Below are 115,343 nucleotides of genomic sequence, written 5' to 3'. Positions count from 1 at the left end.
AGGACTACTTTTATGATTTATTTAGTAATTTTTCTAAACCGAAAAAATATTATCTGACTAAACTATGATGTAAAAAAGATTGAATCTTCACTCTTGGTAATTAAATCTTTTGCTAATTAATTAAATAATTCAAAATAAGATTATTGATAAGCCAGAGTAATCACGTTTGTTTATAAAATTTAGCAACTTGTAATTGGACTACTGCTAAACACGCTACGATTATTATTTCTAACCATAAATATACCCACCCCAAAAGTTTAATATGTTCAAAGTGATAAAAAGCCATTCCTAATGACAGACTTATATATGATAGGTTGGTAACTCCAATTATTGTTAAATTAAATTCTAATTTTAATTTTGAATAGAAATAACAGTAAAAATCGTATACCGCAAATAAACAAGGAAAAGATGCCAATAAATAAAGTGTAAATTTTGGAATACCAATTAGGATTTCTAATTTAACTAAAATGATCCCTAAAAAAATAGCAGATACAATAGCTCCTATTCCATCTATCATAAATAATCTTTTAGGATTTATCTTTCCAAACTCTAGGAATCTCTTAAACATTCACCTATTATATTCAATTGACATCTAGAAATATGACTTTTTAAAGCGCTTCATTTATTATACCTTGAACAACCTCTGGATTTAAAAGTGTACTTGTATCTCCCAGATTACTCAAATCGTTTGAAGCTATTTTTCTCAAAATTCGTCGCATAATTTTTCCAGAACGTGTTTTAGGCAATCCTTTTGTAAATTGAATTTTATCAAGCTTTGCAATTGGTCCAACTTGTTCAGTAATTATTTGATTAATTTCTTTACGAACATTTTCATGTAGCCTAGACTCACCTGTATCTTTTAAAATAACATATCCATACAATGCATTTCCCTTGATATCATGTGGGAACCCAACAATTGCGGACTCAGCAACGGCAGGATGTTCATTAATCGCATCTTCAATTGGTGCTGTTCCTAAATTATGTCCAGAAACAATAATTACATCATCCACTCTTCCTGTAATTCTATAATATCCAACCTCATCACGTAAAGCTCCGTCACCTGTAAAATATTTATTTTCAAAAGTTGAAAAATACGTTTCTTTATAACGTTGGTGATTTCCCCAAATAGTTCTTGCCATAGATGGCCAAGGAAACTTAATACATAACCTTCCTTCCACTTGATTTCCTTTAATTTCATTCCCATCACCATCCATTAATGTTGTTTGAATCCCTGGGAAAGGTAATGTTGCATATGTTGGTTTTGTTGGAGTTGAAAAAGGAATTGGTGTAATCATAATTCCTCCTGTTTCTGTTTGCCACCAAGTATCTACAATCGGGCTTTGACCCTTTCCGATGTTGTCATCATACCAATGCCAAGCTTCCTCATTAATTGGTTCTCCTACAGTACCTAAAATTTTTAGTGATGATAAATCATGAGATTCAACATTACCCAATCCTTCTTTTGCTAATGCTCTAATTGCAGTTGGTGCCGTGTAAAATTGATTTACCTTATGTTTTTCTACAATTTCCCAAAAACGTCCGTAATTTGGATAACTTGGAACTCCTTCAAACATTATGGTAGTAGCTCCATTTGCTAATGGTCCATATACAATGTAACTATGACCAGTAATCCAACCAATATCCGCTGTACACCAATACACATCATTCTCTCTGTATTGGAATACATTTTTGAACGTGTAAGCAGTATACACCATATATCCTGCTGTAGTGTGTAACATTCCTTTTGGCTTTCCTGTTGATCCTGAAGTATAGAGAATAAATAATGGATCTTCAGCTTTCATTATTTCTGCATCACAGTGCTCAGAAGCTTTATTTAACAAGGGTTGAATCCATTCATCTCTACCTTCTTTCATTGTAATTTTCGAATCAATTCTTTTCACAACCAATACACTCTCTATTGTTGTACAATCTTCTAATGCTTCATCAACAATACCTTTTAAATCAATTGTTTTACTCCCCCTAAATGAGCCATCAGATGTTATAACCATTTTACATTCTGAATCATTAATTCTAGTAGCTAAGGCATTTGAAGAAAACCCTGCAAAAACAACCGAGTGAATTGCACCAATTCGAGCACATGCTAATAACGAAATAGCTAATTCAGGAATCATTGGTAAATAAATACAAACTCGATCTCCTTTTTTAATTCCTTTTGCTTTTAACACATTCGCAAATTTATTTACTCTATCATATAATTCTTTATACGTAATATGTTGTGCTTCTTCATCAGGATTATTGGATTCAAATAAAATGGCAGTTTTATTTCCTCGAGTTACCAAATGACGATCAATACAATTTTCAGTAATATTTAACTCAGCTCCTTCAAACCATTTCACCTCAGGTTTGGTAAAATCCCAATCTAAAACTTTATCCCATCGTTTTCTCCATAGGAAATGCTCCTCTGCAATTTCTTCCCAAAAATTCTCTGGATTTCTAACTGATCTTCGATATACTTGAAAATATTCTTCTAGATTTTTGATATGGTAATTACTCATACTTGATTGATTTGTTGCCTCAATTTATCTCTTTTTAATTAAACATCAACACATAGTACTAGAAAATTAATAATTCTTTTAAAATTTTGTTTTTTATCGATTTTATGAATGCTTTAGTCGATTTTATTTGGCTGAAAATAATTTATAATTAACTATATAAAATATTAATTTTCAATTTCTTCAATCAGCATGGTATAGTCGTATTGCAAATCTTCGTGTAGAGTGTACATCGCTTTCTTTGCCATTCTCATTTGTGTTTCAAAGATATTTTGTAATCTGATACTTTTTGAAATCGATGGTTTAAGTTGCTTAAGTTTTAAACAGAAATACAACAACAATTCCACTTCTGTACTTTTCTTTTTGGAATAGCGAATGAATTTTTTTAATGAAGAAAGAATTTTGCGTATACTCTTCCGAATGTAAAAGAAACTCTTGGTATTTATCTCGCTGAAAGATTCGTCTACTTGAATTTTAATAGATTCAATATAATGATCTTCATTAGATGCTTCAAAAAGTAAATATGTTAGCAACTCTTTATTTTCTTTTTTAAAACGAGCTAATTTTAAACATAATTCTAACAACTCATCTTGATTTTGATGTTTTAATTCATCCTTCAAAACTTTTATTGTAGCTGCTTTCATATATACTAATTAACTTTTTAATTCTTCAAAGCTATCAAAAAGTCTCTTTTTAATCATTGTAAAAATCCTTTTATTATACTCTGATGACTCTAATTTATACTCTTCAAATTCATTTACTGTAAACTGGCCAATAACAATTCCGAGTAGTTGATTTTTAACAACATTATTTCTAGAAAACGAGTTTTCAAGGATATTACTAAACTCATCCTGATTTATGGAAACTAATTTCACTCTATGCTTTTCCGCCCAATTCCTATACATGAGTATGAAAATATCGTGTTGTAGTTTTAAAATAGGGCGTAAGGTAACATTTTGAAACCCTTCTGTTCTGCCAATTGCGGTTAACTCTAATTTAGGTCTAATATCTAATTTACTTATCATAATCTCTTATTGGTTCTCAAAAATAATGTTTTGTTTATGTTTTTTAACAAAACATTAAACATTTTGTGTTTTTTTAAAGGCTAACTTCGTAAAAACTTAAAACTAATATTATGAATTTCAAAAAATTATCACTTTTATTATTACTTTCTTTTTCTACCTCTATTGCTTTTGCAAATGATAATAATGATCCTATTAAAAATAAAAAGGAAGACAAAACAAAAGAAACTATTGTTGGTGTCGCTGCGTCAAATAAAAATTTCTCAACCCTTGTTGCTGCCGTTAAAGCTGCTAACTTGGTTGATGTATTAAACGGAGATGGTCCTTTTACGGTTTTCGCACCAACTAATGACGCTTTTAATAAGTTACCACAAGGTACCGTTCCATCTTTACTAAAGCCAGAAAATAAAAAGTTATTAGGTGCAGTATTAACATATCATGTTGTTGCTGGAAAATTTGATGCAAATGCCGTTGTCAAGGCTATCAAAGCTAATAATGGAAAATTTGTGATCAAGACAGTTCAAGGAAATAATTTAACTGCCATGATTAAGAATGGAAATGTACTATTAAAAGATGCTAAAGGGAATATTTCTAAAGTAATTATGACAGACGTTGAAGCGAGTAACGGAATTATCCATGCTATCGATACAGTTGTAATGCCTCAATAATCAAAACTGATTCAAATAAAAACCAAAAAGAGAAGTAAATACTTCTCTTTTTTTATTTTACTTCTAAGTAATTACTAATATTTTTTTCAATCCTCTCTAAAATATTCTCTGTATTCGCTTTTATAAACTTCTCTCCTGTTATTTGCTCATACAACTCAATATATCTGTTGGAGATTTCTAATATTTTATCATCATTCATTTCAGGAATTTGTTGACCATCTTTTCCTTGAAATTCATTTTCAATTAACCATTGGCGAACAAATTCTTTAGACAATTGTTTTTGTTTCTCTCCCTTTTCTTGACGCTCCGAATATCCTTCTTCATAAAAATAGCGAGAAGAATCTGGTGTATGTATTTCATCAATCAATACAATTTTTCCATCCTTTGTTCTACCAAATTCGTATTTCGTATCAACTAAAATCAATCCTCTTTTGGCTGCTATTTCTGTCCCTCTTTCGAACAACTTTTTTGTGTAATTTTCTAAAACAAGATAATCTTCTTCTGAAACTATCCCTTTGGCTATAATTTCTTCTCTAGAAATATCTTCATCATGTTCACCATTATCTGCTTTTGTTGATGGAGTAATCATTGGGTCAGGAAATTTATCATTTTCTTTCATTCCTTCTGCCATAGCCACACCACATAGCATTCTCTTACCAGCATTATATTCACGAGCTGCATGACCTGATAAATACCCTCGTATAACCATTTCTACTTTGAAAGGTTCACAAAGATGACCTACTGCTACATTTTCATCTGGATTTGCAACTAACCAATTCGGAACGATATCAGCAGTATCATTCATCATTTTTGTCGCAATCTGATTTAGGATTTGTCCTTTAAATGGAATTTGTCGAGGCAAAATTACATCGAAAGCCGACAAACGATCTGAAGCAATCATAACTAGAACTTCATCGTTAATATTATAAACTTCTCTAACCTTTCCTTTGTAAACAGATTTTTGACCAGGAAAGTTAAAATTCGTTTCGTTAATTGTATTCATTTAGTGTTGCGTTGTTGTAAACGGCAAAAGTAAACTTTTTAATCTTTTTTAGGAATTCTTTTTATCTGCTTTATTTGATCTAGTACAGGAGTAACAGTTAACTCTGTATCATCCTCTTGAACATAAAATATGTAACTTGTATTTTGACCAATTTTCTTAACATTTAATACTTCTCCACTTTTAAAAACAAGTGTATGATCATTTTTAAATTTCTTATCCTTTAGTTTTTGCTTATAACTAACAGACATTCCTATTCTCATGCTCGGGAATATTACTAATAAAGCGAGTAATAATGCAAAATATAAAGTCTTCTTACTCTTAATACTTTCTAAGGATTTAGTCTTTTTAGTTTTCTTAAAAATCCATGGAAGAAACATCCTTATGTATAGATAATAAAAGAGCATCACTAAGACAACTATTATAAAAACTCTTAAATCACTTGTAATTAAGCTGAAAGGCGATATCAAAGCATCCAAAATTGAAGTATATTCCAAATAATGAACACCAAGGACTCCATAAAAGATACTTTCACTTATGACCCCAATAACAACTAGAATTATATAAGCCAAAGAAAGAATTTCTTGTAAATTAAGATTTTTAAACATAAATCTATTCTGTTTCTATACTCTTGTAAGCTTTAATAATCTTCTTCACTAATCTATGACGAACTACATCCTTATCATCCAAATAAATCTGCCCAACGCCATCAATACTTTTTAATGCAAGTAATGCCTCTTTTAGTCCTGAAACTTGCTTTCTAGGCAAATCTATTTGACCAGGATCACCAGTAATTACAAATTTCGCACGCATTCCCATGCGGGTTAAAAACATTTTCATTTGAGCGTGTGTTGTATTTTGAGCTTCATCCAAAATAACAAAAGCATTATCTAAAGTTCTACCACGCATAAATGCTAAGGGAGCAATTTGTATCGTTCCGTTTTCAAGATACACTTGTAGTTTTTCAGAAGGAATCATATCGCGTAATGCATCATATAATGGTTGCATATACGGATCTAATTTTTCTTTAAGATCTCCTGGAAGAAATCCTAAATTCTCTCCTGATTCTACAGCAGGTCTTGTTAAAATTATTCTTCTAACTTCTTTTTCTTTTAAAGCTTTTACGGCTAAAGCAACAGCTGTGTATGTTTTTCCTGTTCCTGCTGGACCAACTGCAAATAATAAATCATTTTCTCGCATGATTTTTACCATTTTACGTTGATTTTCAGTTTGCGGTTTAATTATTTTTCCGCTAACTCCATGGACAAGAATTTCACTATTATCTCCAAACTTACGTTCCTCCTCTTCTTTTCCGTTAGAAGTTAATATACGTTCAATACTATTTTCATCAAGATTATTATAGCGATCATAGTACTTTATCAAACGTTCTAAACGCTTTTCAAACTCATCTAAAATTTCAGGATCTCCATAAATTTTAAGTTTATTACCGCGAGCAACAATCTTAATTTTAGGAAAATAAGTTTTTAAAAGGGATAGTGTGCTGTTTTGAGCACCAAAGAATTCTTTAGGATTGATTTCTGTAAGTTCAATTACTCTTTCGTTCAAATGCTATACTTTTTTAATTTTATTATGTTTAAATGTAGTAATTATTTTATTCATTTATGTAGCTTTGTCTTAATTTTCAACTGAGTTTTTCACAAAATAATTAACAATTAACACTTTAGATGGCACTTATCACTTTAACTACTGATTTTGGATTAAAAGATCATTTTGTTAGTGCGGTTAAAGGTGCTATTTATTCTGAATTGCCAGAAGCTCGAATTGTTGACATTACCCATGAAATTAGTCCTTTCAACATTGCACAAACTGCTTATATTTTAAAAAACGCATACAAAAACTTTCCAAAAGGAACAATTCATATAATAGGTGTTGATTCTGAATTAAGCATTCAAAATAAACATATTGCAATTCTTTTAGATGAACATTATTTTATCTGTCCTGATAATGGAATTATTTCTATGATTGCTTCCGAAGTATATCCAACGAAAATTGTTGAAATAAACATTCACAATCATATTGAAAGTAGTTTTCCTGTTTTGGATGTTTTTGTAAAAGTTGCCAGTTTTATTGCAAGAGGTGGAAAATTAAGTGTAATTGGTAAAGCTACAGAAGATTATAAAAAAATGGTTGAAATTCAACCAAAAGTGAATCAAGAGAAAAACATAATTGTAGGAGGCGTTATTTATATTGATAATTACGGCAACGTTATTAGTAATATCAGTAAAAAAATGTTTAATGATATTGGTAAAGACAGACCTTTTAAAATTACCGCACGACGCTACACTTTTGATAAAATTAATAATCAATACAATGATATTGTAGACTTTGATTATGCAGATATTCGTGCTTTTGATGGAAAAAAATTAGCTTTATTTAATTCAGCTAATTATTTAGAAATTGCCATTTTCAGAAGTAACTTAAAAACTGTTGGTGGTGCTTCAACCTTATTAGGTTTGAGATACAGAGATAGAATTACTGTTGAATTTACAAACCCAAGCACTCCAGAATTTACTACTATTTAATACTTAAATATATGTTTGTACGAATTGTAAAAATGAATTTTCAATCTGAAACAATTCCAACCTTTTTAGAAAACTTTGATAAGAAGAAAGAATTTATACGAAATTTCCCCGGATGTCGTTTATTAGAGTTGTATAGAGATAAAACAAATCCAAACATATTTTTTACCTATAGCTATTGGGACGAAGAAGAAGATTTAGAAAATTACAGACACTCTGAATTATTCCAGAATATTTGGGCAGAGACAAAAGTATTTTTTAACGATAAACCACTAGCTTGGAGTGTAGATAAAGTGGTAAGTTTACCTTAAATTTTAAAAATTACAATATGAAAATTAAAACTTTACAATTGCTAGTTGTATTAATGACTGTCTCGTCATCATTTGGTCAAACAGAAAAAGGAAAATTTTTAATAGGATTAAATACACCTTTATCTTTTTCAAGCAATTCTTCTCGAATTATAAATAATTCCTCAGGTTCTAGCTTTGAAAATGATTCATCTACTATTTTTAGTTTTTCTCCTCAGGTTGGTTATTCTATTATTGATAATCTTTTTCTTGGGCTAGATTTATCTTTTTCTTTTTCTAGTTCAGAAAATAATACATCAGAAACAAACTCAAATACCTTTGTAGTTGCACCATTTGTTAAATATTATTATCCAACAAAGAATGATTTTAACTTTTTTGGACAATTTAAATATGGCTTTGGTCGTTCTAATTCGAAACTAGAAAATATTGGATTTATTGATCCTATGATTCCTTCTGTTATCGAGTGGGAAAATAATATTGAAGAACTCCTTTTAGGGTTTGGAGTAGGTTATTTTGTTCATGAAATATTAAACATAGAGCTATCAATTAATTATCAAAATACATTTTATGATAGCTTTGCTAATTTTAGTGGAGATCAATTGGCTATTGACACATTTAGTGCATCCATAGGATTTTCTTTATTTTTATAATTAATGAAATCAATATTTAAAAAAGAATTTAACTCGTTTTTTGCTTCTCCTGTAGCCTATTTGGTTATTGGAGTTTTTTTACTTGTAAACGGACTGTTTTTATGGGTTTTAAAAGATAACTTCAATATTTTAAACGCTGGATTTGCCGATTTAAATTCTTTCTTTTTTATCGCTCCTTGGTTATTTTTATTTTTAATTCCTGCAATAACAATGAAGAGTTTTGCAGACGAATTTAATACTGGAACTCTTGAAATATTAAAAACGAAACCCTTAACAGATTGGCAAATTGTTTTAGGAAAATATTCAGCTTCTTTGTTTTTAGTTGTTGTAGCTCTTATCCCAACATTGACTTATGTGTATTCCATTTATGCATTAGGTAACCCAGTAGGAAATTTAGATTTAGGAAGTATTATAGGTTCTTATTTTGGCATGTTGTTTTTAGCTTCAGGATATTGTGCTATTGGATTATTTACCTCCACCCTTTCTAAAAATCAAATCGTTGCATTTATACTAGCCGTTTTTATTTCATTTTTTATGTTTTATGGCTTTGATGCAATTGCTAATTTATTAGGGAGTTCTGAGTTTTATGTTCGTCAGTTTGGTTTTAACGAACATTTTAAAAGTATTAGTCGTGGAGTAATTGACACTAGAGATATTGTTTACTTTGTAAGTGTGACATTCTTCTTCTTATTTGCAACCAAAAATCGATTAGATCATGAGTAAAAATTTGAAAAAGATTCTTTTTGTTTTAGTAGGATTACTTTTAGCAAACTTTATTAGTTCTTCGCTTTTTACGCGTTTCGATTTAACAAAAGATAAGCGATATACTCTTTCAGATGTTTCAAAAAACATAGTCAATAAACTTGATAAAAACTTAATTGTAAATGTGTATTTAGAAGGAGATTTTCCTTCTGAATTTAAACGTTTACAAATTGAAACGCGTCAATTTTTAGAAGAACTTCAAGCAGAAAATACAAATATTCGTTTTCGCTTTATCAATCCAGACGATATCCGAGAAGATTTGGTTAAAAACGGAATGATGCCAAGTCAACTAACTGTCGAAGAGGATGGTAAACTTTCTGAAGCCATTATATTTCCTTGGGCAGCAATATTTTATGGTGAAAAAGCCATTAGTGTTTCTTTACTTCCCAATACAATGGCAAAATCGCAAGAGAAGCAGTTAGGAAATGCTATTTCTTCTCTAGAATATTCATTCGTAAATGCGATTGAATTAATCACTCAAAAGAAAAGAAAAAAAATCGCGGTTTTATCTGGAAATGGTGAGTTAGAAGATATAAGGCTATATAGCTTTTTAAGTGCACTTGGTAAAAAATATAGCTTGGCAAAATTTACTTTAGATTCAGTTGAAAAGGATCCTTCAAAAACAATTGATCAACTCAAACAATATGATTTATCAATTATAGCCAAACCATCTCAAAAATTCACACAGGAAGAGAAACTGGTCTTAGATCAATACATTATGAATGGTGGAAAATCATTATGGATGATTGACAACTTATATTCAGATACTGATAGTTTGTATAATGAAGGAAAAATGTTGGCCTACAGACGAGATCTTGATTTAACTGATTTATTATTCAGCTATGGAGTTAGAATCAACAACAAATTAGTTCAAGATTTATATGCTTCAAAACTAACCTTAGCTTCAGGAAATTTAGGAAATCAAGCTCAATTTGAAAGTTACGACTGGTTTTATCATCCTTTAGTAGAAGGAAACCCCAATCATCCAATAACCAAAAATATTTTACCTGTTCGATTTCAGTTTACAACGCAGATTGACACGTTAAAAAAGAATATCAAAAAAACACCTCTACTGGTAAGCTCAGTATTATCGAAACTTTCTGGAGCTCCAACTATTATAGAATTAGAGAGTATAGCTAAAGAACCTATTCAGCAAGAATATACCGCGGGAAGTCAATTATTAGCAGTTTTATTAGAAGGTAATTTCAATTCTGCTTACGAAAATAGAACCAAACCATTTAACTATAGAGATTATAAAAAAGTTTCTCCTGAAACTAAAATGGTTGTTATTGCCGATGGTGATATTGCAAAAAATCAGATTTTAAAAGGAAAACCGTACGATTTAGGTTTAGATAAGTGGACACAGCAACGCTTTGGGAATAAAGATTTCTTATTAAATACCGTAGATTATCTACTGGACGATTCGGGTTTAATTTCTTTGAGAAACAAAACGGTTCAATTGAATAGTTTAGATAAGAAAAAGGCTTTTCAAGAGCGAGGTTTCTGGCAATTTTTCAATATAGTTTTACCACTTACTTTATTGTTAGTTTTTGGTTTCGCATTTAATTATTGGAGAAAAAGAAAGTATAGTTAAACCTATATAATATTAGTTTCTCATAAATAAAAAACTCTTAGTTAAATTTCAATAATATAGATTGTCCAACACATGGGAATCAAAAATATGCTTTTGTTTGCCAACATCTTTTAAGAGATAAAAAGAATCAAGGCTTTTGGGAACCTTTTGAATCCAAACAAGAAGCTGATTATGAAGACGGTGAACTAAATGCTTGGTGTAATATCTGTGATGATAAATTGATGGAAGAAGGTGAATGGAATGACACATCTGAAGCTTTCGCTAACATCCAACTTATCTGTAGATCCTGTTTCTTTGAAATTAAATCTAAAAACAAACTAAATCTACATAATAACGGTTAAGTTGAAAGACAAGTAAATTCAAGTCTTTGTATGTTCATATTCAAAATAAACTAGCTAAATAAAAGAAAATTAAACGTACCCATTTATTTTTCTGATCAATTATATAAGAAACATAAATCTTATTATGGAAATTGCTTTGTATATTGTTATGCTGGAGCAGTTAATTTACCTCATGGATATGATCCTAGGATAAAAAAAACTCATCAATCACAACTTAAACTATGAAATCTATATTTTTCTCATCCACCTTGAGTAAGAACCAATTTAAAAATGTGTTTTTCTTGAATTATAAAAAACAATTTATATCTGTAGCAATTCTATTGTTCTGGTTTTCTAATGCCTTTACCCAAGAGGAGGAAAAATTATCTGGTCTTTTTCAAAACTTCGATTATCAAGAAGTTGAAAATGGATTAAATAGCTTTGAAAAGATAGCTACTGAAAAAACTAAGTATAAGTGGCGTACCAATATAGAAAGAGAGCTGGTCAACAACTTTTTCGAACAGATTATACAATTTACTAAGTCAGTAAGAAGTGATGAGAATAAATCTGTTTCTACTATATACAAATACAATTTAAAATTAATAAAAAAGCAGAATGGAAAAATTGCATTATATAAACTTTACAGACTAAAAAATGTAAAAGTAAATGGTAAATGGACTCCAACTGAAATAATAGTAAAAGAAGGTTCAAATAAAATAATGAAAGAATTAGAATCAGAATTTTTAAGAGTTTATTCATATCCTTTAAATTACAATGAACTTTTTGAAACAAATATTGTTTACGGAGATGTTTGTGGGCGAGTAAGAGGAATTCCTGAATATAGAGGAAAACTAGAAAAACTCATAAAATCGAAAGATTCAAAAAATTTAGTTAAATGGCTAAAATCAACTGTTACCGAAATTCAATTATATGCCATAGACGGAATATTAACGCTAAAAAAACAAGGAATCGATTTTAATAAAGATGTTTTAAAGCTAGTCGATGTAATTAGTAAGAAAAAAGGAGAAGTGTACACATGTAACAGATGTATATATAGTAATAATCTAATTGTAGGAATCATATTAGATATTAAGAATAAGCATAACTCCCAAAAGAGATAGTCGTTAAAATTAGTTATGAAATCTATATTTTTCTCAATAATTTGGAGCAGCAAAGGATTTAACTTAATGGATAACGAATTTGAAGATGAGTTATTTAATAAAAGTTATTTGTTATTTGGGTTATTTGGAGTTGTTAATTTCTTATTCAACTTTGATGATACTTACGAAACTAACAAGTACTTTTTTCATCTGGTTTCGTTTTTACTCTCTGTATTAATCGCAATCATATTTGGTTTTATATCTTCTTATATTCTATTCAAAACAGGTAAAATTCTTAGTGGAAAAGCTACCTATCTCGATATTTTTGCTGTTTTGGCATATTCCTTTGTTCCTTTAAGCATAGGCTTGTTATTAATTCTATTTTTTAAAGACACATACAACTTAATCTTATATACAAGTTATCTTATTACTTTAAAAATCTTAACATTTGGACTTCTTAAGTATAATAAATATGGAATTCTTAAAACCATAGTTAATATAAGTGTATTAGTAGCTTTTTTTTACTTATTGTACTTTATTTTGCCTCATTTAGTAATTTAATATTCTTTAAAATTCGAAAAAATAATGAATAGCATAACTCGAAAATTAATAATCTTAAATATCTTCACAATCTCTTGTGCTATTTCACAAAACTCAACTAAACACATGAACAAAAACGTACCAAATAGTGTTCAAATTATAGATAATCATCTTGATCTTTTTTTTGATGAAAGTACCGACATTGTAGTATTCGATGAAATAGAATCTGAAACTATTCATAGAGATATTTTCTTTATAAAAGCAACAGAAGATAGACCTTTCAATATTTTATTGAGTTGTGGTATGAGCGCTTTACCCATGAATGTGCCTAGTGATATTGATTCATCTGAATATGCAGAAGTAATGATATTGCTTCCTAAAGAATGGAATTTAGAATACGAATCATTCAGTGATGAAAGGAATTATTGGCCGATTAGGATTATGAAAGAATTAATGATACTTCCTCATCCAAACAAAACTTGGTTAGGATTTGGACATTCTTTAGGTCATGAGGATGATGATGAGCTTGCAGAAGGAATTGGTTTCAACTCAGTACTACTTGTTAACTCTGTAGAGCTTTCAGAGGAATTTACTCAAATCACTTTGGATGATAATAAAACTATTGATATTTATACGATAATTCCACTTTATAAAGAAGAATTAGAATTTAAAAAGAAACATGGCACTATGAAGTTACTAGAAAAATTTGACGAGTTTGGAATTGAAGAAATAGTAAAACTGGGACGTAAAAATGTTTGTAAATAATCATATCTCTGAAGAATATAATTTCATATTAGAAAGTTTAATTACGGGTTAACCAATTAAAATAAATCTCATTGAAAGAACATATGATTTACTCCTTCAATTCCAATAAATTATTATAATGAATTCATAGTTCAAAGTATTCATCAACTTTTTGGGACTAATTTTTTTAAACTTTAAATCTATTTCTTTCTTAAACTTAGGTTCAGGCTTACCTAAATTCTTTCTAGCTTCTGTGTAAAATTCTTTACGAGTTGGATGATGATCTGCACAAGCATTAAACGTTTCTCCAAATACATCTTTCTCAATTATTTGAGAAATAATTGTAATACAATCATCTCTATGAATCATATTTACAAATCCATCTGGTTGCGGAATTTCTTTCTCAGCAAACCAATTCCCAGGTTGTCTTTTCCCTCCATATAATCCAGCAAATCTAATTATCTTTGTTTTGAAATTCGAATTCCTTCTAAACAACTCCTCTTCCCTAACTAATAAAGCATCATCAATAGTTTCATCTTATTCAGTATACACTTTATTATTCCTAGGATAAACTGAAGTTGAGCTAATAAAAATCACTTTTTTAATAGCTGATTTTTCAATTTGAGATATCAAGTTTTCATAAGGTTATATTTCTTTTGATGTTATCATAATTAATAGCACATCAATATTGAAAAAGTCTGAATTGAATATTTTTTTTCAATATCAACTATAAAAGGCAAAATATTCAGCTCCTTTAAATGAGTTAATTTATCCTCAGATCTAGTTGATCCTTTAACAGTTACTCCGTCATTTATCAACTTCATCGCCAAAGGAATCCCTAAACATCCACTCCCTAAAATACTATAAACTTCTTGTGCTTTTTTATACCCCAAAAATGCTAAAAATCAACACCAATAACCACTAAGGTTTTAAATTAAAACTTGACTTTTTTAGTTTTTATAAATAATTTCACAAAAACTCTTATTATTTAAATGAGCCTTTCAATTACTGTAAATTTAACATATAGGAAAATCTCTTTACTTTTTTTTTGTTTTTTCTTCTTAAACCTAACAGTTGCACAAGATAAAAAACTGGATTCGTTAATTCGAATTTCTATTAATAATACCATTGAAGATAGTACTCGTTTACAAGCAAAATTAGATTTAGCAAATTATATTTTAAAGAGAAATTTAGATACTATTCTTCCATTAAGTAAAGAGGTAATAAGGAAGGCAGAAGTTGCTCTATCTCAAGGAAAGTCTGCTAAGATTTTTAAAAAAATCAAAGTACGTGCATTCAATAATATCGGATACTATTTTTCCAAGAAGGAAATAGAAGACTCTTCGGTTTTTTATTATGATAAAGGTATTAATCTGGCAAAAGAAATTGGAGATATAAATCGTATTTCATTAATTTACAACAATCTTGGGGCCTACTTTTACAGGAACGGAAATTATAAAAAAGCACTTAATTATTATGATAATTCTTTACTTATAGCAGAAAAACATAGATTAAATTATCAAAAAGCTTTAGCTCTGAATAATATTGGAATGCTACATAGACAACAAAAAGATTATGATAAAGCTTTAAAATATTATACCCAAAGTTATGAACTTCAATTATCGAGAAAAGACACTAATGGGATTGCTCTTGCCAATAATAATGTTGCCTCTATCTATTTCTATAAAAAAGATTATGCAAAAGCTTTAAATACATGGAAACAATCTCTAAATTGGTATGAGGCTACAAAAAACAACCGTAGTTTAGCCATTACAACGAATAATGTTGCGAAAGCATTTCAAAGGTTAAAAGATGTCGATTCTGCCTTAATGTTCTATAAAAAAAGTCTTATTCTGAAAAAAGAATTAAAAATGACAACGAGTTACGCATTAACGCTAGACAATATTTCTCAACTACAGATTCAAAAAGGAAATTTTAAAACCGGAGAAAAACTAGCGCTAGAAGCTTTAGAAATATTCAAGAAAAAAGGAAGAATTAAAAACTTAGAACAAACAAGTAAAAATCTCTCTATGCTTTATAGTAAAAAGGGAGAATATAAAAAAGCTCTAGATCAATATAAACTATATATAAACTATCGAGATAGCATCGCAAATAAATTATCTAAAAAAGAATTAATTGAGCAAGAGGTTCGTTTTAAATACACAACACAAAAACTACGCGATAGTATTGTAAATGAAAACAAGATTGCTTTAAAAGAGGTAGAAATCAAGAATAAATCGTCTCAAAATAAATTGTATTTAACATCTTTAATATTTGCTTTAATTGCCTTAGCAGGAATATTTTATTTCTTTATTTCGAAAAGAAGGGAATCGATTTTAGAAGTACAGAAACAACAAGAAATTAATACCTTAAAATCGAATTTATATACAAACATTACTCATGAATTTAGAACACCTTTAACAGTGATTATAGGTATGAGTGAAAACATAAAAAAGAATAAGTACGTCGATGAATCCATAAATACTATTAAAGATAATAGTAGACATTTATTAAAGTTGATTAATCAATTATTAGATTTTTCTAAGCTAGAAGAAAATAAAATTAAGCTTGCTTATAAAAAAGGAAATATTACCAATTATGTTAACTACTTAGTAGAAAGTTTGAGTTCACATGCAATTACTCATAAAATAGATTTAAAATTTCAAAGTGAAGAACAAATAGAAATGGACTTCGATCCAAACTCAATTTCTCATATCATTACCAATTTAATTAGTAATGCAATTAAGTTTAGTCCTGAGAACTCAGAAGTTAAAATCAAATCAGGAAAACTAATTAAAAATAACAAAGAATTTCTTCAGTTAATCATACAAGATTTTGGTATTGGTATTTCGGAAGAACATCAAAAGAAAATCTTTGAACGTTTTTATCAGGTTGACAATACCTCAACTAAAAATAATCAAGGTAGTGGTATCGGTTTAGCTATTGTTAAAGAATTAACTGAATTAATGGCAGGAACGATCACAATTGAAAGTAAAATAAATGAAGGAACAAAATTCATAGTTACCTTACCAATTGAAAATAAGGCAACAGATGAGTTTCATATTCCTATGTATTCAGGTGAAAAACAGAAAGCAAATAAATCGACTAAAATTAATACCAATATTCAGCAACCTCTTGTACTCATTGTAGAAGACAATAAGGATATAGCTAAATACCTAACACATTGTTTAGAAGATAACTATCGAATTTTATATGCCGAAAATGGTGAAGATGGCTTAAAAAAAGCTATTGAACACATTCCAGATATTATTGTAAGCGATGTTATGATGCCAAAGAAAAATGGTTTTGAATTATGCATGGATATCAAACAAAAAGAGATTACATCTCATATTCCAGTAATATTACTTACAGCAAAAGCCTCTAAAAATGATAGTTTAGAAGGATATACTCAAGGTGCAGATGCTTATTTAACGAAACCATTCGATCAAGAAGAATTACTTGTTAGATTAGAAAAACTGATCGAATTAAGAAAAAAACTGCAATTAAAATATGCTCTTGGAGCAACTATAGAAAGTGAACTTACTTCAAAAAATGAAAATATAAATGATGCATTTATTTCTAAAGTGATTTTGGTCATAAAAGAAAACCTTGAGGACTCGAGTTTTAATGCTTCAAAATTAGCATCTGAATTGCATTGCAGTGAATCTCAATTATACAGAAAAATAAAAGCAACTACCAATTCTTCAACTTCTATTTTTATTAGAACAATTCGCTTAGATGAAGCTAAAAAATTAATCCTAAATTCGTCTTTAAGCATTTCTGAAATTTCATTCAAAACAGGATTTAGTGATCCAAGCTGGTTTAATAAAACCTTTAAAGAAAAATTCGGGAAAACCCCAAATTCATATAGAAAATAAAAGGTTTGCAGTAATACTACAATAGCTTGCAAGAATACTCATATTAAAAATTACTCCTATTTAAAACCTTTGTAGCGGGAATAATTTTAATAATAAGTATTATGAAAACAATTACTATTAATATACGTATAGTAGTTTCATTTTTATTGATTTTCGTAAGTGTAAAATCAGTACATGCCAACACTAAAAATGATGATAATTTAAATTCTGGGAAAAGCAAAATTCTTACCATTGTTAATATTCCAGATACTAACTTTAAAAATGTGTTATTAAATCATACTCCAACTATTGACACCAATGGAGATAATGAAATACAAATAACAGAAGCGGAGTCTTTTACAGGAATAATTTCAGCAAATAGTGCATCAATTTCTGATTTAACGGGTATTGAAGCTTTTATAAACCTAAGCGAGCTTAACGTTGCCGATAATAACATAACTATCTTAGATATTTCGAGCAATATTAACCTGACAAGTGTTTCGTGTAATAGAAACAGCATTACTTCCCTAAAAGCGCTTTCAAATTCACTACTAAATTTTTTAAACTGTAGTGAAAATAACCTTAGCTCTATAGATATTTCTGGAGCAACGGGGTTAAGAACCTTACTTATTAGTGACGCAAATATTACATCTATCGATATTACAAATTCAACAGATTTACAAGTTTTCGAATGTTCTAAAAATCAATTAACCTCTATTGATATTTCAAAAAATACTTCGCTACAAATATTCAAATGTGACGAAAACTTACTTACCTCTGTTGATGTTTCAAAGAATCTTGATTTGACAAACTTAACTTGTAATACTAATCAATTAACAACTATTGATGTTAGTTTGAATATAAACTTGAGAAGCTTAGTTTGCGCTGTTAATGAATTAACTTCATTGGACATCTCTAAAAATACCCAATTAAGAACTCTGAATTTTTCTGTAAATGATTTAACTACTATAGATTTAAGTAACAATATACAATTACAGACTTTATATTGTAACGGAAATCAATTTACGTCAATCGATCTAACTAATAATACAAACTTAGTAGAATTCACTTGTGATAGTAATCAATTAACCGCTTTAGATTTATCTGTTAATTCTGCGCTGAGAACGTTATCGTGTGTATCAAATCAGCTAGCAAGTCTAAATCTTGCAAACGGTAATAATAGTAATATGACACAAATGTTTGCTGGAACAAACGCTAGTTTAAGTTGTGTTCAAATTGATGCAGGATTTACTCCTCCTACAGATGGAACTTGGTTAAAAGACAGCACTGCGAGCTACGGAGACAACTGTATAACCAAATATGCATTAACACTAAATGCAACAAACGGCTCTATAAATACCAATCCAAATGCAACAACCAATGAATTTAACGCAGGAACGGAAGTTACTTTATTAGCTATTCCAAATACTGGATACATTTTTGATAGTTGGTCTGGTGATATTACAGGTGCAACAAACCCTGTAAATATTACTATGGATGCAGATAAAACAGTTACAGCAAACTTTAGTTTAGCTCCTATTGTTAATATTCCTGATACCAACTTTAAAAATGCACTAGTAAATAACTCATCAATTAATACCAATAGTGATTCAGAAATTCAGTTGACGGAAGCTTTAAATTATTCTTCTTCAATTAATGTTTCCAATGAATCTATCTCGGACTTAACTGGAATTGAAGCTTTTGAAAATATTACTTCATTAATTTGCTTTTCGAACACAATTGCGTCATTAGACCTTTCTTCAAACACTGAATTGGTGAACTTATATTGTTACAATAACCAAATTTCTGATTTAGATCTATCTAGTAATTCAAAACTAATTGAGTTAGACGCTAGAAACAATTCGTTATCAAGTTTAAATCTTGCTAATGGTGAAAATGGAAATATTGCGGTTATGGAGGTAAATAACAACTCGTCTTTAGGTTGTATTCAAATTGATGCTGGTTTTACGCCTCCAAATGATGGAACTTGGGTGAAAGATTCAACAGCAAGCTACAGCGAAAATTGCATTGCTACAGCAAGCGTTATTAATTTAGAATACAACAATGCTATTCTAATCTATCCGAACCCTATGAAAAACAGTATTCAAATAGAATCGAAATCTTCTGAATATGAAATTGACAGTATTGAAATATATAATATCCTTGGAATGAAGGTAGTTTCAACCGATGATAAAATTATAAATGTAACAGGTCTTACTAAAGGAATTTATTTGGTAAAACTTAAAGATCTTAAGGGAAAAATAGCTTTAAGGAAAATGATTAAAGAATAAGAAATGAATAACAAATTTAAAAAGGATTACAAAGTAGAACTGATACTCACAGGTATATACATTGTAATATTTATAATGATTACTTATTGTTATTCCTAGTCTAATTTTTTTTTAGACTCCCCCAGAAGAGTTTATCATTCGATAAGCTCTTCTTTTTATAGCGTAAAATTTAGCAATCGCCATCACAGCAATTATCATCCTTTACCAATTTACACGTAGCTACGGCTAATAAGGCTCCTAAAATTGGAGCTATCATATACAACCAAATATCTTGAAAATGTCCAGAAACGATAGCTGGTGCTAAAGATCTAGCTGGATTCATAGATGCCTTTGTAATTGGTCCCGCAAACATGGCCTCTAATAAAACTACGCCTCCAATTGCGATTCCAGCCATCACCCCTACTTCTTTACTTCCTGTTGAAACATTAATAATAGTAACCATGAGAAAAAATGTAAGCAGCAGTTCCATAATAAATGCCCGAATCGCGTCTGTTGATGGGATAGTAGCTCCGTAAAACTCACTATTAGGAAATAAGAACCATAGTATAAGACTAGCCAAAAGGGCTCCTAGAATTTGAAAAACAATATATTTGGGAACTTCGGACCAAGGAAATTTTTTTGCATAAGCAAATGAAATAGTAACTGCTGGGTTAAAATGTGCTCCAGAAATTTCTCCTAAAGCATAAATCATAGCCATTACTATTAATCCCCAAGTAATTGCAATTCCAACATGACCAATTGATCCGTTGGTAACATCGTTAATAGTCATCGCTCCAGTTCCACAAAAAATTAATGAGAAAGTTCCTACAAACTCGGAAATATATTTTTTCATGTGTACAAAGATACGATCAAGAATCAATCTTTTTTTTAAGTTTTTGTTAACATTTATCCCCTGTTTAAGCTGTAATTTTATACGGACTAAAAAAACAAACTAATTATTATCATGAAAAAATTATTATTAGGACTATTTGTTGCGTCTTTAACTTTATCAGTTAACGCACAAATTAAAACCCCTCAACCAAGTCCACTTTCTAAAATTGAGCAAAAAGTAGGTTTAACTGATGTAACAGTTGAATACTCGAGACCTGGAGTTAAGGGAAGAAAAGTTTTTGGAGATTTAGTTCCTTTCGGAAAATTATGGAGAACTGGTGCTAATAAAAATACCATAGTAACTTTTAGTCAAGACGTTACAATTGATGGAAAGTCACTAAAGAAAGGTTCATATGCAATTTTCACCAAGCCGGGAACTACTTCTTGGGAAGTTATGTTTTACAGTGATACCAATAACTGGGGAACTCCTCGAAAATGGGACGATAAGAAGGTAGCATTAACTACAACTGCTAAAGTTCAAAAGATGCCAATGACTGTTGAGTCTTTTACAATAACAATTGATGATCTTACGAATAATTCTGCTGTATTAGGAATTTTATGGGAAAATACATATGCTGGAATCAAATTTAATGTACCAACAGATAAGGCTGTAGAATCAAGTATTGCTTCTGTAATGGCAGGACCAGGAGCAAATGAATTTTACGCAGCAGCATCTTATTACATGGATGAAGGTAAAGACATTAATAAAGCGATGATGTGGATCGACAAAGCTGTTGATATGACAAGTTCTGAACCTCGTTTTTGGTATTTACGCAAGCAGTCTTTAATTCACGCTAAAGCTGGAGATAAAAAAGGAGCAATAAAAGCAGCTAAAGCTTCTTTAATGCATGCTGAAAAAGCTAATAATGCAGACTACGTTAAGATGAACAAAGAATCTCTTAAAGAATGGGGAGCTTAATATCTATCTAAATTTAATTAAAAGTAAGACTCGGGTTTCATAAGCTCGAGTTTTTTTATTCCCTTTATTTTTACCTTATTAAAAATATACTATACACGTCTATTTAAAGATTGCTAAAATAGGAGCTATATTCATTCCTACAGCTGTGCTATTTAAACACACTTTAGTGTATCTCAAATTTACCGAAGAAGTACTAGAAGAGTAATTCAAGTTTCAGGTAATTTATTAAAAATTATAGCTACAGTTTAGCTTAGTCATAAAAACTACTCTCCTTACCAAAATAATACAGTAAAAAACTTTTTGTGAAGTACGCAAAACTATTTATGTCTCACCTAAAAGCTATTATCAAAATAAGAGAAAACTAAAAAACAAATAACATAGAAATAAGCTATTTGTTTTTTATACTATTTACTTTAAGGTTATAGCCATTCTATTAATCCCTATTTCTACTTACTAATTGTATTAAAACGGACAGTAACATTACCAATCCACAACCTAGAGCATTTAACCATAAATAACTAATCAAAGCTTCTTCTCCATTTTGTTCTGGTAAAAATATCCCAAAATAGTAAATTGCGATTATTAATATCTGAGTAATTGTAGCACCTATAAAAACAGCATTAGATTTTACAAATTTCAAAAAGAATGCTATTAAGAAAATGCCTAATACATTTCCGTAAAATATAGAACCTATTATATTTACAAGTTGAATGAGATTATCAAATAAATTAGCAATACAAGCAATTAAAATAGCCAAAACTCCCCAACCCAAAGTGAACCATTTAGACATATTCACATAATGCTGATCACTCTTTTCTTCTTTTACATTTCTTTTGTATAAATCGATTGCTGTTGTAGAAGCCAAAGCATTTAATTCAGAAGCTGTAGATGACATAGCAGCGGATAGTATTACAGCCAATAATAAACCTATTAATCCTTTTGGAAGATTGTTCAATATGAAATGAATAAATACATAATCCTTATCATTAGTTTCTACCTTATCACTCGATTTTGCAATAATCTCCTTGGCCTTTTCTTTTAACTTTAAATCTTCTTCGTTTAATCCCTGAAGCTTTGGCTTGTTATCTTCAGTAATTCCATTTAAGATGAGCGTTTTCTTTTCGGATTCAATCTCTCGATGTCTTTCTTCTAAAACTTTATACTCCGATGCATACTGAGAATTAATAACCGCTTCTTGTGCTTTCGGATTAAAATTTAAAGGCGATGCATTAAACTGATAAAACACAAAAACCATTACACCTACTAACAAAATGAAGAATTGCATAGGAACTTTTAATAATCCATTAAAAATTAATCCAAGCTGACTTTCGCGTACTGATTTACCTGATAAATATCGTTGAACTTGACTTTGATCTGTTCCAAAATATGATAACATTAAAAACGTTCCTCCAAGAAAACCTGTCCAAACTGTATAGCGATTATTCAAGTCCCAAGAAAAATCTAATACTTTCATTTTATTACTAGCACCAGCAATCTCAAGTGCTTTTCCAAATGTAATTCCGTCAGGCAAATATTGTAATATCAGATAAAATGCAATAAACATTCCTGAGAATATAATTGCCATTTGTTGTTTTTGTGTAACACTTACTGCTTTGGTTCCACCACTCACAGTATATATAATAACCAACAATCCGATTATGATATTCAAAAAGACTAAATCCCAACCTAACACCGCTGACAAGATAATTGCTGGAGCGAAAATGGTAATTCCAGCAGCTAATCCTCTTTGAATTAAAAATAAAATTGCAGCTAAAGTTCGAGTTTTAAGATCAAATCGACTTTCTAAATACTCGTAAGCCGTGTAAACATTAAGTCTATGGTAAATAGGAATAAAAACTAAACAGATAATTACCATTGCTAATGGTAATCCGAAATAGAATTGCACGAATCCCATTCCACTATGAAAAGCTTGTCCAGGTGTTGATAAAAAAGTGATAGCGCTAGCCTGAGTTGCCATAACTGATAATCCGATAGTCCACCACTTTGTATCATTTCCACCTTTAATATATTGTTCTACATTTTCACTACCTCTTGTTTTCCAAGTTCCATATAATACAATAAATAATAAGGTAAGTGAAAGTACAATCCAGTCTAAAGTTTGCATGAGTATGTTATTTAGTATATGCGTTAGTGATTAAATAAAAAAGAACAATGTACACCAGATTTGCTACTAGAACGAGTGTGTACTCTTTTTTCCACATATACTTTTTACTCATAATACTTTAGTTTGTTTTATTGATAGTTTTAATTATTCAGCTGGCTTACTAAAAAAGTTATCAGATAAAGATGTTTGACTAATAATTGCTGATGAAAACACTGTTGGCTCACCTGCTGGTTCAGTTGGAACACCTTGCTCGTTTTTCTTGTACCAAATTATAGATTTTGGTAATATGAAACCGTTAACGTTTTCCCAATCATTATATCTAATGATATTAAACTTCTTAGAAGGCTTTTTACTATAATACGTTACAGTGTAACCTAACCAAGCCATTTGTTTTGTTTCAGGATGGTAAAATATAAAATAATTATCATCTGGAGAAACTCCTACGTTTGCTTTGTATGATATTTTAATTCCAGGATAAGTAATTCCTTCAAAAGTAATTGGATCCATCTCTGAATATACAATACCATCGTCAGCTAATACAAAAGGCATTGCATAAAAGTAGAAATATAAGTTATAATAAAATTCAGGATTTCCTTTAAACGCTGTTGAGTCTTTTTGACTTAACCATACTTCTTTTCCATCATATCCTAATGAAAAATTTTCACCATGAATAACTGCTTTTCTTGTTTGTAGGTCAGTCATGTGCTCCTGTCCTTTTACTTTGTACGTTAAACTTTTGGCTTTTCTCCAAGCATCTAAACCTCCATGCTTTTGAAGAACATCCTCTAAAGCTTTTGGATACGTTGCTTCTTTTTCAACTTCTTTCTTAACCTCGTCATTAACCTCTTTTTTTATTTCGGTTTTACAAGCAAATACTAAAACTACTAGTAAGAATAATGATATTCGTTTTCTCATGGACAATAAATCTAAGGATATTTGGTCGAAGATATTTTCTAAAATTACATTTTTAACGTAAATAAAACTCCTTGAGTATGATCAAGGAGTTTTTAAAACTTGTTTGGGCTTCTTAATATCCTGTATCTGTAAGCGTTTTGGTAAATGCTACTAATGCATCAATTTCTTTTGCTGTTAAACTTAAATTGTCAAAGGGCAAAGTTTGATAATCATTTTTAATTCCTAAACCAGCAGCACCTCCAATATTGTAAAAATTAATTACTTCCTCTAAGTTTACATAAACTCCATTATGCATGTATGGAGCCGTAACTCCAGCGTTCCTAACTGTTGGAGTTTTGAAAAAATGCTTTCTTTCTGAAGTTTTAAACAATTCATATCTACCCAAATCTGGAGATAATTGAGCATTTATAGTATCGGTAGTTGCTGGAACTCCAATAAACTCAAGTTCTGTATCTGTGTAATTTGGTGGAACCGTTCCGTTGAAAACTGGAGCAAAATGACATGTTGCACACATTGCTTTTCCCATAAACAAATTAAAACCTAACTGTTCTTCTTTAGTTAACGTATTTTCTTCTCCTCTAATGTTTTTATCAAATTTAGAATTAAAAGGATTTAAACTCCTGATATATGAAGCAATCGCATGTCTAATATTGTAATCAATCCTTTTATTGTTATACAATTTCTCAAGTTTATTTTTGTAAAAATCATTTTGTTGAACTCTGCTCACAATAGAATCCATAGACATATTAAATTCATTATGATTTTTCACAACTCCAATAACCTGACCTTCTAAACTACCAGCTCTCGCATCTGTAAAAAATGCTTGCTGATAAGCCGAATAAGCAACGGTAGGTGTATTTCTAGTTTGGTTTTTATCAAATGTTTTCTTACCATCTGTAAATGCCAATTCCTTTATATGACAAGTAGCACAAGCCATTGAATAATCTTTAGACAACGATTTATCATTAAATAATTCTTTACCGAACTCAACTTTTTGAGCAAGATTTGTTGTGTCACTTAATTGATCAGAAAAGTAATTGATATTTAAAGCATCCTTAGAAAAAAGAGTTGTTAATGTATTTGACAAAGCCATTTCAAAAGGAAATTTTACATTCCAATCTTTTTGAACCTCAACTAATAATTTCAACTGTTTATCTGTATGCTGTTTTATGAATGTAAAACGATCAAAAGTATCGAAATCATGATCTAAATCTTTTTGAGCAGCTATAATTTCTTTAATGAATTTATCTTTGAGTTCATTTGATTTAAATTTGTTTTCATTCATTTTAACAATCTCAATTAAGGTATTATAAGAATATTTACTTTCTAATAACGATTGACTTAATACTGGAGAATCAAAACCAGTAATTCCTGTTGTTGCAATTCTTACAATTTGTTCTCTAATCAACCAAATAATATGGTAATCTTTCAACTTTAAAGAAAAATTTTCCTTAATTAATTTTAATCGATCTCTTGTTACATTAATCGCTCGAGTTAAAGTAACTGTATCAATCTCCTCTTCATAAAGATTCTCTTCAATAACTTGAAAACCGATTGGATTAATTACTCTAGTATCTTGAGATTCTTCACCCTTTACTTGAATAATATTTGGAGCATTTAAAGATTTATAATTATCCTTATCCGAATACGCTAAAATCGGCTCCATCATCTTTAAATATTTGCGAGCTTCCTTGTAATGCTCCTTTCTTTCCTCAGAAGGAATTTCTAAGTTTAACTTCTCTAAACTTACAATTGCATTCGTTAAATATTCATTATATAAAGCAGAAATATTTTTAGAAAATGGATCTATAGATACATATTTTTTTTCTTCTTTACCGCATCCCACTATCAAAAGCAAAAGACATACACAAAGGTATGCCTTAGCACGACTAAATATGTCTTTCATTATTATCTTTCTAATCCAGTGATAACATGTAAAACAGAACCTTCTTTTCTGTTTCCTAAATCAGGATTTGCCATTGGATCTGTAAATGAAGTTCCATCAGCTGGCTCCCATCCGTGATTTTGAGTAATCAGGATAAATGTATTCTTACCGTTATTAACAATTTCAGTAACATCAATCATTCCTGTAATTTCCCAGTTTCTTGTGTTTGAACCATATCCCATATCAGCAGCTCTATTTTGGTCACATTCTAATACAGTTTTAATCTCTCCAGTATTTAAGTTGTACTGATATAATTTAGCAAATCCGTTTACTGAAGTATCTAAATATCCGTTTGGATCTTCTTGAATGTAAGCATAGTTTTCAGTTACTAAAATATTATCAGGTGAATGGAATCCATCAGCTTTACCACCAACTTTATCTCCATCTAAAACACATGTAATTTTAGCAGCTCCTGTAGGATCAGTATCGTTTAAAACAACCTTATAAATACGACCTAAGAAAGTTCCTTTACCAGCTAATCCAGATTTGTTTCTTCCTGTTACAGCGAAATAAAGTTCTCTTTGATTACCTGCAGAACCTCTTCTCCAATCAATATCTTCTAAGCGTGAGAATCCCATAACTCCTTTAGATTTAGCTTCAGCATCTAATGCATTGATTTCAGTTTCCGTTAATTCAACAAATTCAGCATCATACTCAGTTCCTTCAACCATATCAACTTCGTAAGTGATTCCAGCAGTAGAAACTTTTAATCCGTATAATTTACCTCCTTCTAAATCTCCTCTGTTTCCAACATACATTCCTAATTGTCCTGATGGTACATCATTATCAGAATGATCATCACCAATAAAAGCAACAGTTTGATTTGGGTAAGCATCTTTACCGATAACAACAGCATTTTCAGTTGACCATTGTCCAAAAGCAGATAATAATTTTCCAGTTCCAGCGTCAGCAACTGATTTATATGGATCTGTAGCGAAAACTCCTTTTGAAGATCCTCCCCATTCTCCACCAGATAAATACATTGGTCCAAAACCATGCTCTTGCATAGAAATCATAGAACCAGAACATTGAGCAGTTTCAGCTGTAGCAGCTGAATTTAAAATATACTCACCTTCTGTAGGTCTTAAATTTTCGTTTAATCTAATCCTCGCGATTGAGTAATCAGCTTCAATATTATTAATTAAAGTAAACGTTCCATCAGCTTCTCTTAGTAATCCAGCTCCATCCGCCATTGATCCGTAAACGAAATCAGGTGTGTTTGGGATTACATCTTCTGATGATAAAATTGGAGTAATTTTTAATCCTACGAAATCAGGAGTTACTTTTAAGAAATTTGGAGTTTTTGAAGATGCTAAATATACAGAAGCATCAGAACCGTTTGGTCCAGTTGCACCTGTTGCTCCAGTTGCACCGTCTTGTCCGTTTACTCCATCTACTCCGTCAATTCCATCTTTAGGATCTTCACAAGAGGTAAGCGTAGTAAAACCAATAGATAAAGCTAATAACGCAGATAAGCTTAGTTTAAGATTTTTCATAATGTCCTTATTTAAGTTTTGTTTTTTGTTGGTACAAAACAAGACAAGCAGATTAAAGTTTAAATCAATCAAATTTTAATTTCTTTTTAAGAAACTGTTACAAAATTGAACTTAGCCTTAATAATTAGAATTGTTTTAAATAAATAGCTTAAACCAACACAAAAACTAAATTAAACACTGAAAAACAGTAATTTAAAAAAGTGTATATAAAAAAAGCGACCATAAAAAGGCCGCTCTAACTACAAAATATGTAATTTTTTTGTTAATCCTAGTTACCTAACCAAGCATTTAACATCCAAACCGTTTTTTCTTGTTCTGTAATAAAATCACTCATCATTGAATTTGTACCTTCATCATTAGCATCGTCAGAAGTATTAAGGATATTTCTTTCTATTTTTAATAACTCAGTTAATGAATTTACAATTAGCGTAATTGCTTCTTCATCTTTACTAATGCTCTTTCCTACGGGCACAGCTCCTGTCTTAATATAATCTTCAAAAGTATGTAATGGTTCTCCTTGTAATGTTAAAACTCTTTCAGCGATTAAATCTATTTTTAACTGAGAATCGGTATATAATTCTTCAAACTTTACGTGAAGTTCAAAAAAGTTTTTCCCTTTAATATTCCAGTGTAACCCTCTTAAGTTCTGATAATACAGTTGAAAATTTGCTAATAACGTATTCAAATCTTCTGCTAATTTATTTGATTTTTCTATATCCAATCCTATGTTCGTCTTTGCCATCTTTATAATTTTTGTTGTTTTGTTTTACAAAATTAGTTCAAAATAAAAGTGTTTAACCATTAGCATAATTGATAGTTTTAATATCTTTATCGAAAATTATTATTAATGACAATCACACAACTAAAATATACATTAGCTGTAGCTGAACACAAAAATTTTACCGTTGCCGCTGAACATTGTTTTGTTACTCAACCAACGCTCAGTATGCAAATACAAAAACTTGAAGAAGAGCTAGATGCTAAAATTTTTAATCGTTCAAAAAAACCAATTGAATTAACCCCAGTTGGAAGAAAAATTGTTGAGCAAGCGAAAGTAATTGTTGATGAAAGTAATAGAATTATAGATATTGTTCATCAACAAAAAGGATATATCGGAGGTGAATTTAAATTAGGAATTATTCCTACTATCATGCCAACATTACTTCCTATGTTTCTTAAACATTTCACTAAGACTTACCCAAAAGTTCAGTTGATTATTGAAGAACTAACAACTGAAGAAATTATCAGAAAACTTACTGATGGTTATATTGATGCTGCTATTGCCGCTACGCCTTTAGGAAATGAAGCTATCAAAGAACGTGTTTTATATTATGAGCCTTTTGTTGGTTTAATACCAAATGAACATAGATTATATGAAAAGGAAAAGTTAGCTGTAGAGGATTTGGAATTAGAAGACATTTTACTTTTAGAAGATGGACACTGTTTTAAAAATAGTGTCATTAACCTGTGTAAAATGAATAAAAAAGATGAGCATAAAAGATTTCAATTAGAAAGTGGAAGTTTTGATACTTTAATTAAGTTGTCAAAGGATGGTTTGGGAATGACTTTACTTCCCTATTTAAATACACTCGACTTAAATGAAAACGATAAAAATCATTTAAGAGAATTTGAAACACCGCCACCTGCGAGAGAAGTGAGTTTAATTTATCATAAATCTCAATTAAAAATGCAATTGATTGAAGCGTTAAAATCTAATATTGATGGAATTATTCGTGGTGCAATTGCTTTTAGTGATGTTGATATTATAAGTCCTATAAAGAAGGAATAAAAACAAAAAAGGAAGCTAAATAGCTTCCTTTTTTGTTTTTTAATTACACAAATTTATGCATACATTTTTTCTCTTAATTCCTTTACTTTAGGATCATCTAAATACTCATCAAAAGTTGCATATTTATCGATTACTCCGTTTGGTGTAATTTCAATAATTCTATTTGCTACAGTTTGCGCAAACTCGTGGTCATGTGTTGTAAATAAAACAGTCCCTTTAAAATTAATCAACGAGTTGTTTAAAGATTGAATTGATTCTAAATCTAAGTGATTTGTTGGTTCATCTAAGTTTAATATATTCGCTCTTGTCATCATCATTCTAGATAACATACAACGAACCTTTTCTCCTCCAGATAAAACGTTACTTTTCTTTAAAGCTTCTTCTCCAGAGAAAATCATTTTTCCTAAAAATCCACGTAAAAAGACTTCCTCTCTCTCTTCTTCTGTTTTAGCATATTGACGTAACCAATCTACTAGATTTAAATCTCCATTTTGGAAAAACTCTGAATTATCAGACGGTAGATACGATTGTGTAGTTGTTACTCCCCAATTATAACTTCCTTCTAAAGCATCTTCGTTTCCTGCTATTATTTGATAAAAAGCAGTTGTTGCTTTAGAATTTTTAGAAATAACAGCTACTTTATCTCCTCTATTTAAATTAATATCAACATTAGAAAATAATAAATCTCCCTCTGCATCTTTAGCTGACAATCCTTCTACATTTAAAATTTGATCCCCTGCTTCTCTATCTCTTTCAAAAATAATCGCTGGATAACGACGACTTGAAGGTTTAATTTCCTCAACATTTAACTTCTCAATCATTTTCTTACGAGAAGTGGCTTGCTTTGATTTTGCAACGTTTGCAGAGAAACGGCGTATGAATTCTTCTAGTTCTTTCTTCTTGTCTTCAGCTTTCTTATTTTGTTGTGCTCTTTGCTTTGCCGCCAACTGGCTAGATTCGTACCAGAAAGTATAATTTCCTGAAAAGTGGTTAATCTTTCCAAAATCAATATCAGAAATATGTGTACAAACAGCATCTAAAAAGTGACGGTCGTGAGATACAACTATTACAGTATTATCATAGTTAGCCAAGAAATTTTCTAACCAAGAAATAGTTTCAAAATCTAAATCATTGGTAGGCTCATCCATGATTAACACGTCTGGACTACCAAATAAAGCTTGAGCTAATAAAACTCTTACTTTTTGCTTACCATCCAAATCCTTAACTAAAGAATAATGGAAATCCTCTTTAATTCCTAAATTTGACAACATTGCCGCTGCTTCAGAATCAGCATTCCAACCGTTCATTTCTTCAAACTGGACTTGTAACTCACCAATCTTCTCTGCATTTTCATCTGTATAATCAGCATATAAAGCATCTATCTCTTTCTTTATCCTATACAAATCTCTATTACCCATTACCACAGTTTCCAAAACCGAAAACTCATCAAATGCATAGTGATCCTGTGATAGAACAGACATTCTTTTTCCAGGCTCCAAGTGAACTTGTCCAGAAGTTGGATCTATTTGACCAGATAATATTTTTAAAAAGGTAGATTTTCCTGCTCCATTTGCACCGATAATTCCGTAGCAATTTCCCTGAGTAAACTTGGTATTTACTTCATCGAACAATACTCTTTTACCAAACTGAACTGATAAATTAGAAACTGTTAACATTTGTCAATTTTTTAAAATTTCATGCAAAAGTATAAAATCTCCATCCTTTTACGGCATTTAAGTAGAATAAATATTATCATAAAAACTCTTATTTATTAGAATATTAACACTGAATTAACATCTCAATTTGAGCTATATTTCTATTTTTGAGCGTTAACATATGCCCGGTTTGAAGAGAATGATTAAATATTTAATTCCCCTTTTATCAATAGTTATAGTTAGTTGTACTAACAATAAGAAAGAGAACCACACATATTTAGGAGGAAAAATCATCAACCCGAAAGCTGACTATATCACCTTACATAATCATTATGAAGAAGTTATAGATTCAGTTAAGTTAAATCCTGATAATACATTTAATGGAGTTTTTAAAGACATTCAAACTGGTTTATACCTTTTCAAACACGGTGCGGAGTTTCAGTATGTATTCCTTGAGCCGCAAGACAGCTTGCTATTGAGATTAAATACGTGGGACTTTGATGAGTCGTTAGTTTTTAGTGGAAGTAACGCTGAAAAAAATAATGCTTTAATTGAAAACTTCTTGATTAATGAGAAACAGGATAAAGATTTTTATAAATATTATGGATTTGAATCCGAGCGTTTCTTAAGTAAGGTAGATTCATTAAAATCTTTAAAGAAAGATTACATAAGTAAGTTTAAAACGAACTATCCCGAAACTTCAGAAAGGTTTTTCGATGTTTTAAACATTGTTTTATATTATCCTCTTTACACAAAATTAGAGACATACATTATTAACAATAGACTAAAAAGTAAACCAATACAATTTGATGAAACTAAGTTTGTTTCTCACAGAAAAGAATTGGACATTAATATAGACTCCTTAATGTTTTTCTCTCCTTATAGAAAATACGTTTATAATAACATTTATTACGACGTTTATGAAAAGAATTTAAAAGATGATAGTGATGAATTCACTGTTGCTGTTTTAGAAACTGTTAATAAAAAAATAGATTCTCAAGAGCTTAAAAATAGATTATTAAAAGAAACAATCCTACGTCATTTTTATACGAAAAAAAGCTGTAGCTTAAATAAAAAGGCTTATGAAGCTTTTTCTAAATTCTCATCTAACGATTCAGATAAAGAGGAGATTGCATGTTTATTAACAGATGTTAAACATGTTCCAAAAAATAGACTTATTCCGAATTTTAGATTGTATACCCCCCAAGGTTCAATGGAAAAAATTCGTGACATAATAAAAAGTAATAGTACAGTTATTTACTTTAGGAACAAGGATTACTCTTCCGATAAATGGGTGGCTTCTAGAATGAATTACTTAATTAACAAGCATCCAAATGTGAATTTCTTAGTGATTAACATAAATGAGGATAAAAATGAGTACATTAATGATTTAAATATCAAACATCAGTATTATCTTCACAAAGAAAGTGACGCTCATAAATTTTTAACCAGTAAATATCCTAGAATGGTCTTAGTTAATAACAATGGAATTGTAAAAAACGGATTCTGTGCTTTGTCCTCGAAAAGGATTGAAAAACAAATAACTGAATTACAGTAACTACCTCTAAATAAGTTTATTTTAAATTCATTACTTTTGCACCGTCCTAAAACAAAATAATATTTAGAATTCGCGGATAGGGCATCTGTGAATTCGTTTAAATTCACAATATGTCAAAATTCGCAGATTTAGGTTTAAAAGAACCTATTAATAAGGCGTTGGTAGATTTAGGTTATGAATCTCCTACCGTTATTCAAGAAAAAGCTATTCCACAAATTTTATCGTCCTCAGAAGATTTAAAAGCTTTTGCTCAAACTGGAACAGGGAAAACTGCAGCTTTCAGTTTACCAATTGTTGAATTAGCTGATGATAAAGACAAAACATCACAAGCAATTATCCTTTCTCCTACTCGAGAACTTGCTGTTCAAATCGGTAAAAATATTGAGGACTTTTCTAAATATCTTCCAGATTTAAAAGTGGTTACTGTTTATGGTGGTGCTAATATTGAGCAACAAATTAAACAGTTAAAAAAGGGAGCACAAATCGTTGTTGGAACTCCGGGTAGAACTGTTGATTTAATTCGCAGACGGGCTTTAAAGCTTGGAAATGTAAAATGGCTCGTATTAGATGAAGCTGATGAAATGCTTAATATGGGATTCAAAGACGAACTTGATAAAGTCCTTGAAGCAACACCTGAAACTAAGCAAACGTTACTTTTTTCGGCTACTTTTCCTAGAGAAGTTGAAGCCATAGCTAAAAATTATATGGATAATCCAGTTGAAATTACTTCTGGACAAAAAAATCAAGGTTCTGATAATGTAACTCACCAGTACTATTTAGTTAGTGAAAGAAGTCGTTATCCAGCATTAAAACGAATCGCAGATATTAACCCTGATATTTATGCCATTGTTTTCTGTAGAACTCGAAGAGAGACGCAAGAGGTAGCAGATAAGTTAATCCAAGATGGTTATAATGCTGATTCACTTCATGGAGATTTATCACAAGCTCAACGTGATAGTGTCATGGATAAATTCAGAAAAAAGAATATTCAAATGTTAGTAGCTACAGATGTTGCTGCAAGAGGTTTAGACGTTGACAATCTTACACATGTTATCAATCACAAACTTCCAGATCAAATAGAGAATTATAATCACCGTAGTGGTAGAACTGGTAGAGCCGGAAATAAAGGTATTTCAGTAGTTTTAGTCAATAGAAAAGAACGAGGAAAATTAAATCCAATTGAACGAATTTTAAAGAAGAAATTCATTGAAACTTCAATTCCTACCGGAAAAGAGATTTGTGAAAAACAATTATTCCATTTAATTGATAAAATTGAAAATTCAGAAGTAAATACTTCAGAAATTGACACATACCTACCAAACATATATGATAAATTAAAAGATTTCTCTAGAGAAGAATTAATTCAAAAATTTGTTTCACTTGAATTCAACTCTTTCTTATCATATTATGAGAATGCACCGGATTTAAATAATATGATTTCAAATGATCGTGGAGAACGTGGTCGTGGGAGAAATGGACGCATGGCAAGCGAAGATATGACTCGTTTCTTTATCAATTTAGGAAGAAAAGACAGATTAAATCCTGCAAAATTAATGGGTTTAATTAACGAACAAGGAATCAACAATAAAGCTGAAATCGGTGCGATTGATATTCTTGACACATTTTCTTTCTTTGAAATCGATAAAAACTTTGAAAGTGATACATTAGATGCCTTCTCAGCAAATTCTCCTGAATTCAATGGAAGAAAAGTAAATATTGAAATTACAAAAACCGAGCGAAAAGGCGGTGGCGGAAGAAGACGCGGAGGAAGCGGAAGAAGCAGAAGAAATGATGATCATCCATCTAAAGGTTTCGGTAGAACTAGAAACAACAAAAAGAAACCCTTCCCAAAGAAAGAAAATTCCAAAGGAAGAGATTCAAGAAGATCTAGAAGAAGATAATTTAAATAGACTAAAAAAAACACCAATAAATTGGTGTTTTTTTAAGTCCAATAATATTATTTTAACTTATATGCCAATCCTACTTGAAAAAAGTCAAATTTTGTATTGACATCGAAAATTTCTGTAAATCCAAAATCAACTTTTAAATCAGGAGTTCGATTTATTAAGCCAATTGAGTACATTGTCGTAATAGATAATTTGTCGGTTAAATCATAAGATCCACCAAGCCCTAAACCTAATCCAAAATCTGTGATATTTTCATCTTTTTCACTTAAATAGTAATCTAATACAGGTCCTGCATTTACGTTGAATTTATCAACTATAGTATATTCAAATTTTAATGGTAATATTAAGATTTCTCCATTCTCACCATTATTAAAAACCTGATTGAATTGGACTTCAGGTATAAAAGAAAATTTATCACTAATTTTAAAATCTCCGAATAAACCAATATAATAACCTGAAGCACCATCAGAACTTTCTCCAATCTGATTATCAAAATTAACTGAAGCAATAAAGTTATTATAACCAGCCGTAACTCCATATTCAGAAGACTGAGAAAATGAATTAAAACTAATAAGTAAAACAAATAGTAATAAAATTGAAAATAAGTTTTTCATTTGTAAACAATTTTTGAGTTAAGCGACGAAACTAAAAAATAAAAAGCACAAGTTTTAAACTTGTGCTTTAAAATATTCTTAAATTATAATTGCTGCTACTTTGCAACATTTACAGCTCTCGTTTCTCTAATTACAGTAACCTTGACCTGTCCAGGATACGTCATATCATTTTGTATTTTTTGAGAAATATTAAATGATAATTCAGCTGCTCTTTCATCATTTACCTTTGTACTTTCAACCATTACACGTAATTCTCTACCCGCCTGTATTGCATAAGCTTTCTGAACTCCTGTAAAACCAAAAGCAATATCTTCTAAATCTTTTAAACGCTGAATATAACTATCTAGAACCTGTCTTCTTGCCCCAGGTCTTGCTCCTGAAATCGCATCACAAACCTGAACTATAGGAGCTAGTAAACTCTTCATTTCAATTTCATCGTGGTGAGCTCCAATTGCATTACAAACATCAGGTTTTTCTCCATATTTCTCGGCCCATTGCATTCCTAATAATGCGTGTGGCAGTTCACTCTCTGTCTCTGGAACCTTACCTATATCGTGCAATAAACCTGCTCTTTTAGCAGCTTTAGCATTTAATCCCATCTCAGCTGCCATTAAACCACATAAGTTAGCAACTTCTCTTGAGTGCTGTAATAAATTTTGTCCGTATGAAGAACGATACTTCATTCTTCCAACAGTTTTAATTAGTTCTGGATGTAATCCATGAATTCCTAATTCAATAACAGTACGTTTACCTACTTCAATAATCTCTTGATTAATTTGTTTTTCGGTCTTCCTAACAATTTCTTCAATTCTAGCTGGGTGTATTCTACCATCGGTAACTAACTTATGCATGGACAACCTTGCTATCTCACGACGAACAGGATCAAAACAAGAAAGAATAATTGCTTCTGGCGTATCGTCAACTATAATTTCAACTCCTGTCGCTGCTTCTAAAGCACGTATATTACGACCTTCACGTCCGATAATTCGACCTTTCACATCGTCAGACTCTAAATTGAATACTGATACACAGTTTTCGATTGCCTGCTCTACTCCAACTCTTTGAATAGTATTTAAAACAACTTTTCTAGCTTCTTGTTGTGCAGTCATTTTAGCTTCTTCTAAAGTTTCTTGGATAAAACTCATGGCATCAGCTTTCGCTTCCTCTTTTAAAGATGCTACTAGTTCTGTTTTTGCTTCATCGGCAGAAAAACCAGAAATCTGTTCTAGCATATCAACATGTCTTTTGTGAAGCTTATCAACCTCTGACTCTCTTTTCTCTAAAAAATTAAGTTTATAATCTAAATCTGAAGTCTTTTTTTCTAACGATTGAGAAAGTTTTTTATTTTTATCTAGCTCCGAAGAAACACGTGATTCTTTATCCCTTATCCTCTTTTCAACATCAGACATTTTTTTCTCTCTCGTTAGAATTACTTTCTCATGTTCTGCTTTTAATTCAATAAACTTTTCTTTCGCTTGTAATATCTTGTCTTTTTTGATTGCCTCAGCCTCTAACTTCGCCTCTTTAATCATGCTCTTAGCTTCCTTATTTGTTTCTTTAAGCAGCTTGTTAGCCTTAGTTTTCTCGAGCATTTTTGCGATAACAAATCCTACTACAACACCTATGACACCTACCAATATTGGTAATAATAATCCTTCCATAATTGAATAATCTATCCTTATAAATAAAAAAAGCCCATATTAGTAGTGTTTTATAAACTCCTGAAAAACAGGTTTAGAACTAACTGGCTGATCAAGGATCCGACTAAACGGCTTGCTTTACTAACCAAGACTCATTCTTTTTAATTGAATAGTGTTGAGTTTATTAAACTTTGTACTAATATAGGCAGTATGTTAACTGTTATATAATGAACTTATTTTAAATGATTATCTAACTCTTCTGTTAGTTCATTTAGTTTATTTAAAACTTCAATAGCTTCTTCAGATGTTTTCAATGAAATCATTTCTAACTTAGATGCGAACTGCAAGGCACACATCGCTAAAACATCTTGTTTATCTGCCACCGCATAATTTTCTTCAAAATTCAAAATTAAATTATTAATTTGTTTTGCTGCTTTTCTCATCCCTTCCTCTTCTGTTGCATCTTTCACAATCAAAGGATAAGTTCTTCCAGCAATGACGACATTAACTTTTAAATTTTCCATTTTTTAAAGAACTTCTTACGCATTCAAGAGGGTAATACACTTATCAATCTCTCGAATTAAAGCATTTATTTTGAGTTTTGTATTTCTCGAATATTCATTACTGCCTTCAATGGTTTTAGCTACTTTCAATATATCAAACCGTTTGCTTTGATGAACCAAATCTTGCTCTTTCTCATTCAATAAAACCTGCAAATCACTATTTTGTTGAAGCAAAATCTCGTTTTCTTTTCGAAGGAACTCATATTTATTTAATATATCTTTCAACTTAAGTTCCAGTAAATGAATAGCTTCTAAAGTGTCACTCATTAATTATTGAGATAAAACCATTTAATACAAAACTAATAATCTCTTTTAACAAACGCAACTCTTAAACACTTTTTTCTTAAAATTCTGAATTTCAAACACATAAAACTTTATCATAATTTTAGTAATTTCGTTTATAAATTGTATCGCTTTGAAATATTACTTTTTTCTATTTTTATTGGTATTTTCATTTGTTTTATTCGGACAAAAAAAGGATTATCCACAAAACTATTTTAGCAATCCAATGGATATTCCTGTAGTTGTTGCTGGTACATTTGGCGAATTGAGAAATAATCATTTTCATTCAGGTATCGACTTAAAAACTCAGCAAAAGGAAGGAATTCCGATAAAAGCAACTGCTGATGGTTTTGTTTCTAGAATTAAAGTTAGACAATACGGCTATGGAAAAGCATTGTATATTGAGCACCCAAACGGATATACTACAGTGTATGCACATTTGCAGAAATTTGCTCCTAAAATTCAAGAGTTTGTTAAGGCAACTCAATATAAAAGAGAGAAAAATATTATTGGAAATCTATTTCCGAAACCAAAACAGTTTGTAATTAAAAAAGGAGAAATTATTGCATATTCTGGTGATACAGGAAGTTCAGGTGGACCTCACTTACATTACGAGATCAGAGATACAAAAACTGAAAACATTATAAATCCAATGCTTTTTGGATTAAAAGTAGAAGACACTAAAAAACCTGTTATAAAAGGATTAAAACTATTCGCTCTTGACAGTACTTCCACAATTAATAACTCAAATAACGACAGCACTATTCCAATAAAGAAATTAGAGAATGGTAATTATATCTCAGAACGGATTTTTGCAAACGGATCTATTGGATTAGGTATTTACGTTTATGATCATCAAAATGCGGCAATGAATAAAAACGGGATTTATAGCTTGGAAATGAATATGAACGGAAACAGAGTGTACTATCATAATGTGGAAACTTTTTCATTCTCTGAAAGCAAGTATATTAATCTTCTAATCGATTACGCCCATTATAATAAATACAAAAAACGTTATCAGAAAACACATAAAGTTAAAAACAACAAATTAACTATATACAAAGACCTTATAAATAATGGGGAAATTTACATTAATGCATATGAAAATTACAATATTGAAATTATAGCTAAAGACTATAATGGAAATGCCACTGCACTAAGGATTCCAATAAAAGGAGTTCCTTCGAATGCCATGTCTTCTAAAAAAGACACTACTAATTATAAAATTATAGCTAACAATTTCCACAAATATGTCTCGGAAAATATTTCTGTTGCTTTTCCAAAAAATACCTTTTACCACGATTGCTTCATTGATTTTTCTGTAACAGATAGTATCGTAAAACTACATAAACCTATTATACCTCTAGACAAAAAGTTTACACTAACTTTTAATACAAGTCATCTATCAGAAGTACAAAAACGGCAGGTATATATTGCAAACGTAACGAAAGATAAATATCCTTACCATGTAGCCACTAAAAGGCGAGACAACAAAGTTTTTACAAATCAAAAAACTTTAGGAAATTATAAACTTCTTTTTGATTACAAAGCTCCTGAAATAAAACTTTTAAACTTTGAAAAGGATCGATGGTTAAGCAAAAACTCTACTTTACAGGTAAAAATATCTGATAAAGGCTCAGGAATAAATGAATACCGCGCAACTATTGATAATGACTGGGTTTTAATGGAATACAATCACAAAAAAGGAATTTTAACTTACGATTTTTCTGATAAAAAATTGGTTGGTAGCAAACATATCTTTAAACTTGTAGTTTCTGACAAAGTTGGAAATACTCAAACCATTACTACGACGTTTTATCGTAAACAATAAATCATTTTGAAAAAACTTTTATTTCTTCTTTTACTCCCTTCTTTAATTTTCGCTCAGAAAATGTCCACCATTAAAGGGAAAATCGTTAACAAGTTTAAAGATCCTATTGAAGGTGTAGCAATTAGCTATCTTGGAAAAGGAACAACTACCGACTCAAACGGAATTTATTCCTTTCAAATTCCAATACGTAAAACAGTTAGTGTAACATTTTCACATGTGTCCTATTCAACATTAATAAAAAAATTCACTACTCGTGGAGCTAGAACAATCGACTTCTCTCCAACTCTTTCTATTAAAACGGAAGAATTAGAAGAAATTATTGTGAAGAATCGAAAGAAAGAAGCACAAGGAATCACAAAAATAAACACTAAGAAAGTAGAAACAATTGTTGGTCCAAATACAGGAGTTGAGGCAGTTTTAATGACACTACCTGGAGTTAGTAATAATAATGAATTAAGTACTCAATATAATGTGCGTGGAGGAAATTTTGATGAAAATTTGGTTTATGTAAATGGAATTGAAGTTTATCGTCCGTTTTTAATAAGATCAGGCCAACAAGAAGGATTGAGCTTTATCAATTCACATATGATTCAAAATATTGATTTCTCTGCAGGAGGATTTCAAGCCAAATATGGAGATAAGTTATCTTCTGTTTTAGATATCACTTATAGAAAACCAACAAAAACAAGTACTCAAGTTGATTTGAGTTTTCTAGGAGCAAGTATTACAACCGAAGGGCTTTTATTCAATGATAAATTAAGTGCTATTTTAGGTGTTAGGTATCGAGATAACAGTTTATTCGTTAACGATAAACAAACTGAAGTAAACTTTAGACCTAGTTTTACAGATATTCAAACCTTCTTATCCTATAACATTTCATCAAAAGTCGACATTAACTTTCTTGGAAACTTCTCTTTGAATAATTATGAATACAAGCCATTATCAAGAAGAACTCGTTTTGGAACAATCGCAAATCCATTAGAATTAATTGTTTTTTATCAAGGACAAGAATCGGATAGATTTCAAACATTATTTGGAGCTGTTTCTATGGATTATAAACTAAATGATAATTTAGAATTAACAGGAATTATCTCTTCTTTTAATACTCAAGAGGAAGAATATTTTGACATTGCTGCTCAATATAACATAGGACAAGTAAACACCAATTTAGGTTCTGATAATTTTGGGGATGTTGAATTTGCACAAGGTATAGGTTCTCAGTTAAATCATGCTAGAAATGACTTAGATGCTTTAATCGTGAATGCGCAATTACGGGCTACTTTAAAAGACGGAAATAATGAATGGAGAGCTGGTGTAAAGTATCAGAAAGAAAATATTAAAGATCGTATACGAGAATGGGAAATTATTGACAGCGTCGGTTTCTCCGTTCGTCCACCACATCATAACATCGGAAATGACCAACCCTACAATCCTTTTACTGGTCCAATTGAACCATTTCAAAATGTTAGAGCTGAAAACAATGTAGATATTGATAGATTTTCTGGGTTTCTACAATTCAGTAGAAAAACCACTTGGAATAATCATGATGTATGGTTTAACGCAGGAATTAGATCACAATATTGGAAAGTTTCTCCTATTGGTTCCGACTCTAAAGGTCAATTTATAGTTAGCCCTAGAGCACAATTTGCGATTAAACCAGACTGGAAGAGTGATATGCTTTTTAGGATATCAGGAGGATTTTATTCTCAACCACCTTTTTATAGGGAGCTTAGAGGTTTTGATGGTCAAATCTCAGCTGATGTAAAAGCACAAAAGTCAATTCATATTGTTACTGGAAACGATTATAGTTTTACGATGTGGAACCGTCCGTTTAAGTTAACGACAGAATTATACTATAAAAACTTAAGCGATGTAAACGCCTATTCAATTGATAATGTTCGAATTCGTTATCGAGCAGATAATATAACAGAAGCCTATGCATATGGATTAGACGTTAGATTGAATGGTGAATTTGTTCCTGGAAGCGACAGCTGGGTGAGTTTTGGATATTTAAAAACAGAAGAAAATATAGATAACCGAGGTTACATAGCTCGACCAACAGATCAAAGAATCAAATTAGGAATTCTATTTCAAGATTATGTTCCAAATTTACCTGATTTAAAGGCTTATTTGAACTTAGTTTATAATACGGGCGTTCCCGGAGGAGCACCTGCTTATGCGGATGTTTATGCATTCCAAAATCGTTTAGGTGATTATAGAAGAGCTGATATCGGTGTTTCGTACATTTTCGTTGATAATAATAAAAAAGTATCTAACGGATTCTTAAGTCATTTCGAAGAACTTTCTGCAGGACTAGAACTATTCAATATTTTTGACATTAGAAACTCTATTACCAATACTTGGGTTAGAGATGTGTATAGCAAACAACAATTTGCAATACCAAATTTTATGACAGGAAGAGTTCTTAATTTAAAACTTCGAATGAAGTTTTAAATTAAAAATTACTTCATCACAAAACTCAAAACCCTATTCTAATCAAATAAGGTTTTCTTTATATTGTAACTAATTTATTTTTCTTTAAAATTATGTAACCATAGTAAAAGTTGTCTTCAACTTAATTTAGTATCTTGATTATCTTACTCAACAGCAAACAAGTTCAATCAATGAATCAATCTAAAATTGTTTTTATTATTTTATTATTCTCCATTATAGGATGTAAAAAGTCAGTTGTTAAAGAATTAGAAATAACGGAAAATTGGACATTCAAAAAATCAAACGATACCATTTGGAGAACAGCTGAAATACCAGGGACTGTTCATACCGATTTACTGAAACATAATGTTATTGAAAACCCATTTTATAGACTTAACGAACATAAGGTTCAATGGATAGACAAAGAGGATTGGATATATAAAACAACTTTCAACATTTCGCAAGACACTTTTTACAAAGAACAACTAGAAATTGAATTTCAAGGCATCGATACCTACAGTAAAATTTACATCAACAATACCGAAATTATTTCTACAGATAACATGTTTAGACGTTATCAAATAGACATAAAAAAGCATATAAAAATTGGAAAAAATGAAATAAAAGTAATATTAGAATCTCCTATTAAAAAAGGGATAGAAAAATTCGATTCAATTGATTATGAAATTGAAGTTTCAGATAATGATTTAGCTAAAATTGGAAAGGTTAAAGAAAATAAGAAAGTAAGTGTATTTTCAAGAAAGGCTGGTTATCACTTTGGTTGGGATTGGGGACCAAGATTAGTTACATCAGGAATTTGGCGTCCTGTAATTTTAAAAAGCTGGGATAACTTTAAAATTGAAGATGTCTTTATTCGTCAAAAAGTACTCAAAGATGCCGCACAACTTTCCACGGAAATTGAAATTAGAAGTACAAAAGAATTTAAAAAAAGCACAATTGAAATTAGTATCAACGATACCTTAGTTGTTTCAAAAGAATATCAATTAAAATTCGGAAAAAATAAGATTACCATACCATTCACAATTAAGAGTCCGAAACTATGGTGGCCAAATGGAATGGGAAAACAACATTTATATGACATCAATGTAAAAGTCAGTCATAAAAATCATTACGATGAAAAAAGTAACCGAATAGGACTAAGAACAATTGAATTATTAAGAGAAAAAGATTCGATTGGAACTTCATTTTATTTTAAAGTAAATGGAGTACCTACTTTTATGAAAGGCGCGAATTACATTCCACAAGATTTATTCTTAACCCGGGTAAAAGATTCTAACTACTATCATATTTTAAATTCAGCCAAAGAAGCTAATATGAATATGATTCGAGTCTGGGGTGGTGGATTTTACGAAAATAAAAAATTCTACGATTTGTGTGACGAAATGGGATTATTGATTTGGCAAGACTTCATGTTTGCCTGTGCCATGTATCCTGGTGATAAAAAGTTTCTTGAAAATGTAAAACAAGAAGCTATTGATAATGTAAAAAGATTAAGAAATCATTCATCGATTGCATTATGGTGTGGAAACAATGAAGTATTGTCTGCTTGGGAAAGATGGGGATGGAAGCAAAAAGTTACTAAAGAACAATCTGAAAAAGCTGCTAACACAACCTGGCAGTCTTATGTTGACATTTTTCACAAAGTTCTTCCTGAAGTTGTTGAACAATATGATGCTGATAGAAAATATTGGGCATCTTCTCCAAGTAGTGAATTAGGTGTACCTGAATCGCATACAGATGGAGATGCTCATTATTGGGGTGTTTGGTGGGGAAAAGAACCTTTCGATAATTACAACATGAAAATTCCACGTTTCATGTCTGAATTCGGATTTCAATCTTTTCCAGAGTTAGCAACAGTAAATAAATATACATTACCCGAAGATCGTGATATTTTTTCTGAAGTTATGAAGTCGCATCAACGTTCAAGTATAGGAAATGGTACCATAAAAGAATACATGTTGCGTCATTATAAAGAACCTAAAGATTTTGAAAGCTTCCTATATGTAAGCCATTTGTTACAAGCCTACGGAATTACAACTGGAATTCAAGCGCATCGAAAAAATAGATATCGCTGCATGGGATCTTTATATTGGCAAATTAATGATTGTTGGCCTGTTGCGTCTTGGTCGAGCATAGACTATTATGGAAAATGGAAAGCTTTACATTATGGAGTTAAAGAATCTTTCAAGAAAACAATTGTTAGTTATAATGATAAAAAAGATAAAATAAAAGTATTTATTGCAACAGATTCACTTTCTAATTTCAATGCTAGACTTACAATTGATTTATTAGATTTTAAAGGTAATAAACTAAAATCATGGAATAGAAATATTAAAGTTATTGCAAACTCTTCTGGTAGTTATTTCGAAATAGAAAAAAGTAAAATATCTGATATTACAGAAAATAAGAATGAGGTTTTCTTAAATACTTCATTAAGTATGAACAACTCTATTCTTGACACAAAACAACATTTTCTTGTTCCTTTTAAAGACCTAAAACTACCTCAACCTAATATCACCTTTAATGTTAGTGAAAATGAAGATGAATATTTCGTAAAACTATCAACTAAAAATTTAGCCATTGGTGTTTTTGCAAGTGGAAACTTCGATTTAAATTTTTCCGACAATTATTTTAACATGCTACCAAACTCAGAAAAAGTAATTTCTATAAAAAAAGGAAACTTAAAATCACTTGATATTTTTAAAGATAAACTTAAAGTTACAAGTTTGTTTGATAGTTATTAAGAAGCCAAAAATAAATTCATAGAATAAAAAGGAGCTACTAAATAGTACTCCTTTTTTTATACACAGATTAGTTAATTCATGCGAATTGGCTACTTTAGATTCTAAAAGTTAAAAATCTACTTTTCCTTTATCTAAAATGATTACGTCAAACTCAATTTTATTTACTATCATTTGTGTTTTTGCCATCCAAGCAATCATTTTAAGTATTCTTATATTACAAAAACAACCAAAGATCCTAGCAAATAAATTTTTAGCTATGCTACTCATTTTTTATGCAATTATGGCGGTAAACATCGTTTTAGTCAATGTTCTAAAAGATTATGGAAAACTTTATATATTTAGATATATCCAGCTTGAATTATTATATGGATTGGGGCCTGCACTTTATTATTACACAAAAAGTATAACACAACCTAGTTTTCGATTTAAAAAGGAGGATTTTGTACATTTCATTCCAATAATTCTTGAATTTATTTTTTACAGAACATCTTTTTACAGAGACGGAGCAGATGGGTTATATATAAATCCGATGCCAAATATCACGTACGTATACTTAACACAACAATGGATTGGAGTATTATCAACCTTAATCTATAGTATAATATCATTTCGAGTATTGTATAATCATGAAATGAAATTAAAACAATACTTTTCTAAAATTGAAGACAAATCGTACAAATGGCTGAAAGTTCCTATTTTAATTTTTGGGTTCTATCCAATTTTATGGAATATTCTTACAGAAATAGATCGATTTGCTTTTGACAGAAACTTAAGGGAATATTACTTTTTACCAAACTTTGCTATTCTTGCTATAACTTGTACTTGGATTGGTTTTAAAGGTTTTTTGATAAAATCAACTTCTAAACTAGTTCCTTTTGAGAATAGTCATTCAGAAAAGGAAACTCCCACTCCACCGAAAGATGGGAATTTTCTGGAGAAGTTAAACGCCTTAATGCTTCATGAAAAACCTTATTTACAATCAGATCTAAATCTTCAAAAACTTGCAGAACTTTTAGAAATGAAACCAAAAACTCTTTCATTAAAAATAAATCAGAACTGCGAGAAAAACTTCTATGATCTAATCAATTCCTACCGGATACAAGAGTTTAAGGAAAAGACACAATCGGTTGATTTAAATTCATATTCAATTTTAGGTTTAGCATACGATTGTGGCTTCAACTCGAAGTCCACTTTTAATAGTGTCTTCAAGAAAAACACACAAAAAACTCCCAGTCAATATATTAAAGAATTAAAAAACTAGTCCAAATAGAAGCAGATGGACGACTGACATAGATCACACTTGTAATTTTGTGATGAAAATTATAAAACATCAATGAAAATAAAAATCAATTTTATCTTAATCATGTTTTTATCCGGATTCATAAACGGACAAACAACATTCTCAAAAGAACAAGTTTTTAAAGATCTTTCTCATTTAAAAAAAGCACTTATTGAAGCTCAATTTAACATCTATGAATCTGTTTCAGAAGATACTTTTGAAAAGGGTTATCTAGAGATAAAAAACAAAATAAATAAAGACTCTTATTCTTTATTAGAAGCAACTAAGGTTTTGCAGCAATTACCTGTAATTGTAAACAACGGACATACAAGCATTGATTTCCCCGGATCGGAATACATGAAATATGCTTCTTCTAATGACGCTACTATTTTTCCAATAGAGATAGCAATTGAAAACAACAGAGCTTTAGTTAGAAAAAACTGGTCTAACAATAAACACTTAAAACCCGGAGATGAAGTTTTGAGCATAAACAACAAACCAATCAATTCTATTTTTAAAGATATGTATGCTCAAATATCTGGAGAGCGTGACATGATGAAAAACGTTAAGATTGAAATGTATAGTTTCCCAAGATACTATTGGCAGTTGTATGGTCAAATTAACCACTTTGAAGTTCAAATTAAAAACTTAGCTGGCAACAAAACCTATCAAGTAGCGGCCGTGAAAGTGATGGATGAATATGAAGACAGAAGATCAGAAGTTTTGAATTCAACTATGAATTTGAAATTCTATGATGATATTGCATATTTAGATCCAGGAAGTTTCGGTGGAGATTTACATAAATTCAAAAACTTTATCAAATCATCATTTGAAAAAATAAAGATTCGTAAGTCTCAAAAATTAATTATTGATTTAAGAAATAACGCTGGAGGAGATAATGATTACAGCGATTTTATGCTTTCATTTATTGCAAACACTCCTTTTACTTGGAATAGCTCATTTCAACTTAGAACTAGTAAACTTCTTAAAGAAAGTGGTAAACAAAACAAAAACTCAAATAGCAAGTATTGGAAATCGATTTTTAGTCATACAGATGGCGAACGTTTTGACTATGATTTTATTAAAACTCAACCTCAACCAAAAGAAAAAAGATTTACTGGTGAAGTTTACACGTTAGTTAACAGACAATCTCATTCACAAGCTACTGTTACCGCAGCACAAATTCAAGATTACAAACTTGGAACTATTGTTGGTGAAGAAACAGCAGAATATCCATCATTAATTGCTTCAGTCTTCTACTTTAAACTTCCCAATACTAAGATCCTAGTACAAATTTCAAAAGGTAAAATGATACGTGTAAATGGAAGTACCAAAGAAGAAGGAGTTATCCCAGATATATTTATCAAAGATTTTCTTTTAGACGAAAAGGATGAGATTCTAACAGAACTATTAAATCGATTACGAAATCAGAAATAAAAAAAGGAGTAACACAATTGTTACTCCTATTCTATTATAAAATATATGATCTAAGCTTTCTCTGAGGTTTTCCTAAACATTAACCATACTCCGATTAAAATTAAAGGAATACTTAACCATTGTCCAGTGTTTAAAGCCCATTGGCTTCTTTCTTCCACTTGTGGCTGTTTGATAAACTCAATTACAAATCGTAACGACCATAAAGCAATCATAAATACTCCGAATAAATATCCTTCTTTTTTCTTTTTATCTGTTTTCCAATACAGTCGCCAAAGAATAAAAAATAAGATTAAGTAACTAAATGCTTCATATATTTGAGTAGGATGACAAGGTAACTTCTCTCCTGCTCTTTTAAAAATCACACCAAAACTAGAACCTGTTTGTTTTCCGTAAATTTCAGAATTAAAAAAATTTCCCATTCTGATAAAAAAACCAGCTAAGGCAACCATAATTCCCATTCTATCTAAAATGAATAACCATGATTTTTGTAAATGCTTTTTTGCGTAAAAATATAATGCAATCGGAATAGCAATTGCAGCTCCATGACTTGCAAATCCAGAGATACCAGTAAACTTATAACCCTTAATCAAACCAAATAACATCTCAGCTCCTTCTTGTCTTTTAAAAGGTAAAATTATTTGTAATAGGTTATCCTGATAATCAGCCCAACTGTAAAAGAAAACTTCTCCTAAACGCATTCCTATTAGCATAGAAATGAATGTATACATGAATAATGGATCCATTTTTTCGTGAGAAATGTTATCCTCAGTGAAAATTTTCTTCATTAATTGTAATCCAAGTACAAAAGCAATGATAAACATTAAACTATACCAGCGAACACTAAAACCGCCGATATTAAATATTTCAGGATCCCAATCCCATGTAATTGCTAAGTAATTCATGTAATATATTTATTTAGTTTTTTGTTTTTTTTCTGGAACCGGATCATATCCACTTCCTCCCCAGGGATGACAACTAAAAATTCTTTTAATTGCTAGTTTACCTCCATAAAATAATCCATGCTTCTTCAAGGCTTCCAGTGAATAAGCCGAACATGTTGGACTATATCTACAAGTTGCAGGTGTAAAAGGAGAAATAGCCGTTTGATAAAAACGAATCAATAGAACAAACGGAAAAATTAAAATCTTTTTTATCATTTTAATTTATCGAAAAAGTTGTTCCTTCCCTGCCATCTTTTAATTGTATTCCTAGAGCTTCAAGCTCGTCACGAATCTGATCTGATAGTGCCCAATCTTTATTATCTCTAGCTTCTTTTCTTAATTTAATCAATAAGGAAACAACACCTCCCAATTTATCAGAACTTTGTTCTTTTTTATCCTCTAACAATCCTAAAACATCAAAAACAAAAGCGTTTAATGTTTCTGTAATCAATTCTAAATCTTCTTTAGTTACTGTAGCTTTATCATCTTTAACCTGATTGATAAACTTTACTACATCAAAAATAGTTGCAATTAAAATTGGACTATTGAAATCATCATTCATTGCGTCATAACATTTTTGCTTCCATGTTAAAACATCAAAATCGGATTTTTCTCCTACAGTAATTTTATCTAACAGATTAATCGCTTCCATTAATTTATTGTATCCTTTCTCACTAGCCAATAATCCTGCATCTGTTAAATCTAAAACACTTCTGTAGGAAGATTGTGCCATAAAGAAACGAACAACACTCGGAGAATACGCTTTAGTCATTTTATCATTATCTCCAGATAATAATTCATTTGGATTAATAATATTACCTGTAGATTTAGCCATTCGTTGACCATTCATTTCTAACATGTTAGTATGTATCCAGTAATTTACAGGAGCAACACCTCTAGCCGCCACATTTTGTGCAATTTCACTTTCATGGTGAGGAAATTTCAAATCAATTCCTCCTCCGTGAATATCAAACTTTTCTCCTAAGTATTTTGTACTCATTGCTGTACATTCTATATGCCAGCCAGGAAATCCTTCACTCCAAGGAGATGGCCATTTCATAATGTGTCTTTCATCAGCCTTTTTCCACAAGGCAAAATCCTGAGGATTTTTCTTATCACCCTGCCCTTGCAATTCTCTTGTATTATTTATTAATTCCTCTAACTTTCTTTTACTTAAAATACCATATTCATGGTTTTCATTGTACTTATGAACATCAAAATATACAGAACCGTTTACTTCATATGCAAAACCATTTTTTATAATCATTTTTATGATTTCTATTTGTTCTATTAAATGACCTGTAGCGGTTGGTTCTATGCTTGGAGGTAAAAAATTTAATCTATTTAAAACATTATGAAAATCTACTGTATAACGCTGCACAACTTCCATCGGTTCTAACTGTTCTAATCGCGCTTTTTTCGTAATTTTATCCTCTCCTTCGTCGGCATCATTCTCTAAATGTCCTGCATCTGTTATATTTCGTACGTAGCGAACTTTATAACCTAAATGTAATAGATAACGATACATCATGTCAAAAGACATGAATGTTCTTAAATTCCCTAGATGCACGTTACTGTAAACGGTAGGACCACAAACATACATACCCACTCTTCCTTCTGTTATTGGAGTAAAAACTTCTTTCGACTTAGATAATGAATTGTATATTTTTAGTTGGTTCTTTTTGTATAATTCCATTCTGAAAATTTTACATTATGAAAAAGGTAAAGGTAACAAGTTTAAACAAAAAAAAACCATCCAAATTGGTGGTTTTTTGTATTAATTAACTTTTGTCTTGTTACTTTGAAAAACTCAATGCTCCGTATTTCACATCTATATTGAACTTCGCATTTTTCGGAGCTTTGATTGTAATGACTCTTTTTACCTTTAATTTGCTTCGTTTTTTAAGTAAGTCCTGAATTTCTTTTCTTTCCTGAACGTACTTTTTCATTTTTTCTTTGTACTCTTCTTTGTGTTTTTTATAAAATACTTTTTGATTCTTTTTTAATTTTTCTCTTGCCTCTTTATAAGCTTTTCTAGCTTTCTCTCTTTCCTTTCCATAAAGTTTTTTTGCCTTTTCTATCTCTTTATGATACTTCTCTTTTTCTTTTAACATAGTAATATCTGTATCATCACTTTTTATAGAAATTGAACTATTTCCTACTGAAACTTCGGCACTCTTACCAATTGTTTCTTTATTTTCCTCTTTCCATTTTTTCAAATAAGATTTATCCTTTTTATACTTTTCAAAATCAAACTCACTAGGTAAAGGAGGTAACGGTGGTAAAGGTGGCATTGGTGGCATTTGAAATTCAACATCCGGAATCATTATTACTTCATCAGGAGTAATAAAATCTATTGAATCTAAAATATCTAAACTCCCTAGTGAGAAATCTTCTAAATCCCCGATATAAAACTCATAATTAGGTGAATCAAAATTAAAAGTATTCACATCTATAAATGAGTTTGTTCTTGATTTAACTTTCACTTTAGAACTATTTCCAACTGCGTTAAAATCCCATTTCTTATAAAAATTATCACGCATTTGTTCCGTAACCTCTTCTCCATCAACTATCATGTGGGCTTCTACAACAACTTTATCTCTATTCCATGTTTCAATTTCAATATCTGCATGTCGTGTGTTTATATCGATAACAACATCAGAATTTACTTTAAACTCCTCTTTAAAATCTTTCTTTTGAGCGCTCACTTGAACCACTAAAAGAATCAACACTAACAATAATTTATGCGCTAAAATTCTCATTTTTACTCTTTTTTGATTGTAGATCATTTAACTGATCTTTTAATTGGATTAATAATTGTAGTCGTAACTGAAGATTTGTAATTAAAGCGTTAATTGTTTCATTGTTTACACCATCCGTTTTAAGTTTTTGGTTTAAACGTTTATAATCAACATCTAGCTTGCTAATCTCCTCAAAATACTCATCCAATAAGGCCTTATTTTCTGTAGTAACTTCTAAACTCGCTATCTCGTAATTGATAGCTGTTAAATAATAATTTTCAATTTTTTGCATTTCTGGAGAAATATCTCCAAGGTTTACCTCACTCTGAACATTGTTCTCTTTATCTATTGTTGGTTCTACTGCATTAGTTGGATAAAACTTCACTCCTAAACCAATCATTAATAAAATTGACGCTGCGGCATATATCCACGTAAATGATTTTTTACGTTTTGGTAATTCTTCTTGAAGTTTTTTCAAGAATTTTTCTTCATGATTTTCAGATAAACCAACAGATTTGTGTCGGAAATCTTTCGCTAAATTTCTAATATCCTCCGGCATGACTTTTTATTTTTAAATGTTCTTTTACTAATTTCTTTCCTCTCATTAAATGTGTTCTTGAGGTTACCTCAGTAATTCCCAATATTTGAGATATTTCATTATGATCGTAACCTTCAATTAAATATAAGGTCAATACAAGTCGATACTTTTCTTTTTGTTTTCCAATAGCTTCTATTACCATTTCTGATGTAACTTCTTCATGAACTTCCCAACCGTCATCTTCCGTAAAATTCATTACTTCTTCATTTATAGAAACCATTGATAATTTATTCTTCTTTAATTGATCGATGCATTGGTTTATAACAATTCTTTTTAACCAAGCTCCAAATGATACTTCTTCCTTGTAGCTTTCAATCTTTTTAAAAGCCTTAATAAAAGCATCTTGCATAACATCTTCAGCTAGTTGGATATCTTTCATATATCTGATTGCCACTAAAAGCATTCCTTGAGCATAATTTTTATACAGCTGGAACTGTGCCTTTTGATTATTTCTTTTACATTCTCTAATGAGCTTGTGATGTAATTGCCTAGTTGATCTCATTTATTGATTTCTTGTATTAAAGACGATAGTTTTTTCTGGGTGTTGCATTTTTTTAAACTTTTTTCTTTTTAAATTTACAAGAGCATTTTTACTATCGCAATTAATGACAAAAGACTTAAAATCAAATCTTTCAGAAAAAGAAGGAGTTTCGCAACCTGAAACTACTAGCAAATCCTCGGCTCATAAAATTAAATTGAGTAGAAGAAAACAAGCTTCTCCTGATACTTTCATTCAAAAAATTTTAAAAGGTGATATTACTTTTTTAAGTAGAGCGATTACATTAATAGAAAGTACCAATGCTAAACATCAGGAAAAAGCAAATACCATTTTAAACGCTTGCATTCCCTATGCAAATAAATCAATACGAATTGGAATAACTGGCGTACCTGGGGTGGGGAAAAGCACATTCATTGAAGCTTTCGGTAAATATCTTACAGGATTAGGAAAGAAAGTTGCAGTATTAGCAGTTGATCCTAGTAGTTCGGTTAATAAAGGAAGTATTTTAGGTGACAAAACTCGTATGGAAGAGCTTGTTACTGATAAAAATGCGTTTATTCGACCTTCACCATCTGGAACCTCATTAGGAGGCGTAGCTCAAAAAACAAAGGAAAGTATATTGCTATGTGAAGCGGCTGGTTTTGACACAATAATTGTTGAAACTGTCGGAGTAGGACAAAGTGAAACAGCAGTGCATGCAATGGTTGATTTCTTTCTATTATTGAAACTCTCGGGAGCTGGAGATGAACTTCAAGGAATTAAAAGAGGAATAATTGAAATGGCAGATGCCATCGTGATTAATAAAGCCGATGGCGATAATATTAAGAATGCCAAAATAGCAAAAGGAGAATTTAATAGAGCTTTGCATTTATACCCTCCGAAGGAAAACGGATGGCAGCCTAAAGTAATGATATCAAGCGCCTTAAATAACACTGGAATTGAGAATATTTACGCTATGATTAATGATTATATTAAAATCACAAAAGAATCTGGTAACTTTGCTAAAAGACGAGATAATCAAAATAAACATTGGTTATTTACAACCATAAATAATCAGTTGAAAAAAAGATTTTATGATAATCCTAAAATACAAGAGTTATTAAAGTTAGAGCTGGAAAAAATTGCGAATGGTAAAACTACACCATTTTATGCCGCGAATAACCTCTTAAACATCACCAATTAATGTTAAAAAATTACCAATATTCGATTTTCTAGAAAACTCTCAGAAAATTATTGTTTTTTTGTGAATAATTCTTTTTTGAAGGTTTAAATTATTGTCTTCATAAAAAGAGTTCAAGTAACAATTTAGATGTAAACAAAAAGACCCATGAAAAAACTACTATACATTCTTGCTATAGCTTTTACGACTATTTCTTTTGCGCAAAAAGAAACTTGTGAAACTGATAGTGATGTTGTTGAAGATTTAAATAGTATAACTAAGTGCACTATTAAAGAAGTTGATAGTAAAAGAGATAAAAAAAAGTCAAGACAGATTGCAGTAAGAATATCAGCTTCGAATAAAAGATTCTTGAAAAGAAGAAATAAAAAAGTTGTTTCAAACGTGAACAATTTAAGTGGAACTGGTATTTCAAATGTTACTAAAGCATCAAAATTTAAAACTAATTTAACTGCATTAACAAACCGACTTTCTAAAGAGGAAGTAAGAAGCGCTCAAAAATTTAACACAGTAGATAAAATTCCTGCATTTCCGGAATGCGATAACTCTAAAGATCAATTCAATTGTTTCAATACTGAAATGATGAAGCATATTCAAGAATATTTTCAATACCCAGATGAAGCTTTAGTTAATAAAATTCAAGGTGAGGTTTGGATTCGTTTTATAATTGATAAAGCCGGAAACGTAACTAATATCAAGGCGTTAGGACCAAAAGGAGGAAAATTATTAAAAGATGAAGCGATTCGAGTGGTTTCAAACTTACCTAAATTTAAACCTGCAACTGAAAACGGAGAAACGGTATCAGTAAAATATGGTTTCCCTATTAACTTCGCTTTAGAAGATAACTAATGGGATAACAAATAGAGATTTGCATGTGCCGCCAGTTGACTGGTGGCTTTTTTTATTCTGATTTACAGGTATATTAATTTTACGACTCTGTGTAAGAAATAACTATTAGAACCAGAATAATCAATTTAATCGTTGATTAATTGTTTGTTAAAATTTTATGCTTTACTATCTAATAAATATTTCATTACCAGCAATTTACCCTATCTTCTGTTCCGATTTTTACATGATGAATCATTTTATTTTCAATGACGTGCAAACTGTTGGAAAACTAATTATACACAAAAAAATATTATCAATTCTGAAAATATAATACCGTCAGCAATTAGTAGAAGTTGGAAAACAACACATAAATAAAATCCTATAAATGTTGCGTTACTTTTTATTAAATCGAGAAGTTAAAGATTCAATATCTATAACAAATTTATTTAGTAATAAACAACTTCACTATTTTTCCTCGCTGTAAATTTCTAATTCATCATAAGCCAAAAATACATCCTCCGGTAGGTCTTTTTCAATATCTGCATGAAAACCTAATAATTCACTGATATGCGTAAAATAAGCTCTCTTTGGCTTTAACTCTGAAACTAACTCTAAAGCTTCTTCAAGGTTAGCGTGGGTTTTATGAGACTCTTTTCGAAGTGCGGTAGTAATTAGAATATCTAATCCTTTTAACTTTTCTTTCTCCTCTTCCGGAATAAATTTCACATCCGTCAAATATGCTACATCCCCAAATCGATAACCTAGTATTGGTAAATTACCATGCATAACTTTAATTGGAACCACTTCAACTCCTTCAAAAGTTAATCTGCTATTTTCTGAAATAATAGTTGAGTTCACCGCAGGAGCAGATGGATATCTATTCTCTTTTGTAAAGATATATTCATACCTTCTCTCTAAAGCTTTTAACACACGTTCATCGGCATAAATTGGAACGGGTCCCATCTGATAATAATAAGGTCGAATTTCATCAAAACCAGCAATATGGTCAGCATGTTCATGAGTAAATAGAATCCCATTAATAGACTCTATTTCGGCGCGTAACATTTGTTGTCTAAAATCGGGGCCACAGTCGATAACATAGTTATTATCATCCCATGAAAATACCACAGATGCACGTAAACGCTTATCTCTGCTATCTTCGGAGTAACGTATCGGGTTCTTACTTGATATCATTGGTACACCTGTTGAAGTTGCTGTACCTAAAAAGGTTATTTTTAACTGTTTTTTTTGACTCATCCTTTGCACAAATGTAAGATAAATATTGACTACTACTTGCTATTTTCTGTACATTTGTTTTACGTAAACAAAAACAACTAGAATGGCAATTACCTTAAAGGGAGATCAAAAAATTAGTAGTGTGCCTACTACAAAAAGTAAAGCGCTAAGAATTAACCTTAATGCTAATATTTACGGAACATTTGCTGAGATTGGAGCAGGACAAGAAACTGTTCGTAATTTCTTTAGAGCTGGTGGTGCTTCTGGAACTATTGCAAAAGCAATGAGTGCTTATGATAAAGATTTCTCTGATGCTATTTATGGTATTGAAACGGATAGACGATATGTTACGGAAAAACGTCTAAAAAAGATGTTGAAACATGAAATGCATTTAATTGAAGATCGATTAGATCGTCAGAAACATCCAGAAAAATTGTTTTTCAGTTATGCGAATACTGTAGCTACTATTAACTTTACAAAAAAGTTTAAAGGTCATGGTTGGGTTGGAATTCGTTTTCAATTAGACCCTTTAGAAGATTACAATGAAATTATTTTACATCTTCGTTTTAAAGAAACCGAAGCTCGCTTACAACAAGAAACGTTAGGTGTTTTAGGTGTAAATTTGATTTATGGCGCATTTTATTTAAATGATAATCCAAAAGAATTATTAAAGTCATTCTATGACAATATTGATAAGGATAAGCTAGAAATCGATATGATTAATTTTTCTGGTCCAAGATTTACTTATGTTGATAACCGTTTAATGAGTTTGCAACTAGTAAAAAATGGAATGACCAATGCGGTAATGTTTGGGCCTGATGGTAACAATTTATTACCCGCACAAGTACTTTATAAAAAGAATATTCTAGCTTTACGTGGAAGTTTCAGACCTGTAACAAAGGTTAATATGGACATGTATGAGCAATCGAAAAAAATGTTCTTTAAAGAGAAAAAAGTCGATCCAGATAAAACTCAAATTATATTCGAAATTACACTAAGTAATTTAAGAGCAGAAGGTGAAATTAATGAACGAGACTTTTTAGATAGAGCTGAACTACTCTGTTCTTTAGGACAAAATGTAATGATTACCAACTATCAGGAGTATTATAGACTTGTTGAGTACTTCAGTGAGTTTACTAAGGAAAGAATGGCTCTTGCAATGGGTGTCTATAATCTTATCCAAATTTTCGACGAAAAATACTATCGCCATATTAGTGGTGGTATTTTAGAAGCATTTGGTAAATTGTTCTATAAAGATTTAAAAATTTACTTGTATCCGTACAAAGAAGAGGAATCAAATCAGTTTATTAATTCTGAAAATTTGAAGGTACACCCAAGAATGAAAGAACTATATAAGTTCTTCAAAAACAACGGAAGAGTAGTTGATATTCAAGATTTTGATCAGGATATTCTTCACATTTTCTCAAGAACAGTATTGAAAATGATTAAAGATAATGAAGAAGGATGGGAAAAGATGTTACCAGAAGGGATTCCAGAAGTTATTAAGGAAAAAAGACTCTTTGGTTGTAGTAGAAGAAAATAATTTTATTAAATATTAAACCTTTTCTTAAATTTATAGTCGTAATGAAAAACATTTTCATTTGACTGAAGAAACTACACTTGTTTTACAATTACAAAATGCTGCTACAAAAGAGGCGGCTTTTCGTACTCTTATTACCCAGTACAAAGAGCGACTATATTGGCACATAAGAAAAATCGTTATTGTACATGACGATGCAGATGATGTTTTACAGAATACCTTTATAAAAATATTTAGGAATATTGACAGTTTTAAAGGAGACAGTAAACTATATTCGTGGATGTATCGAATCGCTACTAATGAATCTATTACCTTTTTAAATAAGAAAGCTAAGCAACAAAATGTTGATATTACCGAGTATCAGCAACAAGCTGTTTCAACTTTAAAAAGTGATGATTGGTTTTCTGGAGACGAAATTAAAATTATTCTTCAAGAAGCGATTGCCACACTTCCTCAGAAACAACGGTTAGTGTTTAATATGAAATATTTTGATGACATGAAATATAATGAAATAGCAGAAGTATTAGAAACCTCGGTGGGAGCTTTAAAAGCATCGTATTTTCATGCAGTAAAAAAAATAGAAACATATATAAAAGCATATAATTAAACCTTTTAAAGGAAAAAGAGTCTTATATAAAGATGGAAAATGAAGTAAAAAATAGTATTCAGTTTTTAAACAAGTATGTTGGTAAAGAACATGGTTTTAGCGTACCTAAAAACTATTTTAATAATGTTGAAACAGATTTAGAAAATAAATTCTTAGAAGAAAGCCTTCCGAATTCGAATGGATTTTCAATTCCTGCAAACTACTTTAATAATTTGGAAACTGAAATCCTTGGCAAAGTCTCTGAGTTAACTATTCCGAAGGAAGAAAAGTTAAATGATATTCCAGATGGTTATTTTGACTCGCTAGAAGATGCTATTTTTGAAAAATTAAAGAAAGCGGAAGAACCTAATAAGGAAGTTAAGGTTATTTCCTTTTATCAAAGAGTTCAAAAAATTATTCCAGTCGCAGCTGCTGCTGTTATAATACTTTTTATTGGAACATACTTTTTTAACGGCACCACTGCTTCTGAAATAGAGTTTGAAGAAACTGATATCGTTTCTTGGTTTGAAAATGGTTACGGTGAAGCTAACTCATATGAATTAGCAATATTGTTTACTCAGGAAGAATTAGAAGAAGAAGAATTCACCGTGAACTTGAGTAATGATAATATAGAAGAATATTTTAATACAATAGATACCTCTAATCTTATTGAATTTGAAGAAGAGGAATAATATAACTATGAGAGCAAAGTATCGTATAATAAAGCAATCGCAGATGAAAAGAATTCAACTTTTAACCACATTATGTTTTTTCGTATTGCAATCATATGCTCAACGTGGCGCAAATTCAGGGAACCCCAAAATAAAAGCCTATAAAATAGCTTTTATTACGGAAAAACTGAACTTAAGTGAAAGTGAAGCAGCTAAGTTTTGGCCAATATACAATCAATATGAGAAAACAAAATTTTCATTACATAAAAGGGAAAAAAAAGAAATTAGAAATAAAGTAAAAGCTGCTGGTGGTATCGATTATATTAGTAAGGATGAAGCACAACGTTTTCTAGTTACTATGCGTGACATTAGAAAAGCTCAATATGATAATAAAACAACTTTTCATAATAACATTGTAGAGATTTTGCCAGCCAAAAAAGTCCTTCTTTTAGAAATCACAGAACATGAGTTTAATAAACGTTTAATGGAAAGATTAAAAAAAAGAAGGAATAATCGAATTAAGAATGGAAGAAGATAATTGTATAAAAAATTAAAAATAAAAAGGAGCATTTTATAGATGCTCCTTTTTATTTAAAGTTTTTTATTTTTAGATTTCACAATAGTTTCTTGATACTATTTTTTCACAACAGCCATACACATATGAAGTTCTGGCTTATTAGCTGTATATTGTCTCAACCAAATTACAAGTTCTTCAACCTCGTATGGTAATAATCTATCTACAGCCTTTTCTAATTCTTTACAAAATAATTCTGCATTAAAGCTAACTTTTTTAAGTATAGTTTTAGTATACTCGAACATTGCTCTTGGCATAATAGGGTATTAAAGTTATGTTTTAAATATACGAAAATGTTTAATACGATTTGTTAAAATTCTATCAAAAAAAAAGTCGATTTCCAAAAGAAACCGACTTAATGTGCGATAATTATTACTTTTTATAAAGCATTCACCTTATCAACTAAAGCATTAGCTCTTGTCTCTAATTCTGCATTAATTGATTTAAAATGCACTCTTTTATTCTCTACATCTTTAGCATGTACCTTAGCAATTAACTCATCAAAAGTTGAAATTGCTTCATCAACAATCGCCTGAGATTTTGAAGTATCTGCAGTAGGATTATCTAATTCCCAAACATTACATTCTCCGATAATATCTCCTAAAGTATAGTTGATGTCTTTTTTTAAATTTTTAACACTTGCCATAATTATATTTTTCGACAAAATTAATCCATTTTATCTAATTCATTCTGAAAATTTTCAAAAAACTGACCAACATGATACCCATCTACCAAAGCATGATTGACATTTACAGAAACTGGCATTAAAATTTCTTCACTTTCCTTCTTTATTTTACCAAAAGCCAATTGAGGAACACTATCATCTTTATTTCCTGAAACCGGTTCTTTATGTCCTGTAAAATGAACCCAAGGTAACGCTGAACAATGAATACAACCTAATGAATACTTAGGAGGGAATAAATTTGTGGAGTTTAAAATTCTATCTTTCTCTAAAAGAAAGTTTTCCTTGAAAACCTCAAAATCTTCATCAAAATCAATAAATGAAAATCCGAAAGTCTTATCTTCTCTCAAAATGGTTGCAGAAGCATGAATAGAATCATAAATAGCAACTCTACTATTCTCGATTCTATATTTAAAATTTTCAATTGCATTTAAAGCTTTTAAACATGCATGTAAATAAATTGAAAAGAAAGATTCATTTCTTCGTTTAGCCGATTCATAAGCCTTTGTTACATCAACATTGGCTGTAATGGCAAAACTTGGGTTTTCCAAAGATCGAAAATGCTGAAATATTTCTTTTCTACTCCAATTCTCAATATCTAAATACTTCTTCATGATAATACTTCTAAAACTTCCCTAATATTTGATAATGTTTTAAATTCCTTATTTTTAGATTGTTGCTCATTTACTTCTTCATGAGCCCAAGTTGTATGGAAAGGAATATGAATTGCTGTAGCTCCGATTTCTAAAAGAGGTAATACATCCGATTTTAATGAATTCCCGATCATTAATAATTCTGAAGGATTAATATCTAAATGTCCTATCAACTTTTTATAATCTGAAACTTTTTTCTCACTCATTACCTCCACATGATGAAAATATTTGAGTATACCAGATTTTTCTAATTTTCGTTCTTGATCTAATAAATCTCCTTTAGTTGCAACAATTAATTTATACTTACCATGTAAAGATTTTAAAACCTCTTCAACTCCTTCTAATAACTCAATTGGTTTCTTCAGCATTTCTTTGCCTATTTCTAAAATCTTATTAATAGTATTTGGATCTATTTGATTATTTGATAATTCTAGAGCACACTCAATCATGGATAGCATAAAGCCCTTTACTCCATAACCATAGTGTTTTAAATTTTCAATTTCTTTTTTAAATAACTCTTGATGAATCTTATTTTCAGTTTCATAATCATTCAAGAGTTGAGCAAAATCATTTTCCGCCTCCCGAAAATACGTTTCATTTACCCATAAAGTATCATCTGCATCAAAAGCAATTACTTTAATATTATTAATCATTTTCCTTCAATATTTTAATGGCTTTCTCTAGATCTTCTGGAGTATCAATACCAATAGATTCTACCGCTGTTTCAATCATTTTTATTTTCTTTCCAACCTCCAAATAACGAATTGCCTCAATTTTTTCAGTAGCTTCTAAAGGAGTCATAGGTGTTGTATAAAAATCCATTAATGCATTTTTCCTAAATGCATAAACTCCTTTATGTTTAAAATAAATAGCTTCAAAATCTTGATCTCTGTGATAAGGAATTACAGATCGAGAAAAGTAAATAGCGAAATTATTCACATCTGTTATTACTTTAACGTTATTGGGATTTTGGATATCTGCTTTGTCTAACATTCTTACTTTTAAAGAAGCTAAATCAATTTGTTGATTTGTATCTTCATGAAAAACCTTAATTAACTTTTCTAAAGAAACTTTATCTATAAAAGGTTCATCTCCTTGAACATTCACAACTACATCAACATCCATATTTTCAACTGCTTCAGCAATTCTGTCAGAACCACAGTCATGTTCTTTTTGACTCATAATTACTTTCCCTCTTACACTTTCTATTTCCTTAAAAATCAATTCAGAATCAGTAACAACATATACTTCGTCGAAAAGATTTGTTTGAACTGCACTCTCATAAGTTCTAACAATAACAGATTTCCCTCCTAAATTTTTCAATAATTTCCCTGGAAAACGACTCGCATTATATCGAGCTGGAATCATCGCAATGATTTTCATAAAATGTGAATTAGAATAGGTCAAAGATACATATTTCCATATTCTGAAAATAGGATTGAATAAATGTTAAAAAGGTAAAACTTTAACATTTAAACTATGGACTTGGTTTTGCTACTGATTATAAACCCGTTAAGTTTGAATATAATCTTTTGTAAGTTAATTTGGTTTGTTTGTTAAAAAGCTCGGGACATTTAAAATGTTCGAGCTTTTTACTTTATATATACTTCTAAAAGCTCTGACTTTATATGAGAAGTGATCGTAAAATCTTTAATTTTTGCTGGAATTAAAATCGTCTCTCCCATTTTAATCGTTTCGGTATTCAAATCATTACTGAATGCAACTTCACCCTTGACACACAAGTAAATTACGAAACTATCCTTATCATGATGATTAACTTGAACACTGACACTGCCATCCAAAGGTAAAATATTGGTAGTAAAATAAGGGCATGAAACTATTTCTGAAACAGAATTTTCTTCCTTATTATATGATTTCAAATATTTTTTTTGTGACTTGTAATCAATTGCGTCAAGGGCTAATTCAGTATGAAGTTCTCTATAATTCCCTTGATTATCCTGTCGATCCCAATCATAGATTCGATAAGTAATATCTGAAGTTTGTTGAATTTCTGCTAGTAAGACTCCTGCACCAATCGCATGAATTCTTCCAGTTGGAATAAAATATACATCACCACTACTAACCTCATCAACATTTAGAATATCTAATAACTTTTTATTCTCTAAATGATATACATACTCCTCCTTATCGCTGTCCTTTTGAAATCCTACAATCAAATTTGCTTTTTCATCAGCCTGCATTACATACCACATTTCAGTTTTACCAAAGGAATTATGTCTTTCTTTAGCTAAAGTATCATTTGGGTGCAATTGTATACTCAATGCTTCTTTGGCATCAATATATTTTACAAGTAAAGGAAACTTATTTCCGAAGTTTTTAAAAATCTGGTCACCAACTAAATCTGATTTATAAAGTTCGATGAGTTCTTTTAAATTTTTTCCTTTTAATTCCCCATTAGAAACAATTGAAGTATCTCCTTCTACATCAGATACTTCCCAGCTTTCTCCAATATTTGGTTTATTAGATTGTTTATTTAAAAGTTTTGCAAGCTTTTCACCTCCCCAAATCTTTTCTTTAAGAATTGGTTCGAACTTAATAAATTGATTTAGTATTGGCATTTAGTTTCCTGAATAGGTTACAAAGTTTCTCGGGGTTTCATAAAGCGTAATCTCCATATCTAAGGTGTCTGGAATAATTTTACGCAACTTTTCATAAATAACAACTGAAATATTTTCAGCAGTAGGGTTCAAATTTTTGAATTCTTCTACTTCTATGTTAAGATTTTTGTGGTCAAAAGGTTCTTCTACTTCCTCATTTATGATTTGCTTTAAATGTCCCAAATCATAAACATAACCCGTATCTGGATTAATCTCTCCCGTTAAAGATACGATTAATTCATAATTATGTCCATGAAAATATTCATTACTACATTTATTAAAAACCTCAAAGTTTTTTTCGTTCGACCAATCTTTTCTGTATAATCGATGTGCCGCATTAAAATGGGCTTTTCTGTGTACCGTTACTCTTGGCATTTTATACTAAAAATTAAAGTTAGCTATTTTATCGTAAGACTTTTCAAAAATAATCTTAAACCAAGCTGTATATTCAAAAGGATTATTTTCAATATCTTTTTTCACAGCTTCCAATTTCATCCACTTATAACCTTCTACTTCATCTGGATTAACCACTGGTTCACTATTATATTTCCCAATCATAACATGATCTAACTCATGTTCTGTTAGTCCATTTTCAAAAGGAGCTTTATAAATAAATGAAAATACTTCTTTCAATTCACAGGTGAAACCCATTTCTTCCTCCAGTCTTCTTTTTCCTGCTGAAATATTTGATTCTCCTTTTCTTTGGTGAGAACAACAAGTATTTGTCCATAGCAAAGGAGAATGGTATTTACTTTTTGCTCTTTGTTGGAGCATTAATTCGTTGTTATCATTAAACACAAAAACTGAGAAAGCTCTATGAAGCAAAGCTTTTTTATGAGCCTCTATTTTCTCCATAAATCCTACCTCATTATCCTGCTCATCGACTAAAATTACATTTTCTACCATATACAGACAAAAGTACTAAAATAGTAACGCTAATAAAAAATTACTGATAAATCATTCTTATAATTACATCAACTATATTTGTAGACCAAATAAATCAAGTCTTTATGAAATTATTCAAAATTATAGTTTTTACATTCTTATTCACAACATTTTATAATTGTAAAAAAGAACCTAAAAAGGAACCAAAAAAAGAAATTAAGAAAACTATACCTGTAAAAAAAGACTCAATTGAAATTAAAAAGATAAAAGAAGCAATCATAGAACAACCTTGGGATAGTTTAAATCATAAAAATGTAAAAGCGTTTTTAACTGAATATGGAAGACAAAACAAGGAAACAATAGTAGTTATTAACACAAAGTTTGGTAAAATAAAGCTGCGATTATTTAAAGAAACTCCTTTACATAGAGCTAGTTTTATATTCTTAAGTAAAATTGGATATTTTGACACTACTGTATTCCATAGAATTGCTGGTGAAATGGCTATTCAAGGAGGAGAATCTGATGGTCAAGAATCTACAGACATTAAAAACAAATATAAAAACTTTAGAATTCCAGCGGAAATATCGAATAAAAGAAAACATGTTTACGGTTCATTAGCCTTAGCAAGACAACTAGATTATAATCCGTACAAAAAATCAAATCCTTTTAATTTTTATATCATAAGTGACAAGAAAGGTGCACCACATTTAGATGGAGAATATACTGTTTTTGGAAGAGTTATTTCTGGTTACTCTACGGTTAGAAAAATTTCAAAAGTTGAAACTGGAAGAAGTGAATGGCCTGTAATTGATATTCCTATGAAAATTGAAATTGTAAAATAATAGTAAAACAACAACGTTCATTATGAAACTTATTACACGCTATGAAAGCATTAATCTTTATTACTTCAGTCTTAATTTTTATAGGCTGTGTTGAAAAACCGAAAAAATCAAACTTAGCAGATATAAACATCATTGTAACTACTAATTTTAAAATTGATAGTTTACGATTTTCAGATATCAGTCAAACAAAATGGTATAATGTAAAATCCAAAGACACTATGAAACTTTATTTGGATAAACCTCTGAATGATCTTTATAACTTTTGGTTTTACACCGAATCGGGTAAAATAAAAAAACAAGTTTGGTTAGATGGGAACAAAGTTATTGTTAAAGGGATTTTAGATAAAACATTTCAAATAGATTCTGTAATAAATTCAAAATTATATTATGAAAGTAAAAATTACGTTCATGAATGTAATGAACTAAGAAAAAGAAAATCTAGTCAAACTATTATTAATAATTTTATGCTAGAAAAGATCAACAAAAACATTCATAACCCCTTTTCTCTTGCTTTGAGTAATAGTTTTTTATATCAAAACGAAAATAATAAAGAGCAAATTTTAGGACTTAAAAATATTCTAGGAAAACATAAAAACTCATTTAAAAATCATTTCTTAAATGTTGATGATAGAATTGAATCTCTTTTAAAAATAAAAAACGTTAATCTTGATCAATATACTTTTTTGAATAGAAATAATGACTCTACTCAAATTAGCTTAAGTAAAAATAAATTTTATCTATTAGATTTTTGGTTTGTAAATTGTCCTCCTTGTGTAAAACAACATATTGAAATAGCTAAAAACTTAAGTTTTCTGAAAGAAAAAAATATTGAAATAATTGGAATTTCAAAAGATGAAAATTACAATGAATGGTCTAGTTATTTATTAGAAAAGAATTATACGTGGAAAAATTATAAAGAATACTCATCTAAGAAAAGGTTAACTAGGGATTTAATTATCGATAGCTATCCAACTTATTATTTAATTAGTACTGAAGGTAAAATTCTTTCCATCTTTAACAGTTTTTCAAGATGTAAAGCATACATAGAAAATAATCCTAAATTAATAAGAAGTAGATAATTCTAGTTATTTCTATAAGTCATCCTTAAAACACTAATCTCTTGGCTCTTTTTCTTTTAAAAACTATCTTTGCACCTTCAAAATTTATAGATGAGTTTTTTAGAAGAAATACAGAAAAGAAGAACATTCGGAATTATATCTCACCCTGATGCGGGTAAAACAACATTAACAGAGAAATTACTTTTATTTGGTGGTGCAATTCAGGAAGCTGGTGCGGTAAAAAGTAATAAGATTAAAAAAGGAGCTACTTCCGATTTTATGGAAATCGAACGTCAACGTGGAATTTCTGTCGCAACTTCTGTATTAGCTTTTAATTACAGAGATAGAAAAATCAATATTCTTGATACTCCTGGTCACAAGGATTTTGCAGAAGATACTTTTAGAACATTAACTGCTGTAGATAGTGTTATTGTTGTTATTGATGTTGCGAAAGGTGTTGAGGAACAAACTGAAAAATTGGTTCAGGTTTGTAGAATGCGTAATATTCCAATGATTGTATTTATTAACAAATTGGATCGTGAAGGAAAAGACGCTTTTGACCTATTGGATGAAGTTGAGCAAAAATTAGGATTACGTGTAACTCCGCTAAGTTTCCCTATCGGAATGGGTTACGATTTCAAAGGAATCTATAATATTTGGGAAAAGAAAATCAATGTTTTCTCTGGAGACAACAAACAAACGATATCTGAAGGTGTAGAATTTGATGATGTAAACAATCCTGAATTAGATAATTTAGTTGGCAAAGATTCTGCTAATACATTAAGAGAAGAATTAGAATTAGTTTACGAAGTTTATCCTAAATTCAATAAAGATGAATATGAAGAAGGACAACTACAGCCTGTATTTTTCGGTTCTGCTTTAAATAATTTTGGAGTAAAAGAATTATTGGATTGCTTCATTGATATTGCTCCGAATCCACAACCAAAAATGTCGGATTCTCGTTTAGTAGATTCGAAAGAAGAAAAACTTACTGGGTTCGTATTTAAAATTCACGCAAATATGGACCCGAAACACAGAGACCGCTTGGCCTTTGTAAAAATCGTTTCTGGAACATTTAAAAGAAATACTCCCTATTTACATGTTCGAAATAATAAAAAAGTAAAATTCTCTAGTCCAAATGCCTTCTTCGCTGAGAAAAAAGAAATTGTTGAAGAATCTTTTGCTGGAGATATTGTTGGTTTACATGATACTGGAAACTTCAAAATTGGAGATACATTAACTGAAGGCGAAAAATTAAACTTCAAAGGAATCCCTAGTTTCTCTCCTGAACATTTCCGTTATGTAAACAATGCTGATCCTTTAAAAGCCAAACAATTATATAAAGGGTTAGACCAATTAATGGATGAAGGTGTTGCGCAGTTATTTACACTTGATATGAATGGTCGAAAAATTATTGGTACGGTAGGAGCATTACAGTATGAGGTAATTCAATATCGTTTAGAACATGAATACGGAGCAAAATGTACGTACGAAAACATTGCTGTTCATAAAGCATGTTGGGTACAGCCTGAAGATGAAAAGAACGAAGAATTCAAAGAATTTAAACGAGTAAAACAACGTTACTTAGCAAAAGATAAACAAGGACAATTGGTGTTTTTAGCAGATTCTCCTTTCACTATCCAAATGACACAAAGTAAATATCCGTCTGTGAAGCTTCATCTTACAAGTGAATTTGAATAAATAATTATGAAAAAACAAACCAAACTAGTTACTATACTATTTTCTTTAAGTGTTATTTTCTCGTTTTCTCAAGAAGACATTTCAACCCTTCAAGGAAAAGAATTAACAAATAGAATTAGATTAAATTTTATTCCGGTTTCAATGCCTACGAATGACTTTCCTAATTTAGATGCTACTATGGGATTAGTTGGCTTACATTATCAAATTCCGTTTAACGATTGGTTATACGGAGGAGCCGGATTTCATTATGCCGTAACTGGTGATCAAGGAGGTTTGTTTACACTTGGTGCTGAATTAGGTGTTAATAAGAAAATTTACAAGAATCTTTATTTTGATGGAAACCTACATTTCGGTGGCGGTGGTGGTTATCGTGTTTTGATTAATGACGGAGCTTTTATCAACTCTAATATCGGACTACAATACAAAAAGAACAATTATTCATTTGGTGTACAATACAGTTATATTGATTTTTACACGGGAGCAATTAAAGATAACAGCGTTTCCTTTTTCTTTGAAATCCCTAGTGTTTTCCGATTTGCAAAATATGAAGATGCAAAAAAGGAGTTCAAACTTGGTGAAGAAACAGAATTCTTCTGGAAGAAGCCTACCATTAAAAATACGCAACAAGTTCGTTTTGATTTCTTCTTTCCTACTGGTGAATCAAAAAGAGATAATGGAACTGATTTAGATACAACTTTATATGTATTAGGGTTCGAGTATCAAAAGTATGTAAACGATAAAATCTTCTTATTTGCTCATACTGATGCCATTTATAAAGGATTGAGAGCTGGATTTATGGATTTATTCTTTGGTGCTGGTTATCATCCGTATCAATCGAAATATGTAAACTTTTTCGGTAAATTAGGAATTGGTGCTGCTGGTGGTAGAATCGCTCCTGAAGGTGGTTTAACAATTTATCCTTCTGCAGGATTGGATTTAAAACTTTCAGACAATCTAGCTTTAAGTGGACATGGAGGATATTACAGAGCTTTAGATGGGGACTTTGAGGCCTATACTCTAGGTTTTGGAATTAAATACATGAATTTGTCTGGTGGAACAAAAACACAAAATACAGATAACAATTACACCTATAAAACACAAGGAATATCAATAGCACTTCAAAATCAAACTTATTTTGATGTAAACAAAACAGATGATCCTAATAACGTTCTCTCAACTGACTTACAATTAATTGGATTACAATTTAATTACGACATATTTAAAAACATATACATTATTGGTGAAGCTGGTTTTGCTTATGGCGGAAGATCTGGAGGTTATGCTCACGGTTTAATTGGATTAGGTTTTAAAACAAATAGATTCATCAACAATAAAGTTGATGCCTTTATAAATTTAGCAGGTGGTGCTGCTGGTGGTGCTGGTGTTGATACAGATGAAGGAATTGTAATAAGACCAACACTTGGTTTCAATTACCATATTAAAGACAATTTAGCATTAAAGCTTTCTGGAGGAAAACTATATGCTCCATTTGGAAATGTAAATTCAAACAACATTAATATTGGTGTAAGTTTTAACTTTGCATCATTATTTGTAAACAAACAATAATTTTAGATAAATAATACATAACAATGAATAACGGAATCTACGCAAAGTTCACTACTCCAAAAGGAGATATTTTAGTGAATTTAGAATATGACAAAACTCCTGGTACAGTCGGTAACTTCGTTGCTTTAGCCGAAGGTAATTTAGAAAACTCAGCTCGTCCTCAAGGAGAACCTTACTATAATGGTTTAAAATTCCATAGAGTAATTGCTGACTTTATGATTCAAGGTGGTTGTCCGCAAGGAACAGGAACAGGAAGTCCAGGATATAAATTTGATGACGAAATTCACCCAGACTTAAAGCACGATGCACCAGGTAAATTATCAATGGCAAACGCAGGTCCTGGAACAAACGGATCTCAGTTTTTCATAACTCACGTTGCAACTCCATGGTTAGACGGTAAGCACACTGTATTTGGAAGTGTAATCGAAGGACAAGACGTTGTTGATGCTGTTGAGCAAGAAGATGAAATGCAAGTAGAAATTTTACGTGTTGGTGAAACTGCTGAAAACTGGAATGCAGTTGAGGCATTCAGAACTTTTGAAGGAGAACGTGAAAAAAGAGAAGCTGCAGAAAAAGCAAAACAAAAGAAAATTTTAGATGAAGTAGCAGCTGGATATGATGAGACACCAAGCGGTTTACGTTATAAAATCATTCAAAAAGGTGAAGGGAAAAAAGCTACTAAAGGAGCTACTGTTTCTGTGCACTACAAAGGTCAATTATTAGATGGTACTGTGTTTGATTCATCATACAAAAGAAAACAACCAATTGAATTTGCTATTGGTGTAGGCCAAGTAATTGCAGGATGGGACGAAGGAATTCAATTATTACAAGTTGGAGATAAGGCTAGATTAGTTATTCCTTCAAACTTAGCATACGGAGAAAGAGGTGCTGGAGGAGTAATTCCACCAAATGCAACTCTTATATTTGATGTTGAACTTATGAATGTAAAGTAAGTCAACTTTTCAAAGCTTTAAAACATAACTATTTATAAATTAAAGTTTTAATCTTATAAACAAGAGCCAACTAGATTAACATATGTTAATCTAGTTGGCTTTAATTTTTAATGTAATTATATAGTAAAGAAGATATTTATTCACTAACCACGAGTTTAATAAAATGTAAAATCTACGTGAATTATTAGTTATGTAAATTTTAGAACTTAACTTTTCTATAAGCTACAATTAACACTATTTCATTCACCAAAAACGAAATTTGTAATGTATTAATCAAATAACAATTTAAATCAAAACTTTATTATGAAACAGCTAATTCCACTGTTACTTATAATTTTCCTATTATTAAGTAGCAAATTATTGTCTCAAAATAAAAAATATTGTGATACACCAAGTGATGAAACTTCATTAGATCTAAATACCCTATCTAAATGTACTATAGCCAAAGACAAAGATGATACCCAAAAAGTTACTTTAAATGTAGCTGCTAAACGAACTAGAAAAAGAATTATTAGGAAACGAGAAAAAGTTAATACTATTGATGGCGCTACAAAAGACTTAAATGCAGATGTAACTCCCTCAACTATAGAAATCAAAAATGATATAGTTACCAATAGAATGGAAGCAGAAACTGTCTTGTTTAACGTAGTTGATATCGTACCTTTATTCCCTGCATGCGAAAATGCCAATAAAAATGGAACAGATTGTTTCAACAATGAGTTTTCTAAACATTTTGCAAAAACTTTTGATCCAGAAAGGGCCTCTGAAGAAGGTGTAAGTGGAAGAGTTTTTATTCAATTTACAATTGACTCTAAAGGAAAAGTTGAAAATTTATTAGTAAAAGGAAGAAAAAAGGAAGCATCATTAGAAAATGAAATTAAAAGAGTAGTGAGTAAATTACCTGTTTTTTCTCCAGCTAGACATAAAGGTTTACCTGTAAAAGTAAAGTATAGTTTACCAATAAGTTTTAATGTAGAATATTAGGTAAAATTTAGGTTTCGAAAATTACAACTCATCTATTATATATTTACTTTTATCGATATATAATAACCGTTTAACTATATAATTAACACAAAACATCTTAAAAAATTTTTTTTAATCACTTATAATACCTACTTTAGTCGCGAAGTTAATCTCTTAATCCCTAAGAACATGGTTAAAAAGTTACTAGTAGTTGTTGCTGTAGCATTCAGCACACAAATCGTTATGTCTCAATCGAAAGCAAATGAGACCTGTGATACCCCTAACGGAGAACCGGCATTAGATCTTAACAGTATCACTAAGTGTTCGGTAGAAGATAAGGATGCTAAAAATAAGCAAATCTCTGTTGAAGTCACAACTCGTCGTAGAGTAATCAGAAAGAGAGATGCTGTTACAGGTGTAAATTCTTCAAGTTCTACTTCTAATAAACTAGCTGCATTAAAGAAAAAAGCCTCATTGGTAGGAACTTTAGATTTAAGTAGTGAAGAAGTAGTAGAAAAAGTTCCTTTTAGCTTGGTAGAAGAAATTCCATTATTTACAAATTGTGAATCTGTTGCTATTTATCAGCAAGAAAAATGTTTTAAAACAGAAATAGCTTCTCACATTAGAAGAAATTTTGCATATCCTAAGGAGGCATACGAAAAAAGTATACAAGGTCGTGTACTTGTCCAATTCGTAATCAACAAAGAAGGAGAAGTAGATAACTTGAATATTAGAGGTCCTTATCAAGGTGAATTACTTGAGGCAGAGGCTGAAAGAATTGTTCGAAAACTACCAAAATTTAAACCAGGAAAACACAATGGTAAAGTGGTGAAAGTTAAATATGGAGTTCCAATAGCTTTCGTAATTCCAGGAAAAAAAGCTTCAAACGTTAAAGTTTCAAAAACTGTAGAGAAAACAGCTCAAATATACAGATTTAACGAGGTTGAAACCATTCCTACTTTTAAAAACTGTGCTAATAATAGTACCTTAGAGTGTTTTAACAGTCAAATGAGTAAACACATTAATAAATTTTTCGCATATCCTCAAGAAGCAGTAGATCAAAACATAGAAGGAAGAATTAACGCTTACTTTGTTATCGACGCGAACGGAGATATAGCGGATGTTAAGACTAGAGGTCCAAAGGGTAGTAAAATATTAGAAGATGCTACAAAAAAATTAATTGAGAAATTGCCTAGAGTTAAGCCAGCAATGAAAGGTGGTAAACCAGTAAACGTTAAATATGCTTTCCCAATCAACTTCAGATTAAAATAGAGATAAAAAATATAATATTAAAAGGTCAGAAATTATTCTGACCTTTTTTATATTTATATATAAAACTCAATAACATAATGATATGAAAAATGCAGAAGAATTATTCCAAGAATATTCCGAGAGTCATCAAAATGAAAAAAACCAAATTATACATTACATTTGTGTGCCTGTTATTTTCTTTAGTATAATTGGTCTTATTATGACAATTCCTAGCGGAATATTAAAAGATACATTTAAATTATACAACCCACTTATTGAAAATTGGGGCTTTATTATAGGTATTTTAATTTCTGTATTATTTTATTTACGCCTTTCTTTCTGGTATTTCATTAAAATGTTAGCCGTAACCTTAGTTTGTATTGCAGGTAATAATTGGATAAACAATAACACTAACCTTTTTATAGTATCCATTACACTTTTTATTTTAGCTTGGATTGGTCAGTTTTATGGTCATAAAATAGAAGGTAAAAAACCTTCGTTCCTAAAAGACTTACAATTCTTATTAGTTGGCCCATTATGGGTGTTAGAAAAACTAACAAAACGATAATGGAAACCGTAAGTTTTGAGGATTTCTTAAAAGTTGATATACGCATTGGAACCATAGTAGAAGTAAATGATTTTCCTAGAGCGAGAAAACCAGCATATAAACTTACCATCGATTTTGGAACTTTGGGTATCAGAAAATCAAGTGCTCAAATTACAAACCTATATTCTAAAGAAGATTTATTAGGTAAACAAATTAGTGCTATTCTTAATTTTGAACAACGCCAAATAGCGAATTTTATGAGTGAATGTTTGGTTTTGGGTGTTTACAATGAAAATAATAAAGTTGTTTTACTAATTCCAGCAAAGAGAATAAAAAACGGAGTAACTGTATCTTAATTACCTTTCTGGATTATTTAAAATTACCAAGGCTCCTATAATACCAGGTATCCAACCACAAAGTGTCAAAATAAAAATAATTAAGAATGATCCACAGCCTTTATCAATAATGGATAATGGAGGAAAAAGTATAGCTAATAATACTCTGAAAATGCTCATGAACAATCGTCTTTTTATTATTAAGACGCTTGTTTTGTCATATTGTTACAAATTATTCTTTCGATCACCATTGTTATATCTACTATTTTCATTAATAGTACTATTTCTTCGTATACTTATTTTAATCAATTTGATTATAAATCAACAGATTATTTAATCGAATAGTATAAATTTAATTTTCTTACACCATATAAAAAGAATTTTTACATAAAAAAACTTAATTAAACACATATTTAACCAATTAACATCAAATAAAAAGTAAAATTCACTTAATTTGTATATAAATTAAATAATTTAAGTAATCATTGGAAATGATAGATAATTCAAACATTATAACTGAAAAATTCGTCTCATCAGAATACATTAGAAACCGATTTGCCACTATCATGTCGGAAATGTATAAAGATGAAGTTCCTCTTTACGGAGAATTACTTGATTTAGTACATGATATAAATGACAATGTGTTATCAGAATCAAGTGAGGTCAAAGAACAATTATCGAATACAGGCGAAATAACAAGACTAAATATGGAACGTCATGGAGCTATTCGTTTGGGAAAACCTTATGAATTATTTACTATGCGAAGATTGTTTAAAGTAATGGGAATGTTTCCTGTTGGTTATTACGACCTAGCAACAGCTGGAGTTCCTGTTCATTCTACAGCATTTAGAGCTATTAAAAACACAGCTTTAAACCAAGCTCCGTTTAGAGTGTTTACCTCTCTCCTACGTTTAGACCTCATTGATAATGAAGAACTTCGTAATAATGTAGAAAGTATTTTAGAAAGTCGTCAAATATTTACAAAAAATGCACTTGAATTAATTGAAAAATTCGAAAATGAAGGAGGATTAAATGAAAGTGACGCTGAAAAATTTGTTCAAGAGGCACTAGAAACTTTTAGATGGCATGATACTGCAACCGTAGATTATGAAATGTATGAAGCTTTATTAGATCAACACAGATTGATTGCAGATGTTGTAGCCTTTAAAGGTCCACATATCAACCATCTTACTCCGAGAACATTGGATATTGATAAAGTTCAAGCGAGTATGGAAGCACGGAATATCCCACCAAAAGATAATATTGAAGGACCACCAACAAGAAATTGTCCAATATTATTACGTCAAACGAGTTTTAAAGCTTTAACCGAAAAAGTTATTTTTAAGAATAACGACGAAAATGGTAAAATTGGAGAACATAAAGCCAGATTTGGTGAAATTGAACAACGAGGTGCAGCTTTAACCCAAAAAGGACTTGACCTATATAACGAACTTTTAGGTAAAACAAGAAAAGAAATTGGAGGATCTCCGACCGCAGAAAATGCTTCAGAATACAATAAGTTATTGGTTGAAAACTTCAAAGTATTTCCAGATAATTATAAAGAATTACATTCTGAAAAATTAGCATATTTCCATTATTTCACTGCGGAAAGAGCTACTTCTATACCGAAAAATAAAGTATACACTAAACATGACGTAAATCAACTTCTTGAAGATGGATATTTAAGTATTGAGCCAATGGTTTATGAAGACTTTTTACCTGTAAGTGCTGCTGGTATTTTTGCTTCGAATTTAGGAACAGACGATGCTAAACGAGAATATGAAGGAAGTTCGAATCAAAACTTGTTTGAAAAAGACTTAGGTGAACCAGTTTATAACTTGATGAAATGGTATGAAGACATGCAAAATGAAACTATTGAAAAATGTTTAGCCGAAATAAATGCGTAATATTGCTAAATATAAAAATCAAATAATAGCATATCAACCAATTGAAAAATCAATTTGATTATATCGATAAACAAATACTCTCGCAATTGAGAAAAGATGCCAGAAAAGCCTTTTCTCAAATTGCGGAAGAATTAAACGTTTCAAACTCATTAATTCATCAAAGAATTAAAAAGCTTACTTCAGAAGGAGTTATAAAAAATGCCGAATTCGTTCTTGATGAAAGAAAACTAGGATATAAAACAAAATCTTACACTGGAATTCGATTACGAGAAGCTCGTTTTGCTAAAGAAGTAATGAGGGAGTTGAAAAAGATAGATGAAATTGTTGAATGTAATTTTGTTTCAGGAAACTATGCTATTTTTATATTAATTTACGCTAAAGACAACGAACATCTTCAGAAAATTTTATATGATAAAGTGCATTTAATTAATGGAGTTGCGGGAACAGATACTTTTATTTGTTTCGATACTTGCTTTAAAAGAAGCTCTCCAATTGAATAAAACAAAAAATACTGCTCTACTGAGGACATACGAAAAGGACTACATCTTTGATGTTCTAAAAGCCAAACGAACAGGTCGTAACATTACATATCCGGCAACATTCCCTTTTAAAAACAAAAGTTTAAAGGCTTATAATTTAGAATTAATACAAAAACCAACAAATATTATCCGACTTCCTCATGTAAAATTGGAGTTAAAAATACGAATGAAAGACGATTATAAAGCTGCCATTTCAACACTTAAAAACTCTTACAACCTTGGTATTGTAGCTACCAAAAATATTAATAAATTAAATAAACATCCGAATAAATGGGTTAAAGAACGTAGTAAAAATAACTCTACTAGGATATTTAATCCACTTTGGAAAAAAGTCCTATCGGATTTGTTAAATCAATTAACTGAAAACAATTTCGAAATGATTTTCACACGTGTTAAAAAATCTCTCTTCTATGAAAAATAGATCAGAATTCATTTTGATTCGGACTCTCTAAGAGACTATAAAAAAATAAAATATTGATATTTGTAGTGAAAATAGAGAATAACACAATGTTAAATGCTCTTTATTTCAAAAATCAAACACAACTATATATTTAAGATATTAAAAAAGAAGAATATTAATTTTAACTAACATAAAAATACCTTAGAAGGTTAACAATGATAGCTAACGAACAACTAAAATTCTTATCAAAGCAATTGACTGGAGAACTTTTATTCGACGATTTACACAAGCGAATGTATGCCACAGATGCTTCCGTTTACAGAAAGATTCCTCTGGCTGTTTCCTATCCTAGAAATAATGAAGATATTCAAAAATTAATTTCTTTTGCTCAACAACATAAAATTACCTTAATTCCTAGAACTGCGGGGACCTCATTAGCTGGTCAGTGCGTTGGTGATGGAATTGTTGTGGATGTTTCAAAGTATTTTACGAGCATTTTAGAATTTGATCAAGACAACAAAACAATCACCGTTGAACCTGGTATTATTCGAGACGATTTAAACCGTTTTTTACAGCCTTTTGGGTTATTTTTTGGACCAAATACGTCTACTTCAAATCGTTGTATGATTGGAGGAATGGTTGGAAATAATTCATCAGGAAGCACCTCTATTAAATATGGTGTAACTCGTGATAAAGTTATAGCTATAGATGCTATTTTATCCGATGGAAGTTTGACCCGTTTTGAAGAAATTACATCTGAAGATTTTAAACAGAAAACATTCGAAAATTCCTTTGAAGGAAATATTTATAAATCAATTTATAATGAACTAAAATCTACAGAAGTACAAGAGGAAATAAAATCTCAGTTCCCAAAAGACTCTATCCATAGAAGAAATACTGGTTATGCTGTTGACGAATTTCTAAGTTCAAATTTATTCGGAGGCGATAAAGAAACTATAAATGTTGCTAAATTCCTTTCTGGTTCTGAAGGAACATTGGCTTTTTCAACAGCTATTAAAATTCAACTAGATGACTTACCTCCAACTTCAAGTATTATGGTGGCTCCTCATTTTACAAGTGTAAATGAAAGTTTAAAAGCCACTGTAATTGCCATGAACCACAATTTGTACACCTGTGAATTAATGGACAAAGTTGTTTTAGATTGTACTAAAAATAATAGAGAACAAGCAAAAAATCGTTTTTTCTTAAATGGAGATCCAGAAGCGGTTTTAATGTTAGAAATCAAAGAAAGCTCGAAAGAAAAAGCAGCGGAAAAAGCTGATGCTTTGATAGAAGACCTTAAGAAACATAATTTTGGTTATCATTTTCCCAAAGTATATGGTAATGATATCAAGAAAGTTTTAGATTTACGAAAAGCAGGATTAGGTTTACTTGGAAACATGGTAGGCGATAAAAAAGCAGTTGCTTGTATTGAAGATACAGCTGTGGATTTACATGATTTACCTGATTATATCGAAGAATTCTCTGCGATAATGGATAAATACCAACAGCAAGCTGTTTATTATGCACATGCTGGTGCCGGAGAACTTCACTTACGCCCGATTTTAAATCTTAAAAAATCAGAAGATGTTGATTTATTCAGAAAAATAACTACTGAAACTGCTGAATTAGTTAAAAAATATAATGGTTCTTTTAGTGGTGAACATGGAGACGGAATTGTTCGTGCTGAATTTATTCCTCTAATGATTGGAGAAAAAAATTATGAGTTACTTAAAAGAATCAAAAAAGGGTTTGATCCTAATAATATTTTCAATGAAGGTAAAATTGTAGATGCTTTTCCTATGGATAAAAGTCTGCGATATGAAGTTGACCGCAATGAACCTGAAATTGAAACAATTCTTGATTTTTCGGATAGTGAAGGAATTTTAAAACTTGCAGAAAAATGTAATGGATCTGGTGACTGCAGAAAATCTCCAGAAGCTGGAGGAACATTATGTCCGAGTTACCGTGCAACCAGAGATGAAAAAGACACAACACGTGCCAGAGCAAATACATTAAGAGAATTCTTAACCAATTCGGACAAAACAAATAAGTTTAATCATAAAGAATTAAAAACAGTTTTTGATTTATGCTTGAGCTGTAAAGCATGCTCAAGTGAATGTCCAAGTAATGTTGACGTTGCTTCTTTAAAAGCTGAATTCCTTTATCAATATCAGGAAGCAAATGGATATTCTTTTAGAAGTAAACTTTTTGCGAACAATGCTAAATACAATAAAATTGGCAGTAAGTTCCCAAGACTTACAAACCTAGTTACAAATACTTTTATAGCGAAATTTATAATTGGAGTAGCACAAGAAAGAAAAGTTCCTAAATTGGCTCTTAAAACACTTCAAAACTGGTATTCTAAAAACTACAAGACATCAAATAAAAAGAAAGTTTATCTTTTTAATGATGAGTTTACGAACTTTTATGATGCTCATATTGGTAAAGATGCTGTTGAGCTATTAGACAAGCTTGGCTATAACGTTGAAATTATCGATCACGAAGAAAGTGGACGAAGTTATTTATCCAAAGGATTTTTAAAAGAAGCCAAAGAAATTGCAAATAAGAATATTTCAATTTTTAAAGATATTATTACTAAGAAAACACCATTAGTTGGAATTGAACCTTCAGCAATTTTAAGTTTTAGAGATGAATATTTGCGCCTAGCAAATCATAAAAGTGATGCTGAAAAGATTTCTCAGAATACATTTACCATAGAAGAATTTATTACCAAAGAAATAGAAAACGGCTTCATAAAACCAGATTTATTTACTTCTCAGGAGAAAGAGATTAAAATACATGGGCATTGCCATCAAAAATCACTGTCGACTACGCATTCGATATTTACCATGCTAAATTTACCTAAAAATTATAAAGTAAGTATTATGAATACTGGATGTTGCGGTATGGCTGGTTCTTTTGGATACGAAAAGGAACATTATAAAGTAAGTATGCAAGTTGGTGAGGATACGTTATTTCCAAAAATTCGAAAATGTAATTCATCTACAGAAATAGCTGCATCTGGAACTAGCTGCAGACATCAAATTTATGATGGTACGAGAAGAGTAGCTAAACACCCCGTAACCATTTTAAAAGAATCTCTAGCCTAATTGTTTGATATTCCGTTATTTATTTTGTATATTTTGTTGGTCGAATTTAAAATTTATTTCATGAGTACAAACAAAATAATTTTTCAAAACGCATTTCTAATATATGGTTTAATCGTTGTTTACTTCCTATTAATGAAGCTATTCGGTTTAGACAATGTATCAGAATTACGTTTTTTAAATTTCCTCTTCGTATTCTGGGGAGTAAATAGAGCGATTAAAATGAATATTAATCATAACGCAGGTTCGTATTTTAATAATTTTTATGCAGGATTCGGTTCATCTGTTATAGGTGTAGGTTTAACTATTGTGGGACTGATTATTTACGTTGGTTTTATGGATCCTAATTTTATAACGGTTTTAGAAAATTCTTCATTTTGGGGAAAAGAACTGAGTTTACAAATGGTTGTTTTTGCATTAGCAATTGAAGGAATAGCCTCTTCTGTAATGTGCTCCTTTATTGTCATGCAATACTATAAGAGTTACAAAAGTTCAAAAGTTATGGTTTAAAAAAAGCAAAAAGCGAGAAATAAATTTCTCGCTTTTTTTACATACTTATGTACAATAAAATAATTTAGGGATTACTTTAATTGTTTTTTAATATTTATTCGATACAGTCGATCTTACCACTATAACATTTATCTTTTTGAGATTTGGTTCTAAGTTTTTTTCCTTTTTTTGATTTAAACTTACTCAACTTTTCTAATATGGCTTTCTGCTTATTGTATCCTTTTCTATCGACTACAGTTGGTTTTGAATTATCTACAGTTACCTCTCTACCACTAACAATATAAAAATATGAACGTCTATTTAATTGATGTTCTTCTTCAGAACACTTCTTACTGTTTTTATCATCACAATGATTCAGTAAGTTATCTTCACCATAACCAATAGCACTTTCTATACGATTTGATTGTATACCACGAGAAATAATAAAATCTCTGGTTGATTTTGCTCTTTTATCCGATAATTTTCTATTGTAGATTTTCCTTCCCCTACTGTCTGTGTGAGATTCAATTTTAATCACCATATTTGGATGATTATTCATGACATTAACGATATTCTCGAGTTCATATTGTGCATCATCACGAATAAATACCTGATCATAGTCAAAATAAATTGGTTTAATTACAATTTGATTTCCAATTATCAATGGATCTAACACTAAATCAGCACGATAACTCTTATCTTTTTCCTCTCCTAAAACAGAAACTTTTTTACTATCGAGATCTCTGTAATCTCTTTTTTCAGCAAAAACCACATAATTTGATTTTTGACACTCTAATTTAAAACTATAATTCCCTCTACTATCAGTTAATTTCTCTTCTAAAACAGTACCTAAATCATCTATAAGTTTAACTATTGTATTAGGTATTCTTTCCTTAGTTACTTTATTTGTTACTACCCCTGTAATGTATTCATAACACTTTTCAACCTCAGGAATATCGGTAATGAAAAAACTATAAATATCATCGTCTCCTTTTCCTTTGGGGCGATTTGATGAAAAGAATCCTTTTTTACCTTCTGAATCTACATAAAATGCAAAATCGTCTTTTCTACTATTGAAAGGAAAATCTAGGTTAGTAATTTTACTAAAACTTCCATCATCATATAACTTTGTTTGAAAGATATCAAGTAAACCTAAACCTTTGTGCCCATTAGAAGAAAAGTAAAGAACATTGTCCGCAGAAATAAATGGAAACATTTCTTTTTCTGTTGTATTTACTGACTCCCCTAAATTAACTGGTTCACCATAACCTTCTTCTTTTATATCTACTTTAAAAATATCTGTTTGCCCTAATGTTCCAGGCATATCCGACGCGAAATATAAAATTTTACCATCTGGACTCAACGCAGGGTGTGCAACAGAAAACTCATCACTATTAAATGGAAGTTCTTCTACATTTCCCCAATCATCTCCTATTCTTTCTGCCTTAAATAATTTTAAATTAACAGTTTGCTTTTTGTCTTTACCTAGCTTCTTTCCGTTAAAATTAACTCTACTGAAATACATGAATTTACCATCTTTTGTAAAAACAGGAGATGACTCATGAAATTTCGTATTAATCTTAGGTGATAAAATAGATTTATTTTCCAACTCAAAAACAGAATCAGTTTGAGTTCCCTCTACTAATTGATAATAACTATTCGATTTGTAAATATTTAAAAAAGGTTGATTATTCCAGTGGTATAGTTTCTCTTTCTTCTCAGTTTTTGGTGAAGCTGATGCGAAATATACTTTATCCTCAAATATAACACCTCCGAAGTCGGAAAAAGCTGTATTAATTGAAAGGTTTCTTAAACTTATTTTTTGGTTTCCTTGATTTAAAAAATCCTGTAAATGATTATTTTTATTTAAATATTTCTCTCCACCTTGCGAAGTCATTTCTTTATTCAAAAGTGCATAGATAGAATCTGATTTCTCTGATTTACCATTACTTCTCAACACTTGTGAATATTTGAACAAATAAGAAAGATCTTTTTCTTGTTTTTCTTCAACAAGTTTTTGATACCAAAATTCAGCTTTTTCAGTTTGTGAGTTATTGTAGTAGGCATCGCCTAATCTTTTCAAAAGGTACTTCGTAGTATCTCCTTTTTGGTACACTGCTTCATAAATTTTTACAGCCTTAAAATATGCAAACTTTTCAAAATATTTATCCGCAACTCTCCTACTCTGGGTATTCGCTGTTATGTGAAATAAAATAAAAAATAGGGGGATTAATTTGGTTGTTAAAGTTTTCATTACAGTTATGCTTTAAAAAAATCTAGGGGATTTTATTCTAGCCTGTTTAAATATTTCATATCGAAGTAAAACTTCGTGTGTTCCTGAGTTCATTACATTATAATTGGAAGTAGTCAAGTCATACGCGTACCCTATATGCAAAGAATCGTTTACTTGCACACCTAATAATGCAGCAACAGAATCACTCCATCTCCAAGCGACTCCTACTCTAAACCGCTCACTAAAAAGAAAGTTTGCGGATACATCTAAGGACATTGGCGCTCCAAATACTACTTTTGCTAAAGCCGCTGGTTTGAATTTAACATCATCACTTATATCAAATACATATCCAGCAATTAAAAATGAGTGCATTCTTTCTACTGCAATTTGTCCAGTCCCTCGTTCAGCATCATAGTGTTCTTGCCTCAAAAAGTTAGGTACTGATAAACCAACATACCATTTTTGTTCGTAATAATAAATACCTGCTCCCACAGTTGGTAAAAAACGATTCACAATATTCTGTTCAAAAGTTGGATCATTTTCGTCTGCATTTGGATTACCTAAAGTCCAATCTACATTCAATAATCGGCCTCCAAGTTTTAAACCAAAAGCTAAGTTTCCACTCTCCCCAGTTTGAATTGTGTAAGAAACATTTCCATCCAAGTATAACTCATTTGAAGGACCCAATTTATCATTAACTAAATTAAATCCCAGACCAATTCTATTAAACCCTAAACTTGTGTCATAACTTAAGTTTTGAGTATCTGGAGCTCCTTCAAAACCAACCCACTGGGTTCTTCCTAATGCAGTAAGAACTGTATGTCCTTTAGACCCAACATATGCGGGGTTCACAGACATGGTATTGAACATATACTGAGTATAATGGGGATCTTGTTGCGCATAGGAAGAGAGTATATTTAAAAAGATGCTTCCTAACGCAATGAATATTATATTTTTTAACAAATATTGTCTCATTTTTTTCTCTTCGAATTTTATCTATTAATCATATATCCAACCTTTTTTTATCTTACTTCCATTTCTCGAAACTAAAATATAATAATATGTTCCAACTGGCAACTTATCATTGTTTTGAATTGTTACCTGTCCGTTCCATAATCCTTCAAAACTCTTATAAATGTCATTATTATACTCTTAAATTATATAAACTGTATTATTCTATTTATATAATATTTAAAAAAGATTATTTCAATAATTTTTTATACAATTAATTCTTAAGAAGTTGTTTATTCCATCTCCAATTGGACTGAATTAAATGTATTCAGTTAAATATTTATTTTCTACAAATATAGTAACCTTAGCTGTACTTCAAGTCTTAAAATTTAAATTATCACAGCCTTTAAATATAAAGATACTTGATCCATAAAAGTCAGCATTTGCTCGATTTACAAATACTCCGTTCGAAGTCTCGTTAGCGTGACATTTAATGGTCCTAATATTAAATTGGAGCCTTCGCCATAGTTACCAGATACATACAATAGCATCTTTAGTACTTACTGTAATAGTTGTAGAAACACCCTCACCAACCGTAGCGGTATCATCTGGCGCTGTCGGAGTTTCTTCTACTGATTTTACCTTATTAAACGTGACATCACTACTCAACACTCAACCGAAATTAATCGTCGTTTTTCTAACTTGTCTCTGAGCATCTGCAGACCATTATTCACCATTTTCACAATTACTAACTCGTAAACCAAATATCAATATATACTGCTACCAAAAAAGCTTATGAAATTATCACAAAAAAATAATACAAAAACCACCTTTACGGTATTGGTTTTTAATATGTAAAAGCTCCTTGTAATGACAACTTCTATTTGAAAAATTACCATAACATTAAATTAATAGCTATCATATAATAGACATATGAAATTGACTAAAACCCACAAAACAAGCTAGAAATAAAGTTCTATTACCAACAAAAGTCGGAGAAGAATTATTATTAGTATAACTTACATCCTTCAGTATTGGACACTTTAAAATCCTCCCCTTATAAGTCAGTTTCATTAACTTTCTGGCTGCGTCTTTATTTAACAAGCATGAACAATTACTCTACACAATTCAACAAATATTCACTTTCTTACGAAAACTTCATCTTATCAATTAAAGCAACATCCAATTAAAAAAGCATTATAAGTGAAATTAAACGCAAATAGTTTTAACTTGTTTTAACCGTTTTGTTTATTAATCCATTTATAAAAAACATCCTAAAAAACTTCTAAACAATTAAACAGAATAACAAATCAAGTAATAGAAAAAAATAAGAATTACTTATATAACTAATAAATTGAATTTAAAGAATCTATTACGTAATCCAATTCATCAAAACTCACAGAATCACTAAAAGAAAATCTAATTGATGTTTTTTGAAGTTCTTCTTCATTTAAAAACTCCTTAAGTACGTGAGATACTTTTAAACCTCCGCTCTGACATGCACTTCCTGAAGAAACAGCAATCCCTTTTAAATCCAAACCAAACAATAACATTTTATGCTGTTTAGTAAAACGAACACTCAAAATCTTAGGGACTCCATTATTTCCTCCTTCAGAATTCCCATTAAACTTAATTCCTTTGAAATTATCCGTCAACTTTTGAACAAAATAACTCTTTAACTTCATTATCTTTTCTGTGCTATCAGTCATAACACTTACAGCAAGATCCAAAGCTTTCTCCATACCAATAATTGAATGAACATTTTCAGTACTAGAGCGAACGCCTTTCTCTTGATTTCCACCTAAAATCATTGGTTTTACAACATGATCTTTTTTCACAAATACAAAACCAACTCCTTTCGGACCATGAAACTTGTGACCACTAGCAACTAAAAAATCAACATTAAATTCATTTAAGTCAACTGGAATACACCCTATAGCCTGAACTGCATCAGTATGAAAAAGTGCTTCATATTTAGAACATAAAGATCCTACTTTTTCATACTCCAAAATATTTCCTATTTCATTATTTACCATCATAAGAGTTACCAAAACTTTATCATTAATTTTAGACAGTAAAGACTCTAACTCCTCCAAATCGATATTTCCTGCTTCATCTAAATCAACAAACCTTACATCAACCCCATTTTTTTGCCGTAAGTTTTCTACCACATTTAAAACAGCGTGGTGCTCAATTTTAGAAGTAATGATGGTTTTCACTCCTAAATTTTCAACTGCATTATTCAAAATAAGATTATTCCCCTCTGTTCCACTTGATGTAAAAATAATTTCCGTAGAGCTACACCCTATTAATCTTGCGATATTCTTCCTGGAAGTTTCAATAGCTACTTTTGCCTTTCTTCCATATTGATGAGTAGATGATGGATTTCCATAGTTACTTTTCATACTCTCCATCATAACCTCAACAACCTCATCGTATATGTACGTAGTTGCTGCGTGATCTAAATAAACTTGTTTCATTTTAATATTAATTTAAAATAAAATATTACTAATTCTGAAAAACATATACCTCCGTTGCTCCCAGACCATATTCTTTATATGAAGCATCATAATACTTCACATTATACCTATTTAACAAGTAATGTAATTCTGATTTCAACACACCTTCTCCTACACCGTGAATGAAAATAATTTTAGATATTTTCTTTTGAATGCAATATTCAACTTTTCTTTTAGCAGTATCCATTTGGATAGATAAGATATCATATTTATCCATTCCTCTTGAAGATCTGACAAGTTTCTCGATATGCAAATCTACTTCCATTACAACTTCATTCTTTGTTTTCTTAAACTGAGAATTCATTTTTACTTCTGAGCCTTTAACTTTTTGACGTAGCATAGAAGCGTCAACAGAGGCTTTTTTTGTCAACTCATTTTGACTTATGCCAATTTTAACCAATTCTGATCTATCAAACCATAACTCAAGTCCATCATTAGTCTTAATTAAAATTTCGTTTTTCATGATTTTCGTTACGATTCCCTCAATAACATCATCTAAAACAGCAACTTTATTACCGATTTCTAAACACATACTTAACCTTAACTTAAATATAAAAGCATCTTATCTTTCTTAATTTTGTACTCAATTGTCAAAATACAAAAATACATTATCCCCGAGATAAAAGAGTAATAAATAATGATTAACACCACTAAGAAAAACATTATTGAGTTTTTCGAAAATGCAGGGAAAGATGTAAAACTTTCCGAAGAAAGAAAAGAATTACTATATTCAATATCCGACAAAATCATAGAAGAATTAGAAGACAGAGATAAGGTAAATTTAAATTTTATCTGTACACACAATTCTCGTAGAAGTCAAATGACTCAAGTTTGGTCTTTTTTTGCTAGTGAATATTTCAACTTAGAAAATATAAATCATTTTTCAGGAGGTACAGAAACAACTGCCTTTCATAGAAATACAGTTAAATGTCTACAAAAAAATGGTTTTATATTTAATGTTGATGACTTTTCACATCAAAACCCTCGTTATTTAATTTCATTTCCGGGAACTAAAAAATCTATACTAGGTTTTTCTAAGTTATATGACGACAATAACAACAGTTACCCATATTTAGCAATCACAACTTGCGATAGTGCAGATGAAAACTGCCCATTTATTCCAGATGCAATTCAACGTTTTCATTTACCATATGTAGATCCTAAAATAGCCGATAATACTGATAATCAGATTGAAAAATACGATCAAACTAGCAAACAAATCGCAGGTGAAATGTATTTTATTTTTGAAGAAGTTCACAGAGCATTTTACGAGAACGAAACGATAGATTAAATTTCGGTATTTTTATCATAAGGAATACTTTCTAAAATATGCTCAATACATGCGATTCTCGCGTGAGTTTTTCTATTAGCTTTAATAATTTTCCATGGAGAAAGAGCTGTATTTGTTTTTTTAAACATTTTCTTTTTGTACTCCGTATAATCATCCCACAAATCCTGAGCTCTTTCATCAACAGGAGTCATTTTCCATTGTTTTAAAGGATCATTCTTTATTTCGTCAAATCGTTTATGTTGTTCCTTTTTTGAAATGGACATATAAATCTTAACCAATCTTATTCCCGATTGTAATATCATTTTTTCAAAACCATTTACCTGTTTCATAAAAACCTTATATTGATCTTCAGTACAAAATCCATTTACAGGCTCAACTACAGCGCGATTATACCAACTTCGATCAAATAAAACTAATTCCCCGGCTTTAGGAAACTGCTCCACATAACGCTGAAAATACCACTGACTCTTTTGTTCTTCTGTTGGTTTTGGCAAGGCAACAATACGCATATGACGCGGATTAATTCTTTCTGTAATTCTGCGAATTGCACCACCTTTTCCAGCCGCATCCCTTCCTTCAAACAATATAATAATTCGCTCTCCTTTTTCTATTGCCCAAGTTTGTAAACGAATTAATTCAACTTGAAGCTCTTCCAATTTGTTCAAATAATTCACATATCGCAATGCTCTTTCTATATTGTAAGGCTCTTTTGACATTACAGAAATTAAACCTTCCTTTGAGTTGAGCTTTTCTGCATCTGCCTCTGTTAATTTAAAAGGAACTTTGTGTGCGTTATTTACTTTATTCATACTTAATCATTTTGTATTACAGATCTGTAATAACGCATTACCACATTGGGATCTGGATTTAAATTTGTCATCGCCTCTTCTTTTCCATTATAATCGAACTTTGACAATACGTACCTAATTGCCTCTAGTCTTGCAACTTTTTTTGTGTTGGTTTTTATAATTGTCCAAGGACAATAAGCGGTATGAGTATTTGTAAACATTTCTTCTTTGTAATGTGTGTAACGATCCCATAGCTCCTGACCTTTTTTATCCACTGGGCTGAATTTCCAATGTTTTAAAGGATTCCCCATTCTAGCATCAAATCTTTTTTGTTGTTCTTTTTTTGTAATTGACAACCAAAACTTAATTACCACAACTCCATCTTCATACAGCATGTGCTCAAACTCTGGCACTTGAACTAGAAACTTTCTATATTGTGCATCAGAACAGAATCCCATTACCGGTTCAACAACTGCTCTATTATACCAACTTCTGTCAAAAAAAACGATTTCCCCAGGGTTCGGTAATTCCTTAATATATCTTTGAAAATACCATTGACCTCTTTCAACTTCCGTTGGTTTATCCAACGCTACCAATCGAGAAGACCTTGGATTCAAATGCTCCATAAATCTTCTTATATTTCCACCTTTACCTGCGGCATCTCGACCTTCAAAAATAACTGCAACACGTTTATTATTTTTAGCAATCCATTGCTGTAATTTAACTAACTCTATCTGTAAACATCTTAATTCGTCCTCATAGTTCAATTCTCTTTTCACCTTAGCAAAAGGAATCTGCTTATCAGAAATTAATTTAAATAACTCTTTATTACTTTTGACATTTTCAAAGTCTTTAACGGTTAATTTTGGACTATTTTCCATATAATTTTAATGAATTACTAAAGTATAAATTATGATCAAGATTCTAATCAATTTTTCATTATTTCATTACCTTTAGTGCGGAACATATTTTTTATGAAAAAAACAATTTTAAGCACTCTACTTCTTATGGTAGGTTTAACTGCCTACACACAAATAAAATATGGGAGTGTTTTCAGTATAACAAACGATAATGACCTATATATATCAATTACACAAGATCGCTATTACACTAATGGCGTTTTTTTAAATTATAGTTTTACGGTAGACAGCGTTTCAAATAAATTACTCAAAAAGATTTATTCTTTCGAATTAGGTCAGAAATTATACTCTCCTTTCCGAGCAAATGTTGGAGATATTTCAGAACATGACAGACCGTTTGCTGGTTATTTATACGTTGGAGCAGGATTCAAAAAATTTTACAAGAATAGTTCTTATTTCAGATTATCTGGAGAAATTGGTGTAATTGGACCATCAGCTTTGGGAGAGCAATCAATGAATTTTGTTCATAGCATATATGGTTTCGATTCTGCTGATGGATGGAAATATCAAATGAAAGATGCTTTTGCATTGAACTTTGGTGTTGATTTTGTTCAACCAATAACAAAGAGACTTAATTATTTCGATTTGAATTGGAAAAATTCAGCCAACTTAGGAACTGTTTTCACGGATATATCTACGGGGATTTTTAGTAGAATTGGAACAAGAAAGCTACAAAGTATAGCCAATTCTGTAGGTTTTGGAAGTAATTTGAACAACAAGAAATCTATATTTAACAATGAGGTTGAATCTTTTTTTTACTTCAATCCAATGTTGCGTTTTGCTATATATGACGCGACAATTCAAGGTAGTTTCCTAACTAAAAATAATGCAGTAACCTATAAATTAAGACCTTTAGTCCTTACAACAGAATTTGGATTTTGGTTTACTGCGAATCGATTTAATTTCAAATACATGATTGTACATCATACAAAGAAATTAGAAAGCGAAAAAGTTCCAGGAGGAAATCTCTATGGCGGAATTCAAATTAACTACCTTTTCAACTAATCAACAATTAAAACAAAAGTGTTGATAAATTAATTTTTAATATTAATCGAATAGAATATCTTTGTACAACAAACTACTTTAATAAGAAAAATGAAATTTATTGTATCTAGCTCACATTTATTAAAGCAATTACAAGTTTTAGGTGGGGTAATTAATAGTAATAACACATTACCAATTTTAGATAATTTTTTATTCGAACTATCTGAAAACCATTTAACTGCTTCAGCTTCTGATTTAGAAACTACAATGAGCGCAGTTATCAATGTGGAGAGCACTGATTCAGGATCAATAGCTATTAATGCTCGTTTATTATTAGACACATTAAAAACGTTCCCTGACCAACCTTTAACTTTTAAGACTCAAGGAGAGAACACAGTTGAAATAAGCTCTGAACAAGGAAAATACGACATGGCATTTTACAGCGGTGAAGAATTTCCAAAAGCTATTGAGTTACCTTCTCCTACAAATACAGAAATCCCTGCTCATGTGTTAGCTACTGCAATTTCGAAAACTATTTTCGCTGCTGGTAACGATGATTTAAGACCTGTAATGAGTGGAGTATTTTTTCAATTCAACTCAAAAGAATTAACATTTGTTGCAACAGACGCACACAAATTGGTGAAATACACAAGAACGGATGTTTCCGCGGATAAGTCTGCTGAATTTATCATGCCAAAAAAACCTTTAAACTTGTTAAAAGGAATTTTAGGAGGAGCTGATGAGAATGTTGTTGTAGAATACAATGATACAAATGCTAAATTTACTTTTGACAATGTAGTTTTAGTTTGTCGATTAATCGACGGCAAATACCCGAATTACGAAGCGGTAATTCCTAAAGAGAATCCAAATAAACTTACAGTCGATAGAGCTTCTTTTTTAAACTCTGTAAAACGTGTTTCTATTTTCTCTAGTAAAACAACTCATCAAATCAGATTAAAAATGGCGGGAACAGAATTAAATATTTCTGCTGAAGATTTGGACTACGCTAATAAAGCTGACGAACGTTTGAGCTGTGATTATCAAGGAGATGATATGCAAATAGGTTTTAATTCTCGTTTTTTAAGCGAAATGTTAAACAACCTAAATGCAAATGACGTTCAATTAGAAATGAGTTTACCAAACAGAGCTGGAATTTTAACTCCAATAGACGGAACTGAAGATGGCGAACATATTACGATGCTTGTTATGCCCGTAATGTTAAACGGATAATATTATATAAATTATGGAGTAAAAAAAGTCCTGAGAAAATTCTCAGGACTTTTTCTTTGTGTCAGCTTCTTTATTTTATCATTTTAATATTGCAAAGTAACTGAAACAGTGTTTGGGTTTGTTGTATACCAATGTGCCCAATGTCTAGACTCTCCTTCCAAAGGAATATATCTTTCTGGCGCCCAAGGAAAACCAACTGACCATGCAAATGTTCTTTGTGCATTATTACAGTTACAATATCTTGACCCAGAAGCTGAAGTAACAATGTTTACCGGAGGAAAACCAGGGGTGGATCTTACTTCAAAAGCCATATCATACTCTAATCTGTTATCTGTTTTAGCAGTTTTCCACCATGACCACCATAAGAACTTTTTACGTTCTTCAACTTTGGTGCTTGCTCCTATAGAACTGTAGAAACCCCAAAAACCATCAAACTGACGTGCTTTCATACGATAGTTATTGCCAAAATACTGGTAATTAGTTTGTGCTTTTGTCACAGATTCTTGGTTTTTGACAGTGTTCTCGTGCATAAACACAGATAAAGATTTACTAAACTCCAATGTTTCTCCTCTTCTTATTTTTAATTTTCCAGTTTGATACTGTTCGATAAAATTATTTATATCTCCCGAACCTGAAGAAGCAGTATAAGTGTAAACGAATTCTCCATCAATTCTAAAAATTTTATCTTCAATACCAATTTCTCCGTTTTCATTTAACATCAACAATAACATATCATCATTTGAAGTAACCGTAGGAATAGATTTTTCCTCAATACCTAAAATTTCTGCTTCTCTTTGATCTAAGTTGTAAACCAACAATAGTGGATTATAAATTCCTCTTTCTGAAAATGCTTTAGCTTCCTCTAAATAATTAGTGTTAGACTCTACACGTTCTTTAATAAAAAATTGTAACTCTTCCACTCTGTCGAAATGTAGCATTGACTTTCCTTCATGTTTTTTTTGTATTTCAATAGTCTCTTCATTTTGGTTAGAAACAATTTCCTCTTCTTTACAACTAACAGCTAAAAGAGCTATTACAGTTATCATTATAATTTTTTTCATGATAGTTTATTAATAATTTTAAAATTTACCTACTCGTTCGCTTTTCGGTTTACGCGTTAGTTAAGGTTGATCAGTCCTTTTACTTTTCTTTTTTGAAAACAATGATGCAAACATACTTGCCTATCAAAATAAATTTCACATGATATCTCCTAGTTTACCAAAGGGAAAAAACCGTATAAAAAAACAGGGAACAATTTCATGCAGAAGTTTAACTTTTTTTGTTAATATCTTCCACTTTTAAAAGTCATAAATAATTGTATTTTTACGTTCTGTAAATACATATAATAGTATGGGCAAAATCATTGCAATAGCAAATCAAAAAGGAGGTGTAGGTAAAACTACTACATCGGTAAACCTAGCAGCTGCTCTAGGGGTTCTAGAAAAAAAAGTATTATTAATTGATGCGGATCCTCAGGCAAATGCCACTTCTGGATTAGGTATAGATGTAGAAAGTATAGAAATTGGAACATATCAAGTTTTAGAACATACAGCCAGTGCAAAGGAAACCATAATTAAAACTGAATCTCCTAATGTAGATTTGATTCCTGCTCACATTGATTTAGTAGCCATTGAAATTGAGCTAGTTGATAAAATTGAGCGTGAATACATGCTTAAAAAAGCATTAAAGCAACTAGCGGATGAATATGATTATATTCTAATTGATTGTGCACCGTCACTAGGTTTAATTACGTTAAACTCTCTTGTAGCTTCAAATTCTGTTATCATTCCAATTCAATGTGAGTATTTTGCATTAGAAGGACTAGGAAAATTACTTAACACTATTAAAAGTGTTCAAAAAATTCATAATAAAGAATTGGAAATTGAAGGATTATTATTGACAATGTATGATGCTCGTTTACGCTTATCGAACCAAGTAGTTGACGAAGTAAGAAAGCATTTTAGCTCAATGGTTTTTGATACTGTAGTTCACCGTAACATTCGTTTAAGTGAAGCACCAAGTTATGGGGAAAGTATTATTTCATACGATGCAACAAGTAAAGGAGCTGTTAATTATATTAACTTAGCAAACGAAATTATAAACAAGAACTAACACATGGCAAAAGCAACAAGGAAGCAAGCTTTAGGAAGAGGATTATCTGCTTTGTTAAAAGAAACTGCAGAAGTAAATTCAGCATCAGATGAAAATGCTGATAAAGTAGTAGGAAGTATAATTGAAATTGATTTGAACTTAATTGAAGTAAATCCATTTCAGCCAAGAACATACTTTGACGAAGAGGCATTAAACGAATTAGCAGCTTCCATTAGAGAGTTAGGTGTAATTCAACCTATTACTGTAAGAAAACTTTCTGAAGAAAAGTTTCAATTAGTTTCAGGAGAAAGAAGATTTAGAGCTTCAAAATTAATTGGTAACACAACTGTACCAGCATACATTCGTATAGCAAACGATCAAGAGATGCTAGAAATGGCATTAGTTGAAAATATTCAACGTAAAAATCTCGATCCAATTGAAGTTGCCTTGTCATACCAAAGACTCATAGACGAAATTAAACTCACACAAGAGCAATTAAGTGTAAGAGTAGGAAAAAAACGATCTACAGTTACGAATTATCTTAGATTACTAAAACTAGACCCAATTATTCAAACTGGAATGAGAGATGGTTTTATATCTATGGGACATGGTAGAGCGTTAATCAATATTGAAAGTGAAAAAGATCAAATAGATATTTACGAGAAAATTCTTCGCGATAAATTATCAGTAAGGCAAACAGAAGATTTAGTTAGAGCTTTAAAAACTGGTGTAGAAAAAAAGTCAGAAGTAAAGAAAAGCACTTTACCTTCGGAAATTTCAAGTAGTTTAAAAAGTTTTAGTGAATTTTTTAGTGCAAAAATTGATGTTTCAGTAAACAATAAAGGGAAAGGTAAAATTTCCATTCCGTTTGATTCCATAGAAGACTTTAATCGTATTAAAAAATTATTAAAATAATTGAAATACGCTAAATACATAGTTGTTATAATCTTTTTTTGTAGCCCAAATATTTTTGCCCAAGCAAAGGATTCTACAAAATCACAAACAAGATCACTACAGTATACCCAAATAAAACAACCGGATTACGATCCGCTAAATCCGTCTCGTGCCGCATTTTATTCGGCACTTTTTCCGGGAGCAGGACAAATTTACAACAATAGATATTGGTGGCAACTACCTCTAATATATGGAGGAATGGCAACCAGTATTTACTTTTACATTGATAATAATAACGAGTATAAACGTTTTAGAACAGCTTTTAGACAAAGAAAGGCGGGATTACCAGACGAATTTTCAGACGATAATGGAATTCCATTAATTTCTGATGCAGGTTTAGAAAGTGCGCAAAGACAATTACGTCAAAACAGAGACCTCTCATTATTAACAACGGTACTTATTTATGTTTTACAAATTGTTGAGGCCAGCGTTACAGCACACCTGATTCAGTTTGATGATACTGACAGCTTAACATTAATGCCATCTGCATTACCAAATATAAACTACAACGAAGAAACTACTCACAAACTTGGGGTAACCCTAAAATATTCCTTTTAATTATGAAATTAGCCTTGTTAGGTTATGGCAGAATGGGTAAAGAGATTGAAAAAATCGCCCTAGAACGTGGACATGAAATTGTTATAAAAACAAATGGTGATGAAACATATGATATTTCAATGGCAGATGTTGCAATTGATTTTAGTATTCCATCTTCTGCCTTTAGTAATATTTCTAATTGTATCAATAATAATGTACCTGTTGTTTCGGGAACTACAGGATGGCTGGATAAATACGATGAAGCTATAAATCTCTGTAAAGAAAAAAAAGGTGCATTTATTTATGCCTCTAATTTTAGTTTAGGTGTAAATATATTTTTTGCTTTAAATGAAAGGTTAGCAGACATGATGAAAACACAGAAACAATATTCACTTGATATTGAGGAAATTCATCATATTAAAAAATTAGATGCCCCAAGTGGCACAGCAATTACATTGGCCGAAGGAATAATTGAAAATTCAAATAAAGATACTTGGGATTTGGATGGCGAAAAAACAAAGAAAAACATTCCAATAAAAGCAGTTAGAACACCAGATGTTCCTGGAACACATACAGTAAATTACGAATCTGAAGTAGATTCAATAGAGATTAAACACACAGCGCATAATAGAAAAGGATTTGCCTTGGGAGCAGTAGTTGCGGCTGAATGGCTAATTGGTAAAGAAGGTGTTTACTCAATGAGAGATGTGTTAAATATAGGTTAAAAGATAAAGAAATTGATAACGAATAAGACTGTATAGCGTCTTATTTATTTAAAAAAAAACAAAATAATATGTCATTTACAGGTTGGTTTATTTTATTTTTAGTAGTACAACTTATTCACTTTTTAGGTACTTGGAAGCTCTATGAAAAAGCAGGAAGACAAGCCTGGGAAGCTGCAATACCTGTATACAATGCTGTAGTCTTATTAGGAATTATTAAAAGACCAAAATCGTGGGTTATCTTACTTTTTATCCCAATTGTGAACTTAATTATGTTTCCAGTTTTTTGGATTGAAACATGTAGAAGTTTTGGTTTTAAAAGTACGAAAGACACACTGCTTGTGATATTGACTCTAGGATTTTATATTTTTTATATAAACTACGGAACTGAAGCAACATATAGAAAAGATAGAAGTTTAGAACCACCAAAAGGTGTTGGCGAATGGATTAGTTCTATTGCTTTTGCAGTCATTGCTGCTACAATTGTCCACAACTATTTTATTCGTCCTTACGTAATTCCATCTTCTTCTTTAGAAAAAACATTATTAATTGGAGATTATTTATTCGTTAGTAAATTTCATTATGGAGCTCGTGTACCGATGTCAACAGTAGCTTTGCCAATGATTCATGATACAATTCCTCTAGTTAAATCAAAATCATACGTTTTTAGCGATAATTACGAAGAAAGAAATACATCTTTTGCAAATAAATTTCAATTACCTTATTTGCGTCTTCCTGGGCTTACTTCGATTAAAAGAAATGATATTGTTGTATTTGGTCAGCCAGCGGATACACTTAGAGACATGAACGACTTAAAACCAGATAGAACATACTACAAACCAATAGACAAAAAATTGAATTTAGTTAAACGTTGTGTCGGAATTGCTGGTGATAGTTTAGAAATTAGAGATGGATATGTTTTCATTAATGGAAAAAGATCTATTTTGCCTCCTAATGCAAAACCTCAGTGGTATCACATTATCGATACAGAAGGACAAAAGTTTAGCGATGCTGCTCTTTTAAGATATAATGTTCGTTTTGCAGAAGCCTACACCACAAGAGATGGCAAATATCTATTAAATTTAACTGATGCAGAAGCTGCTAAAATTGCTAAAAATCCAATTGTAAAAAGTGTTACCAAAAAACTTGATCCGAAGTATAAGTACGATCCGGAGTTATTCCCTCAAAGTCCTTTGCACAGATGGAATATCGACAATTTCGGTCCAATTTATATTCCGAAACAAGGAGCAACAGTTGAATTAAATAAAGAAACATTGCCTCTTTATAAACGTATCATTAGAGAATACGAGAAAAATGATTTAACCTTTATTAACGATGATATTTATATTAACGGTAGGAAAACAAACACCTATACTTTCAAACAAGATTATTATTGGATGATGGGAGACAACCGTCAAAACTCTTTAGATGCTAGAAGATGGGGATATGTTCCTTTTGACCACGTCATAGGAAAGCCAATTATGGTTTGGTTTAGTAAGGATAATGAAACAGGAAGAATACGTTGGGAAAGAATATTTATGACGGTTACAAATGGTGAATCTAAATCATATTTCTGGATTGGAATTTTATGTGCCGGATTAGTATTATTTTTTGTGTTTAAACCTAATAAGAAAAAAGCTTAATACTTGGGACTATTTATACCTACATATTTTTCACCAATTAGTCAATACGCTTTCATTAATAAAACCAATGAAGTAATATTTGAGTTAGAAGATAATTTCCAAAAACAGACCTATAGAAATAGATGTTATATTTATGGCGCAAACGGAAAATTATCCTTAAATATTCCTGTAAAACATGCTAAAACTGAAGGAAGAAAAAAAACCAAGGATACCCTTGTCGAGAACAATTTTCCTTGGCAAGATCAACACTTTAAATCGTTAAAAAGCGCTTATCAATCTTCGCCTTTTTTTGAATTCTTTGAAGATGACTTAGCTATACTATTTAACAAAAAATACGTATATTTAGTTGATTTAAATATTGATACGTACTTATTTGTTACCGATGCTTTACAACTTTCACAAAGCTATTCTAAAACTTCAGAGTACGAATTATCGCCAATAGTAAACGATTATAGGGATTTTTCAGTTGCTAAAAATGGTAATATATCAATAGAAATGAACAGATACACTCAAATTTTTGACGACAAATTTGGGTTTATTGGTAATTTATCAATTCTAGATCTTTTATTTATGGAAGGACCAAATGCGATAACTTACTTAGAAAGTGTAAAATTATTATAATTAGCAAAATACAAAAAGCTTATACTTATGCTAGAATCTGCTTTAATGAGCGAGTTCTGTCGTTTTTATATGAGCAATATATCTGACGAATCAATTGACTCTTTTGCGAAAATTGTTTGTCTTAAAAAACATAAAAACGGGGAGGTTTTAATAAATAAGGGGACTTCAAAATTTTATATTATTGTTGAGGGAATTGTGGCGAGTTTTTCTCAAAACTCCACCCACGAAAGAGAATATATTCGTACAATTCATATACAGAATTATGCATTTACCGACTTATTTCACTTAATCGAAGATTTACAACTAGCTCACATCGACTTAGACCATAAAATGCCCGAGGACTATTACAAATGTTTAACGAATTGTACTTTATTAGAGGGGAATTTTAATGACTTTATGGAGCTTAGTACATCTAATCATGAGATATCTATTCTTTATAATAAAATACAGCAGACGCTAATATTGCAAGTTTTAAAGCGTTTAGATAGACTTTCTCTTCTAGATGCCACTCAAAGATATAAAATCTTAAAAGAGCGCATACCACAAATAGAAAATCTAATTCCTCAATATCAAATAGCAAGTTATTTGAACATAACTCCTGTACAATTAAGTAGAATTAGAAAAAAAATGTACTCAGAGTAGATTTATAAACATAGGTTTAGCTATCTAACAAGTCTTTTCATATAAATTTGTGAAAGAAATATCCCTATTTCGTTTCCCCTAAAAAAGACTTGTTTCCCCCCTTACAACAAGTCTTTTTATAATTTAAACTTACCCACCAATCCGTTTATTTGTTTTGACACTTTTAATTTAACCATCAATAAAACGTAAATAAGTATTATAATAATACTTTTAATTCCTATGTTAATAAAAGGATCTACTGGAAAGTTAAAAACTTTAAATTCTGGAATACTAAAATTCCAAAAATAAAAACCAAAGAACATTAATATAATTACACTTAGTGCTACTCCCGTTTGTTTTGTAATTGGATTCATCTTAAACTTATAATACACAAACAAAAGCTTGATAGTATTAAAGATAAAGATTGTTATTAATGTAGCCAATGCCAAACCATCAGTACTCATATTTATCTTTTTGTAAAACAATACATTCAAGAAATATACTGTTACAGCCGTACCAACGCCTAAAGGAAATGTAATTTTATAGTATTTTGAATTGGAAATAATTGGACCATTATTTCCTAGAAACATATTATACATTTTTGCAATGGATATCAAAAGAACAGCTAAAACCCCATTCTCATATCCTTTCGGCATAATTCGAAACAATTCCTCAATATTACAGTTAATCAACAGAAAAAACAATCCTCCAACTACCAATAAATTAATACTACTCTTTTTGTATAAATTATGTACTTCTGTCGGATTATTTTCATTTAAGGACTTTGATGTTAATGGTTGTAATATTTGACTTAAAGCTCTACTGGGTGCTTCAATAAATGAGCCAATAAACACTGCTACGGTATAATATGCAGCTGCACTAAATGCCTCTTTCCCTGTTACCATAACTTTGTCAATATCTAAAATTACAGCTCCTGCACTTCCAGCAAAAATTATAAATACAGAATACGCTAAAATCTCCTTGTAGTTTTTTGGTAAACTAACAGTGTACTTCGGGAAATAAACCTTAAAAGCATACACCATCATAATCAAAGTTCTGATGATATAAAAACCTGTTAGCATAAAAGCAAATTCCGTTTTTGTTATCAATCCAAAGGAAACAGCTAATAAAGAAATTAATACTGCCGCTCTGTTATAAAACTCTTTCAAAAAATTTCCTACTACTGTTTTTAAATGCACTTTAGACCATGCATAAAATACTTCAAAATAAGCACAACAAACAGCTACCACATATATAACAATAGTATAATCTGCAATAATCTCGTTTTCTTTAGTTAGAAAATTCTCTACAATAAAACTTTGAATATTCACCCATAAGAAACCAATTGGTATGGAAACAAATAATGGTAATATTAGCGCCAATGAAAGAAACTTATCCTTTTCTAATTTATCCTGATAAACAGAAAAGAACTTTATAATCGTGTAATGTACACCTAATGCCATTAATGGCATTATTAAATTAGAATATGATAATAATACTGTTACAATTCCATAAAAATCTTCTCCTAAAATTCCAGGATAGAAAACAATTGTATTTAGACCTCCAATTAAGAATCCTAAATAAATTATAATAGTATTTTTAAATGATTGTTTGAATATAACCCCCAATTACTTATTTTTTGATTAGTTCTTTAATAATATATGATAAATGTTCCGTAAGTTGTTTTCTATGATACTTTTCAATATTTGATGACTCTATTTTTAATTTACCTAGTTTGTACTTTCCATAAAGTAACCTAATTTCTTCTTTTAAACCATCTCGATTATCATAATGAAATGTACTTCCAGATTTAGTTTCTTTAAGTACATCAGCCAAATCGCCATCTTCTGGTCCAATTGCAATTATTGGTCGTTTAGCTTGCAAATACTCAAACACTTTTCCCGTTACAATTTCTTTAGCATTTGGAGTATCATTGACTACCAATAATAGAACTTGAGATTGTTTTTGATATTGCTTCGCCTCTTTATGAGGAATATAGTCACGATGCAATATATTTTTAAACTGATATGGATTAATATATTCCTTTACAACTTTTTCATCCAATTTTCCTATTAACTGAATTTGTAAATCGTTACTGAATTCTTCATCATCTTCACACAATTCAGCTAATACTTTCCATAATTTTTTCGGGTTCCTAGCAGCATTCATTGAGCCAATATGAGAAATTGTAAACTTCTCATCTAAAACAATACTTTCTTCTTCTATTGAATCTGTATCATAACCATTTGTAATTACTTCTATTGAATTAGCTTGATTCTTATACTTTTCTTTCGAAGTTTTACTTACCATGATTACTTTATCAGAATTTTTAAAGACATTGTCTTCCTGACGGAAGTGCTTTTTCCTGGCAAAATTCGTTAAAGGCAATAAATGAAAGTAGTCAATCCCTGTCCAAGGATCACGAAAATCAGCAATCCATTTGATTCCTGTTTTCTTTTTCACATGGTATCCAATCATGTGTAAACTATGTGGTGGTCCAGTAGTAATTAGAACATCTATTTCATTTTGAGATAAATATTTCTTAATCTTTTTTACTGAAGGTTTAATCCAAAACATTCTAGCATCTGGAATAAATAAATTAGCTCTGATATAAATTAACAACCTTGAAAGTAATGATGGATTTTCCTCTAAAAAACCAGCACTATTTTTAACCTTTCTCTTTTTTAATCTATAAAGCAATCCATTAGGTTCAAAAATTGGGCATTTAATCACCTCTACCCCATCAGGAATATCCCTTTGCAAACTATCATCTAAAATTGGGTAATGTGGATTATCTGCTGTAAAAATTACTGGTTCAATACCGAAATCACGTAAATACTTAGTGAACTTTAACCATCTCTGCACACCTGCACCTCCTGCGGGCGGCCAATAATATGTAACAATTAAAACTTTCAAATGATTGTTTTATATATTTCTTTTAATTGATTCGACGTTTTATCCCAGGTAAAATCATTTCTAACAAACTTTTCTCCTTTCTTCCCCATTTCAATTCTTAACCCATCATTATTATATAAATCCAAAAGTTTGTCCGCAAAATCTTGAGCATTTTGTTCTTTATGAACTACTCCTGAACCCACTTTCTCCATAAGTTCTTTTTGAGCTAAAACATCACTTAATAATAACGCTTTACCAAAACTCATATATTGGAATAACTTATTTGCATAGGTTGTATCGTGATGTAAATTTTTATGCAAAGGAGAAACACAAACATCAGCTTGCGAAATCCAAAATGGAAACGTTTCTTGATCTTGCCAACCTATAAATTTCACATGTTTTTTTAAATTATATTTATCAACTAAACTTAATAGCTTACGGTTAGTAATCTTACCAATTACTAAAAAAATTATATTCTGAATTTTATCTTGGCTTTTAAGTATTTGAAGGGCCTCTATTACAGTTCTCAATCCTCTTCGGTCTCCAGTATCTCCAAGATATAAAACATTAAACTCATTTGCTCCCTTTTTATATGGAATAGAAACATTCTTTTTATTCTGATAAAAGGATTTTCTAATCGTATTAGGAACGACAATTATATCCTTTGTTTTTGAACGAACACGACTTGACAATTCATTCTTTGCTTCATCAGTAACAACCACAATTTTATCAGACTTTTTAACAAACTCCTCCTCTTTTTTCTTCCAGCGTTTTACAGAAACCAATAACTTCCCATACAGTTTTTGCATGTAAGGATAAAACTTTAAAATTTCAGGTCTATTTTCATGCAAATCTAAAACAGTTGGAAGTTGATACTTTTTATTTGCTAAAAAACAAGCTTCTGCAATAATCATATCATGGATATGAATTACTTCAATGTTATTAGTTTTTATAAAGTGATCAATTTTATTTTTCATACAGTAACTATACACAGGCACTGTGTAAGCCAATGCAGAAAATTTATAAATCAATGTTGTGTTATAATATCTGCGAACATGAATGCCATTAATTATTTCTTGTGATTTTTCTTTGGAATAAGTAAGACAAAATAAAAAGACTTTATGTCCTTCTTTTATAAGTTCAATAGCCTCATTTTCCACTCTTGGATCAGGAGGGAAAACTTTATCTAAAATCATTCCTATTCTCATGTCGCAGACTTTTCAGCGTAAACTGCGTAATATCTCGGAGTAAATCTTCTCAGAATAGGTCTTATTCCGATTTGTTTAGTTGGACTTATCCATTTCTCACTTTGCTTCTTATCCCAACCTGATTTCTCCAACAACCAATCAAACTGCCAATCTTCAAATTCATGATAATGTCTATCCCACATATCAGTTTTACTTCTATAAGCTGATGCAAACCATAATTTCAAAGGAACCGTAGTAATTAATTTATCGCATTCAATTTCTCTTAATATATTAAACGGAGCTATTAAATGTTCAAATACCTCAAAAGATGTTACAGCATCAACTTTATATTCTTTTACAATTTCTGGTACTAAATCAAAATCTTCTCCATTTGTATTAAGTACTGTGTAACCTTCCATCTCCATAATTTCACTGAAAGGGTTTCTCACACCTAAATCTAAAACTGTTGCTGGTGGTGGCAACATTTCTTTTAAAAAATTAATGGTTCTGTTATATCTATATACAGGTAGTTTTGAATACATTTCTTGAAAATTATCGACAAACAAATCTATACATTCAAATAAGATTATCTAAGTAAATTTTGAGAAAAATAAAAAAGGAACAATAATATTGTTCCTTTTTTATTTTAAGTTCTTTATCATTGCCCTTTCCCGAACTAAAGTATTTACTATTTCATAATATACTCAAAGTTAATTTATAGAAGTCTCTTTAAAAAACTTTATATTGCACATTTTATAAAATGCACATACAAGAAAGTCCGTTTTTGACTTAAACTTTTCTAAAATCCGCCAATAGTATTGAAATTTAAGATTTTTATATTTTCTCTATTTATCTTCAATCTGTGTTTCTCTCAAAGCTATGAAGAATATCTCAAAAAATTTGAGCAAGTAAGAAACAGCAATTTGGATAGTTTATTAATTTACTCATTGGAGGCGCAAAAATCAAATTCAATTTGCCATCAACTTATTGGGAAATATCAAGAGTCATATTACTATTATAAGCTAGAAAATTATAAAAGAACTAAAGAGATTGTAAACGAATGTTTAACTGAAGTTGATGCACTACCTTTAAAAGATCAAAAAGACTTATGCGTCATTAAAATAAAGATCAGCTCCTACAATCGTTTATTTTGGGTTTACAAGAATTTAAGCGAATATGAAATTGCTTACCAACAGTTAATAAAACTTACTGATTTTATCAATACCGTAAATCATCAGAATTTTGATAGTTTTAACACATTATCAACTATCTCTATTTGTAAAGCTTTAATTAAGAAGGAACTTCGACTGGAAGAAGACGCTGTGAAAATATTACATGACTTAGTATATGAAATTTCTTTAAGGAAAAAGAAATTAAAAGATACCAAAGCACACAATCGACTTCTTAAAATTAAAGCTCACACATGTAATCTTCTTGGTAAAACATATATCGCACTCAACCAAAAAAATAACAACCCTACTTTACTAGATTCTTCAGCACTTTATTTTAGAAAAGCTTATGAGGCAAGTATAGATTTTATTCCAAAACACTCTGACTATAAATTAATGTATGCTTTAAGAAAAACTGAAGTTTTAATTGCAAAAAAGAAATATAGAGAAGCCTTAAATCTAACTAACAACTATGCTGATTTAGATAAAAATAGTAATACTAAAAAATATGAACATCGTAATAAAGCAATTTGTTTTGATCAATTAAATGAATCTGATTCTGCTATTTTTTATTCAATTAAGTTATTACAGCATAAATCTCTTCAAAAAAGCTCATTAATTTCAGCCTATAATATTCTTTCACAGCAATACTTAAATAAAGGTCAATTAGATAGCGCTTTTAAGTACTCAAAACTAACCCTAAAAGAGTTCAATTTAGCCAAGGAAAATAGACAGAAGACCTATCAATTATTATACGATAATGACATCGAAAAAATTAAGGAGTTAAATGCATCAATTCTTGAAAAAGAACAGAATAGAAACAGAGCTACAACAATTTTTTATGGTATTATTCTGTTAGGCATTTCTTCATTCTTTCTTGTGAAAAGAAAATATTATCTACTAGAAATTTCAAAAAAAAATATTGAGTTAGAAAATAATCAGGTGATTCCAGAGGAAAAAGAATACAAAACTAAAACCTATAATATTGAGCCTAAATTAGAAAATAAAATATTAAGTATTATTGAAGAAATAGAAGTTAATCATTTTTACACCGCTCATGATTTTTCTATCAATACTATCGCAAAAATGGCGAATACAAATTCTACCTACATTTCGTTTGTTTTTAACAAATATCATGAAGCAACCTTTAAACAGTACTATACAAAGAAAAAAATTGCTTATGCTGTTGATTTATTAAAAAACGACAATGCCTACACAAAATTTTCAATTGAAGGTTTGGCTAACGAAGTAGGCTATACAAGTGCTTCTTCTTTTACAAGAGCATTCAAAAAAGAGATGAATGTAACTCCTTCAATATATATTAAGGAGCTACAAAACTAATTATAAAATGACAAAACTTTAAAACATAAAAAAAGGAACATAAAGTTCCCTTTTGAAGTTTTCTTTTTATAGAAATATTCTCCCGTCCTTATTTCCGCATAGCTTAACAAAGCTATAAATGCTTTTGTTCTAAAAAAAACTTTATATTCGACTTTTTATAAAAAGCAAAGTAATTTAATATTGTAATTCGTAATTCCTAAGTAATTTTGAGAATATTAATTCTTTTAGCGTTCCTTTCTATTCGATGCGTTCTCTCCCAAACAGACATTGAACTTTACGAAGCTAAGTCCGATATTTTAAAAATGGTAGTGTTTAAAGACACTAACCTAGATAGTCTTTTGCATTATTCAAAAAAAGTACAAAACTCCAAAAATATTTGCGACAAAATTTCCGGACTAAATTCTGAGGCCTATTATTACTATAAGACTAAAGATTTTAAGAAATCTGAAAAAATTGTAAACTCTACTATTTCAGAAATAAACTTGAGGATAACTTCAAGGGACAATTCTTTATGTTTGATTAAAATTAAATTGAGCTTACTAAACCGCCTTTTTTGGATATTTAAAAATTCAGGAGAATATGAAAAGGCCTACGAACAACTCATTTTAACATCGAAATTCATTGAGCAAATTAGGAACGATTATTTTGATTCGTTCTATTACGTAATCAATAATGAACTTTCAAAAGCTCAAATTAAATACGAACTTCAACTGGTGGAAGAATCAAAAACTATTCTAAATAAATTAGTTCATACCATTGAAGCAAAAAAATTAAATTCTCAAGATTTCTTTCAGCACAAAGCATTATACAGAAAAAAGGCAGATATTTATAATTCTCTAGGAAAAGTGTGGATTGCCATAAGTAAAAAGAATAATCAATTGCAGTTATTGGATTCTGCTTCTTTTTATTACAAAAAAGCCTATCAAGCAGCTTTAAAATTCTCTCCTCCTCACCCTGACTCTAAATTCATTTACCAATTAAGACAGTTGGACGTTTTAATTGCTAAAAAACAATTCAGTAAAAGTCTGGAAATAATAAGTCAAATTGACTATCCAAAAAACACAATTAAGACAGATTATAGTGGCGAAATTAGTTTTTATAAAACTATCTGCTATAATCATTTAAACAATCCAGATTCTTCAGTTTATCATGCTAAAAATGTATTATCGAAAACTAAACTTCCTAGTAATCGAATTATCAAAATCTATGACATATTATCTAATCAATATTTGACTCAAAATAAAACAGATAGTGCTTATAAATATTCTCAACTCACAATAAAAGAATTTAATTTAGCAAAAGAGCACGAGCAAAAAACATATCAATTATTATATGATAATGATATTCAAAAAATAAATCAATTAAACGACACAATTATTGAAAGTGAAAAAAGAAAAAACACAAAAGTCGTGGTTTCTATAGTACTTATTGCAATGCTGATTTCTGTATATTTCATTTTTAAGAGGAAGAAATATAAAAATGAAATTATAGAAAAGACGTCAGAAATTGAAAAATCACAAATCAAAACAACAATTACAAAACAAAAGGTAAATTATAATATTGAAGACGAACTTGAAGACAAAATTCTCGATTTAATAAAAAAGGCTGAAAATAATCTAGATTACTTAATTGAAGATTTTTCAATAAATACTATTGCTGAATTGGCTCAGACTAATAGCACATATGTTTCTTTCACTTTCAACAAACACTTTGATATGCCTTTTAAAAGATACTTTACAAAAAAGAAAATTGAACATGCATTAGATTTAATGAACAATCATCATATTTATGAAAAGTATTCTATAGAGGGACTTGCTAATCAAGTTGGATATAAAAGTGCTTCTGCATTCAGTCGTGCCTTTAAGAAAGAAATGAATATTTCTCCCTCAAAGTTTATTAAAAACTTACGTCAATAATTTTTTCTTATTTAGGATGTACAAACCAATTGGAACTAGTATCAATAAAATATAAAAAAACATTGCCATTTGAGCACCTTGTTTTACAATGGTTGGTTCAAATTTGAAAACTATATCATGTTTGCCAGCAGGAATATTCATTCCTCGTAATACATAATTAATTTGATAATGAGGAACAGGTTTGCCATCTAAATAAGCATTCCAACCTTTAGCATAAAATATCTCAGAAAACACAGCAAAACCCTCACTATTGCTTGAACTTTGATACTCCATCTTATTAAGATCATGTTTAATCAACTTTATACTTGATAAAGAATCTTTTTGAAACTCTGTTTTACTACCTTTATACTTGTCGCTTCTTACTATTGCTTGTTTCTTTGTTTTAATATTTGTTAAAGCCATTATTTCCTCATTGGCAGATTTAACAGGAATTAATTGCTCTACGAACCAAGCATTTCCATTAGCTTCTTCATTTAATTCAAAATTATCGGCATCAAGAATAAAATATTTTGTATTTAACATGTTTAATATTTCCATGTTATTTTTTGCTACCTGATACTCTACTAATTCTTGATATCGTTTCAATTTAGCCGCATGGTATCCACCAACTGACCTATGAAAAAAAGACGTTCGGTTTTCATTCATAAAATTCCCAGAGAAGTTAACTACTCTATAATATCCTTTATCCTTAAGGATATCAAGATCCACCTTTGTAGGAACAAACGGTTTATCGATTACTCTTTTACTTACAAAATTCTCTGTGTTAACGTAATTCCAATTTACAGAAACAAGATCAAATAATACAATACTGATTATTGCTCCATAAACAAAAAATAATTTCACCTTATTTTTCAAAAACTGATAAATAAACCCGGCAGTAATTATTATCAAAAATATTGAACGTAAACTATCTTGTAGTAATAAACTTTTACGATCGCTGATTAAAGCATCAATTAACGAAGGATATTGTTGGTATTGTCCGTCTCTTATTCCTTCAAAATTACCAGTCATATGAGCTAAAACAAAACCTCCAACGATCAAACCTAATGAGATATAAACCGCCTTTTTAAGATACTCTAATTTTTCTTCATTCGTTTTACTATTCTTAAATAGCTCATTTAATCCTAAAATCGCCATTAAAGGAATACACAATTCTGCGATTACCTGAATTGATGATACTGCTCTAAACTTATCATATAAAGGAACAAAATCAATAAAGAAATTTGTTACAAAAGCTAAGTTTTTACCCCAACTCAATACAATTGAAAAAATAGTTGCAGAAACCAGCCAATACTTTATTTTTCTATCAACTAAAAATATTCCAAGAAAAAACAAAAATACAATAACTGCACCTATGTAAGCAGGCGCTTCGACAATTGGTTGATCTCCCCAATATGTTAATACTTCTTTAGAATATTCCTTTGCAGCTTTCGAACCCGCAATTGCTTCAAATTCTTTATAAAAATTAGAATTTTCACTTAAAGCATCAACAGTTCCTCCACCCATAAATCTAGGAACTATTAAATTCATTGTTTCTAATTTCCCATAACTATATTGAGTGATATAGTCATAATCCAAACCATTATTTTTTTTTGGTTTTGGCTTTCCTTCGCTATCAATAGTTAACTCCGACTTTCCTCTAATACTGTAATCAGCATATTCTTTAGTCGCCATTAAACGAGAAGAGTTTACTCCTACTCCAACAATAAAAGCAACTACTATAATAGCTACTTGTTTCAGAAATAATACAATTTTTCCAGTTTTAACCGCTTCCATCAACTCTACAATTCCAAGAATCACAATACAAAAACCTAAGTAATAAGTCATTTGAATATGACCCGCTCCAATTTCCATTGTCATTCCAATAGCAGCCAATAAAAAACCGAGTAAAAATCGTTTTTGAAAAATAAGTAGTACACCAGAAATTATAATCGGCATATAAGCAATTGCATGGGCTTTCGCATTATGTCCAGCTCCAATAATAATGATAAGATAAGTTGAAAAACCAAAAGCTAAACCTCCTATTATCGATAATTTCCAATCTACTTTTAAGGTCATTAACAGAATGAAAAAACCAAAAAAATATAAAAATAGATAATCGGCTGGCCTAGGCAAAAAACGTAAGATTCTGTCTACTTCTTTTAAGAAGTCATTCTCATAATTTGCACTTACTAAATAACCAGGCATTCCACTGAAAGCATTATTCAGCCAATAAGCCTCTTTATCATTTTTTTCTCTGTACTCACGTAATTCTTTAGAAATTCCTTTAAACTGATCAATATCTGATTGCTTAATTTGTTTTCCTGATAAAACCGGATTAAAATATAATATTGATACAACAACAAATACTAGGATCGCGCCTATATAAGGTAATAACTTATTAATCTTCATAGTTAGTCGATTTCTTCAAAATCAATATATTCCCCTACTGATTTATCACTTTCTTTTGATTGATTTGGTTTTTTGTCTATAATGGTTTCACCTACTTTAACGTCATTATTCTTTTTTGCTCCACCGTATTGTTTTTCTGCACGTTCTTGCATTTTCTGAACGGCTTTTTTCATTAAAAATGGAGCGAAAAGTCGAGCTAAAAATTTTAGTGTATAATACACTAAAGCGATGATAAGTAGTGTTCTAATAAAATTCATTGGTCCCGCTTGTTGGATCTCTAACATTCTAATATTATAAAAAAGCAATCAAAAATAACAATTTGAACTAAAACCTTACGTTAATAATCCTGTAAACTTATAAGATTGATAATTTTACTGTATGTTTGTATAACGTGTAAATGTCTGCGTTGAATATGATGAAATTTTTTTTTAGTGTACTATTATTGTTTTTATGTACAACAATAACAGCACAGTACACGGAAGTGATAAATTCGAATAAACCTGGTTTTTCTGAAAGCCCTTACAGTGTTGGTAAAGGAGTTTATCAATTTGAAAGTAGTATCTTTCATAGAAATACTTCTGCCATTCCAACGTTTAGTAACCCGATTGCAACTGGACTTGAATTACACTACAGAATGGGAGTATTAGATGAATCTTTAGAATTTAATATAACAACTGCAGTTCAACAAAATGAATTTACATTTCTAAATGTTTTCGAATCAAGTAGATCACAATTTGGTTTTGGTCAATTTACAATTGGTGCTAAATATTTGGTTTATAAACCAAAATACCAAGATAAATCAAAAGAAATCAGAAGTTGGAAAAAAAGACATTCTTTCGATTGGTCTCGATGGATTCCTCACGTTGCTGTTTATGGAGGAATCAACTTTGGTTCTTTCTTAAGCGATTACCACGCCCGAGGAGGAATTACTCCAAAAATTGGTGTTTTATTACAAAATGAATTTTCACACAAACTTAATGTAATAACAAATATTCATTATAACTATATAGGTGGTTATTTACCCGAGTTTTCTTACGTAGTTACAGGAACTTATAATTTTACTAACAAATGGTCGGGGTTTGCAGAACATCAAGCGCTATTTAACAAACAAGAATCACAGAGTAACTTAGGTTTAGGAGTTGCTTATTTATTCAATAATAATTTACAAATTAACTCCTCTTTAAGAGGAACATTCCAAGAGAACAGTACCGGAATTTATACCAGTATTGGAGTATCTTATAGAATCAACAACCATGTGGATAAATATGTTGAACTGGATGAATTTGGCAATAAAATTGAAGGAGAAGATATTCAAACTTATAACAAAGGCTTCTTCGGACGTTTAATCGACAAAATCAAAAACTTATTCAAAAAGAAAGACAAAAACGGTCCACAACTTGAAACAGAAAAGACAGAGGAGGAACTTGAAGAAGAAAAAGAAGGAAGAGTAAGAGTACGCCAAAAATCTGTTTTAGGTGATATTACTAAAAAAGATAAAAAAGCCAAGAAAAAAACAACCAAAGAAAAAGAAAAAGCAGCTAGAAAGAAGAAAAAAGCTGAGGAAAAAGCTAAAAGAAAACTTGAAAAGGAAAAGCTAAAAGAAGAAAAGAGAAAAAAGAAAGAGCAAGAAAAACTTGAGAGAGAAATAAAAAAGCTTGAGGAAGAGTTGAGAAAAGAAGAAGAGCTAGAGAAAAAGGAAAAACAAGAAAAAGAGAAGAAAAAGAAAGACAAAGAAAAAGAAAAAAAGGATAATGAATAGATTTTATAATTATACATTTGTTGTATGATTCAACTAAAAGAAATACACTCTAAAAAGGAAATAAAACAATTTGTTTTATTTCCTTTTTACTTATATAAGAATAACAAATACTGGGTTCCACCAATTATTAATGATGAAGTTTCAAACTTTGACAAAACAAAAAATCCAGTATTCGAAAATGCCGATGCACGATTTTTTATAGCAATTAAAGACAATAAAATTGTTGGACGAGTAATTGCTATTATCAATCGATATGAAGTTGAGCAACAAGGAATCAAAAAAATGAGATTTGGTTGGTTTGATGTTATTGATGATATAGAAGTAACCAAAGTATTGTTGAATAAAGTTAAAGAGATTGCTCAGGAAAATAACTTAGAATATATTGAAGGTCCAGTTGGGTTTAACAATTTAGATAAAACAGGTGTTCTTATTGAAGGATTTGATGAATTAGGAACAATGATAACTTGGTACAATCACCCATATTACAAAGATCATTTAGAACAACTCGGGTATCGCAAGGAGAAAGAATATCTAGAAAATAGATTTCTTTATGAGGATATTAAGATTGAAAGACACGTTAAAGCAGGTCGTATACTAAAAAAGAGATACAATCTAAAGGAATTGAACTTTACTAAAACAAAAGATATAATGCCATATGTTGATGAAATGTTTGAGTTGTTCAGTAAGAGCTATTCAAAACTATCAACTTATGTTCCTATTTCAGATGCACAAATAGAATATTTCAAAAAGAAATATATCAGCTTTATAAATCCAGAATTTATAAAATTTGTAATGCATAAAGAAACGAATAAATTAGTTGCTTTTGCTATTACCATGCCCTCGTTTTCTAGAGCTTTACAAAAAGCGAATGGTAAATTGTTTCCCTTTGGAATATTCCATCTTTTAAACGCCAGAAAAAACTCTAAAGACGTAACTTTTTATCTAATTGGTGTAGATCCAACATATCAAAACAAAGGAGTTACAGCCATTTTATTTGAAGAGTTCCATAAATCTTTTGGAGAAAGAAATATAAAAAACTGTATCCGAACACCAGAACTTGAGGATAACACTGCAATCCATAAATTATGGTCGCAGTTTAATCCAAGAACTCATAAAAGAAGAAGAACGTATCGATTAGATTTATAATGCAACTTTTTTTTAATTCACATATAAAACCTGAAACAAAAGAAATTCTTTTTAGTAAAGAAGAAAGTCGTCATATTATTAAGGTCTTAAGAAAGAGACAAGGTGATATTCTTCATATTACCAATGGCAATGGATATTTATTTTCTGCCGAAATTATAATTGAAAGTGATAAAAAATGTACTGCCAAAATTAAAGAAGTTGAATTCAGGGAAAAAGAATGGAATTATTATTTACATGTTGCTATCGCTCCAACAAAAAATATTGATCGTTTAGAATGGTTTATCGAAAAAGCCACTGAAATAGGTATTGATGAAATAACACTATTACTTTGCGATAACTCCGAAAGAAAAGTGGTTAAAATTGAGCGTTTAGAAAAAATCATGCTTTCCGCGGCAAAACAATCATTGAAGTTCAATGCGCCTAAGTTAAATGGACTTACTAAATTTAAAGACTTTTTAAATGGTAACAAAGAGGGTAATTTGTTTATTGCGCATTGCTATGATGGAGACAAAACCTCACTAAAGTCTTTTGAATTTAAAGGAGGAAGAGTTACAGTTTTAATTGGACCAGAAGGAGATTTCTCTCTGAAAGAAGTAAAAGAAGCGGTGCAATCTAAACTTATTCCTATTAGCTTAGGATCAAGTCGCCTAAGAACAGAAACTGCTGGTATTGTTGCTGTTCATAGCATAAATTTACTTCATTAATTCCCTTGGTAACTGTTGTAAATTTGTTCTATTTTATTTACTTTTAGATATCAATTTGATAATTTTAGCATAGTAAAATTCATTTTTTTACACATCCTGTTCGTAAAAATTTTGCTAAATTTAAATCACCGAAAACCTTTATCTGAAGAACCTTGAGCACTACAGACTTTTTTAATACGTTTTTGCTTTTAAGTGCCCTGCACGGATTTGTGCTTTGTTTAATCATGTTTTTTTCAAAATATGGTAAAGACAAGAGTTTGCTGTTTTTAAACCTAATGATCCTTACGTTTTCTTTAAACAATTTCCAGTCATGGGCTTTGGAAAGAAATTTGATTCAACATAAATTTATGTTGGATTATATTCAAATTCCTTGGCATTTTTTAAGTGCTCCCTTCTTTTATGCATTTTTAGTCAATTACTTAAATATTTCAGATCAATCAAGAAAACTTCTCAAATATTTTCTCGGAATTTTTATTGTACTATGTTTCGCGCAGCTAACTTTTGTGATTACATACTCTTTAGGAGGTGGAACAAAAGATGAACTAGACTATATGTACGAGCGATATACTTCTTTTGAAGAATTGGTTAGCTTAGTTGGATCACTTTCTCTTTTTGTGTATTCTTTTTATATATTAAAAGGAAAGAAAAAGCTATTTACAAAAATTTTGACTTATGATAATTTAAAGTGGATTTACGACTTTTTTAAATTAACCTTAATAGTATATGTCCTTTGGATTTTCGCTCTAGTTATTAAATTCTACTTAAACTTTTCTGGTTTTATCTATTCATATTATCCATTAAGAATTTCTACAACGGTAATTATTTTCATTCTAGGTTATCAAGGCTTACGTTATTTACGATTATTAAAAGAGCGTAAAAATATTCGAGAAAATATAAATATTGAGGATTATGAGGTTATTAATTCCCTAAAAGTATCTCAGGTACATAATATTGAAATGAATGAATCAGATTTAAAAGAAACAACATATGAATCTCAGTTTTTAGAAATTGATTCTTTTATTCGCTCTAAGAAAATTTACCTTCAGCCAAAATATACTTTACAAAATTTATCGAATGACCTAAATATTGGTTCCAGTACATTATCTGCTATTATTAATAAAAATGCTAAAAAGAGTTTTGTAGACTATATTAATGAAATGAGAGTTAAACAAGCCAAAAAATTTTTAGTTGATCAGAAATACGAAGGATACACGATTGCATCTATTGGACTAGAATCAGGGTTTAATTCGAAATCTGCTTTTTATGATGTTTTCAAAAAACGAACTGGAATGACCCCATTGGCTTTTAAAAATAATAATATCAACAAAAATAGCTTCGCTTAATTTTGAAATATAATCAGTCCAAAAACATCCAACTTGGATGTTTTTGGACTCCGAATTTCCTACAATATGTATTTTTGATAATATTGTAAAACTTCAATAATTTGGTTTAATAATCATTTAAATTATCAAATCAGTACAAAGTATATAGAGAGATATAAGTCTCTCTATGAAGAGGAGAAAGCACCAACACTGTTTAATAGCAGTGTTTTTTTATGTAAATATTAAAAAAAGTTGTCCTGATTCGTCCAAATTAGATGTTTCAGGAGTCTTAAAACATTTATTATCAGTATTTTTGAAATGAAACTTACATAAACCAGTAAATAAATTTAGGGATTATTATTTACTACTTTACTTCACGAACAAAGAGGCACCATTGAGAAGGGAATGGTGCTTTTTTTTATTTCTAAATTATCATATCTTGCATATAAAATATATTTTATGAAAAAATTACTATTTCTATTATTTTTAAGTTTATATGTATCGCAGGGACAAGAGATAGGGATTTTAAAATATCAAGGTGGTGGTGATTGGTACTCCAATCCAACTTCTTTACCTAATCTTGTAAAATTTACCAATCAGTATTGTAAAACATCTATTAACTCGAATATTGCAACCGTATCACCAAGTAATGCGGATGTATTCAACTACCCTATTTTATTTCTTACTGGACATGGAAATGTTTTTTTTGATAATGATGATGTGGAAAATCTTAGAAATTATTTGATTTCTGGAGGTTTTATTCATATTTCTGACAATTACGGACTTGATAAGTATATAAGAAAAGAACTAAAAAAAATCTTTCCAAAACTAACGCTACAAGAAATTCCAAAAAGTCATCCTATATATAATCAAACTTTCAATTTTCCTAAAGGACTTCCTAAAATTCATGAACATAACAAAAAGCCACCGCAAGGATTAGGCCTTTTTTATGAAGGAAGACTTATTGTTTATTATGATTATGAAAGTGATTTGAGTGATGGTTGGGAAGATCAAACAGTTCACAACAATCCTCAAGAAATAAGAATTAAGGCACTTAAAATGGGAGCCAATATTATTGAATATGCTTTTAAAAATTAATGAGTTACATTTCAATTATATTAATGAGTTTAACTAAATATTAATTGAGTCATGATATTTAGAATAGACTGAGAGTTTTTAGAGTCATTCTTGGAATAGAAGCAATACGTTTATCGAAATTTTTTTCACAAATCACAAGACTTCTTTCAAATGCTTTCGAATATATTTCTTCAGTAGAACTCAATAACAAATTCTTAATCTACATGAAATTAATATAAAAGCCACTTTAATCCTCTCAGAAATAATAACATTCTTTTATTGATAATTGCTTCTCTAAGTTCCTAACAAAAATTCAAGTTAAACTCTATTTGATGATAGCGTCTTGAATTACTTTTTGAATTTTGGTTCTAACATTACTCTTAACCAGCTTTCTATTTTTCATTGTTGGATAAACTCTATTAGATAAAAACACAAATAAGATTCCAGAATCTGGATCTGCCCAAGTATATGTTCCTGTAAATCCACTATGTCCAAAACTACTATCTGAA

General features: G+C 30.3%; 109 protein-coding genes and 1 other RNA gene (1 of these 110 running past the window's edge). 57 read left to right on the top strand and 53 right to left on the bottom strand.

The window, feature by feature from the left end:
- Nucleotides 1-160 precede the first annotated feature (160 nt).
- From BTO06_RS05150 to BTO06_RS05135, 4 genes are all read right to left on the bottom strand, one after another.
- Entirely contained in the window at nucleotides 161-517 is a 357-nt protein-coding gene (locus BTO06_RS05150; protein ID WP_198517130.1) for a hypothetical protein, read from the bottom strand.
- 91 nt (nucleotides 518-608) lie between these two features.
- Nucleotides 609-2,516, bottom strand: a complete 1,908-nt coding sequence (acs, locus tag BTO06_RS05145; RefSeq protein ID WP_100924280.1) for an acetate--CoA ligase — start codon at nucleotides 2,514-2,516, stop codon at nucleotides 609-611.
- A gap of 164 nt (nucleotides 2,517-2,680) precedes the next feature.
- A complete protein-coding gene (locus BTO06_RS05140; RefSeq protein WP_100924279.1) occupies nucleotides 2,681-3,157 on the bottom strand; it encodes a hypothetical protein in 477 nt (158 codons plus the stop codon).
- Between the two features lie 9 nt (nucleotides 3,158-3,166).
- A complete protein-coding gene (locus tag BTO06_RS05135; RefSeq protein ID WP_100924278.1) occupies nucleotides 3,167-3,538 on the bottom strand; it encodes a glyoxalase in 372 nt (123 codons plus the stop codon).
- Nucleotides 3,539-3,648: 110 nt separating this feature from the next.
- On the opposite strand from BTO06_RS05135, the gene BTO06_RS05130 reads away from it, so the two are divergent.
- On the top strand, nucleotides 3,649-4,203 hold the full coding sequence (locus BTO06_RS05130) for a fasciclin domain-containing protein (RefSeq protein ID WP_100924277.1): 555 nt from the start codon (nucleotides 3,649-3,651) through the stop codon (nucleotides 4,201-4,203).
- 52 nt (nucleotides 4,204-4,255) lie between these two features.
- Here BTO06_RS05130 and BTO06_RS05125 read toward each other — a convergent pair whose 3' ends face one another.
- The 3 genes from BTO06_RS05125 to BTO06_RS05115 are packed head-to-tail and all read right to left on the bottom strand — an operon-like array spanning nucleotide 4,256 to nucleotide 6,769.
- The gene (locus tag BTO06_RS05125; RefSeq protein ID WP_100924276.1) at nucleotides 4,256-5,206 is read right to left on the bottom strand and encodes a phosphoribosylaminoimidazolesuccinocarboxamide synthase; all 951 of its coding nucleotides are present in this window, start codon (nucleotides 5,204-5,206) and stop codon (nucleotides 4,256-4,258) included.
- 38 nt (nucleotides 5,207-5,244) lie between these two features.
- Nucleotides 5,245-5,811 carry a hypothetical protein gene (locus BTO06_RS05120; protein ID WP_100924275.1) on the bottom strand — a complete coding sequence of 189 codons (567 nt, stop codon included), beginning with the start codon at nucleotides 5,809-5,811 and terminating at the stop codon, nucleotides 5,245-5,247.
- A gap of 4 nt (nucleotides 5,812-5,815) precedes the next feature.
- Nucleotides 5,816-6,769 carry a PhoH family protein gene (locus BTO06_RS05115; RefSeq protein ID WP_100924274.1) on the bottom strand — a complete coding sequence of 318 codons (954 nt, stop codon included), beginning with the start codon at nucleotides 6,767-6,769 and terminating at the stop codon, nucleotides 5,816-5,818.
- Between the two features lie 119 nt (nucleotides 6,770-6,888).
- Here BTO06_RS05115 and BTO06_RS05110 point away from each other — a divergent pair, with 119 nt between their 5' ends.
- The 8 genes from BTO06_RS05110 (at nucleotide 6,889) to BTO06_RS05075 (ending at nucleotide 13,782) form a co-directional block, all read left to right on the top strand.
- Entirely contained in the window at nucleotides 6,889-7,746 is an 858-nt protein-coding gene (locus tag BTO06_RS05110) for an SAM hydrolase/SAM-dependent halogenase family protein (RefSeq protein ID WP_100924273.1), read from the top strand.
- Between the two features lie 11 nt (nucleotides 7,747-7,757).
- The gene (locus BTO06_RS05105; RefSeq protein ID WP_100924272.1) at nucleotides 7,758-8,054 is read left to right on the top strand and encodes a putative quinol monooxygenase; all 297 of its coding nucleotides are present in this window, start codon (nucleotides 7,758-7,760) and stop codon (nucleotides 8,052-8,054) included.
- Nucleotides 8,055-8,071: 17 nt separating this feature from the next.
- Nucleotides 8,072-8,701, top strand: coding sequence for an outer membrane beta-barrel protein (locus BTO06_RS05100; RefSeq protein WP_100924271.1), 630 nt, complete (start codon nucleotides 8,072-8,074; stop codon nucleotides 8,699-8,701).
- Between the two features lie 3 nt (nucleotides 8,702-8,704).
- A complete protein-coding gene (gene gldF / locus BTO06_RS05095; protein WP_100924270.1) occupies nucleotides 8,705-9,424 on the top strand; it encodes a gliding motility-associated ABC transporter permease subunit GldF in 720 nt (239 codons plus the stop codon).
- Nucleotides 9,417-11,057: a gliding motility-associated ABC transporter substrate-binding protein GldG gene (gldG, locus tag BTO06_RS05090; RefSeq protein ID WP_100924269.1), complete on the top strand. Its 1,641-nt coding sequence runs from the start codon at nucleotides 9,417-9,419 to the stop codon at nucleotides 11,055-11,057. The genes gldF and gldG overlap by 8 nt, the downstream gene beginning before the upstream one ends.
- 562 nt (nucleotides 11,058-11,619) lie before the next feature.
- Nucleotides 11,620-12,498 (top strand): hypothetical protein, encoded by an 879-nt coding sequence (locus BTO06_RS05085; RefSeq protein WP_157811744.1) that lies wholly within the window; start codon nucleotides 11,620-11,622, stop codon nucleotides 12,496-12,498.
- A 15-nt stretch (nucleotides 12,499-12,513) separates the two neighbouring features.
- Nucleotides 12,514-13,038, top strand: coding sequence for a YIP1 family protein (locus BTO06_RS05080; protein WP_100924267.1), 525 nt, complete (start codon nucleotides 12,514-12,516; stop codon nucleotides 13,036-13,038).
- Between the two features lie 105 nt (nucleotides 13,039-13,143).
- Nucleotides 13,144-13,782: a suppressor of fused domain protein gene (locus tag BTO06_RS05075; protein ID WP_157811743.1), complete on the top strand. Its 639-nt coding sequence runs from the start codon at nucleotides 13,144-13,146 to the stop codon at nucleotides 13,780-13,782.
- A gap of 96 nt (nucleotides 13,783-13,878) precedes the next feature.
- Here the strand turns inward: BTO06_RS05075 and BTO06_RS18765 are convergent, their stop codons facing one another.
- Together BTO06_RS18765 and BTO06_RS18760 are read right to left on the bottom strand one after the other, a co-directional pair.
- Complete coding sequence (locus BTO06_RS18765; protein WP_232731519.1) at nucleotides 13,879-14,256, bottom strand: hypothetical protein; 378 nt, start codon at nucleotides 14,254-14,256, stop codon at nucleotides 13,879-13,881.
- 176 nt (nucleotides 14,257-14,432) lie between these two features.
- Nucleotides 14,433-14,654 (bottom strand): hypothetical protein, encoded by a 222-nt coding sequence (locus BTO06_RS18760; RefSeq protein WP_232731518.1) that lies wholly within the window; start codon nucleotides 14,652-14,654, stop codon nucleotides 14,433-14,435.
- Between the two features lie 99 nt (nucleotides 14,655-14,753).
- Here BTO06_RS18760 and BTO06_RS05065 point away from each other — a divergent pair, with 99 nt between their 5' ends.
- Both BTO06_RS05065 and BTO06_RS05060 read left to right on the top strand, forming a co-directional pair.
- A complete protein-coding gene (locus BTO06_RS05065; RefSeq protein WP_100924265.1) occupies nucleotides 14,754-17,639 on the top strand; it encodes a hybrid sensor histidine kinase/response regulator transcription factor in 2,886 nt (961 codons plus the stop codon).
- Between the two features lie 101 nt (nucleotides 17,640-17,740).
- A complete protein-coding gene (locus tag BTO06_RS05060) occupies nucleotides 17,741-19,909 on the top strand; it encodes an InlB B-repeat-containing protein (protein ID WP_100924264.1) in 2,169 nt (722 codons plus the stop codon).
- A gap of 169 nt (nucleotides 19,910-20,078) precedes the next feature.
- Here the strand turns inward: BTO06_RS05060 and BTO06_RS05055 are convergent, their stop codons facing one another.
- Nucleotides 20,079-20,741, bottom strand: a complete 663-nt coding sequence (locus BTO06_RS05055; RefSeq protein WP_100924263.1) for an MIP/aquaporin family protein — start codon at nucleotides 20,739-20,741, stop codon at nucleotides 20,079-20,081.
- A 111-nt stretch (nucleotides 20,742-20,852) separates the two neighbouring features.
- Between BTO06_RS05055 and BTO06_RS05050 the strand changes: the two genes are divergently transcribed.
- The gene (locus BTO06_RS05050; protein WP_100924262.1) at nucleotides 20,853-21,698 is read left to right on the top strand and encodes a DUF2911 domain-containing protein; all 846 of its coding nucleotides are present in this window, start codon (nucleotides 20,853-20,855) and stop codon (nucleotides 21,696-21,698) included.
- A gap of 433 nt (nucleotides 21,699-22,131) precedes the next feature.
- Here the strand turns inward: BTO06_RS05050 and BTO06_RS05045 are convergent, their stop codons facing one another.
- From BTO06_RS05045 to BTO06_RS05025, 5 genes are all read right to left on the bottom strand, one after another.
- Nucleotides 22,132-23,823, bottom strand: a complete 1,692-nt coding sequence (locus BTO06_RS05045) for a sodium:solute symporter (protein WP_100924261.1) — start codon at nucleotides 23,821-23,823, stop codon at nucleotides 22,132-22,134.
- A 144-nt stretch (nucleotides 23,824-23,967) separates the two neighbouring features.
- Nucleotides 23,968-24,738, bottom strand: coding sequence for a hypothetical protein (locus BTO06_RS05040; protein WP_100924260.1), 771 nt, complete (start codon nucleotides 24,736-24,738; stop codon nucleotides 23,968-23,970).
- Nucleotides 24,739-24,850: 112 nt separating this feature from the next.
- Nucleotides 24,851-26,644, bottom strand: coding sequence for a cytochrome-c peroxidase (locus BTO06_RS05035; RefSeq protein ID WP_100924259.1), 1,794 nt, complete (start codon nucleotides 26,642-26,644; stop codon nucleotides 24,851-24,853).
- A gap of 2 nt (nucleotides 26,645-26,646) precedes the next feature.
- Nucleotides 26,647-28,179 carry a PhoX family protein gene (locus BTO06_RS05030; protein ID WP_232731517.1) on the bottom strand — a complete coding sequence of 511 codons (1,533 nt, stop codon included), beginning with the start codon at nucleotides 28,177-28,179 and terminating at the stop codon, nucleotides 26,647-26,649.
- A 268-nt stretch (nucleotides 28,180-28,447) separates the two neighbouring features.
- Entirely contained in the window at nucleotides 28,448-28,921 is a 474-nt protein-coding gene (locus BTO06_RS05025; RefSeq protein WP_100924258.1) for a Dps family protein, read from the bottom strand.
- 105 nt (nucleotides 28,922-29,026) lie between these two features.
- Here BTO06_RS05025 and BTO06_RS05020 point away from each other — a divergent pair, with 105 nt between their 5' ends.
- A complete protein-coding gene (locus BTO06_RS05020; RefSeq protein ID WP_100924257.1) occupies nucleotides 29,027-29,968 on the top strand; it encodes a LysR family transcriptional regulator in 942 nt (313 codons plus the stop codon).
- Nucleotides 29,969-30,021: 53 nt separating this feature from the next.
- Here BTO06_RS05020 and BTO06_RS05015 read toward each other — a convergent pair whose 3' ends face one another.
- Nucleotides 30,022-31,644, bottom strand: coding sequence for an ABC-F family ATP-binding cassette domain-containing protein (locus tag BTO06_RS05015; protein ID WP_100924256.1), 1,623 nt, complete (start codon nucleotides 31,642-31,644; stop codon nucleotides 30,022-30,024).
- A gap of 178 nt (nucleotides 31,645-31,822) precedes the next feature.
- On the opposite strand from BTO06_RS05015, the gene BTO06_RS05010 reads away from it, so the two are divergent.
- Together BTO06_RS05010 and BTO06_RS05005 are read left to right on the top strand one after the other, a co-directional pair.
- A complete protein-coding gene (locus tag BTO06_RS05010) occupies nucleotides 31,823-33,181 on the top strand; it encodes a hypothetical protein (RefSeq protein ID WP_100924255.1) in 1,359 nt (452 codons plus the stop codon).
- A 110-nt stretch (nucleotides 33,182-33,291) separates the two neighbouring features.
- Nucleotides 33,292-35,082: a DEAD/DEAH box helicase gene (locus BTO06_RS05005; protein WP_100924254.1), complete on the top strand. Its 1,791-nt coding sequence runs from the start codon at nucleotides 33,292-33,294 to the stop codon at nucleotides 35,080-35,082.
- A 56-nt stretch (nucleotides 35,083-35,138) separates the two neighbouring features.
- On the opposite strand, the gene BTO06_RS05000 is transcribed toward BTO06_RS05005, so the two are convergent.
- From BTO06_RS05000 to BTO06_RS04980, 5 genes are all read right to left on the bottom strand, one after another.
- Nucleotides 35,139-35,702, bottom strand: a complete 564-nt coding sequence (locus BTO06_RS05000) for an outer membrane beta-barrel protein (RefSeq protein ID WP_100924253.1) — start codon at nucleotides 35,700-35,702, stop codon at nucleotides 35,139-35,141.
- A 95-nt stretch (nucleotides 35,703-35,797) separates the two neighbouring features.
- Nucleotides 35,798-37,363, bottom strand: coding sequence for a ribonuclease Y (gene rny, locus BTO06_RS04995; RefSeq protein ID WP_100924252.1), 1,566 nt, complete (start codon nucleotides 37,361-37,363; stop codon nucleotides 35,798-35,800).
- A 54-nt stretch (nucleotides 37,364-37,417) separates the two neighbouring features.
- Nucleotides 37,418-37,523, bottom strand: a non-coding RNA gene (ssrS, locus tag BTO06_RS04990) — 6S RNA.
- 52 nt (nucleotides 37,524-37,575) lie between these two features.
- Nucleotides 37,576-37,866, bottom strand: coding sequence for a cell division protein ZapA (locus tag BTO06_RS04985; RefSeq protein ID WP_100924251.1), 291 nt, complete (start codon nucleotides 37,864-37,866; stop codon nucleotides 37,576-37,578).
- Between the two features lie 15 nt (nucleotides 37,867-37,881).
- A complete protein-coding gene (locus tag BTO06_RS04980) occupies nucleotides 37,882-38,172 on the bottom strand; it encodes a hypothetical protein (RefSeq protein ID WP_100924250.1) in 291 nt (96 codons plus the stop codon).
- A gap of 148 nt (nucleotides 38,173-38,320) precedes the next feature.
- Between BTO06_RS04980 and BTO06_RS04975 the strand changes: the two genes are divergently transcribed.
- The 5 genes from BTO06_RS04975 to BTO06_RS04955 all read left to right on the top strand — a co-directional run bounded on the left by BTO06_RS04975 (nucleotide 38,321) and on the right by BTO06_RS04955 (nucleotide 47,932).
- Nucleotides 38,321-40,018, top strand: coding sequence for a M23 family metallopeptidase (locus BTO06_RS04975; RefSeq protein ID WP_232731516.1), 1,698 nt, complete (start codon nucleotides 38,321-38,323; stop codon nucleotides 40,016-40,018).
- 60 nt (nucleotides 40,019-40,078) lie between these two features.
- On the top strand, nucleotides 40,079-42,472 hold the full coding sequence (locus tag BTO06_RS04970) for a TonB-dependent receptor (protein WP_232731515.1): 2,394 nt from the start codon (nucleotides 40,079-40,081) through the stop codon (nucleotides 42,470-42,472).
- A 170-nt stretch (nucleotides 42,473-42,642) separates the two neighbouring features.
- On the top strand, nucleotides 42,643-45,216 hold the full coding sequence (locus tag BTO06_RS04965; RefSeq protein ID WP_100924248.1) for a beta-mannosidase: 2,574 nt from the start codon (nucleotides 42,643-42,645) through the stop codon (nucleotides 45,214-45,216).
- A 256-nt stretch (nucleotides 45,217-45,472) separates the two neighbouring features.
- Nucleotides 45,473-46,477, top strand: coding sequence for a helix-turn-helix domain-containing protein (locus BTO06_RS04960; RefSeq protein WP_157811742.1), 1,005 nt, complete (start codon nucleotides 45,473-45,475; stop codon nucleotides 46,475-46,477).
- A 72-nt stretch (nucleotides 46,478-46,549) separates the two neighbouring features.
- Nucleotides 46,550-47,932, top strand: a complete 1,383-nt coding sequence (locus tag BTO06_RS04955) for a S41 family peptidase (protein WP_100924246.1) — start codon at nucleotides 46,550-46,552, stop codon at nucleotides 47,930-47,932.
- Nucleotides 47,933-47,982: 50 nt separating this feature from the next.
- Here BTO06_RS04955 and lgt read toward each other — a convergent pair whose 3' ends face one another.
- From lgt to BTO06_RS04925, 6 genes are all read right to left on the bottom strand, one after another.
- Nucleotides 47,983-48,834, bottom strand: coding sequence for a prolipoprotein diacylglyceryl transferase (gene lgt, locus BTO06_RS04950; RefSeq protein WP_100924245.1), 852 nt, complete (start codon nucleotides 48,832-48,834; stop codon nucleotides 47,983-47,985).
- Nucleotides 48,835-48,843: 9 nt separating this feature from the next.
- Nucleotides 48,844-49,089 carry a membrane protein insertion efficiency factor YidD gene (yidD, locus tag BTO06_RS04945; protein WP_100924244.1) on the bottom strand — a complete coding sequence of 82 codons (246 nt, stop codon included), beginning with the start codon at nucleotides 49,087-49,089 and terminating at the stop codon, nucleotides 48,844-48,846.
- Between the two features lies 1 nt (nucleotide 49,090).
- Nucleotides 49,091-50,569: a cysteine--tRNA ligase gene (gene cysS, locus BTO06_RS04940; RefSeq protein ID WP_100924243.1), complete on the bottom strand. Its 1,479-nt coding sequence runs from the start codon at nucleotides 50,567-50,569 to the stop codon at nucleotides 49,091-49,093.
- Nucleotides 50,570-50,669: 100 nt separating this feature from the next.
- On the bottom strand, nucleotides 50,670-51,635 hold the full coding sequence (locus BTO06_RS04935; protein ID WP_157811741.1) for a hypothetical protein: 966 nt from the start codon (nucleotides 51,633-51,635) through the stop codon (nucleotides 50,670-50,672).
- Nucleotides 51,616-52,173 carry a hypothetical protein gene (locus BTO06_RS04930; RefSeq protein WP_100924241.1) on the bottom strand — a complete coding sequence of 186 codons (558 nt, stop codon included), beginning with the start codon at nucleotides 52,171-52,173 and terminating at the stop codon, nucleotides 51,616-51,618. Before BTO06_RS04930 ends, BTO06_RS04935 begins: the two co-directional genes overlap by 20 nt.
- Nucleotides 52,157-52,714, bottom strand: coding sequence for an RNA polymerase sigma factor (locus BTO06_RS04925; protein WP_100924240.1), 558 nt, complete (start codon nucleotides 52,712-52,714; stop codon nucleotides 52,157-52,159). Before BTO06_RS04925 ends, BTO06_RS04930 begins: the two co-directional genes overlap by 17 nt.
- 103 nt (nucleotides 52,715-52,817) lie before the next feature.
- Between BTO06_RS04925 and meaB the strand changes: the two genes are divergently transcribed.
- Nucleotides 52,818-53,894, top strand: a complete 1,077-nt coding sequence (meaB, locus tag BTO06_RS04920; RefSeq protein WP_100924239.1) for a methylmalonyl Co-A mutase-associated GTPase MeaB — start codon at nucleotides 52,818-52,820, stop codon at nucleotides 53,892-53,894.
- A 144-nt stretch (nucleotides 53,895-54,038) separates the two neighbouring features.
- On the top strand, nucleotides 54,039-54,737 hold the full coding sequence (locus BTO06_RS04915; protein ID WP_100924238.1) for an energy transducer TonB: 699 nt from the start codon (nucleotides 54,039-54,041) through the stop codon (nucleotides 54,735-54,737).
- Nucleotides 54,738-55,181: 444 nt separating this feature from the next.
- On the opposite strand, the gene BTO06_RS04910 is transcribed toward BTO06_RS04915, so the two are convergent.
- Complete coding sequence (locus BTO06_RS04910) at nucleotides 55,182-55,973, bottom strand: MBL fold metallo-hydrolase (protein ID WP_100924237.1); 792 nt, start codon at nucleotides 55,971-55,973, stop codon at nucleotides 55,182-55,184.
- Between the two features lie 82 nt (nucleotides 55,974-56,055).
- On the opposite strand from BTO06_RS04910, the gene BTO06_RS04905 reads away from it, so the two are divergent.
- Genes BTO06_RS04905 through BTO06_RS04890 form a run of 4 tightly spaced genes read left to right on the top strand, consistent with a single transcriptional unit; the run spans nucleotide 56,056 to nucleotide 59,287 of the window.
- Nucleotides 56,056-57,495, top strand: coding sequence for a nicotinate-nucleotide adenylyltransferase (locus BTO06_RS04905; RefSeq protein WP_100924236.1), 1,440 nt, complete (start codon nucleotides 56,056-56,058; stop codon nucleotides 57,493-57,495).
- A gap of 58 nt (nucleotides 57,496-57,553) precedes the next feature.
- A complete protein-coding gene (locus BTO06_RS04900) occupies nucleotides 57,554-58,099 on the top strand; it encodes an RNA polymerase sigma factor (protein WP_100924235.1) in 546 nt (181 codons plus the stop codon).
- A gap of 32 nt (nucleotides 58,100-58,131) precedes the next feature.
- Nucleotides 58,132-58,770, top strand: coding sequence for a hypothetical protein (locus tag BTO06_RS04895; protein WP_100924234.1), 639 nt, complete (start codon nucleotides 58,132-58,134; stop codon nucleotides 58,768-58,770).
- A 43-nt stretch (nucleotides 58,771-58,813) separates the two neighbouring features.
- Entirely contained in the window at nucleotides 58,814-59,287 is a 474-nt protein-coding gene (locus BTO06_RS04890; protein ID WP_157811740.1) for a hypothetical protein, read from the top strand.
- 95 nt (nucleotides 59,288-59,382) lie between these two features.
- Here BTO06_RS04890 and BTO06_RS04885 read toward each other — a convergent pair whose 3' ends face one another.
- The 8 genes from BTO06_RS04885 to idi all read right to left on the bottom strand — a co-directional run bounded on the left by BTO06_RS04885 (nucleotide 59,383) and on the right by idi (nucleotide 64,182).
- Nucleotides 59,383-59,580 carry a hypothetical protein gene (locus BTO06_RS04885; protein ID WP_100924232.1) on the bottom strand — a complete coding sequence of 66 codons (198 nt, stop codon included), beginning with the start codon at nucleotides 59,578-59,580 and terminating at the stop codon, nucleotides 59,383-59,385.
- Nucleotides 59,581-59,702: 122 nt separating this feature from the next.
- The gene (locus tag BTO06_RS04880) at nucleotides 59,703-59,969 is read right to left on the bottom strand and encodes a hypothetical protein (RefSeq protein ID WP_100924231.1); all 267 of its coding nucleotides are present in this window, start codon (nucleotides 59,967-59,969) and stop codon (nucleotides 59,703-59,705) included.
- A gap of 20 nt (nucleotides 59,970-59,989) precedes the next feature.
- Complete coding sequence (locus tag BTO06_RS04875; RefSeq protein ID WP_100924230.1) at nucleotides 59,990-60,619, bottom strand: chloramphenicol acetyltransferase; 630 nt, start codon at nucleotides 60,617-60,619, stop codon at nucleotides 59,990-59,992.
- Complete coding sequence (locus BTO06_RS04870) at nucleotides 60,616-61,311, bottom strand: HAD family hydrolase (protein WP_100924229.1); 696 nt, start codon at nucleotides 61,309-61,311, stop codon at nucleotides 60,616-60,618. Before BTO06_RS04870 ends, BTO06_RS04875 begins: the two co-directional genes overlap by 4 nt.
- Nucleotides 61,304-62,041 carry a 3-deoxy-manno-octulosonate cytidylyltransferase gene (gene kdsB / locus BTO06_RS04865; protein WP_100924228.1) on the bottom strand — a complete coding sequence of 246 codons (738 nt, stop codon included), beginning with the start codon at nucleotides 62,039-62,041 and terminating at the stop codon, nucleotides 61,304-61,306. Before kdsB ends, BTO06_RS04870 begins: the two co-directional genes overlap by 8 nt.
- Before the next feature lie 209 nt (nucleotides 62,042-62,250).
- Entirely contained in the window at nucleotides 62,251-63,237 is a 987-nt protein-coding gene (locus tag BTO06_RS04860; RefSeq protein ID WP_100924227.1) for a type I phosphomannose isomerase catalytic subunit, read from the bottom strand.
- A complete protein-coding gene (locus BTO06_RS04855) occupies nucleotides 63,238-63,651 on the bottom strand; it encodes a 6-pyruvoyl trahydropterin synthase family protein (RefSeq protein WP_100924226.1) in 414 nt (137 codons plus the stop codon). It abuts the gene before it with no gap.
- A gap of 6 nt (nucleotides 63,652-63,657) precedes the next feature.
- Nucleotides 63,658-64,182, bottom strand: coding sequence for an isopentenyl-diphosphate Delta-isomerase (idi, locus tag BTO06_RS04850; protein ID WP_100924225.1), 525 nt, complete (start codon nucleotides 64,180-64,182; stop codon nucleotides 63,658-63,660).
- A gap of 104 nt (nucleotides 64,183-64,286) precedes the next feature.
- Here idi and BTO06_RS04845 point away from each other — a divergent pair, with 104 nt between their 5' ends.
- From BTO06_RS04845 to BTO06_RS04805, 9 genes are all read left to right on the top strand, one after another.
- Nucleotides 64,287-65,003, top strand: coding sequence for a peptidylprolyl isomerase (locus BTO06_RS04845; RefSeq protein WP_100924224.1), 717 nt, complete (start codon nucleotides 64,287-64,289; stop codon nucleotides 65,001-65,003).
- Nucleotides 65,004-65,044: 41 nt separating this feature from the next.
- Nucleotides 65,045-66,082, top strand: coding sequence for a TlpA family protein disulfide reductase (locus tag BTO06_RS04840; RefSeq protein ID WP_100924223.1), 1,038 nt, complete (start codon nucleotides 65,045-65,047; stop codon nucleotides 66,080-66,082).
- A gap of 90 nt (nucleotides 66,083-66,172) precedes the next feature.
- Nucleotides 66,173-67,762 carry a peptide chain release factor 3 gene (locus BTO06_RS04835; RefSeq protein WP_100924222.1) on the top strand — a complete coding sequence of 530 codons (1,590 nt, stop codon included), beginning with the start codon at nucleotides 66,173-66,175 and terminating at the stop codon, nucleotides 67,760-67,762.
- 6 nt (nucleotides 67,763-67,768) lie between these two features.
- Complete coding sequence (locus BTO06_RS04830; protein ID WP_100924221.1) at nucleotides 67,769-69,328, top strand: hypothetical protein; 1,560 nt, start codon at nucleotides 67,769-67,771, stop codon at nucleotides 69,326-69,328.
- 23 nt (nucleotides 69,329-69,351) lie between these two features.
- Nucleotides 69,352-70,281 (top strand): peptidylprolyl isomerase, encoded by a 930-nt coding sequence (locus BTO06_RS04825; protein ID WP_100924220.1) that lies wholly within the window; start codon nucleotides 69,352-69,354, stop codon nucleotides 70,279-70,281.
- A gap of 303 nt (nucleotides 70,282-70,584) precedes the next feature.
- The gene (locus BTO06_RS04820; RefSeq protein WP_100924219.1) at nucleotides 70,585-71,265 is read left to right on the top strand and encodes an energy transducer TonB; all 681 of its coding nucleotides are present in this window, start codon (nucleotides 70,585-70,587) and stop codon (nucleotides 71,263-71,265) included.
- 168 nt (nucleotides 71,266-71,433) lie between these two features.
- On the top strand, nucleotides 71,434-72,516 hold the full coding sequence (locus BTO06_RS04815; RefSeq protein ID WP_100924218.1) for an energy transducer TonB: 1,083 nt from the start codon (nucleotides 71,434-71,436) through the stop codon (nucleotides 72,514-72,516).
- 82 nt (nucleotides 72,517-72,598) lie between these two features.
- Entirely contained in the window at nucleotides 72,599-73,063 is a 465-nt protein-coding gene (locus BTO06_RS04810) for an Mpo1 family 2-hydroxy fatty acid dioxygenase (protein ID WP_100924217.1), read from the top strand.
- On the top strand, nucleotides 73,063-73,398 hold the full coding sequence (locus BTO06_RS04805; protein ID WP_443081487.1) for a tRNA-binding protein: 336 nt from the start codon (nucleotides 73,063-73,065) through the stop codon (nucleotides 73,396-73,398). Before BTO06_RS04810 ends, BTO06_RS04805 begins: the two co-directional genes overlap by 1 nt.
- Here the strand turns inward: BTO06_RS04805 and BTO06_RS04800 are convergent, their stop codons facing one another.
- Nucleotides 73,399-73,557: a YqaE/Pmp3 family membrane protein gene (locus BTO06_RS04800; RefSeq protein WP_100924216.1), complete on the bottom strand. Its 159-nt coding sequence runs from the start codon at nucleotides 73,555-73,557 to the stop codon at nucleotides 73,399-73,401.
- Between the two features lie 311 nt (nucleotides 73,558-73,868).
- On the opposite strand from BTO06_RS04800, the gene hglS reads away from it, so the two are divergent.
- From hglS to BTO06_RS04775, 5 genes are all read left to right on the top strand, one after another.
- Nucleotides 73,869-75,284, top strand: coding sequence for a 2-oxoadipate dioxygenase/decarboxylase HglS (gene hglS, locus BTO06_RS04795; RefSeq protein ID WP_100924215.1), 1,416 nt, complete (start codon nucleotides 73,869-73,871; stop codon nucleotides 75,282-75,284).
- 41 nt (nucleotides 75,285-75,325) lie between these two features.
- Nucleotides 75,326-75,784, top strand: a complete 459-nt coding sequence (locus BTO06_RS04790) for an Lrp/AsnC family transcriptional regulator (RefSeq protein WP_232731514.1) — start codon at nucleotides 75,326-75,328, stop codon at nucleotides 75,782-75,784.
- Entirely contained in the window at nucleotides 75,777-76,244 is a 468-nt protein-coding gene (locus BTO06_RS04785) for a hypothetical protein (RefSeq protein ID WP_100924213.1), read from the top strand. Before BTO06_RS04790 ends, BTO06_RS04785 begins: the two co-directional genes overlap by 8 nt.
- Before the next feature lie 194 nt (nucleotides 76,245-76,438).
- Complete coding sequence (locus tag BTO06_RS04780) at nucleotides 76,439-79,336, top strand: FAD-binding and (Fe-S)-binding domain-containing protein (RefSeq protein ID WP_100924212.1); 2,898 nt, start codon at nucleotides 76,439-76,441, stop codon at nucleotides 79,334-79,336.
- A gap of 60 nt (nucleotides 79,337-79,396) precedes the next feature.
- Nucleotides 79,397-79,843 (top strand): hypothetical protein, encoded by a 447-nt coding sequence (locus tag BTO06_RS04775; RefSeq protein ID WP_100924211.1) that lies wholly within the window; start codon nucleotides 79,397-79,399, stop codon nucleotides 79,841-79,843.
- Nucleotides 79,844-79,937: 94 nt separating this feature from the next.
- Here the strand turns inward: BTO06_RS04775 and BTO06_RS04770 are convergent, their stop codons facing one another.
- From BTO06_RS04770 to BTO06_RS04750, 6 genes are all read right to left on the bottom strand, one after another.
- Nucleotides 79,938-82,076, bottom strand: coding sequence for an OmpA family protein (locus tag BTO06_RS04770; protein WP_100924210.1), 2,139 nt, complete (start codon nucleotides 82,074-82,076; stop codon nucleotides 79,938-79,940).
- Between the two features lie 12 nt (nucleotides 82,077-82,088).
- Entirely contained in the window at nucleotides 82,089-83,030 is a 942-nt protein-coding gene (locus tag BTO06_RS04765) for a PorP/SprF family type IX secretion system membrane protein (RefSeq protein WP_100924209.1), read from the bottom strand.
- A gap of 24 nt (nucleotides 83,031-83,054) precedes the next feature.
- On the bottom strand, nucleotides 83,055-83,150 hold the full coding sequence (locus tag BTO06_RS18975) for a hypothetical protein (RefSeq protein WP_443081489.1): 96 nt from the start codon (nucleotides 83,148-83,150) through the stop codon (nucleotides 83,055-83,057).
- A gap of 384 nt (nucleotides 83,151-83,534) precedes the next feature.
- Nucleotides 83,535-83,678 (bottom strand): hypothetical protein, encoded by a 144-nt coding sequence (locus BTO06_RS18405; protein ID WP_157811739.1) that lies wholly within the window; start codon nucleotides 83,676-83,678, stop codon nucleotides 83,535-83,537.
- A 674-nt stretch (nucleotides 83,679-84,352) separates the two neighbouring features.
- On the bottom strand, nucleotides 84,353-85,486 hold the full coding sequence (locus BTO06_RS04755) for a cysteine desulfurase family protein (protein ID WP_100924207.1): 1,134 nt from the start codon (nucleotides 85,484-85,486) through the stop codon (nucleotides 84,353-84,355).
- A 28-nt stretch (nucleotides 85,487-85,514) separates the two neighbouring features.
- Nucleotides 85,515-86,057 carry a Smr/MutS family protein gene (locus tag BTO06_RS04750; RefSeq protein WP_100924206.1) on the bottom strand — a complete coding sequence of 181 codons (543 nt, stop codon included), beginning with the start codon at nucleotides 86,055-86,057 and terminating at the stop codon, nucleotides 85,515-85,517.
- Nucleotides 86,058-86,162: 105 nt separating this feature from the next.
- Here BTO06_RS04750 and BTO06_RS04745 point away from each other — a divergent pair, with 105 nt between their 5' ends.
- The gene (locus tag BTO06_RS04745) at nucleotides 86,163-86,816 is read left to right on the top strand and encodes a hypothetical protein (protein ID WP_100924205.1); all 654 of its coding nucleotides are present in this window, start codon (nucleotides 86,163-86,165) and stop codon (nucleotides 86,814-86,816) included.
- Here BTO06_RS04745 and ppk2 (BTO06_RS04740) read toward each other — a convergent pair.
- Entirely contained in the window at nucleotides 86,813-87,625 is an 813-nt protein-coding gene (ppk2, locus tag BTO06_RS04740) for a polyphosphate kinase 2 (protein ID WP_100924204.1), read from the bottom strand. The two genes, BTO06_RS04745 and ppk2 (BTO06_RS04740), sit on opposite strands and share 4 nt — an antisense overlap.
- Before the next feature lie 2 nt (nucleotides 87,626-87,627).
- Nucleotides 87,628-88,485: a polyphosphate kinase 2 gene (gene ppk2, locus BTO06_RS04735; RefSeq protein ID WP_100924203.1), complete on the bottom strand. Its 858-nt coding sequence runs from the start codon at nucleotides 88,483-88,485 to the stop codon at nucleotides 87,628-87,630.
- A 93-nt stretch (nucleotides 88,486-88,578) separates the two neighbouring features.
- On the opposite strand from ppk2 (BTO06_RS04735), the gene BTO06_RS04730 reads away from it, so the two are divergent.
- On the top strand, nucleotides 88,579-89,529 hold the full coding sequence (locus BTO06_RS04730; RefSeq protein WP_100924202.1) for a lipid A deacylase LpxR family protein: 951 nt from the start codon (nucleotides 88,579-88,581) through the stop codon (nucleotides 89,527-89,529).
- A 90-nt stretch (nucleotides 89,530-89,619) separates the two neighbouring features.
- The gene (dnaN, locus tag BTO06_RS04725) at nucleotides 89,620-90,738 is read left to right on the top strand and encodes a DNA polymerase III subunit beta (RefSeq protein ID WP_100924201.1); all 1,119 of its coding nucleotides are present in this window, start codon (nucleotides 89,620-89,622) and stop codon (nucleotides 90,736-90,738) included.
- A gap of 83 nt (nucleotides 90,739-90,821) precedes the next feature.
- On the opposite strand, the gene BTO06_RS04720 is transcribed toward dnaN, so the two are convergent.
- A complete protein-coding gene (locus BTO06_RS04720) occupies nucleotides 90,822-91,799 on the bottom strand; it encodes a hypothetical protein (protein ID WP_100924200.1) in 978 nt (325 codons plus the stop codon).
- A gap of 289 nt (nucleotides 91,800-92,088) precedes the next feature.
- On the opposite strand from BTO06_RS04720, the gene BTO06_RS04715 reads away from it, so the two are divergent.
- From BTO06_RS04715 to BTO06_RS04685, 7 genes are all read left to right on the top strand, one after another.
- A complete protein-coding gene (locus tag BTO06_RS04715; protein ID WP_100924199.1) occupies nucleotides 92,089-92,850 on the top strand; it encodes a ParA family protein in 762 nt (253 codons plus the stop codon).
- Between the two features lie 3 nt (nucleotides 92,851-92,853).
- Nucleotides 92,854-93,744, top strand: a complete 891-nt coding sequence (locus tag BTO06_RS04710; protein WP_100924198.1) for a ParB/RepB/Spo0J family partition protein — start codon at nucleotides 92,854-92,856, stop codon at nucleotides 93,742-93,744.
- Nucleotides 93,745-94,341 (top strand): DUF5683 domain-containing protein, encoded by a 597-nt coding sequence (locus BTO06_RS04705; protein WP_100924197.1) that lies wholly within the window; start codon nucleotides 93,745-93,747, stop codon nucleotides 94,339-94,341.
- Nucleotides 94,342-94,343: 2 nt separating this feature from the next.
- The gene (gene dapB, locus BTO06_RS04700) at nucleotides 94,344-95,045 is read left to right on the top strand and encodes a 4-hydroxy-tetrahydrodipicolinate reductase (protein WP_100924196.1); all 702 of its coding nucleotides are present in this window, start codon (nucleotides 94,344-94,346) and stop codon (nucleotides 95,043-95,045) included.
- A 68-nt stretch (nucleotides 95,046-95,113) separates the two neighbouring features.
- Nucleotides 95,114-96,685 (top strand): signal peptidase I, encoded by a 1,572-nt coding sequence (gene lepB, locus BTO06_RS04695; protein ID WP_100924195.1) that lies wholly within the window; start codon nucleotides 95,114-95,116, stop codon nucleotides 96,683-96,685.
- Nucleotides 96,686-96,688: 3 nt separating this feature from the next.
- A complete protein-coding gene (locus BTO06_RS04690; RefSeq protein WP_100924194.1) occupies nucleotides 96,689-97,306 on the top strand; it encodes a WbqC family protein in 618 nt (205 codons plus the stop codon).
- Nucleotides 97,307-97,333: 27 nt separating this feature from the next.
- Nucleotides 97,334-97,948: a Crp/Fnr family transcriptional regulator gene (locus BTO06_RS04685; protein WP_157811738.1), complete on the top strand. Its 615-nt coding sequence runs from the start codon at nucleotides 97,334-97,336 to the stop codon at nucleotides 97,946-97,948.
- A 116-nt stretch (nucleotides 97,949-98,064) separates the two neighbouring features.
- Here BTO06_RS04685 and BTO06_RS04680 read toward each other — a convergent pair whose 3' ends face one another.
- From BTO06_RS04680 to BTO06_RS04665, 4 genes are read right to left on the bottom strand one after another with little or no spacing between them, the layout of a single operon-like run.
- Nucleotides 98,065-99,555, bottom strand: a complete 1,491-nt coding sequence (locus BTO06_RS04680; RefSeq protein ID WP_100924192.1) for a lipopolysaccharide biosynthesis protein — start codon at nucleotides 99,553-99,555, stop codon at nucleotides 98,065-98,067.
- Nucleotides 99,556-99,559: 4 nt separating this feature from the next.
- Nucleotides 99,560-100,843, bottom strand: coding sequence for a glycosyltransferase family 4 protein (locus BTO06_RS04675; RefSeq protein WP_100924191.1), 1,284 nt, complete (start codon nucleotides 100,841-100,843; stop codon nucleotides 99,560-99,562).
- Nucleotides 100,840-102,030: a glycosyltransferase family 4 protein gene (locus tag BTO06_RS04670; RefSeq protein ID WP_100924190.1), complete on the bottom strand. Its 1,191-nt coding sequence runs from the start codon at nucleotides 102,028-102,030 to the stop codon at nucleotides 100,840-100,842. Before BTO06_RS04670 ends, BTO06_RS04675 begins: the two co-directional genes overlap by 4 nt.
- Nucleotides 102,027-102,551 (bottom strand): methyltransferase, encoded by a 525-nt coding sequence (locus BTO06_RS04665; RefSeq protein ID WP_100924189.1) that lies wholly within the window; start codon nucleotides 102,549-102,551, stop codon nucleotides 102,027-102,029. Before BTO06_RS04665 ends, BTO06_RS04670 begins: the two co-directional genes overlap by 4 nt.
- Nucleotides 102,552-102,932: 381 nt before the next feature.
- On the opposite strand from BTO06_RS04665, the gene BTO06_RS04660 reads away from it, so the two are divergent.
- Nucleotides 102,933-104,519: a helix-turn-helix domain-containing protein gene (locus BTO06_RS04660; protein ID WP_100924188.1), complete on the top strand. Its 1,587-nt coding sequence runs from the start codon at nucleotides 102,933-102,935 to the stop codon at nucleotides 104,517-104,519.
- Between the two features lie 530 nt (nucleotides 104,520-105,049).
- Nucleotides 105,050-106,435 (top strand): helix-turn-helix domain-containing protein, encoded by a 1,386-nt coding sequence (locus tag BTO06_RS04655; protein ID WP_157811737.1) that lies wholly within the window; start codon nucleotides 105,050-105,052, stop codon nucleotides 106,433-106,435.
- Here BTO06_RS04655 and BTO06_RS04650 read toward each other — a convergent pair.
- Both BTO06_RS04650 and BTO06_RS04645 read right to left on the bottom strand, forming a co-directional pair.
- Nucleotides 106,424-108,826 carry a YfhO family protein gene (locus BTO06_RS04650; RefSeq protein ID WP_100924186.1) on the bottom strand — a complete coding sequence of 801 codons (2,403 nt, stop codon included), beginning with the start codon at nucleotides 108,824-108,826 and terminating at the stop codon, nucleotides 106,424-106,426. The genes BTO06_RS04655 and BTO06_RS04650 overlap by 12 nt on opposite strands.
- A gap of 2 nt (nucleotides 108,827-108,828) precedes the next feature.
- Complete coding sequence (locus tag BTO06_RS04645; protein WP_232731513.1) at nucleotides 108,829-109,110, bottom strand: DUF4834 family protein; 282 nt, start codon at nucleotides 109,108-109,110, stop codon at nucleotides 108,829-108,831.
- A 128-nt stretch (nucleotides 109,111-109,238) separates the two neighbouring features.
- Here BTO06_RS04645 and BTO06_RS04640 point away from each other — a divergent pair, with 128 nt between their 5' ends.
- The 5 genes from BTO06_RS04640 to BTO06_RS04620 all read left to right on the top strand — a co-directional run bounded on the left by BTO06_RS04640 (nucleotide 109,239) and on the right by BTO06_RS04620 (nucleotide 114,855).
- Nucleotides 109,239-110,585 carry a transporter gene (locus BTO06_RS04640; protein ID WP_198517129.1) on the top strand — a complete coding sequence of 449 codons (1,347 nt, stop codon included), beginning with the start codon at nucleotides 109,239-109,241 and terminating at the stop codon, nucleotides 110,583-110,585.
- A 24-nt stretch (nucleotides 110,586-110,609) separates the two neighbouring features.
- Nucleotides 110,610-111,731, top strand: coding sequence for a GTP cyclohydrolase (locus BTO06_RS04635; protein ID WP_100924184.1), 1,122 nt, complete (start codon nucleotides 110,610-110,612; stop codon nucleotides 111,729-111,731).
- Nucleotides 111,731-112,435: a 16S rRNA (uracil(1498)-N(3))-methyltransferase gene (locus tag BTO06_RS04630; protein ID WP_100924183.1), complete on the top strand. Its 705-nt coding sequence runs from the start codon at nucleotides 111,731-111,733 to the stop codon at nucleotides 112,433-112,435. The genes BTO06_RS04635 and BTO06_RS04630 overlap by 1 nt, the downstream gene beginning before the upstream one ends.
- A gap of 347 nt (nucleotides 112,436-112,782) precedes the next feature.
- Nucleotides 112,783-113,778, top strand: coding sequence for a helix-turn-helix domain-containing protein (locus BTO06_RS04625; RefSeq protein ID WP_157811736.1), 996 nt, complete (start codon nucleotides 112,783-112,785; stop codon nucleotides 113,776-113,778).
- A 438-nt stretch (nucleotides 113,779-114,216) separates the two neighbouring features.
- On the top strand, nucleotides 114,217-114,855 hold the full coding sequence (locus BTO06_RS04620; RefSeq protein ID WP_100926712.1) for a DUF4159 domain-containing protein: 639 nt from the start codon (nucleotides 114,217-114,219) through the stop codon (nucleotides 114,853-114,855).
- A gap of 304 nt (nucleotides 114,856-115,159) precedes the next feature.
- On the opposite strand, the gene BTO06_RS04615 is transcribed toward BTO06_RS04620, so the two are convergent.
- Nucleotides 115,160-115,343: the final stretch of a glycoside hydrolase family 3 N-terminal domain-containing protein gene (locus BTO06_RS04615; RefSeq protein WP_100924181.1), read on the bottom strand. It continues 2,738 nt past the right edge of the window; the window shows 184 of its 2,922 coding nt (coding positions 2,739-2,922); the start codon falls outside the window, past its right edge; its stop codon occupies nucleotides 115,160-115,162.

This window comes from Tenacibaculum sp. SZ-18 (assembly GCF_002813915.1).
GTDB lineage: Bacteria > Bacteroidota > Bacteroidia > Flavobacteriales > Flavobacteriaceae > Polaribacter.
Note: the sequence above shows the minus strand (reverse complement) of the source record. Positions and strands in the feature narration are given on the sequence as shown.

Excerpts from the sequence above, each read along its gene's own strand:
- BTO06_RS05150 (WP_198517130.1), bottom strand. The coding sequence starts at position 517 with ATGATAGATGGAATAGGAGCTATTGTATCTGCTATTTTTTTAGGGATC.
- acs (WP_100924280.1), bottom strand. The coding sequence starts at position 2,516 with ATGAGTAATTACCATATCAAAAATCTAGAAGAATATTTTCAAGTATAT.
- BTO06_RS05140 (WP_100924279.1), bottom strand. The coding sequence starts at position 3,157 with ATGAAAGCAGCTACAATAAAAGTTTTGAAGGATGAATTAAAACATCAA.
- BTO06_RS05135 (WP_100924278.1), bottom strand. The coding sequence starts at position 3,538 with ATGATAAGTAAATTAGATATTAGACCTAAATTAGAGTTAACCGCAATT.
- BTO06_RS05130 (WP_100924277.1), top strand. The coding sequence starts at position 3,649 with ATGAATTTCAAAAAATTATCACTTTTATTATTACTTTCTTTTTCTACC.
- BTO06_RS05125 (WP_100924276.1), bottom strand. The coding sequence starts at position 5,206 with ATGAATACAATTAACGAAACGAATTTTAACTTTCCTGGTCAAAAATCT.
- BTO06_RS05120 (WP_100924275.1), bottom strand. The coding sequence starts at position 5,811 with ATGTTTAAAAATCTTAATTTACAAGAAATTCTTTCTTTGGCTTATATA.
- BTO06_RS05110 (WP_100924273.1), top strand. The coding sequence starts at position 6,889 with ATGGCACTTATCACTTTAACTACTGATTTTGGATTAAAAGATCATTTT.
- BTO06_RS05105 (WP_100924272.1), top strand. The coding sequence starts at position 7,758 with ATGTTTGTACGAATTGTAAAAATGAATTTTCAATCTGAAACAATTCCA.
- BTO06_RS05100 (WP_100924271.1), top strand. The coding sequence starts at position 8,072 with ATGAAAATTAAAACTTTACAATTGCTAGTTGTATTAATGACTGTCTCG.
- gldF (WP_100924270.1), top strand. The coding sequence starts at position 8,705 with ATGAAATCAATATTTAAAAAAGAATTTAACTCGTTTTTTGCTTCTCCT.
- gldG (WP_100924269.1), top strand. The coding sequence starts at position 9,417 with ATGAGTAAAAATTTGAAAAAGATTCTTTTTGTTTTAGTAGGATTACTT.
- BTO06_RS05085 (WP_157811744.1), top strand. The coding sequence starts at position 11,620 with ATGAAATCTATATTTTTCTCATCCACCTTGAGTAAGAACCAATTTAAA.
- BTO06_RS05080 (WP_100924267.1), top strand. The coding sequence starts at position 12,514 with ATGAAATCTATATTTTTCTCAATAATTTGGAGCAGCAAAGGATTTAAC.
- BTO06_RS05075 (WP_157811743.1), top strand. The coding sequence starts at position 13,144 with ATGAACAAAAACGTACCAAATAGTGTTCAAATTATAGATAATCATCTT.
- BTO06_RS05065 (WP_100924265.1), top strand. The coding sequence starts at position 14,754 with ATGAGCCTTTCAATTACTGTAAATTTAACATATAGGAAAATCTCTTTA.
- BTO06_RS05060 (WP_100924264.1), top strand. The coding sequence starts at position 17,741 with ATGAAAACAATTACTATTAATATACGTATAGTAGTTTCATTTTTATTG.
- BTO06_RS05055 (WP_100924263.1), bottom strand. The coding sequence starts at position 20,741 with ATGAAAAAATATATTTCCGAGTTTGTAGGAACTTTCTCATTAATTTTT.
- BTO06_RS05050 (WP_100924262.1), top strand. The coding sequence starts at position 20,853 with ATGAAAAAATTATTATTAGGACTATTTGTTGCGTCTTTAACTTTATCA.
- BTO06_RS05045 (WP_100924261.1), bottom strand. The coding sequence starts at position 23,823 with ATGCAAACTTTAGACTGGATTGTACTTTCACTTACCTTATTATTTATT.
- BTO06_RS05040 (WP_100924260.1), bottom strand. The coding sequence starts at position 24,738 with ATGAGAAAACGAATATCATTATTCTTACTAGTAGTTTTAGTATTTGCT.
- BTO06_RS05035 (WP_100924259.1), bottom strand. The coding sequence starts at position 26,644 with ATGAAAGACATATTTAGTCGTGCTAAGGCATACCTTTGTGTATGTCTT.
- BTO06_RS05030 (WP_232731517.1), bottom strand. The coding sequence starts at position 28,179 with ATGAAAAATCTTAAACTAAGCTTATCTGCGTTATTAGCTTTATCTATT.
- BTO06_RS05025 (WP_100924258.1), bottom strand. The coding sequence starts at position 28,921 with ATGGCAAAGACGAACATAGGATTGGATATAGAAAAATCAAATAAATTA.
- BTO06_RS05020 (WP_100924257.1), top strand. The coding sequence starts at position 29,027 with ATGACAATCACACAACTAAAATATACATTAGCTGTAGCTGAACACAAA.
- BTO06_RS05015 (WP_100924256.1), bottom strand. The coding sequence starts at position 31,644 with ATGTTAACAGTTTCTAATTTATCAGTTCAGTTTGGTAAAAGAGTATTG.
- BTO06_RS05010 (WP_100924255.1), top strand. The coding sequence starts at position 31,823 with ATGATTAAATATTTAATTCCCCTTTTATCAATAGTTATAGTTAGTTGT.
- BTO06_RS05005 (WP_100924254.1), top strand. The coding sequence starts at position 33,292 with ATGTCAAAATTCGCAGATTTAGGTTTAAAAGAACCTATTAATAAGGCG.
- BTO06_RS05000 (WP_100924253.1), bottom strand. The coding sequence starts at position 35,702 with ATGAAAAACTTATTTTCAATTTTATTACTATTTGTTTTACTTATTAGT.
- rny (WP_100924252.1), bottom strand. The coding sequence starts at position 37,363 with ATGGAAGGATTATTATTACCAATATTGGTAGGTGTCATAGGTGTTGTA.
- BTO06_RS04985 (WP_100924251.1), bottom strand. The coding sequence starts at position 37,866 with ATGGAAAATTTAAAAGTTAATGTCGTCATTGCTGGAAGAACTTATCCT.
- BTO06_RS04980 (WP_100924250.1), bottom strand. The coding sequence starts at position 38,172 with ATGAGTGACACTTTAGAAGCTATTCATTTACTGGAACTTAAGTTGAAA.
- BTO06_RS04970 (WP_232731515.1), top strand. The coding sequence starts at position 40,079 with ATGTCCACCATTAAAGGGAAAATCGTTAACAAGTTTAAAGATCCTATT.
- BTO06_RS04965 (WP_100924248.1), top strand. The coding sequence starts at position 42,643 with ATGAATCAATCTAAAATTGTTTTTATTATTTTATTATTCTCCATTATA.
- BTO06_RS04960 (WP_157811742.1), top strand. The coding sequence starts at position 45,473 with ATGCTACTCATTTTTTATGCAATTATGGCGGTAAACATCGTTTTAGTC.
- BTO06_RS04955 (WP_100924246.1), top strand. The coding sequence starts at position 46,550 with ATGAAAATAAAAATCAATTTTATCTTAATCATGTTTTTATCCGGATTC.
- lgt (WP_100924245.1), bottom strand. The coding sequence starts at position 48,834 with ATGAATTACTTAGCAATTACATGGGATTGGGATCCTGAAATATTTAAT.
- yidD (WP_100924244.1), bottom strand. The coding sequence starts at position 49,089 with ATGATAAAAAAGATTTTAATTTTTCCGTTTGTTCTATTGATTCGTTTT.
- cysS (WP_100924243.1), bottom strand. The coding sequence starts at position 50,569 with ATGGAATTATACAAAAAGAACCAACTAAAAATATACAATTCATTATCT.
- BTO06_RS04935 (WP_157811741.1), bottom strand. The coding sequence starts at position 51,635 with ATGAGAATTTTAGCGCATAAATTATTGTTAGTGTTGATTCTTTTAGTG.
- BTO06_RS04930 (WP_100924241.1), bottom strand. The coding sequence starts at position 52,173 with ATGCCGGAGGATATTAGAAATTTAGCGAAAGATTTCCGACACAAATCT.
- BTO06_RS04925 (WP_100924240.1), bottom strand. The coding sequence starts at position 52,714 with ATGAGATCAACTAGGCAATTACATCACAAGCTCATTAGAGAATGTAAA.
- meaB (WP_100924239.1), top strand. The coding sequence starts at position 52,818 with ATGACAAAAGACTTAAAATCAAATCTTTCAGAAAAAGAAGGAGTTTCG.
- BTO06_RS04915 (WP_100924238.1), top strand. The coding sequence starts at position 54,039 with ATGAAAAAACTACTATACATTCTTGCTATAGCTTTTACGACTATTTCT.
- BTO06_RS04910 (WP_100924237.1), bottom strand. The coding sequence starts at position 55,973 with ATGAGTCAAAAAAAACAGTTAAAAATAACCTTTTTAGGTACAGCAACT.
- BTO06_RS04905 (WP_100924236.1), top strand. The coding sequence starts at position 56,056 with ATGGCAATTACCTTAAAGGGAGATCAAAAAATTAGTAGTGTGCCTACT.
- BTO06_RS04895 (WP_100924234.1), top strand. The coding sequence starts at position 58,132 with ATGGAAAATGAAGTAAAAAATAGTATTCAGTTTTTAAACAAGTATGTT.
- BTO06_RS04890 (WP_157811740.1), top strand. The coding sequence starts at position 58,814 with ATGAAAAGAATTCAACTTTTAACCACATTATGTTTTTTCGTATTGCAA.
- BTO06_RS04885 (WP_100924232.1), bottom strand. The coding sequence starts at position 59,580 with ATGCCAAGAGCAATGTTCGAGTATACTAAAACTATACTTAAAAAAGTT.
- BTO06_RS04880 (WP_100924231.1), bottom strand. The coding sequence starts at position 59,969 with ATGGCAAGTGTTAAAAATTTAAAAAAAGACATCAACTATACTTTAGGA.
- BTO06_RS04875 (WP_100924230.1), bottom strand. The coding sequence starts at position 60,619 with ATGAAGAAGTATTTAGATATTGAGAATTGGAGTAGAAAAGAAATATTT.
- BTO06_RS04870 (WP_100924229.1), bottom strand. The coding sequence starts at position 61,311 with ATGATTAATAATATTAAAGTAATTGCTTTTGATGCAGATGATACTTTA.
- kdsB (WP_100924228.1), bottom strand. The coding sequence starts at position 62,041 with ATGAAAATCATTGCGATGATTCCAGCTCGATATAATGCGAGTCGTTTT.
- BTO06_RS04860 (WP_100924227.1), bottom strand. The coding sequence starts at position 63,237 with ATGCCAATACTAAATCAATTTATTAAGTTCGAACCAATTCTTAAAGAA.
- BTO06_RS04855 (WP_100924226.1), bottom strand. The coding sequence starts at position 63,651 with ATGCCAAGAGTAACGGTACACAGAAAAGCCCATTTTAATGCGGCACAT.
- idi (WP_100924225.1), bottom strand. The coding sequence starts at position 64,182 with ATGGTAGAAAATGTAATTTTAGTCGATGAGCAGGATAATGAGGTAGGA.
- BTO06_RS04845 (WP_100924224.1), top strand. The coding sequence starts at position 64,287 with ATGAAATTATTCAAAATTATAGTTTTTACATTCTTATTCACAACATTT.
- BTO06_RS04840 (WP_100924223.1), top strand. The coding sequence starts at position 65,045 with ATGAAAGCATTAATCTTTATTACTTCAGTCTTAATTTTTATAGGCTGT.
- BTO06_RS04835 (WP_100924222.1), top strand. The coding sequence starts at position 66,173 with ATGAGTTTTTTAGAAGAAATACAGAAAAGAAGAACATTCGGAATTATA.
- BTO06_RS04830 (WP_100924221.1), top strand. The coding sequence starts at position 67,769 with ATGAAAAAACAAACCAAACTAGTTACTATACTATTTTCTTTAAGTGTT.
- BTO06_RS04825 (WP_100924220.1), top strand. The coding sequence starts at position 69,352 with ATGAATAACGGAATCTACGCAAAGTTCACTACTCCAAAAGGAGATATT.
- BTO06_RS04820 (WP_100924219.1), top strand. The coding sequence starts at position 70,585 with ATGAAACAGCTAATTCCACTGTTACTTATAATTTTCCTATTATTAAGT.
- BTO06_RS04815 (WP_100924218.1), top strand. The coding sequence starts at position 71,434 with ATGGTTAAAAAGTTACTAGTAGTTGTTGCTGTAGCATTCAGCACACAA.
- BTO06_RS04810 (WP_100924217.1), top strand. The coding sequence starts at position 72,599 with ATGAAAAATGCAGAAGAATTATTCCAAGAATATTCCGAGAGTCATCAA.
- BTO06_RS04805 (WP_443081487.1), top strand. The coding sequence starts at position 73,063 with ATGGAAACCGTAAGTTTTGAGGATTTCTTAAAAGTTGATATACGCATT.
- BTO06_RS04800 (WP_100924216.1), bottom strand. The coding sequence starts at position 73,557 with ATGAGCATTTTCAGAGTATTATTAGCTATACTTTTTCCTCCATTATCC.
- hglS (WP_100924215.1), top strand. The coding sequence starts at position 73,869 with ATGATAGATAATTCAAACATTATAACTGAAAAATTCGTCTCATCAGAA.
- BTO06_RS04780 (WP_100924212.1), top strand. The coding sequence starts at position 76,439 with ATGATAGCTAACGAACAACTAAAATTCTTATCAAAGCAATTGACTGGA.
- BTO06_RS04775 (WP_100924211.1), top strand. The coding sequence starts at position 79,397 with ATGAGTACAAACAAAATAATTTTTCAAAACGCATTTCTAATATATGGT.
- BTO06_RS04770 (WP_100924210.1), bottom strand. The coding sequence starts at position 82,076 with ATGAAAACTTTAACAACCAAATTAATCCCCCTATTTTTTATTTTATTT.
- BTO06_RS04765 (WP_100924209.1), bottom strand. The coding sequence starts at position 83,030 with ATGAGACAATATTTGTTAAAAAATATAATATTCATTGCGTTAGGAAGC.
- BTO06_RS04755 (WP_100924207.1), bottom strand. The coding sequence starts at position 85,486 with ATGAAACAAGTTTATTTAGATCACGCAGCAACTACGTACATATACGAT.
- BTO06_RS04750 (WP_100924206.1), bottom strand. The coding sequence starts at position 86,057 with ATGTGTTTAGAAATCGGTAATAAAGTTGCTGTTTTAGATGATGTTATT.
- BTO06_RS04745 (WP_100924205.1), top strand. The coding sequence starts at position 86,163 with ATGATTAACACCACTAAGAAAAACATTATTGAGTTTTTCGAAAATGCA.
- ppk2 (WP_100924204.1), bottom strand. The coding sequence starts at position 87,625 with ATGAATAAAGTAAATAACGCACACAAAGTTCCTTTTAAATTAACAGAG.
- ppk2 (WP_100924203.1), bottom strand. The coding sequence starts at position 88,485 with ATGGAAAATAGTCCAAAATTAACCGTTAAAGACTTTGAAAATGTCAAA.
- BTO06_RS04730 (WP_100924202.1), top strand. The coding sequence starts at position 88,579 with ATGAAAAAAACAATTTTAAGCACTCTACTTCTTATGGTAGGTTTAACT.
- dnaN (WP_100924201.1), top strand. The coding sequence starts at position 89,620 with ATGAAATTTATTGTATCTAGCTCACATTTATTAAAGCAATTACAAGTT.
- BTO06_RS04720 (WP_100924200.1), bottom strand. The coding sequence starts at position 91,799 with ATGAAAAAAATTATAATGATAACTGTAATAGCTCTTTTAGCTGTTAGT.
- BTO06_RS04715 (WP_100924199.1), top strand. The coding sequence starts at position 92,089 with ATGGGCAAAATCATTGCAATAGCAAATCAAAAAGGAGGTGTAGGTAAA.
- BTO06_RS04710 (WP_100924198.1), top strand. The coding sequence starts at position 92,854 with ATGGCAAAAGCAACAAGGAAGCAAGCTTTAGGAAGAGGATTATCTGCT.
- dapB (WP_100924196.1), top strand. The coding sequence starts at position 94,344 with ATGAAATTAGCCTTGTTAGGTTATGGCAGAATGGGTAAAGAGATTGAA.
- lepB (WP_100924195.1), top strand. The coding sequence starts at position 95,114 with ATGTCATTTACAGGTTGGTTTATTTTATTTTTAGTAGTACAACTTATT.
- BTO06_RS04685 (WP_157811738.1), top strand. The coding sequence starts at position 97,334 with ATGCTAGAATCTGCTTTAATGAGCGAGTTCTGTCGTTTTTATATGAGC.
- BTO06_RS04670 (WP_100924190.1), bottom strand. The coding sequence starts at position 102,030 with ATGAGAATAGGAATGATTTTAGATAAAGTTTTCCCTCCTGATCCAAGA.
- BTO06_RS04665 (WP_100924189.1), bottom strand. The coding sequence starts at position 102,551 with ATGTATTCAAAACTACCTGTATATAGATATAACAGAACCATTAATTTT.
- BTO06_RS04650 (WP_100924186.1), bottom strand. The coding sequence starts at position 108,826 with ATGAAGATTAATAAGTTATTACCTTATATAGGCGCGATCCTAGTATTT.
- BTO06_RS04645 (WP_232731513.1), bottom strand. The coding sequence starts at position 109,110 with ATGTTAGAGATCCAACAAGCGGGACCAATGAATTTTATTAGAACACTA.
- BTO06_RS04640 (WP_198517129.1), top strand. The coding sequence starts at position 109,239 with ATGATGAAATTTTTTTTTAGTGTACTATTATTGTTTTTATGTACAACA.
- BTO06_RS04635 (WP_100924184.1), top strand. The coding sequence starts at position 110,610 with ATGATTCAACTAAAAGAAATACACTCTAAAAAGGAAATAAAACAATTT.
- BTO06_RS04630 (WP_100924183.1), top strand. The coding sequence starts at position 111,731 with ATGCAACTTTTTTTTAATTCACATATAAAACCTGAAACAAAAGAAATT.
- BTO06_RS04625 (WP_157811736.1), top strand. The coding sequence starts at position 112,783 with ATGTTGGATTATATTCAAATTCCTTGGCATTTTTTAAGTGCTCCCTTC.
- BTO06_RS04620 (WP_100926712.1), top strand. The coding sequence starts at position 114,217 with ATGAAAAAATTACTATTTCTATTATTTTTAAGTTTATATGTATCGCAG.